The sequence below is a fragment of the Oleidesulfovibrio vietnamensis genome, from assembly GCF_055388115.1.
The window spans coordinates 2605740-2717859 of sequence record NZ_AP042419.1 but is presented as its reverse complement, the minus strand read 5'-3'; the positions used below and the strand labels follow the sequence as shown (position 1 = coordinate 2717859).

The window sequence follows — 112120 nt, the reverse complement described above, 5'->3', positions numbered from 1 at the left end:
AGGGTAAGCGCGACGGCTATGAGCAGAATGATGCGCAATGCCATGGACTGAAAACCGAAATGTGCTCGCATGGCGGGCTTCCTTGTTGAGGGTTTGGCTGTGCTGTACTATACGGCGGATTGGCTGAAAGGCGTTGTACGTGGTACGCAACGCCGGTGTGCTGTCCGTCGCGGGCAGAATACCGTGCTTATGCTAGCACCATGGCGGACGCCGCGTAATTTATATTCCAACCCCGCGGACGGGTGCCGTGTGTTGCCGTGTGCGGCAGCGGCTGTGCAGGCCCGTGCGGGACAAGGTCAGGATGGCATAACGTGAAAGGTATGTTTGTTGAAATGCGTGTTGGGCGGCCCATGGCGCCGCGGCTGCGGCTGCTGTTGCTGGCTGCTTGCTGTACTGTGTTGCTGGCGGCCGGCGGGTGTGCCGTAACTACGGAACAGGCACCCGTGTTCCGCGAGGTTCCGCAGGACGAGGCGCGCGACCTGACCCGCAGTCTGGACCCGCGGCGGCAGGGACTTGATTCGTGGCTGGCGCTGCGGCCTGCGCTGGAAAGAAGTCTGGAATATGTGCGCCGTCGTCCTGCACAGGATGCGGCGCTGGATAAATACGGACGCAGAGTCACATGGGATCAGCTGCGTTCGTCGCTGGAACTTTTTGTCAGCCTGCTGCCGCAGCTCGACAGCCGTCCGGAACTGCTGGCGCGGCATTTCACTTTTCTGCGGCTGGAACCGGGCCCGCTGTTTACCGGTTATTACGAGCCCTATATTCATGCTTCGCCCGTGCGCAGTGCGGCGTACCCTTTTCCGCTGTACGGCAAGCCGCAGGATCTGAAAACCGTGCGGCTGGAAGCGTTTCACCCGCGGTGGAAAGGGCAGGTGCTGACATACAGGGTGGAAAACGGCGAAGTGGTGCCCTACCATGACCGCGAAACCATAGACAGCGGCGGGGCGTTGGAAGGCAAGGGGCTGGAGATAGCATGGGTGCAGGATCCTGCGGATATATTCTTTCTGCAGGTGCAGGGTTCCGGCAGGCTGATAATGCCCGACGGCACGGAAAAGCATGTGCTGTACGCCGGTAAAAACGGCAGGGAATATGTATCGCTGGGCAGAGTGATGAAAGAGCGCGGTCTGTTGCCTGCGGACGGTATTTCCATGCAGTCCATCAGGGCGTATCTGGCTGCGCATCCCGAAAAAGAGCGCGAACTGTTGAATACCAATCCGAGCTATGTGTTCTTCCGGCTTTCCGATGACGGGCCTTACGGCAGCATCAATCAGGTGCTTACGCCGTGGGTCAGTCTGGCCACCGACCGTGCGACTCTGCCGCTGGGCAGCGCCATGCTGTTTTCAGTACCCAGACCGCTGCCCGCCACGGTGCAGCAGCACGGAACAGATGGCAGGGCATATGCGGAGCAGCCGTTTACGGGCATAGGTCTGGCTCAGGATACCGGCGGCGCCATCAAGGAGCACCGGATAGATCTGTTCAGCGGCAGCGGTGAACTGGCGGAATTTGTGGCCGGGCATCTGGCGGCGCGGGGCAGTGTATATCTGCTGCTGCCGCGGCAGACAGCGCCTTAGCATGTGCTGAAAGCGACCTGAGGCGCCCGTGTACCCGACGGGCGCTTTTTTTTGCCCTCGTGCATAAAAAGATGAGTCAGACAGAAGGGCTGCCGGCATGTTCAAGCGCCAGTCCCAGCAGCGAGGGGCCGCATGGCAGGCATAGCCCGCTGCGTGCCGCTGTTGCCTCACAGAAATGCCGGGGGGGCATTGCGGGCAGGGCGGCATCGTACACCAGAAAAGGCACCGGTCCCGCATGATGGCGCCCTGTGGTCACGGGGGTCAGGTGGTCGCATGTGACCAGAAAGACGGCCTGAGGATATGCCCTGTACAGCGGGCGCAGAATCTGCGTGTCAAAGCGCGTCAGCGCGTCCCGCTTGCCGGCGGCATCGCGGTTGTGGCCGTACAGGTCGGTGGCTTCCAGATGGATGAACACGGTGTCGTGGTCTTTCAGCAGGGCAAGCGCCTCGCGGGACTTGGCGGCATAGTCCGTGTGGATGTCTCCGGTGAAGGCCGCATTGCGCGCAACGGTCATGCCTGCCGCCTGCGCCAGACCCAGAGCCAGAGGAATGCCGGCTACCATGGCAGCGCGTCTGCCGTGCAGAGCGGCAAATGAGGGCAGATGCGGCCTGTGACCCTGCCCCCACGGCCAGAGCATCAGCTTTCCGCCGTTTTGGCGGCGGGCCTGCGGCAGTGCCAGACTGCCGGTGACCAGTCTGTGCAGCGTCGGAACAGTCTGCAGGGCGTCGAGCAGTATGCGCCGGTGCGCTCCTTGTGATTCGTGCGGCAGGGGGATGTCCGGTGCCGCAGTGTTCCGGCGGGCATGGTGTTGCAGCAGCAGGTGGCGGAACGAACTGCCGGTGATGCAGGCAAGCGAAGGGTGCGCCAGATGTGCGGCTGCATGCAGCAGCCGCGCCGCGGATTCGTCGTCCAGATTGCCCGCGGTGAAGTCTTCCACACGGTCTGCCGGGTCCAGACTGACAATGTTCAGCCGCCAGACAGCGGTATCCGGAGCAGGGCTGATGCCTGCCCCCATGGCTTCCAGCGGGCCGCGGGGCAGCCTGAACTGTTGCGGGTCATACCCTGCCAGAGCTGGCAGGCCGGTTTCCGTTCCTGCAATGGTGCGGGGCGGAATAGTGCGGCAAAGGCCCGTCACAGCGTGACGGGCCATCTGATCAAGGGTAGGTGTGGCGGCGGTCTCCAGCGGGGTACCGCCCGATGCCGGACACGGCAGGTCGCCCATGCCGTCGGCAACGGCCACGATAAGCGGGCGCATTACAGAATCCGGTAATGGACAGGCTCCGCCAGCAGCAGACCGGCACCTTTAAGGTCTTCCAGCGCGGCCGCCACGTTTCTGGCTTTGGCTTCGTGCGTCATAAACACGATGGGCACACCGCCGGGGTCCTGCCCCTTCTGCACTGCCTGCGCTATGGATATGTCCTGCCGTGCCATGGCACCGGCCAGATCCCGCAGCACGCCGGGCTGGTCTCTGACCATCACGCGGAAATAGTAGCAGGCTTCAGCTTCTTCGGGCGGCATGATGTCGGCGGGAGCCGGAACCTGCTCGACAAACCCCGTATTGTTGGGGGCGCAGCCGCGGGCTACTGCCATGATGTCGCTGAGCACCGCGCTGCCCGTGGGGGTTGCACCCGCGCCGAGACCGTGCAGAAACACCGGTCCCACGGCGTTGCCTTCCATCCGTACCGCATTGTAGGCACCGCCCACCCGCGCGATAAGATAGGTGTGGTGCACCAGCATGGGAAATACGCCTGCTTCCAGCCTGCCGTCCACGTTGCGCACTTCGCCCAGCAGCTTCAGACGGTAGCCGAACTCGCGTGCAAACTCGATATCCATACGGTCAACGCCGGAAATACCCTGTACCGGAAGCATGCTGAAGGGGTAATCTCTGCCGAATGCCAGTCTGATGAGCAGACACAGCTTGTGTGCGGCGTCAAAGCCTTCGATGTCCAGCGTGGGGTCGGCCTCGGCAAAGCCCAGTTCCTGCGCCTGCGAAAGCGCGGTGTCAAAGTCCAGACCGTTGGTGGTCATCTCGGAAAGGATGTAGTTGGCCGTTCCGTTCAGAATGCCCACCAGCGAGGTCATCTGGTTGCCGGCCAGACTTTCCCGCAGTGTCTGGACTATGGGTATGCCGCCGCAGACGCTGGCTTCGTAGTACAGTCCCGCCCCGTTCTGCTGTGCCGCGCGGAACAGCTCGAAACCGTCTTCGGCCAGCAGCGCCTTGTTGGCGGTCACAACGTGCTTGCCGGCGTTGAGAGCCTGCAGGATGAGCGCCTTGGGGGCTTCTATGCCGCCCATAAGCTCCACCAGCACGTCGATTTCGGGATCGTTTACCAGCCGGGCAGGATCATCTGTCAGCTCTGCCCCTTCGGGCAGTTTGACGGCGCGTTTTTTGTTCACGTCGCGCACCAGCACCGTCTTTACGACAATCTCGCGTCCGGTGCGCTGGATGATCCAGTCGCGGTTTTCTTCCAGTATGGATGTCAGGCCCGTGCCCACGGTGCCGAAACCGGCAACGCCGAGCACGAGTCGTTTGTCGCTAGCCACAGGAGCTCCCTGATAGTACTCGTTTTATACCCTTTATCGCCTGCTTGATGCGATGGGGATTTTCAATAAGGGCAAACCGCACGTGGTGGTCGCCGAAGTGCCCGAAGCCGAGTCCGGGCGAAACGGCCACACCGGCCTCTCTCAGCAGCAGTTTCGAAAATTCCACAGAACCCATCTGACGGAAAGGTTCAGGAATTTCGGCCCAGGCAAACATGGTGGCCTTGGGCGGTTCAATGGGCCATCCCACGCGGTTCAGCCCTTCGCACAGCACGTCGCGGCGCTGGCGGTATGTATCCACAATTTCCTTCACACAGTCTTCCGGCCCGTTCAGCGCCACAGTGGCGGCTATCTGGATGGGCTGGAAAATACCGTAATCAAGATATGATTTGATGCGGGTAAGCGCGTGCACCATTTCACGGTTGCCCACGCAGAAACCTACACGCCATCCGGCCATGGAATAGCTTTTGGACATGGAGTAAAATTCAACACCCACGTCCTTGGCACCATCGGCCTGCATAAAACTGGGCGGCTCGTATCCGTCAAACGCAAGATCGGCATAGGCCATGTCGTGCACGACATACATCTTGTGTTCTTTGGCAAAGTCCACAACCTTCTGGAAAAATTCGAGTGTCGCCAGTTCGGTGGTGGGATTGTGAGGGTAGCTGAGCATCAGCAGCTTGGGCTGGGGCCATGTCTGGCGCGTTGCCGCCAGCAGGTCTTCAAAAAAGTCGCGGCCTTTGCCGATGGGAATACGACGCACGTCCGCACCCGCGATGATGGCCGCGTAAGTGTGGATGGGGTACGTCGGATCGGGCGCAAACACCACGTCGCCGGGCGAAAGCATGGCAAGGGCAAGGTGGGAAAGTCCTTCCTTGGCGCCCATGGTCACCACGGCTTCTTTGTCAGGATCCAGATAAACATCGAACTTGCGCATGTACCATTCGCAGATGGCCTTGCGCAGGTTGGGTATGCCTCTGGATACGGAGTAACGGTGATTGACGCCCTTGGCCGCGGCTTCGTTCAGCTTTTCGACAATATGTTGCGGGGTGGGCATGTCTGGGTTTCCCATACCCATGTCCACGATATCCACGTTCTGACGACGTAGCTGCATCTTCAGTTCGCCCACTACGGCAAAAACGTAGGGGGGCAGTCTGTGCATGCGTGGAAATTCGTACATGGCCTTCGGCGTCCTCCGAAATAAAAAGGTGAAAACGATAAGACGTGACCATATGCGGTAGGGTATGGCGCTGTCAAAAAGAAAGCTGCGTCAGCGCCCGTGAAAAGCGGACTTTATTCGCGGGGGGCATCCGGCGAAAGCGAGGCGAAAAGAGAAAGTGCCACTCCGAAGCCTCCCAGTGCCGAAAAAACGGCAAACGACCAGCGCATGGCCGAAATAAAGGCGTCGGCGTTTTCTGCGGTCACCACGGCATCGCCCGTATGCAGCGACATGGCGGCGGTTACCAGAACCATGCTGAGTACCATGCCCAGCGTGCGCATGCTGGCCGCCATGGCCGAGGCTATGCCGTAGCGGCCGGTCTGCACGCTGCCCATGATGATGCTCATGTTGGGCGATGCAAACAGGGCAAAACCCACCCCCAGCACCACAAACATGGTCAGCATGAAAGCCATGGACGTGTCTGCGCCGGTCATGGCCGCCATCAGGGTGCCCGCGGTGCAGCATGCCATGCCCGCCGTGGCTATGCGGTGCGCGGGCATGCTGTCTGCCAGCCGTCCGCACAACGGCGAAAGCAGCGTCTGCACCAGAGGCTGTACCAGCAATACGGTGCCGGTCTCCTGCGCAGTCATGCCGCGGGCGTTCTGCAGATACAGACTGAACAGAAATGTGATGCCGAATGTTGCGGCATAATTGATGAACTGGGCAGCCGTGGCAAAGCTGAACGTTTTGTTGTGCCGCAGCAGGGCAAGGTCGAGCAGCGGATTGGCTGTGCGTGATTCTACCACCAGAAAAAGTGCGCCGCAGACCATGCTGCCGGCCAGTGCCAGTATGCCGCCGGGGCCGGCCGCCAGTCTGGGCCCGCCGAAAACAGCCAGACCCACGGCGCAGACCGAAAGCGCGGCCCCGGCCCAGTCAAATGGTTCCGTCACGGGCTGCCAGCGTTCTTTAAGGTTGCGGCGTGCCAGCAGATAGGCCAGCGCCAGCGGCGGTGTTCCCAGTATGTACAGCCAGCGCCAGCCCAGATGCGTGGCGATGGCGCCTCCCAGAAACGGCCCTGCCGAAAGCCCCAGATACACGCTGGCCACCGCTATGCCCATGGCCCTGCCGCGTTCGCTGCGCGGAATGGCTTTGGTCAGCAGGGCCATGTTGGACGCCATGGTCATGGCAGCGCCGGTGCCCTGCACAAGACGCAGCAGAATGAAGGTTGTCATGTCCTGCGTAAAACTGAGCAGCAGTGTGGAAACGGCGTACAGCAGCACGCCCGAGCGGAAAAGCGGGGCGTGCCCCGCCATGTCGGCCAGCCTGCCCAAAGGCAGCAGCAGAGCGCCCGTGGCGGCAAGATAAATGGATTCCACAAGCCCCAGCGCCGTGCCGCCCGCCCCGAATTCCTGCCCCATGACCGGCAGGGTGACGGCCACGCCCGAAAACATGAACGGCATGATGAACTGGGTGGCGGCCACGGTGTACAGCACCGGCAGTCCTGACGATATGCCCGCGCGGGGGCCGGAAAGAAATTGTTTCATACTGGAATTTGCTGTTGCGGTGGAACTGCGGAGTGCGGCCGCGCCGTAAAAAAGCGCCGGACAGACGCTGCGCCGTACGGTTGCCGAAAGTGCGCGTTTCGGCGTATGTCATAGCATACCTGCATTGACGGGTATTTGAAAGAGACAAAGCACACTTGTTACGGGCGTCCGGGTGCGGATGGTACAGGCCGCATGCGCGGTGCAGGCGGAGGTAGGATGGAGCGTATTTTTCTGATCGGGGCGCGGGCCAGCGGCAAAACGACGGCGGGCCGTATTCTGGCGGAAAAACTGGGCTGGCGGTGTGCTGATACCGATGAGATGGTGCAGCGCAGGGCAGGGTGCAGCATTGCGGACATGGTGGCCCGCGACGGGTGGCCGGTGTTCCGTGAGGCGGAAGCCGGGGCGCTGCAGGCGGCGTGTGCGCTGACACGGGTGGTGGTCTCTACCGGCGGCGGCATGGTGCTGCGCGCGGATAACCGCGCGGCGCTGCGCGAGGGGGGCATTGTGTTTTATCTGTGCGCTCCTGCGGCTGTTCTGGCATCCAGACTGGTGCTGGACCCTGTGGTCTCGCAGCGGCCTTCGCTGACAGGGGGGAACCCTGCGGCCGAGATTGCCGCCGTGCTGGCGGAACGCGATACCCTGTACCGCGAGACGGCGCATCATGTGGTGGATGCCTGTCAGCCTGCCGCAGCGGTTGCCGGACAGATGCTGCGGCTGCTGGCTGCCGCGGGATGACCGGCGCGGACACTGTACGCGTGACGCCCCGTGGGGTATGCTGTGGCTGTACCGCCTGCATGGCAGGCAGAGGCGTTTCTGCCGGTCCGTTCCGGCGGTCTTTTATATGCGGGCATTGGCCCTTCAGGAGAATTGAATATGGAAATCCGTAAGATTCTTGTTCCCGTGGACGGTTCGGCCTGTTCTGAAAAAGCGGCTGAATATGCCGCGAATCTGGCCCAGCTTGTGGGGGCTTCGGTGCTTGTGGTCAACTGCCGCATGGCGTTGCCGCCCATGCTGGGACGTGACAGCTGGGAACAGGCGCGTTCCGCTCTGGTCAAGCGTTCTGAAGTGCTGCTGGAATCGTATTGCGACCGCATGAAGGACGAAGGGGTGGAGGCCGCGTGCAGGGTGCTGGAAGGCGCTGTGGATAAAGCCATTGCCGAAACGGCAGAAGCCGAGAACTGCGACCTTATTGTCATGGGTTCGCGTGGGCATTCCGAACTGGAAGGTCTGTTGCTGGGCAGCGTGACGCACAGGGTTCTGCAGCTTGCCGACTGCCCTGTGACAGTTATCCGCTAGCGGACAGTTTTCATGCCGGGCGCAGCCCGTCTGCTGCGGCAGGCTGCCGTTGTGCATGCCTGCTTGCGGGATATGTTTCGTGCGTCCGGACCGTGCGCCGTCTGCGCGGCGTATGTTCCGGCCGCACGTATTCTTTTTTTCTGATTCCGGAGGAACAATGAGCGGCAGTACCTTTGGCCGTGTTTTCAGACTGACGACCTACGGCGAATCGCACGGTGCCGGTCTGGGTGGCGTGGTGGACGGCTGTCCGGCGGGAATTGCCCTGACGGAAGCCATGATTCAGGCCGAGCTTGACCGCCGCAGACCCGGGCAGGGCGGCCCCGCCGCCACGGCGCGTAAAGAGCCTGACAGAGTGCGGCTGCTTTCCGGCGTGTTCGAGGGCCGGACAACGGGCACTCCTGTGGCGTTTCATGTGGAAAATACGGACCAGCGTTCCCGCGATTACGGCGATATAATGCACGTTTACCGTCCGGGGCATGCCGATGTCACATATGATGCCAAGTACGGCCGGCGCGACTACCGTGGCGGCGGACGTTCGTCAGGCCGCGAGACGCTTTCACGCGTGGCGGGCGGTGCGGTGGCGCAGGCGCTGCTGGCGGAATGCGGCATAACCGTCAATGCCTTTACCGTGGAATTGGGCGGTGTGCCCGCGCGGCCGGAAGACCCCGCAGGGGCGCAGGACAGACCTTTTTTTGCGCCGGAAGAAGACATTGTGGCGCAGTGGGATGCTCTGGTGCGCAACGTGAAGGGCAGGGGCGATACGGTGGGCGGCATCGTGCAGGTTGAAGCTTACGGAGTTCCCGCCGGTCTGGGCGAGCCTGTGTTTGACAGGCTTGATGCGCGCCTTGCCTGTGCGCTTATGTCGGTGGGTGCCGTAAAAGGGGTGGAAATAGGAGCGGGGTTTGCCGCAGCCCGTCTGACGGGCAGCAGCAACAACGACGCCATGACCGCCCGCGGATACGCCGGAAATAATGCCGGCGGTATTCTGGGCGGTATTTCGTCAGGGCAGACCGTTGTGGCCCGCGCCGCCGTCAAGCCCATTCCTTCCGTCGCGCAGGAGCAGCACACGGTGGATGATTCCGGCCGCGAAGTGATTCTGCGTGTGGGCGGCAGACACGATATAAGTGCTATACCGCGCATTGTGCCTGTTCTTAAAGCCATGACCGCACTGACACTGGCCGACATGCTGCTGATGCAGCGCCGTATGACCGCCGTGCGTGCATAAGGCGTCCCGCCGCGAGAAGCGCAGTAACACCTTGACGGCATGTCGGGTACCGCCCATACCGGCAGAAAACATAACATCAAATAATCGACGGCTGATGCCGGAGTTGACGGACTGGTAAGAGCATGCAGGATCCCGCCCCGCAGGAAGAGATGGACGCACAGGTCGAACTGGTAGGCACACTGGAGCGTGTGGTTTTTCACAATGAGGAAAACGGATACACGGTGTTCCGGCTTAAGGTGCAGGGCAACCGCGATCAGGTGACGGTGGTGGGCCACATGGTGGAGCCGCAGGCCGGTGTGGCGTTGTCGCTCAAGGGGGACTGGACGGAAAATCCCCGTTTCGGCCGTCAGTTTCAGATGTCCAGCTTTGATCAGGTGCTGCCTGCCACGCTGGAAGGCATCCGGCATTATCTTTCTTCGGGCCTTATCAAAGGCGTGGGGGAAAAGATGGCGGGCCGCATCGTTGAAACCTTCGGCACCGGGACATTCAACGTGCTGGATGACGAACCGGAGCGCATGCTGGAGGTGGAGGGCGTCGGGCAGAAGCTTATGGAGCGCATCCGCGACGGATGGGCCGAGCACAGGGGTATCCGCGACCTCATCATGTTTTTGCAGCCCCACGGGGTAAGCACCTCGTACGCGGTGCGCATATACCGGCATTACGGTCAGCAGGCTCTGGCCGTGGTGCGCGAAAACCCCTACCGGCTGGCCATGGACATACGCGGCATAGGCTTTCTGACCGCAGATGCCGTGGCGCAGAAACTGGGTTTTGCCCGCGACTGCGACCTGCGTGCGGAGGCCGGTCTGCTCTACATGCTCATGCGTCTGACTGAGGACGGCCATGTGTACTACCCCCGCGACGAACTGGTCATACAGACTTCGGACAAGCTGGAAATTTCCGCGCCCATGGTCGATCAGGCCATAAACAACCTGCAGCTGGAAGAGCGCATCGTTCTGGATGAGACGGACAGCGGTCAGGCTGTGTATCTTTCGCGGTATCACCGGTACGAATCGGGCATATCGCATTATCTGCGCCGTATTCTGCATTCACCCAAATCCGTGTCCGGCGGCGACGAGGATGCGCTGGTGGACGAGATAGTCGCAGGACTGGACATCACGCTGGCCGAAGAGCAGGAGCAGGCCGTGCGCACCGCGGCCCGCAGCAAGGTAATGGTGCTTACCGGCGGTCCGGGTACAGGCAAGACCACAATCATCAACGCCATTATCAAAGTGTTCGCGGCCATGAAGGCGCGCATTCTGCTGGCTGCTCCCACGGGAAGAGCGGCCAAACGCATGAGCGAAACCAGCGGGCGCGAGTCCAAGACCATTCACCGGCTTCTGGAGTACAGCCCGCGCGAGGACGGTTTTTCGCGCAACGAGAACAATCCGCTGGCCTGCAGCCTGCTGGTGGTGGATGAAGCCTCGATGATGGACACCATGCTCATGTACCATCTGCTTAAAGCGGTGCCGCTGGGGGCCACTGTGGTTTTTGTGGGTGATGTGAATCAGCTGCCTTCCGTCGGGCCGGGCAACGTGCTGCAGGATGTCATCCGGTCGGGCGTGGTGGACGTGGTGGAACTGGTGGAAGTGTTCCGGCAGGCGCAGGAAAGTGAAATAATCTGCAACGCACACCTTATCAATCAGGGCGAGATTCCGTCGCTGGAATCTTCCAAAGACCGGTTGAGCGATTTTTATTTCATCAGGCAGGAAGACCCGGACCGCGTGGCAGATATGGTTGTCGATCTGGTGAAAAATCATATTCCCCGCAGATTCCGGCTGGACTCCATAAATGATATTCAGGTGCTGACGCCCATGCACAAGGGAACAGCCGGCGCCGCCAACCTGAATACGCGGCTGCAGGAGGCTCTTAACCCCAAAACGCTGGTCATTCAGCGCGGCGAGCGGCAGTTCCGGCTGGACGACAAAGTGATGCAGATACGCAATAACTACGAAAAAGATGTCTTTAACGGAGACATAGGGCGCATCTGCAGGCTTGATAAGGAAGAGCGCGAGCTGACTGTCCGGTTCGACGAAGAACGTAATGTAGTGTACGAATTTTCAGAGCTGGATGAACTGGTTCCTGCCTATGCCATATCAGTGCACAAGTCGCAGGGGTCGGAATATCCCGCCGTGGTCATGCCTGTGCTGACACAGCACTATGTGCTGCTGCAGCGCAACCTGCTGTATACCGGTGTCACCCGCGGCAAGCGGCTGGTGGTGCTGGTGGGATCGCAGCGCGCGCTGGCCATTGCCGTCAAAAATAATAAGATGCAGAAACGCTTTACGTATCTGGCGCAGCGCCTGGCCCGCGGGGTATGACCGGCGGCGCCGCCGGACGGTGCGGTGCTGCGGTGTATGTAAACAGCGGATGCTTCCGCGACAGGTGCTGCCATGATTTCATTGCGTGTTGTCTGTGTGCTGCTGGGCTGTATGCTTCTGGCGGGCGGGTGCGCCCCCCGCGTGGTGCAGCCGCCTTTTCCCGCCCCTCCCGCCGTGCGCGACATTGACTGTCTGGAACAGGACCTCATGGTGTACGCGCGGGCGCTGCCGCAGCCCGATGCTCCGCTGCTGACTCTGCAGGAGCAGGAACGGCAGACCGGTTTTTTTCTGCGCCGCTTTTTTGCCGCATGGGATATGCGTGCTCCGTCCATGCCGCGTCACACCATGTTTGCCGACCTGCGGGCCACTCTGGACGGTAAAGGCTGGGGAGCCAACCTGCTGCCCGTACCCCCCGCGCGTACGGAGTCGCTGTGGCAGCGCTGCCGTACCGGAGAATATCCATCGCTGGCAGTTCCTGCCATTATCACCGGCAATACCTCGCTGCGCATGGCGCCGGACGACGAACCCTTTTTCCGCGATCCGGCCAGAGCGGGCGAGGGCTATCCTTTTGATTATTTCCAGTACAGTGCGTTATGGGCCGGTATGCCCGTTTTTGTGGTGCACGCTTCGTCCGACGGCGGATGGCTGCTGTGCGAAACGCCGCTGGCCGCCGGGTGGGTGCGCGCCCGCGATGTGGCGTATGTGGATTCCGGGTTTATGAACGCGTACAGAACCGGAATGTATGCTGCCGTTGTGGCGGACGATACTCCGCTGCGGACGGCGGAAGGCCGCTGGGTGCTTACGGCCCATACCGGTGCTGTTTTTCCGGTGGACAAGGCTGATGCCGCCGGTCTTGTTCTGCGGGTGCCCGTGCGCGGGGCGGACGGAGGCGCGGGTATCCGGCTGGTGCATGTTTCGTACGGTGCGGCGGCGCGTATGCCGCTGCCGCTTACCCCCGTGGCGGTGGCCATGGTGGGCAACGGCATGATGCGGCAGCCCTACGGGTGGGGCGGTCTGCTGGAAAACCGCGATTGTTCGGCCGCCATGCATGATCTGTTTGCCCCCTTCGGCATCTGGCTGCCGCGCAATTCATCACAGCAGGCACGGGCCGGAGCGTTGGTGTCGCTGGAAGAAATGACTCCCCCGCAACGCGAGGCGCATATTCTGGAACAGGGTGTGCCTTTTTTCAGTTTTATCTGGATGCGCGGACACATCGGCCTGTATCTGGGGCCTGACCGGCAGGACTGCGCAGCGGGAAAACCGCTCATGTTTCACAACGTGTGGGGCATCCGGACCGGCGGCGGACGTGCGCCCGAAGGGCGTCTGGTCATCGGACGGGCGGTGGTGACCACCCTGCACGCCGGCGAAGAATATCCGCAGGTGCGTAAGAACTGGATGCTCGACCGTATCCGCGGACTCACGCTGTTGCCGCCGCAGGTTCCCTGAAGGCAGTACCGTGCCGCAGACCATGCCGCAGATGTCAATGCCAAGTGAGAACGGTATGTTAAAGCGGCACTACCTTTTTGGCGGCATTCCGGCTATACACCCCGTCAACCGGCATTGCGCGTCTGTGTTTTTGTGCGTGCTGCCGGTCCATATACATGCCGTTCCGGCGGACGGCACAACAGCGGTATTGCAATGAGCGAACATCCTACACGATTTTATGCGGCCACTCTGGGCTGCAAGATAAACCAGTATGAAACGCAGGCGCTGCGCGAAGTGTGGCTGGCCCGCGGTTTTACGGAAGTACAGAGTGCGGCCGAGGCGGATCTTGTGCTGGTGAATACCTGCGCGGTGACGGCAAAAGCCGTCAGCGACGTGCGCGCCACGGTACGGCAGGCGCACAGAGCCAACCCCCTTGCCCGCATAGTGGTCACCGGCTGTGCCGCACAGGTGCTGGGCGATGAGCTGGCAGCCCTGCCCGGCGTGGCCGCGGTGGTACCGCAGGACGCCAAGGCAGGCCTGAAACAGTGGCCGCAGGGCGCGGTGAGTGCACCTTCCGGCAGCGGCGCGGCACAGGCTTTTCCTGATATGCAGGTCAGCGGGTACACGCGTGCCCGCGCGGTGGTCAAGGTGCAGGACGGCTGTTCGCACCGCTGTACATACTGTATTGTACCGTTTACGCGCGGTCCTTCGCGCAGCAGGGCGCCGCACGACATTGCAGACGAGGTGCGCAGGCTGCTGCAGGGCGGGTTCCGCGAACTTATTCTGAGCGGGGTGAACCTGCGGCAGTACGGGCGCGACCTTGCCATGCCCGCGGACTTCTGGGATGTGGTGGCGCGGCTGGGCAACGAGTTCGGTCCGGAGTGGGCCGGCAGAGCAAGGCTGCGTATCAGTTCGCTAGAGCCGGGGCAGCTTGGTTCCAAGGCTCTTGATACGCTGGCAGCCAATCCGCTGGTCAGCCCGCAGCTGCATCTTTCCTTGCAGAGCGGCAGCGCATCGGTGCTCCGGCGCATGGGACGGGGCCACTATACACCGCAGCCGCTGCTTGATTTTCTGCATTCTCTGCGCGGTATCTGGCCGGTATACGGTCTTGGCGCTGATATTTTGATGGGATTTCCCGGCGAAACCCGTGAGGAATTTGAAGAAACGCTGGCTTTCTGCCGCGAGCTTCCGCTTACCTATGCGCATGTGTTTCCGTATTCCCGACGTCCGGGGACGGCGGCAGCGGATATGAAGGACCAACTGCCGGTGGCGGAAAAAAAGGCCCGTGCTGCGGCGGTGAGGGCTGTTGCGGCGGAAAAGAAAGATGCTTTTCTGCAGTCGCTGCTCAGGCGGGACAGCCTGCATGTGGTGCTGCAGAGCCTGTCCCCGGCCCGCGGGGTGAGTGAATTCTATACCGACTGCCGCTTTGACTCGGTGCCCGATGGTGCTACACTGCGTGAAATACGCAGCGCCCGTCCTTTAGAAGTGCGCAAAGGTGTTTTGATTGTTTCACCGCAGTAGCGGTGCCCGCGGCGTGGTTGCGCGCGGGTTGCTTCTGGCGTATGGAACGCCGCACAGCGGCACGGTTCGCGGTCAGAGGAGTATATATGAGCACGCCAGCGCAAAGCCGGAATCCTCTTCATTGCATGATGACCTTTGCCGTGGCGTCCGCATGTTTTTTTGTTTTCCGGGCGGTGATGCTTTCCGGCATGCCGCTTTTGTACCGTTATCATCCGCCCTGCACAGCAGGGCGGTTCTGCATGGAGTACCATAATGCTTCGTAGTATGACCGGCTTCGGCCGTTGCACCAAGGAAAGCCCCGACTGGACCCAGACATGGGAGATCCGCAGCGTGAACAGCCGCCATCTGGATATCAAATGGCGTCTGCCCGGTTTTCTGCGCGGGTATGAATCCCGGCTGGAAAAGGTGCTGCGCCGGTTCGGTTCGCGCGGTCGGGTGGACGTCTCGCTTTCGCTGGATATCCGGCGGCAGGGACTGGATGGTGTCAGCTTCAACACGCGTCAGGCCGCATCCATGCTGGAGCAGCTGACCGGTTTTGCCGCAGAGCGCGGCGATGCCTTTGTACCCGACTATAACCGGCTGCTTAATCTTTCCTACCTGTGGGAAGATGCTTCCGGCGAACTGGACGAAACACTGCTGGGCAGTCTGGAAGAAGGGCTGGCCGCGGCTCTGGCCGACTGGAACAAGGCACGCGAGACCGAGGCTCAGGCTCTGCTGGCCGATCTGGAAACCCGCATAGGCCGTATGCGCGGCTGGGCGGAAATCATTGCGGCCAAGGCGCCTGCCATCAAGGATGAAAAATTCACAACGCTGCGCGAGCGCATTGCCGAAATTCTTGAACGTGAAGGGCTGGAGCTGGAACCGAACCGTTTTCTGCAGGAAATCACCATCATGTCCGACAAGCTGGACATAAGCGAAGAAATCACCCGCATGGACGCGCACCTGACACGGCTGGGCGAGCTGCTGCATCAGGGCACCGATGCCGGCAAGCGGCTTGATTTCACCCTGCAGGAGTGCTTCCGCGAAATCAACACCTGCGGTAACAAGGTGCAGGATCCTTCGGTCTCGCGCGTTGTGGTTGATTTTAAGAATGAGCTGGAAAAATGCCGTGAGCAGGTGCAGAACATCGAGTAATCATGCAGAAACAAAGACTTCTTAATGTCGGGTTCGGCAACTTTGTGGTTGCCGAACGCGTGGTTTCCATAGTGAATCCCGCATCGGCTCCCATGCGCAGACTGCGTGAGGAAGCCCGTGATCAGGGGCGGCTTGTCGACGCCACACAGGGCCGCAAGACGCGGTCCATCATCGTCACCGATTCCAACCATGTCATACTGTCCGCCATTCAGGCGGAAACCATAGGACAACGTTTCATTCAGGAGGAAAACAGTTAATGGTCCGTCCCCGTTCCGGCATAGTGCTGGTGCTCTGCGCGCCCTCTGGCACAGGAAAAACCACGCTTACCCGCCGCCTGCTGGAAGAATTCCCCCGGTTTGCCTTTTCTGTATCCTACACCACACGCCAGCCGCGTGCGGGCGAAGAGCACGGGCGCGAATACAACTTTGTCGATGAAGAAACGTTCATCCGGCTGCGTGATGAAGGCTTTTTTGCCGAATGGGCCGAAGTACACGGAAATTTTTACGGAACCCCGCTGGAAGACACCCGCCAGCTGCTGGCCCGCGGGCGTGATGTGCTTTTTGACATCGATGTGCAGGGCGCGGCGCAGCTGCGCGGTTCGCTTAAGCAGGGCTGCTATGTGTTTATTCTGCCGCCGTCCGGTGCCGAGCTTGAGCGCCGGCTGCGTGCCAGAGGCACCGACCCCGAAGATACCATCCGCCGTCGTCTGGCCAACGCCCGCCGCGAACTGCAGCAGGCCCACTGGTTCAACGCCTGGATAGTGAATGACAATCTGGAGCAGGCGTATGACGAGTTGCGTGCCGCGTATCTGGCTGCCACCCTGTCGCCCACCTGCCGCCCGGAACTGGTGGACGAACTGCTGCAGGATTGGAGATGATGATGCCGGAACTTGTGGTTGCTCTTGATTATCCTGAAAGCGAACAGGCTGTTGCCATGGCTGCACGGCTGCAAGGAAGCTGCCCCTGGGTCAAGGTGGGGCTTGAACTGTACACGGCCGCCGGGCCGGACATCCTGCGCCGTCTCAAAGACATGGGTTTTTCTGTTTTTCTCGATCTGAAGTTTTTCGACATTCCCAATACCGTCCGCGGTGCGGTGCGTTCATCGGTCTGCGCTGGTGCGGACATGGTCAACATTCATCTGCTGGGGGGCGCCCGTATGGCGCAGGCCGCCGTGCAGGGGCTGCAGGAAGGCTGTGAACGCAAGGGGCTTGCTGCGCCGCCGGTGCTGCTGGGCGTGACAGTGCTTACCAGTATGGCCCAGCAGGATCTGCCTGCCGGTCTTGACCTGCCGCTGGACAGCGTGGTGGATGTGCTGGCGCGCTCCGGCAGAGAGTGGGGCTTGAACGGTGTCGTGTGTTCGGGGTATGAAGTTGAAAGCATCAAAAAAAGCTGCGGTACAGACTACATCTGTCTTACTCCGGGCATCCGGCCCGCCGCGGCGGATGACGACCAGCGCAGAACCATGACCCCGCAGCAGGCTGCGCGGGCCGGTTCCGACTATCTGGTTGTGGGCAGACCCGTTACCGGAGCCGCTGACCCGGCCGGGGCCGCGTACAGCATCATGGAATCTGTCCGGCAGGCGTAGACCGCCTGTCATTGTCAGAAGGAGTGTGAATATGCAGCAGGAACAAGGCGCAGCTGCCGGCGGCAGGCAGGAAAAAAAACGTATCAAAGGCGTTTTTTCCACGCAGGAAGTCCGTAAGGTGGGCACGGGAACCACGACCCGTAAAACCATTCAGAAAGCATTCTGGATGGTGGAGGAACTGGACGACGGTGTGGTGGAGGTGCAGCCCCTGAACAGCAACTACATTCCTTCCGGTCCCAAGCGCAAGGTGGCTTTGGACGATGTGCTGAGCACCTTTCAGCCCGAACCGGAATTCTATGTGCAGACTGTGTTTCCCAAAATGCAGGAACTGAACAAAACCGTGGCCCGTGCCGACAGGCACCGTTCACGGGGCGAGCATTTCAGCGCGGAGTTTGAATACGGCAATGCCCTGAAGGTGGACGAAGAAAACGTGCGTGCCAACTTCGGGCTGGGACTTACCTATCTTGAACGTGGAGAATCGGCCAAGGCGGACAATATCTTTGAGCGGCTGGTCAAGCTGGAGGCGGCATTTGAGCCGGAGCACAAGCACCTGTTCAACGAATTCGGTATCAGTCTGCGCAAAAACAAGATGTTCGAGCAGGCCATCGAGTACTACGAACGTGCGCTGGAGCTTTCCGGCAGCGATGAAAACCTGCAGTACAACATGGCGCGGGCCTGTCTGGAGATGAAAGACTATACACGCACCATGGAGCACCTGCTCAAATGTCTGGATGCCAACCCTTCGCTGGAAGCGGCAGGCAAGTTTCTGGCATGGATGAAAGCCAAGGATCTTGTTCCGCAGGAGATGAAAGGTGCCGCGCTGGACATGCTGCGCCGCATCAAGGCTGCACAGGAACAGGGACAGAACGGCGGCGCAGAACAGCAGGCGCCGGAAGCACGGGACGGGAAGCCGGCTGCGGAACAGGATACGGCAAAGCCCGAAGAAAACGGAGCGGCCACGCCCATAGAATTGTAGGGGGGGCCGCCCCGCATGCCGGGCAGAGCGGGCGGATGTACGCGAAACACAGGAGCACCCGTGAACAGACAGGACAGGGCACATGCGTTTCTGCAGCGGGCACTGGAAGCTCAGGCGGCGCTTCCCGTGGATCACGGGCTTATGCGCGATCTGTTTGCGGGAACCGGTGATGACTCCCGGCTTTCGCTTTCCGAGGTTGGCGAACTGGTCAGCCGCGACCCTTCGCTGGCCGTGCGTATTCTTTCTCTGGCCAATTCCGCCTATTACGGTCTGCAGGCCGAGGTAACCACCGTGGGGCGCGCCGTGACCGTGCTGGGTATGCGCGAGGTGCGCAATCTGGTACTGGCTTTGGGATTTTCCTCTGTGGCTCGCATGCATCCTCTGCCGGACCGGTTCTGTACCGCCGGCTACTGGCTGCATCAGCTGCGCGTGGCGGCATTCTGCCGTATAATAGCGGCTGGCACCGAAGATCTTGATCCCGAAATGCTGTACACTGCCGGGCTGCTGCATGATATCGGCAAGCTGTTCATAGCGGCGCTGGCTCCGGATGACTGGCGCGGCATACGCGGGCTGGCACGGCAGGAATCGCTGCCGGACTGCAAGGCCGAAGAGCGCTGGTGGGGCCTTGACCATGCGCTGGCCGGTGCCCGTGTGCTGGCTTACTGGCAGCTGCCCGCGGCACTGACGGAACCCATCAGCTGGCATCACGGCCCGCATTTTGCCGATGCCGCGCATGCGCGCGGGGCAGGTGCCGTGCAACTGGCCGATGCCCTGCTTCTTGCCTTTGAGCGTGGTACGCCGCCTCCGGCTGCGGCGCTGCAGCTGCTCAAAGAGTACACTGCCGATGCCGGCCGGTTGCAGATGGCGCTGGAAGCCCAGTTTGCGGGTGAGCGCATCGGGCAGCTGGCCGCGCTGCTTGGCTGACATTCTGGAACATTCATGCGGTGGCCCGCAATGTGGGATACTCCCATGCGGCGGCCTGCCGTTGTTTTTTTGTTTTTTATAAAGAGATGAGGCTGTTGTGGCTAAAAACTGGATACCGCGCGGAACAGAACCTCTGCCCGGTGAAACGGCCCTGTGGGCTGAGCGTCTGGGTGTTTCCGAACTGCTGGTGCAACTGCTGTGGACACGGGGCCTGCACACGCCTGAAGACATGGATGTGTATCTGAGCCCGGGGCTGCGCCACCTCGCCCCGCCGGACTGCTGGCCGGGACTTGCACAGGCGGCCGCAGTGCTGGATGACGGGCTGGCGCAGGGACTGCCGTTTGCCGTATGGGGCGACTACGACGTGGACGGCGTGACATCCGTCGCGCTGGTTAAAAGTTTTCTGGCCGCGCACGGCATCGCGGCGCGCCATCATATTCCCAACCGCTTTGAAGAAGGCTACGGCATGAACGTGGCATGGGTGGAGCGGCTGGCGCAGGAGGGGGTGCGTCTGCTGCTGACTGTGGACTGCGGCATATCCGACCATGAATCCGTTGCCCGTGCCCGCGAACTGGGAATGACCGTGGTTGTTTCCGACCACCATCTGCCGGGTGAAAGTCTGCCGCAGGCACACGCCATCTGCAACCCGCGTCTGGCGGACTGCCCCTGTCCTGCGCTGGCAGGAGTTGGCGTGGCGTTTTTTCTCATGGCTGCACTCAACAGCAGGCTGGCACAGCGCACCGGTGTAAAAGCGGATATCCGCCCCCTGCTTGATCTGGTGGCGCTGGGCACCATTGCCGATGTGGTCGATCTTTCCGGTCAGAACAGGATTCTGGTGAAAAACGGCCTGCTGGTAATGACTGAAGCGGGACGCCCCGGCATAGCCGCGCTGAAGGAAGTGAGCGGATACAGTGTTTCCGCCTCTCTGGGTGCCGGTCAGGTTGCTTTCGGACTGGCACCGCGCATCAATGCGGCAGGCAGGCTGGGAGAAGCTGATACGGCTCTTTCGCTGCTGCTGGCACCGGACTATGCGGCGGCTGCTCCGCTTGCCGCCCGTCTGGATGCCATGAATCAGGAACGCAAAGAAGAGGAAGAGCGCATTCTGGAGGAAGCCAGAGAGCAGGCCGCAGCACAGCAGGACCGGATGGGACTGGTATTGTACGCGCCCCACTGGCATGCGGGTGTCATAGGCATTGTGGCTTCACGCATTGTGGAAGAGTTTTACCGCCCCACGCTTATCCTGTGCGATGAGGGCGGCGTGGTGAAAGGCTCGGGCCGCAGCACGGCGGAATTTCATCTGCACGAGGGACTGACCCGCTGCGCTGACCTGCTGCTGGGCTTTGGCGGACACCGGCAGGCGGCAGGCATGAGTCTTGACCACGCCGGAGTTGATGCCCTGCGTGAGCGCTTTCATGCCGTTGTGGTCGAGTCTTGCGGTCCGCATCCTCTGACGGCGTCGCTCAAGGTGGATGCCGAGCTTGGTTTTGCGCGGGCTTCCGATTTTGCCATGCTCAAGGAGCTGGAACTGCTGCAGCCGTTCGGCATGGGTAACGCGGAACCGACATTTTCGTCACCTGTGCTTGAAGTGCGCGGTAACCGCCGGTTCGGCAAAAATCATATGCAGCTGGAACTGCTGGACCCGTCATGCGGGGTGACCCTGCGGGCAAAGGCATGGCGGCAGGCCGATAACCTGCCACGCGACATGCGCGGCAGAAAAATGCGTCTTGCCTACACTCCGCGCATCGACAGATACAACGGCCTTGCCTCGGTTGATCTGCGCATCAAGGACTGGGAACTTTTCTGAGCGAAGAGGCGGAGCGCCGCGCACCTTTTTCCGACAGCGGATATGCAGACAGCCGGATGTTCTGAAAACATCCGGCTGTTGTGTTATATGCCTGCCTGTGCGGCTGACTGCCGTCAGTTTTTTTCCTGCACGAACATGGATGCATTGTAGCTGCTGCGCACCAGAGGAGCGCAGAACATATGCGGTATGCCCCGTGCGCGTCCGTAAGCCGCATACTCTTCGAACATGTCGGGATGGACATAACGCTGTACTGCGGGGTGCCTGCGCGAAGGCCGCATATACTGCCCCACGGTTACTATGTTGCAGCCCGTGGCGCAAAGATCGTCAATGACACCGAGCACCTCGGCGTCCGTTTCCCCCAGTCCGGTCATCAGTCCGCTTTTTACGGTAAATCCGGCTGCGCGTGCTCTGCGCAGCAGCTCAAGGCTCTGACTATAGTCTGCCTGCGGGCGTATGCGGCTGTAATGCGCGGGCGGGGTTTCCACGTTGTGGTTCAGCACGTCGGGGCGGGCTTGCAGCACTGTCTGCAGGGCTGCGGCATCTCCCTGAAAGTCGGGTATGAGCACTTCCACCGTGCAGCGGGGCAGCCGGCTGCGCACGGCCTGTATGGTCGCTGCAAAGTGGGCGGCACCGCCGTCGGGCAGGTCGTCGCGGGTGACGGATGTTATGACCACATGCTTCAGTTCCAGCCGCGCTGCAGCCAGCGCAACGCGCTGCGGTTCACCGGCGTCGGGGGGCAGTACGTCACCCGGTTCGATATTGCAGAAGGCGCAGTTGCGCGTGCAGGTACCGCCCAGAATGAGAAATGTGGCCGTGCGGCTGGAAAAGCACTCGAACATGTTCGGACACTTGGCCGACTGGCAGACCGTATGCAGATTAAGATCGCCTATGAGCTCTCTGGTGGCCGTATAGGTGCGGTTACACGGAATTCTGGTGCGCAGCCACGGGGGGATGCGCAAAAACGGCGCGGAATTCTCCTGCGCAGACATCTTTCACCTCCTGCAGGGTGATGCTGTCATCGTTACATTCGGCCTGCAGTGACGTGGCGCGGGCATCTGTCAGGCCGCACAGCGTTATCATGTCAAACAGGCTTACATCGCGGCACACGTTGAGTGCCAGCCCGTGGTACGAGGTCCACCGGCGCATGGCAATGCCGATGGAGCATATTTTGCGGTTTTCTATCCAGACACCGGGGCGGCCTTCACTGCGGAAGGCTTGCAGCCCGAAACGGGCCAGCGTCCTGATGACCACTTCCTCAAGACTGTAAAACAGGGCCCGCATGCCACCGGGGCGCCCCGCAATGCGGAAGACGGGGTAGGCGACAAGCTGGCCGGGAAAATGGCAGGTTATGTTGCCGCCGCGGGTGGTCTGCGCCACCTCTATACCCATGGAAGCCAGAGTGCTGTCGTCCACGTGCAGGTTTTCGCGGCCGCCGTTGCGCCCGAAGGTTATGACCTTCGGGTGTTCCAGCAGGTACAGGGTGTTTTCCGCTCCTGCGGCAACCTCCTGTACCCGTCCGGTCTGTATTTCCACGGCTTCGGCGTAGGGTATGCACCCCAGATCGATAATCTGCATTGCCTGCGCGTCTCCACTGCGTTCCGGATTACCGTCCTCGTCTGCCGCCCGATGACGGTGCCGGTTTTGTTGTTTTTTTCGGCTTGCGGCTGCTGCCTGCCGTGTTTTTCCCTTTGTGCCGGTCCGCACCCTTTTTCCCGGGGTCGGCTGTCTGAGGGCCTTTTCTGTCCGGCCGGCTGCCGTCGTGGCGTGTTTTCCGCCCGTCATCCCTGCGTCCGTCATCCCTGCGTCCGTCGTTTCTGCGTTCGTCATCTTTGCGGTTGTCATTTGCACGCCTGCCGGATTGTGCATCGGAATGCCGGCGGGGACGGGTATCGGGCTGCGTATCGGGGTGTGTGCGGTGCCGGTCGTTGCGCCGGTCTGCCGGTTGCTGTGGCCGGGCCGCACGCAGGGCGGGGGCGCAGTCTGTCTCTGCAGCCGGACTGCCGGTATATGTCCGCGCTTCCACCATGACTGCACCTGATTTGGCGTCACGCCAGCGACGGTCGTGGATGTCCAGCGGCCAGCATACAGGCACAAGCGCACCCGAGCGGATACGTTCCGAGTTGCGCAGCAAGGTCAGGCCGTATGCGGAACAGCAGTAGCGTGCACTGGCGGGATGGTCCTGCACGGAGAACGGTTCGGAAATCACCCGGACCAGACCGGTGTCGCGCTGCGGAAAATGTGCGGTGACGGTGCCTGTATCGTCGTCCCAGTCATCCCATTCATCCAGAATGTCTTCTGCATCCGCTTCGGAAACAGGTGCAGGGCGTGCCGGTGGGCGGATGGGGGCAACGGGACGGGATTCCTGAACTGCCTCGCCGGAAGCGGGCGGCACGCGGCATGCGTACAGGTAGCTCAGGCTGACGTTGCGCTTTTCAAACCGTGCTTCGCCGGTCAGCTGCCGCAGCCAGTCCGGTGCCAGATGAGACGGCATATTGAAATGACACCATGCATTGTCAGCGCTGCCGTTCATGGGACATTCACCGTAGTGGGGGCAGGGTGCCAGCGGGGCGCAGCCGCATTCCATAAGATTGCTTCTTGCGCGCGACAGCGTCTGTCCGCCGTGGCGAGTGCCCGGTTCCATCATCAGCATGTGTCCGCCGCGGCGCAGCGCCGATGCTATGCCTCTGATAACGGACTCCATGCGTTCGCCGGGCTGCTGCCGTTTTCCGGGGCGCAGTTCGTTGAGCACATTGGCGCCTGTCAGCAGGTCGATTTTCCCTCGGTTTTCACGCAGAACCGCCTCCAGCGGAGCGCGTACCAGTTTTACGCGCCATGCCAGTTCCGCACCTTCCGAACGGGCCAGTGCGGTCAGCAGCTCCAGTCCCTGTTCCATGGGTTTGGAAGACATGTCGGCACAGATGAACGTCAGCGGTACGCTGCGCAGTTCGGGGCGGCATATCCACAGGGCCTGAGCCATGGTCAGCGGCCCGCTGCCCAGATCGAGCAGCACCGGAGGAGAATCCCCCCGCGCCGGGGTATCCAGCTTCAGGTCCAGCGAAGGCAGCAGCCATGACAGCCGGTACAGGTTCCACGGCAGAAAATAGTGTACGTAGGCGCTTATCTGTCTGGGGGCTGTCCAGTAGCCTTTGCGCATGTCTGTGCGCTCGCTGGTCAGTACGCGTGAAAGATCGCGGATGGCATAGGGCAGTTCGCGCCGGTGTGCCTGACGCAGCGGCATGACTCCGGCCAGTATCTGTCTGTAACGGGCCAGTATATCCTGAGTCTGCCGCGTAGGCGGAGTGAGTATTCCTTGATGCATAATATTATGAAAAGCGCATATGGCGCATGAAGTTGGTGGTGAATGCGGGGTCTGAAGTCAGATCGGCCACAATGGCGCCTGCGCTCCATTGCGCGGCGCGGGTACGGCAGTGATGGCGGGTGAGCATGTGCATGGCGCCCCGCAGGGCGGTATTGCCCGCCGCCGTGGTGCATTGTGCCAGTCCGCGGGGCAGAAAGCCCAGTGTTTCAAGATCGGCCGGAGAAACGTGCTGTCCCAGCGCACCTGCCAGAAAGACACGGCGCACATCCGCCGGCGAGAGCGAGGCTTCGCACAGCAGGCGTTCAAAAGCAAGCGAGAAAGCGGCTTTCACCTTTAGAATCTCTTCAATGTCGCGGGCCGAAAGTGTAACCGAGGCATTGAGACGCAGGCAGGCTCCCTGAGTCGGGGCCTGCGGGCTGTCATGCACAACGGCGCGTGCCAGTCTGCGGCCCGCCACGGAGGACGGCTGTGTGTTGAACTGCCCGTCAGGAGTGATGACCCCTGTCTGCAGCAGAACAGTGATGAGCGAAAGGTAGCCGGTGCCGCTTATGCTGCGGATGCTCTGTGCTGCGGCCATACCGCCCGCTTTTATGTCGGCGGGGCGCAGCGATGCCGGAGGGCTGACGACAGGGATGCCCTGCGCATCCAGCACGGCGGGCACCAGACCGAGCGGGGTGGCGCTGAATGCCGTGGCCGCGCCCGGGCAGGCCATGCTGCCGTGGGTCATGCCTATGCCCTCGAGAGCGGGGCCCATGGCCACACTGGTCACTATTGAATGTGCGGGAGACAGCGCCAGTACAAATTCGCCGTTTGTGCCCAGATCGGCCAGAACAAAAGGATACGGAGGCGGTGCGGATTCATCGCACAGCAGTGCGGCCATTCCGGCGCTGATGTCCGCTCCGACAAAAGGTGCGGGAACCGGCGGAATGTAAACCGGCGGCAGCGGGGTGTCTGTATTGTGCGCCGTGCCGCACAGCCGGACGGTTTCATCGCCGCGGTAATCCAGCCTGTAAGGTGCCCGGCTCAGGCCTTCCACCGGCAGGTCGAGCAGAATGTATGTCATGGCAGCGTTGCCGGCCACACAAAGCGAGGTGACCGGCTGTCCTGTCTCGCGGTGCAGAAAATCTGTCAGGGCGGCCAGCCTGCTTTTGACCAGAGCCGCCAGCCTGCCGCGCACTGCCGGATCAGCGGCCGCAGCCAGCCGCGACATGACCTCGCTGCCTGCACCCATCTGCGGGTTTGTCTCCTGTCCCTGCGCCACAATGCTGAGGGTGTCTGCTGCTGTGTCTACCGCGGCCCAGTGCAGGCTTGTGGTGCCTAGGTCAACCGCCAGCCCCAGTTGTCCGGTGGTTTTTGCGGGCCGTGTGGCGCTTTGTACCGGCGGTATGTGCGGCAGAGTTATGCGCAATCCGTCGCTGACGCTGTGGCGGCAGCCCAGCCGCCAGCCCTGCTGCAGCCGGGCTGGAGAAAAAAAGGCCACATCGTCGGCGTGGGGAACCGGCGCGGGACTGATGCGCATGCGGCACAGTCCGCAGCGTCCGATGCCGGAACACAGCGGCGGTGCGGGCACGGCGCCGCTGGTGTATACCGCGCGCGAAAGCGGGGCGCCTGCGGGCGCTTCTGCTTCGGTGCTGTTGCCTAGATGGTCTGTAATGGTGATGACGGGCATGGTCTGTGATCTGTGGCCGGAATGTGATATATGAATGCAGCGCGGGCCGTAAAGCCGGCATGCTGTCCTGCAGCCATCATACCCTGTGCTGCGTCCGGCGTACAGGGGGCACAATATTACGCTTGCCGCGGCCTGCTGTACGGTGTGCTGCGGCAATTATTCAGAATATCAGTGAAAAGGTGCAGCTTTGCATATATGATGAATCATACAGGCCGCCGTTTTTCGCACAACCGGAGGACAAGGCAGGGCCGTCCCCTGTCTGCATGCCTGTATCTGCCCGTTGCGGCAAGATAAAATCTGATATATCAGATAACAGAGACCATGTGTGTGTTGTGGCGCCATGCAACTTTTTTTTGCGGACACTGCGGCAGGATATCCGGATGACGTTGTTTGTGACCATACTGATCATTTTTGTGCTGACCATCGGCGGCGTGATCAGCAATCATGTCATTACGGCAAGAAATCTGGACATGATCCGGAGACTGCGTTCCGAACAGCAGAAGCTGAGTCTGGGCAGAGAAGAGGCTGCGGAGCGGGTGAGCGATTTGCGGCGGCGCGAAAAAATGCTGCGTATCCAGTTGAATGACATTGAAAAGGGACTGCCGCCCATCGATCTCGGGTTTATGACGCAGGAAGCCGTGCAGACGGGGCAGGAAGGCGCTGCGGATTATTCCGATATGCTGGAAAAACCCGCAAAGATCGCCCGCGGCGAGAATGCCGTGCTGGAAAGTCTGGTACGCGGCAGGCGCATTACTCCGGCGCAGTTGCAGAAAGCCAGAGACTACAAGACCCAGACCGGTTCGGAATACGGGCTGGAAGATGTGCTGGTGATGCTCGGGTATCTGCGTAAGGAAGACCTTGAAGTGGCACGGCGCCGTTTCGGGGCTTGATGTCTGCCCGGATTAGGGCAATAATGGCATTTATTATGCATCATTTTCCGGTCAGAAAGAGCAAACGGCGGTATTTGCCGGTTGGTTCTGCCGGTTCTTTTTTATGATGTCCGTCCGTTCCGCGGGCGTGGTAACCAGCACGGAGCCTGACTCTCTGTATGAACAAAATTCTGGCACAGGATGAAGTGGATGCCCTGTTACGGGGGCTTTCCGGCGGCGAGATAGAAACAGAATCCGATATACCGGAGGATGATTCCGGCATTGTGTCTTTTGACCTTGCCAATCAGGACAGAATCATCCGCGGGCGTATGCCGGTTCTGGAAATCGTCAACGACCGCTTTGCCCGTCTGTGCACCAACGCGCTGAGCAACGCCGTGCGCAAGCGTGTGGAACTGAACCCCATATCCATAGATATGACCAAGTTCGGTGACTTTATGCGCTCGCTGCCCGTGCCTACCAGCATCAATATTTTCAAGATGGAACCGCTGCGCGGCAATGCCATCATCGTGGTCGATTCACGCCTTGTTTTCGCTCTGGTGGAAAACTTTTTCGGCGGGGCAGGCAGTCAGCCCAAAATTGAAGGCCGCGAGTTCACGCGCATAGAACAGGCCATTGTGGACAGGGTTATCAAAATTGCGCTTGATAACATGGAAGAATCGTGGCGGCCGGTGCATGAGGTGAACCTTGAGCTGGTCCGTTCTGAAATCAACCCGCAGTTTGCTGCCATTGTGCCGCCCAGTGACGTTGTTGTGGTCATCACCTTTGAGGTGGAACTGGAATCGGCCATCGGTTCGCTGGTTATGTGTCTGCCGTATGCCACCATCGAACCTATCCGTTCGAAGCTGCATGCCAGCTTTCAGACCGAGCGGCTGGAAGTGGACCATGCATGGGTTGCCCGTCTGAAGGAGCGTCTGCTGGAAACTCCGGTGGAAATGAAAATACGCTTCGGGGAGACGAAGATAACCGGCAACCAGCTGTTGCGGCTGAAAGTGGGCGACGTGCTGCTGCTTGATACCGATACTGATGATCTGCTGGAAGGCACCGTGGAAGGGGTGCGCAAATTCTGGGGAATAAGCGGTATTGTCAAGGCTAATAAAGCATTTCAGGTCATCCGTGAGGAAGAACCCAGATATACCTGATATGCGCTGCCGGTTACGGATATTTCCGGAAAGAATGCAAGCGGCTTCGGCCGCTTTTTTTTGTCAGCTTTCGGGGGGGCAGCATTCGTCCGGGTAGAAAACACGCTCCATGGTCAGCCCGCATGCGGGGGCTGTGGGGGCTGAAAGCCGCCTGTCGCGGGCGGCGATGATAGCCGGTACATCCTCCGGTGCGCATCTGCCCGTACCGGTCCACAGCAGCAGGCCCATCATGTTGCGTACCATCTGCTTCAGAAACCCGTCTGCCTCGAAATGCCATGCCAGTTCCAGAGGGGCACGGGGGGTAGTGTCGTGGCTGCGCGGAAAATCATCGGGAGCAAGTCCGGGGGTGCGTGTTATGCTGTAGACCGTGCGTACCGTGGTGGCCAGCTCGGTTCCGGCATTCTGGAACGAAGCGAAATCGTGTGTGCCTGTCATGAAAGCGGCTGCCGCGTCCATGGCGGCGATGTCCAGCGGGCCGGTCATATGCACAAAGGGACGGCGCTGCGGCAGCACAAAAGCGCGGGTAAGCCATATACGGTAGGTGTAGCGTTTTTTTACGGCGTCAAAGCGGGCATGAAAGCCGTCCGGCACAACGGCGGCCTGCAGAACCGATATGTCTTCGGGCAGCTTGGCGTTGAGAGCCCGCCGCCAGTCAACGGCGGTTTTGGCATCGGGAATGTCCAGATGGGCGACCTGACCTTCGGCGTGAACGCCCGAATCGGTGCGCCCCGCTCCGTGCACGCGGACAGCGCTGCCCAGTATGGCTTTTGCGGCATCTTCCACCGCCTGCTGCACTGTGGGCTGCTGCACGGCATGGGGCCGTCCGGCCGGAAGACACTGTATCTGCCAGCCCGCATAGCGCGTGCCTGCATAGGCTATGATAAGCTTCAGCCGGGCCATACTACTCGAACGGCAGCTGCATTTTGGTCAGCGCCTCGGAAAGGCGGGCCGCTTTCTGTGCATCGACAAACGACAGAATTTCCCCTGCCTGCCTGCCACGCATTCCTGCCAGAATTCTGACAGCGATTTTTTCGTCCAGCGTTTCCAGTACGGCAGCTGCCTGCTTGGCTTTCATATTGGAATACACATCCACAAGATGACGCAGTTTCTTGTCTTTGGTCTCGCCCGCTTCTTCAAGCATTTTACCCAGACGTTCTTCCAGCGCCTGCAGGTTCTGGATTTTTGTATCCAGCTCGTTTTCCAGCTTGCGCAGATCAGCTTCTTTGCGGTTCAGCTCTTCTTCTTTACGCAGCAGCGCTTCGCGCTGCATGTCGGTTCCTGCGGCATCCGCTGCCGGAGGCGTGCTTTCCGCTGCCAGTGCCTGCGATGCGGCAATGACAGGCCGCTGCTGCGCTACGGCTGCAACAGGTTGCGCCACCGATGCCGTGCCGCCGGAGCTGACAGTTCCGCCTGCACCGTTGCCTGTGGCCAGAGCTTCTGATTTTGACGATGCAGCCGGGGCGATACCGGCCACGCTAAGCGGTGCCGGCGGCTGCAGTGAAAAGCCGGAAAGGGTGCCGTCCCACATCAGGGTGCCGATGACTGCCAGCTTTATGCAGGCAACAAAAAAGAGCCATTTGCACAGCTTAGAAAGACGGAGGCTGGTAGCGAAGTGTGGCTGTTTCGTCATTGGTGTGTTGTTCCTTCAGCTTTTCTTCCAGATCATGCCGCTCGGCCTGTTTGCTTTTCAGCTTGTCCAGCAGTTTGCGCTCCTGCGCTTTCTGGATGAGGTTCTGCCGCGCGCGGGTCAGTTGCTGGGCTATCTGCAGCAGGCGTTGTTCCGCGGCCTGAATGTCCTGCTTGATGGCCTGAATATAGTTGTGCGCCAGCCAGCGTTCCGCCTGACTCATGGTGGGCGATGCATACAGCTGCTGCAGCTGGATATCAAGCTTGCGGCGGAGCTGTTCCACCAGAGCCGTCTGATGGCGGTACTGCTGCTGGGCACGGGCAAATTCCATCTTTGCCTGCTCTTCAAGCTGCGTCCGGTAGTCCAATACCTGCTGCAGCTTGAATTTGAAAGACCCCGCCATGCGGAAAACCTCTTCAGATAATGGGTGCTGTGAAGACAATATCATATAGACGGAATGTACGGCTGCAACGTGTGCAGTCGCCAGCTACAGGCAAAGCAAAGATCAGGCCAGAGCACCCGCCAGCAGGGCCGACAGTTCGCCCCATATGATTATTGCGCCCATAAAGTCGCCGTTGAGGCCGTTTTGCCTGCGCGAAAGCCGCCTGAGGGCAATAATGCCGGGAGCTAGAAACACCAGCGAAAGCAACAGAATTCTGACACCTGTCAGCCAGACGCCGGAAAAGGCGCACAGCACTACGCTGATGCCGAGCGCTGCAGGGGTGGCGCCATCAAGAAACTGCCTGCCGAGTGACGAACACGCTGCCTGTGTGCCGGAAAAGGACAACAGCACGCATGCCGTGCGTCCCAGTGCAGGCGCCCATATGAGCACTCCTGCCGCCTGTGCCGCAGGCATGCCCTGCAGTATCTCGGCAGAACACATCATCTGGCCGCCCATGCCGAGCACTATGGCCATGACGCCGAATGCACCGGTACGGCTGTCTTTCATTATCTGCCAGAACCTGTCACCGGTTGCGCTGCTGCCCCATGCATCCCACAGGTCGGCCCAGCCGTCCCAGTGCAGTCCGCGTGTAAGCCACATGCCCAGCCCCACATACAGCCAGCTGCCGGCCAGCGCATGCCCCGCAGTCATTCCCGTCCACAGCGGCACCGTGCACAATGCCCCGATGAGCAGCCCGTACAGCGGCATCTGACGCATGGTGGCGGCCAGAGCTCCTTCGGCAATCATACGGGCGGGGTTCAGCCGCGTCATAAAGGCCAGACCGTCCAGAAATACCTGCCACTCACGGATCAGTAAACCGGACGCGGTGGCAGGAGGCTGCTGTTCAGGCATGGGAGTTCTCCGCAGGGGTGAGTATGATGTTGCTGCCGGTACGCAGACCGAGCACCTGCGATGCAGGCCGGCAGTTGCAGGCGATTTCAAGATAGCCCTGACTGGACGCCAGCAGTCCCGCGGGCGATCCGGCCGATACTGTTACTCCGTTTGATGCTGTTACTCTGTTCGATGCTGTTACTCTGTCCGATACTGTTACACGGGCCGGTACAGAGTCGGTCAGGTGCGGCAACAGCGCGTAGGTCTCTACCACATGCAGCATTACAGGGGGGTGATTTTCGTGCCGCATAACCACCCCGGCGGCTGAACCGGTGCGCTTCTGCCATGCGTCCACCACCGGCAGCCATTGCTCCGCAGAGGCATTAAGCAGGAGATTGCCGAATCTGTCCACATGCATCACTGTGGCTTCCAGACGGCTGCTGCTGCCGCGGGCACGGTTCCAGTCAGGTGTTGTAATATCCTCCGGCCGGACAGGATGCGCCGGCAGTCCGGTGGCCGGACCGCGGCGCAGCATGGCCGCGAGCGGGGCAAAAATGTCACGTCCGTGAAAGGTGGCCGACGGCGGCACTGTTTGCATCGGGTGGGCATCCGCATGGTATTGTTCTGTGGCAGGCTTCAGGCTGGCACAGCGGACACAGGCAAATGCGGTTTGCTGTGCGGTACTTTCCAGCCGGAATATGCGGGCGTCCTGCTCCAGCACGCAGGTCAGCAGCCCGTTGTCCGGTGCCAGAAAAAACCTGCCTGCTGATTCGGCATACAGCAGCGGTCTGCCGGTGCCCACTCCGGGGTCAACCACGGCCACAAAGAGTGTGCCTGCCGGATAATACCCCGCGCTGGCTGCCAGAAAAAAAGCTGCCTGCATGACTCCGTGCGGTGGAACACCGTGGCTCAGGTCGAGCACGGGAGCGTCGGGAACAAGGGTGTGCAGTACAGCCTTCATTTGTCCCACATATGGGTCTGACAGGCCAAAATCAGTCAGTAATACAATTGGTTGCATGCGTACTTATTCCTTTATGGCAAAGGAAACACGAAAAGGCCGTGCTGCTGCGTTCCGCCGGCTCTGTGCGGAACGGCGCTTCGGCCTGTGATTGTCTGTCAACGCAGGGGCTGCGGCTCCTGCCTGAATGCTGCTGCGGGAAACCGGGCGGTGCGGCCGGTATTCCGTGCAGCGTAACGGCTGTATCCGGTCTGAGCTTTTTCGCAGGGAAAGGGCGGCAGACTCGGTATGCTGCGCGTTGCTATTTGTTTTTGTTGAACGTGATATTGAAAGACAGCGCGTAGAGATGGTGGAAAAAGTCCACATACTCCACGGAAACATCATCCGGCACGGTGATACGCGCCGGAGCATAGTTCAGTATGCCTTTTATACCCGCTTCAATCAGGTGGTTTGCAGCACGTTGCGCACGTTCCGGCGGGGTGGTGATTATACCTATTTCCACGCCCAGATCTCCCACACGTTCTTTCAGCCGCTTGGTGCACACTACTTCCAGACCGGAAATTTCTTCGCCGATCTTGAAGGGGTCGCAGTCGAATGCGCCCACAATGTGAAAACCGCGCAGCTTGAATTCCTTGTGGTTCAGCAGGGCGCGTCCAAGGTTGCCCACGCCTATCAGCACCGTTTTCCATTCACGGTCAACGCCCAGTGCGCTGGTGATGGATTCGATGAGATTTTTGACGTAGTAGCCGACACCACGAACGCCGAATTCACCGAAATACGCAAGGTCTTTACGTATCTGGGATGCGTTGACATTGCAGGCCTTGGCCAGTGGCTCGGACGAGATTACCTCGGTGCCGTCCCGCTGCAGGCTTTCCAGCACCTGCACATAAACGGCCAGTCGCTGGATAGTCGCACGGGGGATATGTTCGCTCTTAACGCTCATAAAGGTGACGATACTACAGTTGATGGTGAATGTGAAATAAATAACGAGTCAAAACTACAAAAGGAGGCCGGGAAACCCGGCCTCCTCGAAATCGCCTGAGATGTTCCGACTACCGGAAGAGCAGCATCAGGTTAACAACGAGGGCGTAAATTGCCAGAGATTCAACAAAGGCAAGGCCCAGAATCAGGGTAACCATGATTTTGCCGCCGGCTTCGGGATTGCGGGCGGTGCCTTCACAAGCAGCCTTCAGGCCCATGCCCTGACCGATACCGCAACCTGCAGCGGCGATAGCCATACCAATGGCTGCACCGAAGAGGACGAGGCCGTCGCCGGCACCGCCGTCAGCGGCGAATGCGAGGCTTGCGACAGAAAGAATAGCCAGGGTGTTCAGGGCGATCATCAGAAACTTGCGCATGATAACTCCTTCCTACGTGTAAGTTAGGTTATGTTGTTGGTCTAAGACCATTTCCCCCATTAGTGGGCGTGTTCCAGAGAGCCTTTAAGGTAGATGGTGGCGAGCATGAAGAAGATGAACGCCTGCAGTACCTTGGCCAGAGTGAACAGGAAGTAGATCGGAATTGTGCCGATGATGGGTGCCAGCATGAAGAACAGAATCAGCACGAATTCTTCACCGCGGATGTTACCGAACAGACGCAGAGAGAGCGAAAGCGGACGGGCGGTGTGGCTGATAAGTTCCAGCGGCAGCATGAGGGGCGAAAGCCACCACATGGGTCCCATGAAGTGTTTGATGTAACCGGCGCCCCAGCGTTGGATGCCGATGTAGTTGTAGTAGATAAAGCAGAACAGCGCCAGCGAAGCGGTGGTGTTGATGTTCGCGGTCGGCGCGTCAAAGCCGGGCACAAGACCGGTCAGGTTCATGCAGAGAATGAAAAGGAAAAAGACGATGAGGACAGGGTAAACCTTGCGTCCGTCTTCGCCCGTGATGGAAACTACAAACTCTTCAAGTCCTCCGATGATGACTTCGAAGATGTTCTGCAGTTTTCCGGGAACCATTTTGATTTTGCCGCGGACAATGAATGAAACCGCGAACAGCATCGCCATGACACACCATGTGTAAAAAACGTGCTTGAATTCGACGGATTGTCCGCCGACATTGATGTGACCCAGTCCGACCAGATCACTGAGGAGTACCGGATGCGGCAGCCCACTTGCCATTCCCTCATGCCTCCTTGACTTTATGCCCGGCCAGTCTGGAAAGACCCCAGACCAGTGTGGTCGCCACAACGGTTGAAAAACCTGCGATCAACACAAAGGGCGATACATCGAGCCAAACAATCAGACCGGCCATAGTTATACCGGTCACACCCAGCCTGCCGTAAAACCGCAGCAGCATCCCCAGCACCATGTCTCTGGTAAAAGTCCGGAGAATGAGATGCTGAATGAACTGCGCCAGTGAATAAAAGTTCCATAAAGCCAGTCCCGCGCACAGCGCGAACCAGAAAAGCCATTGAAACTTCCATCCCAGCGCCGCTGCTGCCAGGATTGCACCAAGAGTCAGAAGAATCTGGTTCCGAGCGACCGTCCGGATTTCCTGCGCCTTGAACCCCTTGGTCCACAGATGCCTGTCAATCCTTAGAATCAAACTTCTCAGCATCGCTCTTCGCCTGTTTTCCCGACAGTCTCTTCGTGTCCTGAAAGACACTTCTGAATCCGGCAACGATGCCGAATATCAGAAAAGTCAGAAGCAGCCAGGGCTTGGTCCCTAACCATTCATCAAGATAGTACCCTGCCACTCCCCCCACGAGAGTGTGCGTGACCATATGCAGTCCCATGGAACCGGCTACGGTCAGCGCGTCAAAGTACGACCTGTCTTTGACCTTGAACTGATTCTTAAAGAACATAGCGGATTGCACTCCCACGCCCCGACAGCGCCCACTGTGAGGTTTATGTTCGTGCATTCCTTCACAAGTGGAAACCGATTTATCACGGCTGATAGGGCAAGTCAACGAATTACAAGGGTTGCTGGCAGCCTTTTTAGAAATTTTTCACAAGCTCGGCAGCTGCGTGTATTCCTTGATGTTACAGCCGCTGCAGTCCGGGGTCTGGTGCCGCTTTGCCGTGTACGGAACGACACGCGGACGGCGCCGCAGTGTACGTTTATCGCGTTGCGGCGGCAATGCAAAAATAGCGGCGGGCTGCCACAGGCTGTGCCGCACGGGGCCGGTTGAAGCCGGGTTGGGCAAGCTTTTCTGTGTGGTTTTCTGGCCTGTGTCCGGTGCTCCTTTCCGCCGTGCCTGAGCGCCGTCGGGTGCTGGCGGGTGACGGCATCGCGCGGCAGCGGCTGCATTTTTCCGCTGCGGACTGGCGGCTCATCCTTGGCGTTGCAGCTGTGTGGCTTCAGCGCATGCTGCCGCGCCATAAGGTGCGCCGGAAAGGGCAGCGGGGCAGTCCGGTAAATCCTGCAGAATCAGTCCGGCGAGGATATTCCTGCCCATGCCGTCATCGTATTGAAAACAGGGCGACGCTTTCTATATGCGCAGAATGAGGAAACATATCAACGGGCTGCACAGCTTCAAGCCGGTAGCTGTCTGTCAGAGCCGCTGCGTCACGCGCCTGCGTGGCCGGATCGCACGATATGTAGACAATTTTGCGCGGTGCGCGGGATATAAGAGCCGAGAGCACATCGGGATGCATGCCGGCGCGGGGCGGGTCCGTGATGACTATGTCGGGTTTTTCCTTGTGCCTGATAAGCAGTCTGCGTACATCGCCCGCCAAAAAACGGGCCTGCGGCACCTGCTGATTACGGGCGTTCAGTGTGGCGAACTGTACGGCTTCTTCAGATACTTCCATGCCCGTCACCGACGTTACCTGATCAGCCATGCCCAGTCCCATGGTACCCACTCCGCAGTACAGGTCCCACAGTACGCCGCCCTGACCGGCATAGTCAGCGGCGGTTCTGCTCAGAATCTCCGTCGCCGCTGTGTTGGTCTGGAAAAAGGCATGCGGAGCCATGGTGAACGTCCTGCCGTTCAGTTGTTCCGTCAGGTGGCTGTCTCCTGTGCTGTACAAGGTCTTTTCGGCATACGCGGCCTGTACGGGCGAGCGGCGTTCGCCATGTATAAAGGATGTGATACCTTCGCCGCTCTCTGCCAGCAGATCGCCGAGCTGTCTGACCGCACGGGCTCCCGCATTGCCGCCGGTTTTTTCCGGGCCGGTAATCAGCTGTACCATGCACTGGCCGGTATACTGAGTTTCGCGGATGACAAGATAGCGGAAAAATCCTTCTCCGCTGCGCACGTCCCATGCTGTCAGTCCGGTCTGTGCGGCCCAGCGCCTTACCGAATCCACGATGCGCACGCAGCGCTGCGACTGCAGATGGCACTCGCTTATATTGATCACGTCATGCGAACCTCTGGCGCGCAGACCAAGGCGGATTCCCTGCGGACTGTCATTTTCAAAAGCAAATTCCATTTTATTGCGAAAGAAGCGCTGTGCGGGCGATGCCAGCGCGGGCAGGACGGGCGGTTCCGCAATTCTGCCGATGCGCACAAAAGCGTCGTGCACCAGACGCTGCTTCCATTCCAGCTGCATGGCATACGGCATGTGCTGCCAGCTGCACCCGCCGCATTCTGCAAAATGGCGGCAAAAAGGCTCGGTCTGATAGTCTGCGGCAGCGGTAACGCCAAGCAGTGTGGCTTCTGCATAATTTTTGCGGCATCTGGTCACGCGGGCTGTCACTGTCTGGCCGGGCAGCGCGTTGTCGATGAAAACGGCCAGTCTGCCGTGGCGGGCCAGTGCGCGGCCTCCCGTGGTCAGTGTGTGCGGCTGCAGGTGCAGTATGTCGCCTTCGGCGGGAGTGGTCGGGGTGTTCATGTTTGTGCTGCTCTTATAAAGCGAGTGTTTGCTCGTTCAGGAATGTTCTGTAATTATCGTATGCTATGTTTTATTTGTGCGCAAAATCACAAAACGGAACTTGACTTATGCGCTGATTTTCCGGCAAGTAGACAGCAGTCGTCACATTTCGGCAACGCCGAACAACAAGGAGCTGTGCCATGCTAACCGAGCTGTTTCACAACATGATGCACTCCACCCCGCAGGGCTTTGTGGGTGTGAGCCTCATCTTCATTTATTTCGCTATCATTCTGTACACCGCATTTTACCGCATCCGCAAAGGTGAGCATCTCGACCACTAGGATGTGCCGCGCGGAGGCGGATATACTTTTTTTATCCGCGCCGGTCACCTTGTATAGTTGCTTCAATGCTGTCGCGGCATGGCGGGCCGCCACAGGCCAGCAGGCCGCTTGCCGGTGCCGTTGTTTACGCTTATGCGGTTGATGTATTGCCGTGCTGTTTCGCAGCGCGTCAATGGCGTTTTGGGTGTTTTGGGTGTTTTGCAGGCCGGCTTCTTCCTGACCGGAAGGAGCCGGCTTTTTGCTGCTTGCGACTGCGGGGCGCGTACGGCGCGTGACAGGCGATGCCGCGCCGCCATGCACCTCATCTGGCGCAAAACACGTCTGCGCCGTGATTTCCGGTGGCAGGCCTGCGGCTAGCGCACCGCTTCGGAGGCGACCTCCATGAGGTACTTGCCGTATTCGTTTTTCATCATGGGGGCTGCCAGTTCGCGCAGTCTGTCGGCGCAGATGTATCCTTTGCGGTAGGCGATTTCTTCAATGCAGGCTATTTTCAGGCCCTGTCTGTCCTGTACCGCGCGTACAAAAGACGATGCCTGATGCAGTGACTCAAATGTGCCGGTGTCCAGCCATGCCACGCCGCGTCCCAGAAATTCCACCTGCAGCCTGCCTTGTTTCAGGTACTCGTTGTTCAGGTCGGTTATTTCCAGCTCGCCTCTGGCAGACGGAGTCAGCCCGGCCGCCACATCGGCCACACGGCCGTCATAAAAATACAGTCCGGTGACGGCATAGCGCGACTTGGGGCTCTGCGGCTTTTCTTCTATGCTGATCACACGCGCGTTTTTATCAAATTCCACCACGCCGTATCGTTCGGGGTCGCGCACCTTGTAGCCGAAAACGATGCCCCCCTGCTGCAGGCGTGCGGAATTTTCGAGCAGGGTGGCAAGTCCGGTGCCGTAAAACAGGTTGTCGCCCAGTATAAGGCAGACAGGCTGACCGGCAATGAAGTCGCGTGCCAGTACAAAAGCCTGAGCCAGTCCGTCGGGGCTTGGCTGTTCAATGTAGGAAAAGCTGAGCCCCAGCGCGGAACCGTCGCCCAGAATATCGCGGAAACGCGGCAGGTCGGCAGGCGTGGAGATGATGCACACCTCGCGGATGCCTGCCAGCATCAGCACGGAAAGCGGATAATATATCATGGGCTTGTCATATACCGGCAGCAGCTGTTTGCAGGCGCCGCGGGTGATGGGGTACAGGCGCGTGCCTGAACCGCCCGCCAGAATGATGCCTTTCATTCCAAAACCTCGTGTTCATTGATGTGGTATGCAGACGTGCAGAACGTCATACATACGCAAAACATGGCGTGGAATAAAGAGATAATGAAAGGGGGAGAAAGAGAGAAAAGGGGTCCGGGGAGAACAAGCCTTGGGGGAGGGCCTTGGTGCGGTGCTTCTCCCCGGACACGAGATGAGACACACTCAGGGAGAGAAATAGGTTATCTTTGAACGGTTGTCACTTATAAAAATAGTCTTCTGTGAAAAATAGTAATTGCGATTGTTGTTTTTGATTTTATATCAGCTTGTTATGTTGTGATTGGTTTTGTGCGTTTTGCCGTGTTCGGGACCTTGCCGTGGCTGATGCTTGCAAATATATCAGGAGAAGGATATGGGAAGGGGTTGGCTGGCGGAGAGTATGGCTGCGGAAATTGTTGTTGACTCCCGCTGAAAAAGAGGATAACTCTGCCTCTCCCCATTTCATTGGAGGTTTTGAAATGTACGCGATTATCGAAACGGGTGGCAAGCAGTTCCGTGTCGAAGAAGGCTGCAAGATCTTCGTCGAAAAGCTGGCCGCCGATGCCGGTAGCGAAATTGCTATTGATAAAGTTCTCATGCTCGGCGGCGACAAGTTCGCTGTGGGCGCTCCCTATGTGGAAAACGCCAAGGTGACCGCCGAAGTTATCGAGCATGGCCGTGGTGAAAAGGTCATCACTTTCCGCAAGTGGCGTCGTAACGACTCCCGCAAGAAACAGGGCCACCGTCAGGACTACACTGCCCTGAAAATCAAGACCATTACGGCCTAACAAGTAAGGAGTCCGAGTCATGGCACATAAAAAGGCAGGCGGCAGTTCCAAGAACGGTCGCGACTCTAACGCCCAACGGCGTGGCGTAAAACGCTTCGGTGGACAGTCCGTTCTGGCTGGCAACATTCTTGTCCGTCAGCTGGGCACCAAAGTTCACCCCGGTAACAACGTGGGTCTGGGTAAAGACTACACCCTGTTCGCCAAGTGCGACGGCGTGGTGACCTACGAAAAATTTACCCGTAAGAGAAGGGTTCTCACCCGCGTGCACGTGCTGCCCGCGGAGCAGTAAGCCCGTCTCTTTTCTGACGATACGTCAAGGGCGAAAGTCGCATTGCGTCTTTCGCCCTATTTTTCGTTGGGCTGTCGTCTGCAGCAGTTGCGGGCGGCAATCCGGCGGATACGGCGTGCTGTTTCCACGCGGGACGCTTTATGGCATCGTTGGTGTACGGCGGGGCTTTTTTGCTGTCCTTCCGGGCAGCATGTAACGACACTTTTTTGCAGCAGGCAGATATTTATGCGTTTTGTAGACGAAGCAGTAATCAAAGCTATTTCTGGCAACGGCGGCCATGGCTGTGTTTCTTTCCGCCGCGAAAAATTCATTCCCAGAGGCGGACCGGACGGCGGGGACGGCGGAAATGGCGGAAATGTGGTCTTCAAGGCATCCACTCGCCTGCTTAGCCTGTACGATTTCCGTCTGAAGCGGGTATATCAGGCAGAAAACGGCCGTCCCGGCCAGGGCAGCCAGATGCACGGCCGCGGCGGCAAGGATCTGGTGGTGGAAATGCCCGTGGGCACGCTGGTTTTCGAGCGCGGTGAAAACGGTGCCGAAAGCCTTATCGCCGATCTTTCGGAGCCGGACGTAGAAGTCGTCATTGCCCACGGTGGCCGTGGCGGCAAGGGAAATGAACATTTCAAGTCATCCACCATGCAGGCTCCCCGTTTTTCACAGCCGGGCGAACCGGGCGAAGAAAAATCTCTGAGACTTGAGCTTAAAATTCTGGCGGATGCCGGTCTGCTGGGTCTGCCCAATGCCGGTAAGTCGACTTTCATATCTCAGGTTTCGGCGGCAAAGCCTAAAATCGCCGCGTACCCTTTCACCACGCTTGTGCCCAATCTGGGCGTGATGATGGATGAATTTGATCCGGACAGACGCATGGTCATCGCCGACATTCCGGGCCTGATTGAAGGTGCTCACGAAGGGCAGGGACTGGGGCACCGTTTTCTCAAGCACGTGGAGCGCACACGTTTTCTGGTACACATTCTGAGCATAGAAGATGTGGACATGGAAAACCCGTGGGCCGGTTTCGACCTGATCAACGACGAACTGCAGCGTTTTGACGAAACGCTGGGCAGCCGCGAACAGATTCAGGTTGTCAACAAAATAGACCTGCTGCCTCCTGAAGAGGTTGACGGGCTGCGCGCAAGAGCCGAAGCTGACGGCCGCCGGATTTTCTTCATTTCCGCTCTGGAAGGTGAAGGACTGGACGCGGTTGTAAGTGAAATGTGGCGAATGCTCGCCGAACTGGACAGGAATGTTCCTCTTGATTCTTCGCGCCAGATAGAGCCTGAACCCGAAGAGGAATTTGATGTGGAAGTAGTCTGGGTGCGCGAATAGTCTTTTAGCGGAGGCGTCTGAAAGCCATGGACTGGCAGACCGAGCGCGGGCAGGTTCTGGATTCCGCCCGCAGAGTGGTTATCAAGGTGGGGAGTGCGGTGCTTACTTCCGGCAACGGGCTGGATGTGGGCGTGGTGGATAATCTGGTGGCCCAGATTGCCGACCTGCACGGCCGCGGCGTAGATGTGGTGCTGGTGTCCTCCGGTGCGGTTTCGGCCGGGCGTGCCGTGCTGCGGCGCTGCTGCGAGATAAAAGGTATGCCGCACAAGCAGGCGGCATCGGCCGTGGGGCAGAGCCGTCTCATGCATTATTATGACGAGGCGTTCGGCAGACACGGCATTATTTCCGCGCAGATACTGCTCACCAAGGACGACCTGCGCAGCCGTCACCGTTTTCTTAACGCCCGCAACACGTTTGCGGCACTTATGGACTGGCATGCCGTGCCCATTGTCAATGAAAACGACACAGTGGCCGTACGCGAACTGGAATTCGGCGACAATGACAGTCTGGCCAGTCTGCTGCTGAATGTGGTGGATGCCGACCTGTTCATCAATCTGACATCGGCCGGCGGAGTATATGCCGACAACCCCGACACCAACCCCGATGCGCGTGTCATGGAATGCATAGAAAATGTGCACGGGCTTAATCTGGACGTGATGTGCGGCGGTAAAACCGCTGTGGGGTCGGGCGGCATGTATTCAAAATTGCTGGCGGCACGGCGGGCAGCACAGCTTGGGGTGCCCACGCTTATTCTGCCCGGACGCAAGCCCGATGCCATGCTGCGGGCTTTTGCCGGTGACGAACCCGGAACATGGGTGCGACCGGAAAAGAAAACTGTTTCGGCACGCAAATTCTGGCTGGCGTATCACGCTGATCCCACAGGATCGGTGGTGGTGGATGACGGTGCTGTAAAAGCGCTTGAGGCGGGCAAAAGCCTGCTGCCTGCCGGAATCATCGGTGTTGAAGGGGGCTTCGGGCGTGGTGCGCTTGTGCGTGTCACTTCTGCGGCCGGTGCCGTGGTGGCGGTGGGCCTCAGCAACTACCCCGCCGCCGACCTGCGGCGCATCATGGGCCACCGCACGGCGGAACTTACGGCCATTCTGGGTGACAACCAGTACCCGGAAGCCATCCACCGCGATAATATGCTGATGGACGCCGTGGTGTGACCTGCGGCGCCGCGGTCATGATAAAGTGAGGATATATGTCTGAGACTCCGTGTGTTCTTACCATTGCCGGTTCCGATTCCGGCGGCGGGGCCGGAATTCAGGCCGACCTGAAGACCATGACGGTGCTGGGCGGCTTCGGCATGAGTGTCATTACAGCGCTTACCGCGCAGAACGGTCTGGGTGTCACCGGCATTCATGCCCCCGATGCTGATTTTGTACGCCTGCAGCTGGAAACGGTGCTGGAAGGCTTTCCCGTGCGCGCTGCAAAGACCGGCATGCTTTTTTCTGCGCCTATTATCGAGGCTGTGGCCGATGTGCTGGAAGCTTTGCCGCAGGAGGTACGTTTTCCTCTGGTGGTGGACCCTGTGTGCGTGAGCCAGAGCGGACACCGTCTGCTGCAGGAGGATGCAGTGGAGGCGCTGAAAAAACGCATGCTGCCGCTGGCCTATCTGCTGACGCCCAACCGGCCCGAGGCCGAACTGCTGGCCGGTATGGCGGTGGAGACCAAAGAAGATGTGGCAGAGGCAATCCGCCGTCTGCTGGATATGGGGCCGCGTGCCGTGCTGCTCAAAGGCGGCCACTTTGAGGGCACCGACACCCTGACCGACTGGCTGGGGCTGCCCAACAGAGAGCCTGTGCCCATGCCGCAGACAAAGGTTGATACGCCCAACAACCACGGAACAGGTTGCACGCTTTCGGCTGCCATCGCCACTATGCTGGCAAAGGGGCATGTGCTCGACAGGGCCATTCTGAAAGCCCAGCAGTATCTCAACCTCTGCCTGCGTGAAAGCTATGCCCCCGGTAAGGGGTTCGGACCGCCCAATCATGCGGCAGTTGTTGCGGGAACACTGTTGCAGGACTGATTCTGCATTGTTTCTGCGTACTATCGCTGTTGCTAACTATTAAGACCTGCCCTGCAGGTCTTTTTTTATACACAGCGCCGGAGTGCTTGGAAATGCTGTTGTTTTATTGTAGGTCATTGCCTACAGACAATTCATTTTGAGGTTGCTATGCCTGCTGAAACACACTTTGCCCCCGCACGACGCAGTACATTGCCGGAGCTTGCACGCCAGCGCAGGCTTTTTGCAGATGAAACACTGGTCACACTGCTCGATTCAGTAACGGATATTGTCGTTATTCTTAATGATACAAGACAGATTGTTTTTGCAAACCGCAATCTGTTGTCTCTGCTGGGTGAAAAAACTGCAGACAGGGTGATAGGCATGCGCCCGGGCGAACTGTTTTCGTGCGAACACGCCTGCTGCACTGCGGCCGGATGCGGCACCTCGCCCGCATGCCACAGCTGTGAAGCCGTGCACGCCATACTGTGCGGACTGAGCGGCAGACGCCGTGAAGCGGAATGCCGCATAACCAAGCGCGAAGATGAAGTGCTGGTGGCCTATGACCTGAAAATCTGCGCTTCACCGCTTACTGTGCACGATGAGCATTTTGTATTGTTCGCCATCCACGATATCAGCGACGAAAAAAGACGCCGGGCACTGGAGCGGATTTTCTTCCATGACATACTGAATACGGCAGGCGGACTGCAGAACCTTGCGCAGATGATTCTTGAAGAGGTTCCGCTGGACCTGAAGGGTGAAAGTCTGCTTATGCATCGCTTTTCCAAAGAACTGGTAGACGAGATCATGGCTCAGCGTCTGCTTCTGGCCGCAGAATCGGATGAACTGAGTATCCGCCCCGCACGGTTGTGTCTGGCTGAACTGATGAGTGATGTGCTGGAATCGGTACAGCAGATGGAAATGGCCCAAGGGGTGCATTTCGACGTGCAGGCACCGGCGGAAAGTCTGATGATAGAAAGCGATCAGACCTTGTTGCGCCGTGTCATGCTGAACATGCTGAAAAACGCCATGGAAGCCTCGCCGCAGGACGGTTGCGTGGCGGTGGGCTGCTGTCCGGCAGACGGCGGCGCAGAATTTTACACCAGAAACGACTGCGTCATACCAGAGGCACATCGGTGGCTTGTATTCCAGCGTTCTTTTTCTACAAAGGGAACGGGGCGCGGGCTTGGCACATACAGCATGAAGCTGCTTACCAACAACTATCTCAAAGGTTCCGTAGGATTTGAAAGCCGCGAGGGTGAAGGCACCACATTCCGCCTGTGGCTTCCCGCGGTGCTGAGCTGAGCACGACGTTTTCCGCCGCACGGGAGCCGGCACGGTGCGGTCCGGCGATGCATGCTGTTCGGGGGGTATCTGTTTTCATGCACCGCTGAAAGCGCGCGGGCGCACGGGCACAAACTGGCACACGGTCGCACGGTCGCGCGGCTTCGGGGGGGCAGGGAATGTGCTCCGCGCGCATGTACAGGCCGCGTTTTCTTCAGAACGCAGGCGGTGGAACGGCTCACGGCTTCAGCTGCGGATTTTCGGCCGCAGTCCTTCAGTCGCAGTTCTACAGTTGCAGATTTTCGGCCGCAGCTTTTCGGCCACAGCTTTTCAGCGTGCGGCATCACAGCAGATGGCCCTTTGCGTACAGGGGGCCGACCGGCGTACCGTCCGGTGATCAGGCGTTGGCAGCTTTGAGCGATTCTTCCAGCGCGGCAAAGAAATCCGTGCTCTGCTCGCTTTCCGTCAGGCCGCACAGGCCGCGTACGGCCAGCATCAGCAGCTCCACGGGCACGGTGACGTCGTACAGGCCGTTGTTAATCCGGCAGACGCCCTCTTCCGTCTTCAGCAGGTAGACTCTGCGTTCTTTTCTGCGTCCGTCGCTGGTGACTATGGAGTATACCTGCTGGTTCTGATCCGTCACATACAGCCGCTGACGGGTCATCATGCCTGTCTCTTCATCAAAATACGAACTTTCGGAGAACAGACGTCCGCGGAAGGTGATATCCGCTCCGGTATCGCTTTGCAGGGTCAGTTTTTCCATAACACCGTTGCCTTGGGTTGTACTCATGCCGCAACCTCCTCTTACGAAGTGGGCAGGGTCAGCTGCTCCGGACCTTTGGGTTTCTTCGGCTTTTCCTTGCGTGCAGGTTCGGGCGGGGCAGGCGCAGTGCCTTCGGGCGGCTCCTGTTCAAAAAGAGATCCTCCGCCTTTTGCCGTCCAGAAAGCTTCAAGATCGGCCCGGGAAATGCGGTACCCGCGTCCCAGCTGCGCGGCCCTCAGGCTGCCGTCTTTTATGGCGCGCCTGATGGTCTCTTTATGGCAGCTCAGAAGCTCTGCGGCTTCGCCTACTGTGAACGTTGTTTTTTTCATGGTCGGCAGCAGGGCTAAAGGTCGGCCTTTATTGACGGCAGACTGTCCGGGACAACGGTACCATTACTCAGTAACGCCGTTACCACTCTAAGTTAACTGGTGTCAACAAAGCTCAACCCGTATCAGGCACAGGCATGTCGGCAGCACTATATACGGCAGAAGTATGTTTGCCGCAGTATGGCGCATGGTTAGGTACTGCACAGACTGCTGCGGGCTGCCTTGGGCGGTAAAGGGCGGCATTATTTTTTTTATGGTTGGTGTCCGTGGCACGCAATGAGGGAATCCGGAGTCTTTTTTTGCTTTGCGGCTGGACGCCGTGGTGTGTTTGGGCTGATAGTGGATACGAAAAAAATCATTATTCGGAAACGGACAGGCGTGATACCGGTAAACCCTGGTCCATGCAATTCTGGAGGTCGGCATGTCACTTAGCAAACAGTTTCTGAAAACAAAGCCCCGTTGCAGGGTGCGCTTCCGTCTGCCCGCCGAAGCGGTTTCCGGCGTGCAGCATGTTACCGTGGTGGGTGACTTTAACGGCTGGGATGAAACTTCCACCCCCATGAAGCGTCTCAAGGACGGTTCTTTTTCGGTTGAGGTGGGGCTGGAAACCGGGCGGCAGTATCAGTTCCGCTATCTGGCCGACGGTTCCCGGTGGCTTAATGACGATGCTGCGGATGCCTATGTCTGGTGCGAGTTTGCCCGCGCAGAGAATTCCGTGGTGGAACTGTAGCACCCGCACTGCCTGCTTCTGCCCCGCGCGCAGCGGCACACATCCGGCCCCCATGCGGGGCCTTTTATTTTTTGCGGTATCCGGCTGAAAAAGCTTGAAAGACGACGCGGCAACACTATATGCTATGTAGTGCCGCAGGGTTTTTGTTCTGTCAGCTTTTAGCGATACAGCCGGGATGCTCCATGCACGAACACCGCGAAATTGATATTCTTGAAATGCCGCTGGAAGGTGTGGCCGCGTACTGGCTGGCGCTAAAAAAACTGGCGGGCGGCAGACGCAGCATGAAAGCGCTTTACAGCGAGGCGGAACATACCCCCGAGCCTTTTGTGCGTCATCTGCTGGAAATATGCTCCGGCTCCATGAGTGAGTCGCGCATACGGCTGCTGGCCACAGCGCGCGAAGAAACCGTGCTGTCCGAACTTGAGCGCCGTTACGACCTTATGCGTATAGCGCTGATGGATATCGCACAGGGGGAAAACCCCAGAAAAAGCATGGCCAAGATGGCGGCGCGTTTCCCCCGCTGCCCGCTTACGGAGCAGCGGGCCCTGTCGCTGGCGCATGAACTGCTTAAGCTGATGAGCGAGCGTGAAGCCGTGCAGGACAGATATTTTGATGTCAGCCACCGGCAGCAGGACGACAAGCTGATGGTCACGCTGCTTTTTTACGTGCTGCTTGCAAGACAGCAGGGCAAAGATGCCTGCCAGCCGTATCTTCCCGTCATAACTTCGACGTACTTTGTGGACGGTCTTGCGCTGGTTATCGATGGTATGGATGCTCCTTTTGTCCGTAAATGGCTGCGCGAGCACAAAATGGTGCTGCTGCGCGATGTGCAGGATAAAATGCGCATGTCCACGGAATTGTGCCTGGGTATCCGCGACAGACTGGATTATGAAGACGTGTTCCGTATAGCACGGTCATGGATGCGCTGAACCGTGGCCGTCGGCAGGACGGCCCGCCCCGTTAGGAGACCGCACCATGCTGACGACCAGAGCCGTTTCGCTGTTGCAGGCCCTGCGCAGGCCCCTGCAGGGTGCCGCACTGGGGCTGGGTGCCCCTCTTGGCTGGTTTGTCATCAGGTGGTTGTGCGATATCCATCCTCAGCATCCGCTTTATGAACGCTGGCTGTTTGCCTACATGCTTGTGGGTACCGTGCTGGTATTCATGCTGTTCGGCCTTATCATCGGCAGGCACGAACGCCGGTTTGCCGGTCTCTGTCTTATCGATCCTCTCACTTCTCTTTTCAACAAGCGTCATTTTGATCTGCGGCTGGGGCAGGAAGTGGCCCGCCATCAGCGCGAGGACTCACCCATGTGTGTCATCATGCTCGATCTTGACCACTTCAAAAAAGTCAACGACACGCTGGGCCATCAGGCCGGTGACGTGGTGCTGATGGCTGTGGCTTCCACACTGCGTGGCTGTGTGCGCACCGAAGACGTGCTGGCGCGCGTGGGTGGCGAAGAATTTGCCGTGGTGGTGCCGCGTACGGACATGCACGGTGGCGCCGCGCTGGCGGAACGCATACGCGCGGCTGTGGAAGAGCAGATAATTCCTGTGGGCGGCGGACGCGAGACCACCATAAGGGTGTCGCTGGGCGTGGCCTGTATGGAAGCCGGATCGGTGCCTGTATTGCCTCATGACCTTATGGAACAGGCGGATGAGGCTTTGTACAGGGCCAAGGCAAACGGCAGAAACCGTGTGGAACTGGCCGCCCCCGCGGCGGAGAAAGGAGCGTGAAGCAGCCATGAAGCAGCGTGGCGACGCGGTGCTGGTGCTGGGATGCGGCAGCATGGTGCGTGAAGTGGGCAGCCGTCTGGGCGCATGTGGTGCTGATGTGCGGCTGGTGGAGGATGAAGGCGCCGCAGTGGAAGTGCTGCTCGGGGCACAACCCTGCCTTGTGGTGCTCGATTTCACTTCGGCGGCAGGGCAGGCGCTGCGGTTTTATGCAGCCTTGCGTACGGTATCTGTCAGTACGGTCAGAACAGAACTGCCGGTGGCCGCTCTGATGCCTGAATCCGGAACCGGCGCGGGAGAGCAGGTCGAACGGGCTGCTCCCGAAGGTTTTGTCTGTGTGCTGCAGGTTCCCCTTACTGCGGCGCAGCTGCAGGATTTGTGCGCATTGTATGAACGGATTTCGGGCGGGCAGCAGCCCCCTGCGGCCTGCGAGCCGGCAGATGACTGCATGGTCATGTCCGCAGTGCAGATTGCGGAGGATTTCGGACTGGAACCGGAGGATGTGACAACACTCTACCGCCGGATGATGATAACGCTGCCGCAGGAACTGGATAAGGGGTACAGAGCCGTCACCGAAGGCCGGCTGGCCGATGTGGCCGGTATCGCCCACAGTATGGCCGGTTCTTTTCTGGATATGGTTTCGTACGGACCCGCGCAGGTTGCCCGCCGTATAGAGCGGCAGGCCCGCTCGGGCGGTACGGCGGATCTGGAAGATCTGTGGTGCGAACTGGACAGGCAGTGCCGTTGTGTTATGCGTGTGATCAGCCGGCGGCTGGAATAGCTTCTTTGCACCGCGCAGTGCGTTGTCCGGCAGGTGCTGACGGTTTTCGCGCCACGGCAGTTCCGCCGGAATTCAGACTGGTTTTCATTATCATCGCTATGGGGTAGTGTGCCGGAACCGCCGTGCACGGTGCTGGTCTGCGCGCGGTACGGCGGGCTGCGCGGTGTTGCATTTTGCAGTGATCCTTGCTTTCCCCGCAGGGGTGCCTATATTCCGCTGGCGCGGTTGTGTCCGGCTGCCGGACATACGCCGCATGCGCTGCGCCGCAGGTATCTGCAGCTATTGTCAGTAGTCTTGAACTGCCGCCCAGAGCGGAGTTTTTTTCGAGTATCCGGATACGGGAGGTTCACCTTGCACAAGCATGGTTTTACACTGGTAGAAGAACGCGAGATAAAAGAGCTTTCCAGCAGAGCGCGGTTGTGGCGGCACGATGCCACCGGTGCCGCGCTGCTTTCCATGTCCAACGACGACGAAAACAAGGTCTTCGGGGTGAGCTTCCGCACACCGCCGCACGATTCCACGGGTGTCGCGCATATTCTGGAGCACTCGGTCTTGTGCGGGTCAGAAAAATACCCTGTGAAAGAACCTTTTGTGGAATTGCTCAAAGGTTCTCTGCAGACGTTCCTCAATGCGTTCACCTATCCCGACAAAACGTGCTATCCGGTTGCCAGTACCAATCTGGCCGATTTTTACAACCTTGTGGACGTATATCTGGACGCCGCGTTTTTCCCGCGGATCACTCCCGAAATATTTCAGCAGGAAGGCTGGCATTACGAGACGGCGCAGGACGGCACGCTGACCTACAAAGGCGTGGTCTTCAACGAGATGAAGGGCGTGTATTCGTCTCCTGAAAGCATTCTTGCCGAACGTTCGCAGCAGGCGCTTTTTCCTGACATAACCTACGGGCTCGATTCCGGCGGTAATCCGGAACATATTCCGGATCTGACGTATGAGGCGTTCAAGGCGTTTCATGAAACGTACTACCATCCTGCCAACGCACGTTTTTATTTCTGGGGCGATGATCCGGAAGACCGTCGTCTGGCCGTGCTGTCGCAGTTGCTGGACCGTTTCGGTCCGCTGGATGTTCAGTCCGAAGTGCCGCTGCAGCAGACATTTGATACGCCGAAACGTCTGGAAGTACCGTACGCCGCCGGTGCGGACAGCGACAGGCGGGGCATGATGACCGTCAACTGGCTGCTGCCGGAAACGTCCGACGCGGAGACCAACTTTGCCCTGCAGATGCTTGACCACATTCTGGTGGGGTTGCCCGCCTCGCCCCTGCGCAAGGCGCTCATAGAGTCGGGGCTGGGTGAAGATCTTGCCGGAGGCGGACTGGAAAATGAACTGCGGCAGCTGTATTTTTCCACCGGACTCAAAGGGATAGACCCCGCAGATGAGGAACAGATCAGCAGTCTGATTTTTTCGGTGCTGCGCGGGCTGGCCGAAGACGGCGTGCCTGCCGCCAGCATCGAGGCTGCCATGAACACGGTGGAATTCGATCTGCGCGAAAACAATACGGGCCGTTTTCCCGTGGGGCTGGCGGTGATGACCCGCGCGCTGACCACGTGGCTTTATGACGGCGATCCTTTTTCGCAGCTGGCATTTGAAAAGCCCGTCAACGCCATCAGGGCGCGTGTGGCCGCCGGTGAGCCCGTGTTTGAAAATATTATCCGCCGCTGGCTGCTGGACAACACGCACAGGGCCACGGTGGTGCTGGTGCCTGCTGAAAACAGCGACAAGGCCCGTGCGGAAAGAGAAAAGTCGCGGCTGGCCGCTGTGCGTGCCTCGCTGGATGAGCAGGGGCTTGAGGCCGTGCGCGCCAATGCCGAAAAACTGCGCCGCATGCAGGAAGAACCTGATACTCCCGAGGCGCTGTCCACCATACCGCGGTTGGGGCTGCATGACCTTGCCGCCGTCAATACGCCCATACCGGCACAGGAATCGCCGCTGGACGGCATGCGTCTGATAACGCACGACATTGACGCCAAAGGTATTCTGTATGTCGATGCAGGGTTCAGCCTGAACAGGATTCCCGCGGGACTGGTGCCGCTGGTGCCGCTGCTGGGCAGGGCCATGGTGGAAATGGGCACATCGCGGTACGATTTTGTAGAGATGGGCATGCGCATCGCCTGCAAGACAGGCGGTATAGATGCCGACAGCGTGGTGCTGACCCGTGTGGACGACCGTACTCCCGATGCCCGTCTGTTTGTGCAGGGCAAGGCGACGCAGGCTAACGCCGCAGCGTTGTTTGAGCTGATGCGCGATGTGCTGCTGGACGCGCAGCTTGACCAGAAAGAGCGCTTCCGGTCCATTCTGCTGGAAGAAAAAGCGCGTATGGAGCACCGTCTGGTACCTGCCGGACATATGGTGGTCATGTCGCGTCTGCGGTCGCATTTCGGCAAAAGCGGCTGGCTGGGTGAACAGATGGACGGTCTGGCTGCGCTGGAATACCTGCGCGAACTTGTGCGGCGTGTTGATGAAGACTGGAACGGCGTGCTGGCCGACCTGACGGCCGTCCGTCAGGCGCTGGTGGGCAGAGCCGGTGCGGTGCTCAACATGACGGGCAGCGGATCAACACTGGCAGCGGCCATGCCGCATGCATCGTCTTTTGCCGCTTCGCTGCCCGAAGGACAGGATGTACCCCCGGCCTGGTTTGCCGATATCCGTCCTGTGCATGAGGCACTGTGCGTCCCGTCGCAGGTTAACTACGTGGGCAAGGCGGCCGACCTTTACAGTCTGGGGTACCGGTATCACGGTTCGGCCAATGTGATTTTCAAGCATCTGCGCATGGCCTGGCTGTGGGACAAGGTGAGGGTGCAGGGCGGGGCCTACGGTGCTTTCTGCGCCTTTGACCGTGCAAGCGGTGTTCTGGCACAGGTGTCGTACCGCGACCCCAATCTGGAAGCCACGCTTGACGTGTATGACCGCAGCGCTGAATATCTGCGTTCGCTGTCTCTGACAAAGGATGAGCTGGTCACCTCGGTGGTGGGAGCCATCGGCGAACTGGACGCCCATATGCTGCCCCATGACCGCGGCATGGCATCGCTGGCGCGCACACTGACGGGTGATACGGAAGAACGCCGCCAGCAGATGCGTGATGAGATTCTGTCCACCACCCCCGAAGACTTTGTCCGCTTTGCCGATGTGCTGGCCGAGGCGGCCCGGACAGGCACTGTGTGCGTTCTGGGCGGGGCCGGAGTGGAAGAGGCTGCGGAGCGGAACGGCTGGGCAGTGAAGAGCATTATGTAATCCGCAAGGTTGCGTATTGTCAGTCTTGCGGATACTGTCCGGTCATACAGAGCCTCTGGAGTCGCCTATGAAAGATCCGTTACAGGTATTCACGGATTACATCGTTGCCAACGGCCTGAAAATGACCCCGCAACGGATGTTGATTGTGGATGTGTTTCTGCGGGAGGATGGCCACCTTACCACCGAGGAGTTGTACGAGAAGGTCAAGCGTGAAGACCCTTCCGTGGGACAGGCCACTGTGTACCGCACCATGAAGCTGCTCAGCGAATCGGGCATAGCCAAGGAAGTCCGCTTCGGCGACGGGGTGGCCCGGTATGAGCAGAAGTACGGCAGCAAGCACCATGACCATCTTATCTGCGAAACCTGCGGCAGAAATATCGAGGTGCTGGACGAGCACATTGAGCTGCTTCAGGAAGAGCTGGCCGCGAAACACGGCTTTGTGCTGACCAGCCACAGGATGTACCTGTACGGTGAGTGCAGAGAATGCCGTGACAAAAAAAGAAGAAATCATAACGCCGCCCTGCGGGGCGCCGCGTGCCGTATAGCAGGGCGGGCCGGTTACCGGTCCGCCCTTTTGCACGGTACGCGGGCAGCTGAAAGGACAGGTATATATGCATACGGCTGTGACGCGGCAGGTGCCCGCCGCTTTGCATCATCTGCTGCCCGCCCTGCTGGATGAGGCCCGCAGGCTGCTGCGTGCCGTAACCGATGCCATGTCGGCCGGGGCCTTTCAGGACGGTGCGGATGCCGCTCATTCATTGAAAGGCGCCGCCATGCAATACGGATGGGTCGATATGGCGCAGGCGGCTTACGGGCTGGAACAGGCGCTGATTGTGCAGGACAGGCAGGAATGCATGCGTCATGCGGCGGTTGCGGGTGCCCTGCTGGATACAGCCTGCGAAGCGCTGGAAGCACGGTAATTTTTGCGGGTATCCCGCGATGCAGGGGGGCAAAGAAGGTTGCAGCCCGCGGTGGAGCGGGCGCGGCTGCATATTGTGCGGCGGGTGACGCGGCTCAGGGTTCCAGCAGACCGTACTCCATGGACAGCGTGGCCATCTCCGCGTTGCTGTTCACTCTCAGTTTACGTTTGAGGCTGGCTTTGTGTTTTTCCACGGTCTTGTGGCTGATGCACAGCTCCGCTGCGATTTCTTTGTTGCCCATGCCTCTGGCTATCAGCTTGAGCACCTGTTTTTCTCTGACAGATATCGTGTCGATGGGATTGGCGAAATCCATGGGGTCTGAACCCGCTAACGAGTCGATGAGCGACTGGGAAATGTCGGGGCTGATATACCGCCGTCCCTCAAGCACCGTCTGTATGGCGCCGACCAGAGTTTCACAGTTGCCGGTTTTCAGCATGTATCCGTCTGCCCCGGCATGAAGCGTGCGGAAAATGAGCGCGCTTTTGTTATGCGCGGTCAGGGCTATGACTTTTGTGCGGGGAAAACGGCGCTTGATTTCGCGTATGGCGTCTGCACCGTCCATGCGCGGCATGCCTATATCCATCAGCACCACGTCCGGAGCGCACCGCTCCACGACCTGCAGGGCCTCTATGCCGTCAGAGGCTTCTCCGGCAATACGGTACCCGGGGCAGCCGCCCAACAGCGCACGCACCCCTTCGCGGACAATGCCCATGTCCTCTACAATGACAACTGTTTTCGGCATATAAACATTCCTGTCTGTGAATTATCTGAAACCTAGGCAACTGTACCGTCTTTGTAAAGCCCTCACTTACTGCGTACCGGAGTGATGCGGCTGCATGTAAAAGCCGTATCTCGTGGCGTTGTTCGTTTCTTTTTTTACCTGAGAGCGGTGCGGCGGAGCAAAAAGACCGCGCGGCAGGACATCCTCCGAAAAGCTGAAAAGGAACTTGACAATCATTCTCATGCGGGATTAAGTGAAGCTCATTCAAGGGGATTAACTATGGGTTGTCAGTGTAAGCTGAATCAGGTTGCGGTTGGTGAAAAGGTACGTGTAAGCGCGCTGGGCGACTGCCCCAAGGCACGGGGCAGGCTGTGCGCGCTGGGGCTGACCCCCGGCACGGAAGTGGAAGTGTGCTCGCGCAACGGCGGCCCGCGTAATGGCGGACCCTGCAGCGTGAAAGTACGCAACTGCTGCGTTGTGCTGGGTAACGGCATGGCCGATCAGGTGCTGTGCGAACCCCTGTGCGATACCGCCGATGCCGACCGTGCTGCGGTGCACCCTTAACTAATCCGAGGAGTTGCTATGAACTGGGAGACAGCCGTTGTGGCGGTCATTGTGTTGCTGGCGGTGGTGTATCTGGTTTACCGGTACACGCGCAAGCGGTCCGGCGGATGCGGCTGCGGATGCAGCGGCGGATGCGGCAGCGGGCAGATAAAGGATATCAAAGGCAAGTCTTCTTCGCAGCACACCTGCTGCGGCGGAGCCAATCATAAATAGCAGGTTCAGGGACTGGGCCGGGTGCGTGATGATGTCTCACACGCTTTTTTTACGGCCATTCGATGAGAAAGATTTTCAATTTCACACCCCTGACGCAGGCAGTCGCGGGGGGAAAAGGGGAACACAATGAGTCAGTCAATTCCGATGCGCCAGCTCAAGGTCGGGCAACGGGCCCGCATTGTTTCTGTAAGCGCAGGCGGAGAACTGGGCCGCCGCATACGTGATATGGGGCTGGTTGCCGGTGCGGAGCTTGAAATCATGGGCAGGGCTCCGCTGCAGGATCCGGTGGCGCTGCGTCTGAAAGGCTTCACCCTGTCGCTGCGCAACAACGAGGCAGACTACATCACAGTGGAAGCAGTGTAGCCGCACGGCTGCAAGGTGCAGGCATCGTCAGACGTCTGGTTGAACGTAAAACGGGTCGCGACACGGCAGCCTGCCGGAACAGGGGATGTTTCCGGCAGTTGCGGGGGCCGGAAGCTTCCGCGGTCCGGCTCAACAGTATGGGGAACAGGAATCAGGAATGAAAATTACTACCATTGCACTTGCCGGTAACCCGAACTCCGGCAAAACCACGGCTTTTAACGCACTGACAGGCGCCCGCCAGCATGTGGGCAACTATCCGGGCATCACCGTGGATAAAAAAGAGGGCAGAGTGCGCCTTGATGGACGGGAAGTGCACATCATCGACCTTCCGGGCACGTACTCTCTTACCGCCTATACGCAGGAAGAACTGGTTGCCCGCAGCTATGTGGTGGACGAACGCCCCGATGTGGTGGTGGACGTGCTCAACTCGGCTGCGCTTGAGCGTAACCTGTATCTTGCCGTGCAGTTTCTTGAAATGGGCGTACCCGTGGCGCTCGGGCTGAACATGATGGACGAAGCCCGCAAGCAGGGTATCGAGATTGACGTGGCCCGTCTTTCCAGAACTCTGGGTGTGCCCGTGCGCGAAACCGTTGCCCGTAGCGGCGAGGGCGTGAAAGAACTGCTTCAGGATGCCGTGGAATTCGGTGATTCCCGCAGCAAGCAGCCATGGACTCCGCTGGAGATTTCTTACGGGGCAGACATCGACCCTGTGCTGCGCGCCATGACTGCGCGTATCGAGTCGGAAAAATTTCTTGATAAATACCCCGCACGCTGGGTGGCCATCAAATATATCGAAGGCGACGAGGAAATGATGCGTCTCGGCCGTGATGCCGGTCCGCTGGCGCTGGAGCTGGAAGCGCAGGTCAAGGAAGTGGCCGACCACCTGCAGAGCACGCTCAATACATACCCCGAAGCTGTCATAGCCGACTACCGCTACGGGTTCATTGCTTCCGTGCTGCGTGACGGCGTGGTGAAGCGCCGCGACGAGATGACGGACCGTATTCAGTTTTCCGACCGTCTTGACAAAGTGCTTACCCATCAGCTGTTCGGCCCGCTGATCATGCTGGGGCTGCTGTACCTTATTTATGAAATTACCTTCGCCATCGGTGAAATTCCCATGGGCTGGGTGGAAGAAATGTTCGGCTGGCTTAACGAGACCGCCTCTGCCGCACTGCCCGACGGCCTGCTGAAATCGCTTATCGTGTCCGGCATCATAGACGGCGTGGGCGGTGTCATGGGGTTTGTGCCGCTTATTCTGTTCATGTTCCTGCAGATCGCGTTTCTGGAAGACTCCGGCTACATGGCGCGTATCGCCTATATGCTGGACAGGGTGTTCCGCATGTTCGGCCTGCACGGCTGCTCGGTAATGCCCTTCATCGTTTCCGGCGGTATTGCCGGCGGTTGTGCCGTGCCCGGCGTTATGGCCACGCGCACCCTGCGCAGCCGCAAGGAAAAACTGGCCACGCTCATCACGGCGCCTTTCATGGCCTGCGGTGCAAAAGTGCCTGTATTCATTCTGTTTGTGGGTATTTTCTTTGCTGATAATGAAGCGGCTGTCATGTTCTCGCTGACGCTGGGCGGCTGGGTGGCGGCGCTGCTTGTGGCACGCCTGCTGCGCTCCACGCTCATCAAAGGCGAATCCACTCCCTTTGTCATGGAACTGCCTCCCTACCGTATTCCCACGCTGCGCGGACTGCTCATTCACACATGGGAGCGTACGTGGCAGTACATTAAAAAAGCGGGTACCGTTATTCTGGCCATTTCCATTCTGCTCTGGGTTGCCATGACCTTTCCGGAGCTGCCTGATACTCAGGTGGCGCAGTTTGAAAGCCAGCGGCAGCTTATAACCGGTCAGATGGAAGCAGCCGAGGCCGAAGGCCATGATGTGGCCCCCATGGAAGAAGCCCTTGCCGCAGTGGATGCGGAAGAAGCCATGGCCGGACTGCGGTACTCCGCAGCGGGACGTGTGGGCACTGCCATTGAATCCGTAACCTCTGTGGCCGGCTTTGACTGGCGTACCAACATTGCTCTGGTGGGCGGCATCGCGGCCAAGGAAGTTATCGTATCCACACTGGGTACCGCGTATTCACTGGGCGAGGTTGACCCCGAAGAAAGCGGCAGTCTGGCAGAACGCATAGCCAACGACCCGTCGTGGAATCCCGCCCGTGCGCTGGCGCTCATGCTCTTTGTGCTGCTGTACGCTCCGTGCTTTGTGGCTGTGGTAGCCATCAAGCAGGAGGCCGGTTCGTGGGGCTGGGCAGGGTTCAGCGTTGTCTTCAACACCATTCTGGCTTTTGCGGTGGCCACGGTGGTGTACCAGATAGGGTCGCTATAACGGCATCCCCCGCCGCATCATCATACCGGTAACCGGCCGGAGAGGTTCGCCTCTCCGGCCTTTTTTCCGTGCTGCAAAAAAAAAGGGCGCCGCGGTATACACCGCGGCGCCCTGTCAAAGCCGCACGGGCGGCACTGAGGCTTAGAGAACTTCCATCACTTCTATTTCGAAGGTCAGGGATTCGCCGGCCAGCGGGTGGTTGGCGTCCAGCACGACCTGTTCGTCGGTTACGTCGGTGATGGTCACATCCATCATGCCTTCTTCAGTCTGCACCTGCAGCATCAGACCCACTTCGGGGGTGATGTGGTCGGGCACCTGCTCACGCGCAACGGCCAGAATGAGTTCGTCATTGGGCTCGCCGTAGGCGTCTTCGGGCTGGATGGTGGTCTTGGTGGTATCGCCAGCGGCAAGACCCATCAGAGCCGCTTCAAAACCGGGAATGAGCATACCTTCGCCCATGGTGAATTCCAGCGGTTCACGGTCGCGGGATGAGTCGAACACCGTGCCGTCATCAAGAGTTCCTGTATAGTGGACACGCACGGTGTCGCCGTTTTTGATTGCCATGTAAAAACTCCTTGCATGGTTTTTGGCATAAAGAAACATCGTCACCTTGGCTTGTTCAGCCATGAAAGTCAAAACGTTTCTTATGCTTCTGTGCGTGTCTCATGTGGCTTACAGCCTGTATTAACAGGCAAAGCCAAAGACCTCAGGCTGTGGCTGCCGGTTTGTCCAGCAGCAGCCGCAATGTGGCCCGGCAGAAAATTTCGATACCGTGGGCCAGTATGTGGTCGTGCACCTGAAAATGTGCGTTATGGGCCGGAGCGCAGCCTTCAAAGCCGCTGCCGATGAAGAAAAAGCACCCCGGAGCGCGTTGCAGAAAATACGCCATATCTTCGCCGCCCATGCTCTGCTCATGGCGGTCCGGACAGGTGACCCCGTCTGTATGCGCGGCAGCCTGACGGACTATGTCCGTCACTGTTGCGTTGTTGACCACGGCAGGGTAGCCGGGGCTGAACAGTATATCTGCGGTGGCGCCCATGGAGCTGCACACACCTTGCGTGACCTGCCGCAGCAGCGGTTCCCACTGTTTGCGGATGTCCGCATCGAAAGTGCGCAGCGTGCCGCTGATAAAGGCTTCGCCGGGAATGACGTTGAATGCGGTTCCCGCGTTGAACTGCCCTACGGTGAGCAGCGCGGGTTTGAGCGGGTCGACCTTGCGGCTGATGATGCGCTGCATGGCCGAAACAACCTGCGTGGCGGTTTCAAGTGCATCCACGCAATGGTGCGGTTTGGCGGCGTGGCCTCCGCGGCCTCTGATGGTTATGTCAAACCTGTCCATGGCGGCCATAACCGGACCGGAGCAGGCCGATACTGTGCCTTCGGGCAGCGTGGGCCATACATGCGCCCCCAGACAGTAATCCACGGCGGGATTTTGCATCACACCGGCTTCAATCATGGGCTTTGCTCCGCCGGGGTATTCTTCGGCAGGCTGAAAGATCAGCTTGACGGCACCGCACATGCCGCTGTGCGGCTTGTCCGCCAGGTGCCGCAATATGCCCGCCGCCCCGAGCAGCATGGCCATATGGCAGTCGTGACCGCAGGCATGCATGAAGCCGTCATGGGCGGACCTGAACGGCACATCGGCCAGTTCTGTCACCGGCAGCGCATCCATGTCCGCGCGCAGCAGCACGGTGGGACCGGGCCGTCCGGTGTCGATGATGCCGCAGATGCCGTGACCGGCAAAGCCCGTGCTGTGCGTTATGCCCAGAGATTCGAGGCAGGCGGAAACATAGCGGGCGGTTTTTTCTTCGGCCTGCCCGGGTTCGGGTATGCGGTGCAGGTCGTGCCGCCAGCTGATGACCTGTGGCAGTATGGCGGCAGTCTGTGCGGCTATGGTGCTTTCATGTACGGGGTGTTGCATTGTACCATCCTTTGTTTGCGCGTTGCCGTGCACGGCAGGCTGCCGTTTACGCTAAAAAAAGTAAGTCTCCGCGTAAAGGGGCGGCTGCCGCGTTGCCCGGCAGGCCGAGGCGGCGTACACTGTCTGGCCGGTTGCGTCCGGGCATGCCTCCGGCCGCAGGGTGTTTTTTTGCAGACCGGATATTGACAACCGGGTTCAGGGTAATTAGTAGTACTAAATAGTACCACGTTAGACGTGGCAGGAAATTGCATGGATAGCGAAATCATAAAGGCTCTTAAGCGGTTCGGGTTTACCCAGCAGGAATCCATCATGTACGTGACGCTGTGCAGGCACGGTGCGCTTACAGGATATGAGGCGGCAAAGCTGGCGGGCATATCGCGTTCCAACGCATATGCGGCGTTATCCAGTCTGGTGGAAAAGGGCGGGGCCGTGGTGGCCAGCGACGACACCAGCAAGTATGTGCCCACACCCCGCAAGGAGCTGCTGGTCACCATACGCAGGCACTGTGACGAGACTCTGGAGTTTCTCGAACAGCATCTGCCCGAAGAGCAGCCGGTGGAAATGCCCTACCTGACGGTGACGGGGTACCAGAACACCATGGATAAAGTGCGCAACATGCTGCGTCTGGCGCAGTTGCGCGTGTATATTTCGATGCATTCGGGCAATGCCGCGCAGCTGAAGGAAGACATGGCCGCCTGTGCCGCCCGCGGACTCAAGGTGGTTATTCTGTCGGATGCCGACCCGCAGATTTCCGGAGCCATTTTTATGCATAATGCCGCGGGTACGGGGCATATCAAGCTTATTGCCGACACGCGCGAAGTGATTACCGGCGTGGTGGATCAGGCCGCCAGAACAGGGCAGTGTCTGTACTCCGCCAACGAGCATCTGGTGTATCTGATGCGCGAGGCGCTGCTGAATGAAATTGAACTTATCAAGATCCGGTCCGGCATGAGCGGTGCAGAACCGGAGGAGAGTCCCACAAGGGGGAAATAATGTCGAACGTTCGTTCCGCCGTGACAGATGAACTGGATTTTTACGGGCTTTCCACACCCATGGAGCTGGTGGAAACCTATGGCAGCCCGCTGTACGTGTATAATGAAAACGTACTGCGCCGCAGATGCCGCGAATTGAAAGGGTTGAGCAGTCATCCGGGGTTCCGGGTCAATTATTCGGCCAAGGCCAATGCCAATCTTTCGCTGCTGCGCATTATCCGTTCCGAAGGACTGGTGGTGGATGCCATGTCTCCCGGCGAAATCGCCATGCATCTTGCGGCGGGATTCACGCCCGACGAAATAACCTACGTCTGCAACAACGTTTCTGCCGAAGAACTGCGCAATGCTGTCGATCACGGTCTGCTGGTCAGCGTGGACTCTCTGTCGCAGCTTGATCTGCTGGGGCAGGTGAACCCCGGCGGCAAGGTGATGATCCGCATCAATCCAGGCATCGGCGCGGGACACCACAAAAAGGTTGTCACCGGCGGCAAGGAAACGAAATTCGGCATAGGGCCGGACGACGGCGATGCCGTGCGCCGCATTCTCAAGCGGCACAACCTGACTCTTGCAGGGCTTAACCAGCACATCGGTTCGCTGTTCATGGAGCCGGACAGCTACTTGGAAGCCGTGGAGTTTCTTCTGCGCGAGGCGGAACAGTGGGATTCGCTGGAGGTCATCGACTTCGGCGGAGGATTCGGCATTCCGTACCGCAAATATGAAAAACAGCCCCGGCTGGACATGGAAGCCACGGGCCGCATGCTGGATGACTGCATCGGCAGATGGGCGGAACGCACGGGATACAACGGACGCTTTATGATCGAGCCGGGCCGCTATGTGACCGCTGAGTGCGGCGTGGTACTGGGTACCGTGCATGCCGTCAAAAACAACGGCGAACGCCGTTTTGCCGGTACAGATCTCGGGTTCAACGTTCTGCAGCGTCCGGTCATGTACGACGCTTTTCATGATGTGGAGATATACCGCGAAGACGGTGTTCCGCAGCAGGAAACCATGCAGCAGACCATCGTGGGCAATATCTGCGAATCAGGCGATATCATGGCTGCCGCCCGCGACCTGCCCGAGATACAGGAAGGCGACATCATCGCCATGCTGGATGCCGGAGCCTACGGTTTTGCCATGAGTTCCAGCTACAATCAGCGTCTGCGTCCGGCCGAAGTGCTGGTGGACAAAGACGGCCGCGACCGGCTTATCCGCCGCCGCGAAACTCTGGACGACCTGCTGGCCTGCTTTCCGGAGTATGCGGAAAAGACCGGCGGGTCTGTGCGGGTGGCAGGCGGACGGGGCTAAAGCATCCCGTCCACAAGCCGCTCCACGACGGCCAGAGCCTGCCGGGGCGGTGAATGAAAATCAGAAATATGCGGCACAACGCCGCTGACGGATATTCCGGAAAATGCGGACACGGCGTCCATGTTTTCCTGAATCATGGCTGCGGGCGTGGGTTCATCCCTTGCCTCGACAAACACAATCCCTGCCGGTTTTATGTTCCGCAGCCTGAGCACCTCCAGTGAAAGGAGCGTATGGTTGATGGTGCCCAGCCCCGTGCGGGCCACCAGTACGGGCCGCATGCCCGACTGTTCGATAATATCGATAACGGTGGCGTGCGGGGTTACCGGTACCAGCAGCCCGCCTGCTCCTTCCGCCACGAGGGGCGCCTTTTCCCTGCGCAGGGATGCCAGCCTGCGCAAGACGGTTTCCGCCTCTATGCCGCGGCCTTCGTCGCGCGCGGCATAGAGCGGAGCCTTGGGAGACTTGAAGCACAGCCCCGTGGAATGTTCCGGCGCAATGTTCCGCAGCGGCTCATGATAGTTATGGATGAAACGGGCGTCACTGTCCGCATCCGAGGGAGAAATACAGCCGGTCTGCAGCGGTTTGAAGTAACGGGGCATGTGCCCGCGCCCGTGCAGAACTTTAAGCAGCAGCAGGCTGACCACGGTTTTTCCCGCACCGGTGTCCGTTCCTGTGACAAACAGGTGCAGGGGCATCGGTTCACGATGATTCATACAATACCTCGCAGGATCGTCGTAAGGCTCCGCACGCATACCTCTACATCGCGGGCCGAATGCAGAGCCGTCATGCCCAGACGTATGACGGCTCTTCGTGCGGGCACGGTGGGGTGCCGTGCCGCCAGTGCCAGAATACCGTGCTGCCGCAGCTCGGCAGCTGTCCGGCTTGTCAGTGCTTCGTCGCCTGTTTCCAGCGTGATGATGTGCGCTGTGCCGTGCACAGGCAGCCCCAGCCCCTGCAGTTCCGTCCGCATGAGACGGCTCAGCCGGGCCACACGGTCGCGTTGTTCCTCCATGCGTGCAATGCGCCGGGGCAGCATGGCCGCGCATGCGGCGTGCGCGTCGGGCAGTGCCGTGGAGTGAATGAAGGGCGACGCCAGATTGCACAGCAATTCTGTTCCGCCGCGCGGCAGCAGAATGAATGCACCGAACAGTCCCAGCGCTTTTCCCAGCGTGCCCACAGCCATGTCGGCACTGCCGGTTGCCAGCCCTCTGCCTTCTGTGCCCAGCACGCCGAAGGCGTGCGCCTCGTCTGCCACCAGTATGGCGTTATGCCGTTCCTTGATCCGGCGCAGTGCGGCAAAGTCCGGACTGTCGCCGTCCATACTGTACAGCGATTCCACCAGAATAACTTTTGTGCCCGTACTGTCCGGCTTGTCCGTTTTTTCCAGCCTGCGGGCAAGGTGCCGTGTATCGTTGTGGCGGAAACCGCAGGGCGTTGCGGCACCGGCGCGTACGGCTGCTGCAGTGCTGGCATGGATGCGTTTGTCGTACAGCACTGTATCGCCGCAAAAGGCCAGCGCCTGCAGCAGGGCCAGATTGGCCTGATAACCGCTGGGCAGCAGCACGCATTCCGCATAGCCGAAATATTCGGCAAGTGATTCTTCGGCGGCCCTGATGGTGCGCGAGTGCCCCCCCGCCAGAGCCGAGGCAGAGGCGGACGGGGGATGCTGTGCAAAGCAGCGGGCCACCTGAGCCTGCCAGTCCGTATCCGCTGCCAGTCCCAGATAGTCGTTTGAGGCAAAATTCAACAGTTGCCTGCCGTCCACAGTCACCCATTTTCCCTGACGGGATTCCTGACAGATGCGTCTGCGGTACAGTCCTGCGGCCGTCAGTGCCCGCAACCGCGCGTTCAATGCCGCGTAAGCCATGCGAAGAGCTCTCTGTAACGCTTCTGCAGCCGGTCAGCTGAAAATCTGCCGTCATAGGGCAGGGTGCCGGTAAGCAGTATTCCCTGCACGGTGCGGGCACCCAGCTGCATTTGCACGGTGTATTCAAATGCGTGCCTGCTGTCCGAACCGGTGCGTGATGTCAGCAGCGCATGCACCGGTGCGGTTGCCCCTGCGGGCAGGTCGGCGGCAGAAAGGCGTATATGGGGCATGCGCCGTACCGAGAGCAGAAATGCGTGGCAAGAAAAACCGCACAGCCAGCGGGTGTGCAGCGCGGCAAACTGGGCCAGTGCTTCAGTCATGAACCATGGCTCGCCGGAATGCCCGCCCCCGCGTACTGTTCCCCGTATGCTGCTGCTGCAGACCGCACTTACCGCGGCGGGTACAACGAACAGGGCCGTGGCCGGCGTATGGAGCGTTTCCGGCGCCGGAGCGGCGTTGCAGCGCAGCGTGATAGTGTTTTTATGTTTCATGCCGGTATATTGTCATCCTGTATTGCCGCGGCGGTTGATGCGCGGAAGGGACGTACCGCCAGCGCGGCGTTCTGGCCGCCGAACCCGAAGCTCTGCAGAAGCGTCAGGGCGGAAAGCTTTTCCGGACGTCCGGCAGCGTACAGCTCTGCAGCGGTGCACGGCTGAATGCGGCGGACAAACGAGAGACTGTCGCACAGCGGAGTCTGCAGGTTGCGCACGGGGGGCAGAAAACCGTGCCGGGCACAGGCCAGCAGTACGGCCAGTTCCACGGCACCGCAGGCAGAGGCGCAGTGTCCTGTCCATGATTTGAGGGCAAGAACCGGCGGCCGGTGTCCGGTCGGGGCAAAAAGCCGCGTGAGCATGACTGATTCGGCGGTGTCGTTGCACAGCGTACCCGTACCGTGTGCACAGACGGCGGTCACATCGGCCGGTCCGGCCCCTGCTTCGTGCAGAGCGGTTCTGACAGCCTGTTCCGCGTGCATGCCCTGCGGGTGCGGTGCGGTCATGGCGTGGCCGTCCATGCTGCAGCCGTATCCGCATACTTCAGCCAGCGGAACAGCGCCGCGTTTTTGCGCATGGTCCAGCGATTCCAGTACAAAAAAAGCGGCTCCTTCACCTGCTGCAAATCCCTGCCGACCGGTGTCAAAGGGCCTGCATGCCGCTGCTGCTGCGGCATGAGTGTCTTCAGAACACGGAGCCAGTGCGCCCGCCTTGGCATAGGCCAAAAGGCCGCCGTATGACAGGCGCGAATCGCCTCCGCCGGCCAGCGCCACAGGCAGTACCCCGTGGCGGATGCGGCGGAAGGCCTCTCCCACTGCCTGCAGCGAGGCCGCGCAGGCAGTACCGGTCACCAGACTTTCGCCGCGGGCGCCCAGCAACTGGCTGATGGCCGAAGCTGCCGTGTTGGGCAGATAGCGCAGCATCCATAAGGCACAAAGCGTATCATGCCGCTGCGGAAGATGCTGCGGCTGTGCGTAGTCGCTGTCCATATCCAGATGCGGACCGCTTCCGGCGAATATTCCGCAGTATCCGGGCAGACCCGCAGCAAAACCGGCAGCTCCGGCAGCCTGACGTGCGGCATGCACGGCCATGGCCGCACCGCGGTTAAGATAGCGCCGGTGCCGCCAGCCCCGCAGTGCATCGTCGGCATCGAACTGCGCCGGTGCCTGTGCATACCCCGCCGGCACGGAAGTAGGTTCAAATACGGTGCGGCCGGTCAGCACCGACTGCCGGATGTCCTGCGGCGTATGCCCCAGCGGGGTGACGGCACCGGCGCCGGTGATGACCACTCTGCGTTCAGCCTGCATGGCTCGGAGCCTTTTCATGCTGTCCGGCGCGCAGGGCGTGCAGCACGTAATCCGCAATATCCTGTACGCTCAGCACGGGCCCATCATCCAGTGTGCGGAGTATGCAGGCCACGCGGTCGCAGCTCAGGTGAGGATACCGTCCTGCCATCATTTTGTACGGGTCAGCATCTGCATGCCGGGCTTCTTCAAGGTGCACGCGCAGTGAGGTGAGAAACACCGTGTCGTCGGCGACCGGTATGCCGAATGCCGCATTGAGCCCCACGCCGAATTCGAGCAGATCGATGGATTCGGTTTCAAGATCGCGTAATACGCGGGTTTCCGGAGTGATGGTGTGCGGCGGAATATCGAGAACTTCCGCGATGATGCCGATGACCCGTTCTGTCACGGCGCAGGGGGCGGTCTGCTGTGTCATGCTGTGGTCTCCTTTTATTTGCAGGCGGTCAGACCGCCGTCCATGGTGATGGCGGTGGCGTTGATGGCGGCGGCTCCGTCGCTGAGAAGGAACGCCAGTGCTCCGGCAGCCTCGTGCACGTCCACCGCCCGTTGCAGCGGAATGCGCTGCAGCAGGTCCGGATGCTGCTTCAGATAGCGGGCTCCGCGCCCGGCAGCCACATATCCGAGACGCAGCGAGCATGTTGTGATGCCCCGTGCGGCCAGTTCTGTACCGGTGCTGCGGTACAGGGCTTCGGCAGCCAGTTTTGCCGCGGCATACAGTCCCTGTCCGGCGGCGGGCAGCGCCGCAGCCGTTGACGAGACAAAAACCATGCGGCCGCAGCGGCGGTGCAGCATATGGCGGCTGACCGCACGCACCAGACGGGCACGCCATGTTATATTGGCTTCTATGTATGCGCTGATTGTGTCCGGTGATGCCGATGCCAGCAGGCTTTCGTGATCCGTATGCATCAGGTCCAGCAGATATGCCGCGGGCATGCCTGCGGCTGCTGCCGCCTGTTCCGGCAGGGCATCGGCGCGGGCTGTGTCTTCCATGCGCACGATGAGTACCGGCGGGCAGGATAGGTGCGCTGCGCTGAAAGCGTTGTGTATGCGGGCGGCTGCCTCTGCGCTGCCTGCCGTCAGGCACAGCGGTACGCCCGCGCGGGCCAGCAGCGTGGCCGAAGCGGTGCCCAGCGCGCTGCCGCCGCCCGCCACCAGTACACATCCGCGGGTATGGCTCAGGCGCATTGTATGGTTCCTGTGACGGCGGCGACGCCGTCCACAAGCAGGGTGCACCGGTATGCGCTGCCGCTGCCGTCCGTGACTGCGCTGACCGTGCAGACGTGAGTGCCGGGCGGCACAAACTTCCGGAAGCGTACCCCCGTGAATGTCCATTGTCCCGCGTCCGGCGCAGGGCCGGTCATCTGTTCCGCGGCGCGGATAAACGCCTGCATGAGCAGCGAGCCGGGCACACAGGGCGCACCGGGAAAATGCTCTGCGTAGACAGGATCATCCGCAGGAAAACAGCAGAAGACGGAAGCGCTACGGGCGGCGGGAACAGCCGCGGAGCTTTTCCGGCCCATTTTTTCTGCGGGGTGTTTTTGCGCGCCGGACATGGCGGTATCACGGGGGGCGTCCGAACTTTCCCCGTCCCGCTCAGACACAGTTTTTTCAGGCATATTTTTTTCTGGCACAGATTTTTCAGACACGGGGGCCTCCGGTCACTTCCTGTATGGCTTCCGCCGTGGCTTCGACCAGCAGGCCGCACTCCTGCGCGGTGATGCTCAGGGGCGGCATGAGCACCAGCACGTCGCCCAGCGGCCGGATGATAACTCCTCTCCTGCGTGCTGCCAGCACCACCTTGTGCGCGGTGCGCAGGGCAAAAGGATACGGACGGCGTGTGGCGCGGTCTTCCACCAGCTCTATGCCGGTCATGATGCCCCTGCGGCGGATATCGCCCACATGGGGCAGTGTTTCCAGCTGCCGCAGCAGTGCATCGTATATGGTGATGATATGCTGCAGCCGCTCCAGTGTGCCTTCGGTGCGGAAAAGCTGCAGGCTGGCTATGCCTGCGGCACATGCCAGCGCATTACCGGTATAGGTGTGCCCGTGGAAAAACGTGCGGCATTGCGCGTGGTCGCCCAGAAAAGCCTCGTATACGGCGTCGGTCACCATGGTGGCTGCCAGCGGCAGATATCCGCCGGAAATGCCTTTGGCCAGACACAGCAGGTCGGGAACCACTTTTTCCTGTTCGCAGGCAAACATGGTTCCGGTTTTGCCGAAACCCACGGCCACTTCGTCGGCGATAAGCAGAATACCGAGCCTGTCGCACAGGGCGCGGGCGTGGGCCAGATAACCGTCGGGGTGTGTTATCTGACCGGCGGCACCCTGAACCAGCGGCTCTATGACCATGGCGGCCAGTTCCGGCGCGTGGCGTGTGGCCGTTTCTTTCAGATGGGTGAAGCACTCGTGGCGGCATGATTCTTTCTGCCGGCCGAAGGGGCACCGGTAGCAGTACGGCGCCTCGGCCCGTACGGTTTCAAACAGCAGCCCGCCGTACACGGCATGAAACAGGTCTATGCCGCCCAGCGAAACGGCCCCCACGGTGTCGCCGTGGTACGCTCCCCGCAGGCATAAAAACTTGCTGCGACCTTCTCCGGCGGGGCCGCGTTGCTTCTGGTACTGGTAGGCTATCTTCAGCGCCACTTCCACCGCAGTGGAGCCGCTGTCGGAATAGAAGACGCGGTTCAGTCCCTGCGGGGCTATCCGGGCCAGCATGGCCGCAAGCTCAATGGCAGGGCGGCTCGATAGACCCAGCAGCGTGGAATGTGCCACGTTGTCCAGCTGGGCGCGTATGGCCGCATCAATATGCGGGTGTCTGTGGCCGTGCACGTTGGTCCACAGCGAAGAAACACCGTCCAGATAGCGGTTGCCGTCGGTATCCACCAGCCAGTTGCCGCGGGCTTTTTCGATTATCAGCGGCGCGTCTTCGTGCCACGTCGCCATCTGGGTGAAGGGGTGCCATACATGGGCCGCGTCCAGTGCGCGCAGCCGTTCCGTGTCGGGTTGAAGTGCGTTCATCGGAGTACTCCCATATGGCGCAGCATGGTGTAGTCGTCAGCGGTGCTGCGGCCCGCGGTTGTCAGATAATTGCCCACCATCAGCCCGTTGGCGCCGCTGATGAATGTCCACGAACGGTATTCGCCCAGCACATGTTCGCGGCCTCCGGCCACCAGTATGTCGGCCTGCGGATGCATGAATCTGAATACGGCTATGGTGCGCAGCGCTTCAAACGGCGGCAGCGGATCCATGCGCTCCAGCGGCGTGCCTGCCACAGGGGTCAGCAGGTTGACCGGCACCGAATCTGCCCTGCACCGTTTTATCTGACCGGAAAGCTCCGCCCGTTGCGCGCGGCTTTCGCCCAGCCCCAGTATGCCTCCGCAGCACACAGACAGTCCGGCCTCGCGCGCCAGTTTGACGGTATATATGTCTTCGTCGTAGTCATGCGTTGTGCATACCGATGCAAAGAAACTGCGTGCGGTTTCCAGATTATGGTGGTAGCGCTCCAGTCCCGCCTGCCGCAGCATTGCAGCTGCCTGCGGGCTGAGCTGGCCCAGTGATGCGCAGGGCGAAAGGTGCGTGCGCGCCCGTATGCGGACCACGGCTTCGCATACTGTTTCCAGTTCGCGGGGGGCGGGGCGTGTGCCGCTGGTCACAATGCCGAATCTGTCCGCACCGGCGTCGGCCAGCTTCAGGGCGTGCTCCACCAGTGCGGCGGTGTTCAGCATGGGGTGTTCGGGCGCACCTGTGGCATAATGGGCCGACTGTGCGCAGAATGAACAGTTTTCGGGGCAGCGTCCGGAACGGGCGTTGACAATGGCACAGGTGAACGCCGGTCCGGCATGTGCCGTGCGTATGCGCTGGGCACAGGCGATAAGCGGCAGAGTCTGCTCGGCGGGCAGTTCCAGAAGCCGCAGTGCCTCATCTTCCGTGGCACAGGCTTCAGGGGCCGCCATAATGCGGCGGCACAGGTCGTCAGGGTTTATGGTCATGGGCGTGTATCCTTGCAGCGTGGCAGCATGTCAGGAAAGACCGCCCGGCGCGGTCAACGGCCGACTCCTAGCCTGCGTGACGGCTTATTGTCAACTTTTTAAGTTCAAATGGGTTTACAATTGGCTTTTCAGGAACAGGGAAAAGGCGGCGCTGTACGCGGTGCCATACTGGAAGTGCTGCGGAAGCATGACGGCAACTGGGTTTCCGGTGAGGAACTGAGCCGGATTCTGGGAATGTCGCGTGCTGCCGTTTCCAAGCACATGCGGCTTATCCGCGACGCAGGGTACCCTGTGGAGGCCATGACCAGGCGGGGGTACCGGCTGGGAGGCGATGCGGACAGCCTGCATCCTGCAGCGGTATGCCACGGTCTGGGAACCCGGCTTTTGGGGCGGGGCACGGTGCTGCACATGGAGTCCGTGCCGTCAACCAACATGGAGGCCCGGGTGCTGGCGGAGCGCGGAGCACCAGAAGGGTCTGTGGTGCTGGCCGACTGCCAGACGGCGGGGCGCGGGCGGCAGGGCCGGACATGGCTTTCGCCCCGCGGGGGGGTGTATATGTCTGTGGTGCTGCGCCCGCAGTGCGCCCCGCAGCAGGTGCCCGTGCTGACCCTGATGACTGTGGTTGCCGTGGTGGGGGCGGTGCGCGGGCTTACGGGTCTGCCTGCAATGCCCAAATGGCCCAACGATGTGCTTGTGCATGGCCGCAAGCTGAGCGGTGTGCTTATTGAAGCAGGACTGGTTGTCGATGCGCTGGACTATGCCGTTGCGGGCATAGGCATCAACGTGAATACCGTCTGTTCCGAGCTGGAGATGGATGGTATGCGGGCTGTTTCGCTGCGCGGGGCGCTTGAGACGCACCACGGTACGGAGCAGCCGCAGTTGCCCCGTGCGGGAGTGGCCCGCGCGGTTCTTGAAGCGCTGGAAGAAGCTTATGAACTGTTCCGCAGCGGCGGCGGTGCCGCGGTGGTGGCCCGGTGGAAGCAGCTGGCGGGCATAACCGGCAGCAGTATACGGCTGGGCAGGGGGGATGCCGTGCTGACGGGAAAAGTCCGCGATGTGGATGACAACGGCTGGCTGCTGCTGGAAGATGAGAGCGGCACTGTTCACCGTCTGCCGGCGGGAGACATTCTGGACGGCTGATTGTTTTTACGGCTTCAGGACCGGCACGGGGCGCACCTCTGGTGCGCTTTTTTGTTTGGCTGTCCGCGTGCGGCAGCGCCGGAGCATCAGACTGACCGGAAAGCTCCGGCTTTCCGCGTGTGTCACGGCATTGCCTGCAGAGTCTCCGGGCATCCTGCTGCCGGTTGCGGGCAGGAGCACGGCGCGGGTACTTGGCTGTACGCCGCGCCGTACCTGCGGGCTGTCAGCTTTTTTCTGCGGGTTTTCAGGCTGCGGGCAGTCCGTCATTGCCGTTTCGTCCCGAGCCGGTGCCGCGGGGAATGATTTCGTGCAACGGGTGTGCGGTCAGGGTGTTGCCATGCGGCAGCGGAGACTTACTCTTACGTCAGCGTTGTCTGTTCCGTTGTTCCGGCACCATGCTTTTGCGCAGCACCACGGCCGAAGTGTCGCCCCGGCTGTCTTCTTCGGCTGCCGCAGGACCCATTATGATGGGGCCCTGTGCGGCGGGTGCGGCGTTTTTTTTCTGCGCCAGCGCGTCCAGCCTGTGCTCCGCTTCGGTCAGAAAAGCTTCCAGTGCATGGTCCACGGCTTCGTCGACATTAAGCTTGCGGGAAAGTTTTCTTGCCCGGTGTCTTGCTCTTTCCAGCCGCAGGGCAAGGCCGGAATCAATGTTGAAGATGACGCGTTTTGTTTCTTTTTCATCTTTGAATATGTGCATGGTGCCTCCTGTGAAACGGGTGAGGTCTCTTTGTACATATTTTGTACATAATGCGTACAAAGAGATCAAGCCACAGTTACTTTCCGGTGCGTTGACCCGTTTTTTCCGCTGAGGCATACTTTCAGGCTGTTTTCAGTTAACCGGTGGCAGAATTCTGTGAAATCAGCAGGTTCTGCATTACCCTGCAAGGCAGGTTCATATATGTCGTCGGATAGTACCCGAACCATGCAGGCGGCGCGGGCAGGCGCCGCTGCGCCCGAACCGGATTCCGGTTCCGATACCGCCATTTTCAGCCTTACATGGCCGCAGATGATGATGATGTTTTTTCATTTCATCATCGGTTTTGTGGATGTGTGGGTGGCAGGCAAAATTCATCAGGATGTACAGGCATCGCTGGGTATCATCACGCAGTGTCTTTTTTTTCTGATGGTGGTGGGTATAGCCGTGGCCAATGCTTCCGTGGCGGCCATAGGTCAGTCCGCCGGGGCCGGACTGTACAGGCGCGCGCGGCGCTATGTGGCGCTGGTCATCAAGCTGGGCGTTGTCATGAGTCTGGTTGTGCTGGTCTGCGGCATGCTGTTCAAGGAGCCGTTTCTCAACCTGCTGCAGGTGCCGGAACGCATCCGCCCCATCACGTCGTATTTTTTTGACGTGTATCTGTATGTGCTGCCCATGTACTACATGCTCAACATGACCAATGCCATGTTCCGCGCCCGCAAAATGGTGCTGATTCCTCTGGGCTGCATGATGATTGTCAGTCTGGTGAACACCGTGGCGGATTTTGGTCTGGGGCTGGGCTGGTGGGGCTTTCCGCAGATGGGCTATGCCGGTGTGGCATGGGCCACATTCTATTCCATTACGGCCGGTGCGCTGTTCAACATGGTGATGCTGGTCAGAAAAGGCCTGCTGCGGCGCGACTCCGGCGCTCCGTGGCGCTGGGCCCGCTGTGCGGCACCGTATCTTATCAAGGTGGCGCTTCCGGCAGGCGGCATGCAGATAATGTGGCAGACCGGGTATCTGGTATTGTTTGCCATTACCGGCTCGCTGCCTGCGGGCAGCATTGATGCGCTGGCCGGTATGACGGCAGGCATGCGCATAGAATCTCTGCTGTTTCTGCCTGCGTTCGCTTTTAATATGACAGCCAGTATTCTGGTCGGGCATTTTCTGGGGGCCGGGCGCAAGGCCGAGGCCAAACGCGTGGGGCTGCGTCTTCTGCTGATGGCCTGCGGGTCGTTAACGGTGGTTGCTGTTTTCATGTGGCCTTTTGTGCCGGAAATCTGCGCTTTTCTGTCGCCGCAACCGGCGGTGCAGGCGCAGGCGGCCGTGTATCTGAAATATAATCTTGTATCCATTCCCTTCACCGTGGCCAGCATGACGCTGGGCGGCATAATGACCGGCGCCGGCGCCACGCTGTACACCTTTATTGTGTATAGTTCCGCCACATGGCTGGTGCGGCTGCCGGTGGCCTATGTCATGGGGCACCATGTGTGGGGGAACTCCGAAGGTGTGTTTGTAGCCATGCTGATTTCACAGATATTCCAGTCCGGTACCATGCTCTGGCTGTTCTGGTACCACGACTGGAGCCGTTTCAGCATGATCAAGCGCAACGGCAACAGAAAGAACACCACGGAGACGCCTGCAGGGGCGGCTCTTGAAGGAGTGAAAAGCAATGTGCGCAGTGGAATTTAAGCCTTTGACCATGGACGTGATGGAAGAGTATCTGACTCTTTTCTCCGGCACACCGTCGCGGGCTTCTGATTACAGTTTTACCAATCTGTGGGGCTGGGCCAACGAATACGGGCTGGAGGTGGGACGCACGCCCAATCTTTTCTGGATACGCCAGACCAGACCGGAAGTGCGTTACTGGGCGCCCGTGGGTGACTGGAACGCCGTGGCCGACTGGGCAAACTGCCCCATGATGACGGCGGGCAGAACCTTTATACGCGTGCCGCAGCAGCTTGCCGACCTGTGGCAGGCGGCGCTGGGCGACGGCGTGCAGGTGCAGGAGGACCGCGACCAGTGGGACTATCTGTACGACGCGGAAAAGCTGGCTACGCTTTCGGGCAACAAGTACCATAAAAAAAAGAACCATGTGAATCAGTTCAAGAAGCAGTATGACTGGCAGTACCATCCCATGACGGCTGATTGCATAGAAGCCGTGCTGCAGCTGCAGCAGGAATGGTGTCTTTCGCGTGAATGCGAAGAGTCGGAAACCCTGCTGGCGGAAAATGAAGCGGTCATCCGTGTGCTGGAATACTGGGACACCATACCCGGATTGAAGGGCGGTGCGCTGTATGTCAATGACGTGATGGTGGCCTATACCGTGGGCGAAGCACTGACAGACGATACTCTGGTGGTGCATTTTGAAAAGGCGCGTTCGGAGTATCGCGGGGTGTATCAGGCAATCAATCAGATTTTTGTTGAGCATGAGGGCACAGGATATACATATGTGAACCGCGAGCAGGATCTGGGCGACGAGGGTCTGCGTAAGGCAAAACTGACTTATCACCCTGCGGACTGGCTGCGCAAAAGCACCGTCACTGTGTTGTGACGGGCCGGGCGCTGTCCGGCGTCTGTCCGGCGTCTGTCTGGCGGCTGTCCGGCGTCTGGCCGACATCTGGCCGACATCTGACCGCATCTGGCCAGCGCGCGTCAACGCTGCTGTACCGGCGGCGCAGAGATTCTGCGCCGCCTTTGCCGTTTGACACGGTACCGGTTAGCAAGTACGTAAAACGCCCGGGCGCTGCGAGCCCGAAGCAGGTATTTTTTCAGGCGGACATGGTGTTCGCCCTTTTACATATTTAGCCGCGGGGCGCGCCGCCCCGTCCAACGGCGCTCTGTTCGCAGAGCGCACCAAGGAAGCATCATGAGCAAGGTTGTAACGCGATTTGCTCCCAGCCCCACGGGGCATCTGCACCTCGGCGGTGCACGCACCGCCGTGTTCAGCTGGCTGCTGGCCCGCCATTTCGGCGGTGAATTTGTGCTGCGTATCGAAGATACCGACATGGAACGTTCGAAGCAGGAGTACACAGACTCCATTCTGGCTTCCATGGCATGGCTGGGGCTGGACTGGGACGGCGAGCCTGTCTACCAGAGCCGCCGTTTTGACCTGTACAACGAGTACATCGACAGGCTGCTGGCAGAGGGCAAGGCCTACTGGTGCGAATGTTCGCCCGAAGAAGTGGAAGCCATGCGTGAAACCGCGCGGGCCCGCGGGCTGAAGCCCAAATACAACGGCCGCTGCCGCGAGCGCGGCCTGCAGGGCGGTGAAGGCCGCGTGGTGCGGCTGAAGGCGCCGCTTACCGGCAAGACGGTGTTTACCGATCTGGTAAAGGGCACCATAGCCTTTGATAACAGCGAGCTGGACGACATGATCATCCGGCGGGCCGACGGTTCGCCCACATACAACCTTGCCGTGGTGGTGGACGATGCCACCATGGGCGTGACACATGTGCTGCGCGGCGACGACCATGTGAACAACACCCCCAAGCAGATTCTGCTGTACGAAGCTCTGGGACTGCCCGTGCCGGAATTCGGCCATGTGCCCATGATTCTGGGGCCGGACAGACAGAAGCTTTCCAAGCGGCACGGGGCCAAGGCGGTTATAGATTATAAAGAAACCGGCCTGCTGCCTCAGGCGCTTGTGAACTATCTGGTACGGCTCGGCTGGTCATACGGAGATCAGGAAAAATTTTCGCTGGATGAGCTGATAGAGAAGTTCTCCACTGATAATCTGTCGCGTTCCGCTGCGGGATTCGATCCGGAAAAGCTGCAGTGGCTTAACGGTCAGTACATCAGGGAAACTCCCGACGACCAGCTGGCCGGTCTTGTGCGGCCTTTTCTGGCAGAAACGGGATACGGCCAGATTGATGCAGCTTTTCTGACTGTTGCGGCGGGCCTGTACAAGGAACGCGCCCACGATCTTGTGGAGCTGGCAGCAGCCATGAAACCCGTGCTCTGTGCTGATGACGCGCTGGAGTTTGATGCCAAAGCCGTGGAAAAGGCACTGACGGCTGAAGGCCGCGGGCATCTGGCTGCGTTGCGGCAGGCGTTTGCCGCCTGTGCTGACTTTGACGGGCACACCGCCCATGAAGTGCTGCAGCGCTATGTGGCTGACAACGGGCTGAAATTCAAGGCCGTGGGGCCGCCTTTGCGTGTGGCCCTGCTGGGGGCCATGGGCGGACCCGACCTTTCCGCCGTCATGGGCCTGCTGGGCAGGGAACGCACGCTGGCGCGCCTTGACCGTGCGGCGGCATTGTAGTTCTGTTTTTGTGCGTCAATGAATACAGCGCCGTATCCTGATGGATACGGCGCTGCTTTTTTTGAGAAAGGAGGCTGTGCGGCGGAGGGGAATTATCCGCGCCGGATGTTGTACACCCCGCGCCCTTCGGCCACATTCACGTCTTTGTTGTCCGCCGTCCAGACCATGACATGGGCGTTGCCCACTTTGTTGCCGAGCAGCCGGATGCGTGCTTCGGCATACAGGTCCGCCGGATTGGCAGGCCTCAGGTAGTCAACGCTCAGGGTGATGGTGGCCACGTGGTCTTCGGGCTTGCAGTGAGCCCATACGGCAAAACCGCCGCATATATCCACAAGGCTGGCTATGACTCCGCCGTGAATCATGGGCCGCCCCGTATGTCCTATGAGTTGCGGTGCAAATGGGATATACAGGCGTACCGCATCACGGCCCAGATAGTCGGCGCGCACTCCCAGATGAACGTGAAAGGGGAATTCTTTTTCGATGAACTGCTGGAGTGTGGAATCGTGCATGGGAATATCCTTTGTTTCAGCGGTCAGTGTCTGTGTGTTGTGTGCCGCGCGGTCGCGGGCGGGGTCAGCGTGTGCTGTCGCGCTGTACGAACCTGTCATCCGACTTCATTTCCTGCGCCTGCTCGGCGGTATCTTCCAGCCAGCCGCAGCGTATGTCACCCTGCGGCGTGTCAAAGCGCGGCACATAGGGTTTGATGTCCACCAGCGGGCTGTTGTCCAGCATGTCTACGCCTTCCAGTTCCAGCACATTGCCGTGTACCGCCGTCAGCCGCACCACGGAAAGGCCGATACCGCAAGGACGCCGCGGCGAGCGTGTGGCAAAAAGCCCTCTTTTGCAGGTATCCAGAAACGGCGTGAGCGTGAGATCGTACCCGCTGGACTCGTGGAAGTGATACAGCAGGATAAGATGGGAAAAGCCTTCCAGATCTTTCAGCCCGTCTGCCAGTTCCGGATTGATGCGGGCTTCTCCTCTGCATGCCGAAGCTCCCGTGGGCTGAATGGGCATTCCTTCGCGCGATGTATGCGGGGTGCGCAGCACGCCGATGGGGGTGACGGTGAAAGGTTGCATCAGGGCTCCTTTACTGCAGTATTTCAGTTTGCGGGGTCATGACCTCGTCGCGGGTGAACATGCGCCATGTGACGCTGCCGTCCTGATGGTGTTCAGGCTGTACGCGCAGGATGGGGGTTCCTTTCCAGCTGTATATCATGCTGTCGTCCGGGCGTACTTCGCACCGCATGTTTTCGGCAATTTCGTGCGGTTCAAGGCGCGAAGGGTCTTCGCCCATTTCCAGCAGTTCTTCCCGTAGCAGCTCTTCCACTCTTCCGGCGATGTTCCGCGGGGTGCTTGCCATGCTGTGTAATCCTCCGTAAGTATGTGACTATGAAATCACCGCGCCGTGGTGTCGCGGTGCTGTCTGCGTATGAACCATGGTGTAATCATTGTCGGCTTTGTGGGCAAGGTGCCGCACGGAGCGGAGAACAGAATGGAAAACAGTCTTTTTCTGGGGCGTATTCCCCTTTTCAGCGGGTTGTCGGCTCAGCAGCTGGAATCCATGGCATCCATAGCCGTGGACAGGCCGGTGGACAAGGGGCAGATTATTTTTGTCGAAGGAACGCGTGCAGAAGGGCTGTACATAGTGCTGGATGGCCGTGTCAAAATATTCAAGACGGCTCCGGACGGACGCGAGGCTGTGATGCATGTGTTCGGCGCGGGAGAACCTTTCGGCGAGGTGGCTGTGTTTCAGAACGATGTCTTTCCGGCCAATGCCATGGCGGTGGAACAGAGCCGCGTTCTTTTTTTGCCGCGCAGGGGCATTGTGGACCGCATTGCCCAAGACCCGTCACTGGCAATGAACATGCTGGCTGCCCTTTCGCGCAAGCTGCGCATGTTCACCCGGCAGGTGGAGGCGCTGACCCTCAAGGAGATTCCCCAGCGTCTGGCGGCGTATCTGCTGCATCTCAGTGTGAAAAAAGGGCACAAGGACGTTATCAGGCTGGATGTTTCGAAAAGTCTGCTGGCGGGTGTGCTGGGCACTGCGCGTGAAACTCTTTCGCGGGCACTGGCAAAACTGGTGGAAACAGGGGCCATAACCATGGAAGGCCGCACCATCACCATTACAGACCGTGAATACCTGACCGCACTGGCCGAAGGGCATGAGTCGCTGTAGCGCGTAGCGGGGACGCTGTGTATGTGCTGCCGGTCTGTCAGACCTTGTGATCAGCTTCCGGCAGGCGGACCACCAGAACAGGCACCGGGCAGCGCGAAACGACTTTCTGGGTCACGCTGCCCAGCAGCAGACCGGCCAACCGTCCGTGTCCCTGTGTACCCATGACCACCATGTCAAATTGCGGGGCGCGTTCCAGAATGACATCGGCAGGTTGCCCCACGGCCACCTCGATGTTTTCCGCCACGGGCATGCAGGCTGTGTCCGCCAGTCCTTCCAGACTGCATATGCCCGTAATGCGCTCTCTTACCTTGTGTTTGGCTTCCACAAGCTGTTCCGGAGTGAACAGCCGCCATGTGGCATCGTCAAACACTGTGGCGAAATCCAGCCCCGATGTGGTCAGGTAGTTCTGCTTTACGTCCGGCAGCACATGCAGCACATGCAGTGCTGCTCCGTACTGTTGCGCCAGACTGAACGCGTACGAAAGCGCATGGCGGGAATCTTCTGAAAGATCGGTGGCGTATAGTATTTTTTTGACGGGCTGCATAAAACCTCCCTTACTGCTGGTTTACCATGGATATAACAACGGCTGCGGGGGGTGTCAGCCCTGCAGCCATGAGAATCTTATCTGCTGACGGCCGGACGCAAAAAAGCCCCGCCGTCAGCGGCGGGGCCTGTGCCGGCCGGCATTGCCGTCAGCCGAAAAGGGTGTTCTGCGCCTCGTGCCCCTGACAGGTCATGATGACCTCGTTTATCTGCACGGAACTGCCGGACTGGCGCACAGCGCTGTTCACCGCTTCTGAAAGGCCTCTGCAGCAGGGTACCTCCATGCGCAGCACGGTGAGAGAAGCTATGCCGCTGGTTGTCAGTATGTCGGCAAGCCGCTGGGCGTAGGCTGCGGTATCGTCAAATTTCGGGCAGCCTATGAGCACCACTTTGCCTGCGGCAAACCGGCTGTGAAACTGAGGCGAAGCGGCAGCCGCGCAGTCGGCGGCCACAAGCACGTCGGCCCCTTTGAGAAACGGCGCTGTGGGCGGCACCAGCCGTATTTTGAGCGGCCAGTGGCCGGGACCGGCGGCCGGCTGATGAGCCTGTGCCAGCTGCGGGCTCTGCTGTCCGGTTGCGCCGAACGAGCGTACCATGGACCCGGGGCAGCCCCCTGAATGATGCGGGCGTACGGGCTGCGGCGGTTGTCCGGTCGCGGCATCGCGCCGGCGTACGTGTTCCATGGCGGCTTCCTCGTCAAATTCGTCGGCTTCGCGCTCTATGATGTGCAGGGCATCCTGCGGGCAGGCACCCAGACAGGCTCCCAACCCGTCGCAGTAGGAATCCTTGACCAGTTTCGCCTTGCCGTCGATGATGGCTATGGCGCCTTCGGCACAGTCGAGCACGCACAGGCCGCAGCCATCGCAGCGCTCTTCATCTATCTGTATTATTTTGCGTATCTGTTTTTTCATTATATTTCCCCCGTGTGACTGATGCCGCATGAGAGCGGCGGTGTGTTTGCCGGTACCGCACTGTGTGCTTGCGGGTACTCCGGGTGCGCATGGCCGCAGGACGGGCATGGGCACGGGGAATACGCCTCAGAGGGCGGCGGGAGGCAGAGCCTCCCGCCGCGGCGCTGTTAACCCAGAATGGCCTTCAGGTCTTCTTCAGCCGTGGAAATAGGCTTGATGTTGTAGTTTTCGACAAGGAAGTTCAGCACATTGGGGCTGACAAAAGCAGGCAGTGACGGGCCGAGGCGGATGTCCTTGATGCCCAGTGCCAGCAGCGTCAGCAGGATGGCCACGGCTTTCTGTTCGTACCACGACAGCACCAGAGAAAGGGGCAGGTCGTTGACGCCGCAGTCGAAAGCCTTTGCCAGTGCGACTGCTATCTGAATGGCGGAATAGGCATCATTGCACTGTCCCACGTCCAGCAGTCTGGGAATGCCGCCTATGGTGCCGAGTTCTTTGTCAAAGAAGCGGAATTTGCCGCAGGCGAGCGTCAGGATGACAGTGTCTGCCGGCGCTTTTTCCACAAATTCGGTGTAGTAGTTGCGGCCGGGCTTGGCTCCGTCGCAGCCGCCGACAAGGAAGAAGTGGCGGATGGCGCCGCTTTTCACCGCGTCGACAACTGCCCCTGCCACGCCCAGCACCGCATTGTGGCCGAATCCGGTCATAACGGTTTTGCCGGGAGCGTCTTCCGTGAAACCGGGCAGTTCCTGTGCGCGTTTGATGACGGCCGAGAAATCCCGGTTTTCGCAGTGTGTCAGGCCCGGCCAGCCCACCAGCCCGGTGGTGAAGACATTGTCCTGATACGATGCCTGCGGTTTCTGGATGCAGTTGGTGGTGAAAAGGATGGCGCCGGGGAACTGCGGGAATTCCTTGTGCTGGTTCTGCCATGCGGTGCCGAAATGTCCGTAGAAATGGGGGAACTTTTTCAGCTCGGGGTAGCCGTGGCAGGGCAGCATTTCACCGTGGGTGTAAATGTTGATGCCGGTGCCTTCGGTCTGTTTAAGCAGTTCATGCAGATCCCGAAGGTCATGGCCTGATACCAGTATGGCTTTGCCCTTTCTGTGTCCCAGAGGCACTTCCGTGGGCACGGGGTGACCGTAGGTGCCGGTGTTGCCGGCGTCCAGCAGTTCCATGGTGCGCAGGTTCACGTTGCCGCATTCAAGCAGCAGCCCGACCCAGTCATTCAGATCACGGGCCTTTCCGTCAAAGCCCGCGGCAAGACCTTTGTACAGAAAGTCGTACACCGCGTTGTCTTCCTGCCCCAGAATGGCTGCATGGTCGGCGTAAGCTGCCACGCCTTTCATACCGTAGAGCAGAATCTGCATGCACGAACGGATGTCTTCGTCAGGTGCCAGAGTCAGGGTGCCGTGTTCCGCCGCCTGCTGCACTATGGCCGCCGCATCGGCACCGGGAACAAATGCCGCCGGTCCGGAGGTGTAGGAAAGGCCTGCCTTGCGTACAAGGTCGTCGCGCATGGCCGTTATTTCGTGCACCCACGGCACAAAGCGGTCGGGGTCGAAGTTCACGTTGGTCAGCGTGCTGAAAAGACGGGCGGCGGTGTAATGGCCCATGCCCTGTTCTCTCACGCCTTTGGCTGCAGCGTCCTGTGCTGCTATGGCAAGGCCGCGCAGCGCGTATACGGTGGCGTCCTGAAGGTCGGAAACTTCGGGTTGCTTGCCGCACACGCCCATGGCGGTGCAGCCGGTTCCCTTGGCTGTCTGTTCACACTGATTGCAAAACATACTGTACTCCTTCGGCTTGGTTTCGAAATAAACCGGAATCCTGTCCGGTTCTTCCGGGTTCAGCTGGTTTCCGCCGGAGCGGGGCAGGTTGTCTGCCGTTGTTAAAGACACCATAGCCGTCCTGCGGGGCAGGGGATGTGACCGGAGTCACAAAAGGGCATAACAATGTGCACCCTAGCAGCATTATTTTGTGCATACATGATATACTGGGCGCGCGCGACAGAAAAAATGGAAAAAAAGAAAAAGTCGCTTGACAAGGAAGGGGGTCCTGTATAGGTTGCGCCTCTGCCTCGCGATGTAGGCGCGTAGCTCAGTGGGAGAGCACTTCCTTGACACGGAAGGGGTCGGCAGTTCAATCCTGCCCGTGCCTACCACATCGAACAAAGCAGGGGGAGGCCCGTAGCCTCCCCCTTTTTGTCATTGGTGGCGGATAAATTGATTAGCAAGGAGTTTGCAAGGTGAAGGTTTCCATCGAAGGATCAGTGGTGGAGGTCGAGTCCGGCGCAAGCTGCCGGGACGTGCTCAAGCAGGCCTTGAGCGGCAAGAAATTTAAAAAAGTGCTGGCTGCCCGTTGCGGCGGCACCATGCTCGATCTGACCGCGACCGTTCCGACCGCCTGCGAAACCCTTGAGCCTGTCTACGCGGACTCGCCCGAAGGGCTTGGTCTTATCCGCCACAGTGCGGCCCACGTAATGGCCGATGCCGTGCAGCGTCTTTTCCCCGGCGTCAAGGTGACCATCGGGCCTGCCATTGAAAACGGCTTCTATTACGATTTCGACTACGAGCGTCCGTTCACCGCAGATGATCTTGAAGCCATCGAAGCAGAGATGGACAAGATCATCAAGGCGGCGCATCCGTTCGAGCGCAGTGTCATGTCCAAGGATGAGGCAAAGAAAATGTTTGCCGACATGGGCGAGACCTACAAGCTTGAGCTTATCGACGCCGTGCCCGACGATATTGTTTCCATTTACCGCAGCGGCGACTTTGTCGACCTGTGCCGCGGTCCTCATATTCCCGATACCGGCTGTATCAATGCCTTCAAGCTGATGTCCGTTGCCGGCGCCTACTGGCGCGGTGATGAAAAGAATGCCATGCTTTCGCGTGTGTACGGCACGGCTTTTCCTGATGAAAAAGAGCTGAAAAGCTATCTGAACAGAATAGAGGAAGCGAAAAAGCGTGACCACCGCAAGCTGGGCACGCAGCTTGACCTGTTCAGCTTTCAGGAAGAAGGCGGCTCGGGCATGGTGTACTGGCATCCCAAAGGGGCGCTTGTGCGCGCCATTCTGGAAGACTTCGAGCGTAAGGAACACCTGAAGCGCGGCTACCAGATTGTGCAGACGCCGCAGATTTTGCGCCGCGAGCTGTGGGAAAAATCCGGTCACTATGACAACTACCGTGAAAACATGTATTTTACGGATATTGATGAGCAGCCCTACGGCGTAAAGCCCATGAACTGCGTGGCTCATATGCTCATCTATAAATCACGCAGCCACAGCTACCGCGACCTGCCCGTACGCCTTTTTGAGCTGGGCGTGGTGCACCGCCATGAAAAAAGCGGTGTTCTGCACGGATTGCTGCGGGTGCGCCAGTTCACGCAGGATGATGCGCACATCATCTGCACTCCTGACCAGCTGGAAAGCGAAATCGTGGGTGTGCTGAATTTTGTGCGGGATGTCATGGGCGTGTTCGGCTTTGAATATTCCATGGAAGTGAGCACCCGCCCCGAAAAGTCCATCGGTTCCGACGAAGACTGGGACCGCGCCACCAGCGCGCTTGAGAAGGCGCTGGAAGGGCAGGGACTGCCCTACGAGATTAACGAGGGCGACGGCGCCTTTTACGGGCCTAAAATTGACGTAAAACTGCGCGACTGCCTGGGCAGAGAGTGGCAGTGCGCCACGGTGCAGTGTGATTTCACCTTGCCTGACCGCTTTGATCTGGTGTACATCGGACAGGATGGTGAACGCCATCGACCGGTTATGGTGCATCGCGTCATTCTTGGCTCGGTTGAGCGTTTCATCGGTGTGCTTACAGAGCATTTTGCCGGTGCCTTCCCCACGTGGCTGGCTCCTGTTCAGGCACGTCTGCTCACCGTGACGGACGCCCAGAACGAGTTTGCCGAAGAAGCCCGCGCCGCTCTTATGGCGCAGGGTATCCGCGTGGAAGTGGACACCCGCAATGAAAAACTCGGCTACAAGGTACGTGAGGCACAGCTGGAAAAGATTCCCTACATTCTCGTCATCGGTGACAAGGAAGTGGAAGCCCGCGGCGTGAACGTGCGCCTGAGAAAGGGTGATAATCTTGGCCTTAAGACGCTGGATGAGGTAGTGGACATCATCAGGGCCGATTGTGAGGAACCGTTTAAAAGTGGAGGGATGCGCTATAGCTTCTCCTAAGTTTCGTCGGCAGGAGCCGCAGGACGTGACGCGTCGCAACGAGCAGATTCGTGCACGCGAAGTTCGTGTCATCGATGCAGATGGCAGCCAGCTTGGTATTATGTCCCGTAACGACGCAGTTGCCGTCGCCAAGGAACAGGGACTGGATCTTGTTGAGGTGGCTGCTGGTGCCGTGCCCCCTGTCTGCAGGGTTATGGATTACGGCAAGTACAAGTACGAGGCGCAGAAGAAAAAGCAGGAAGCCAAAAAACGGCAGACTGTCATTCAGGTCAAGGAAATCAAGGTTCGGCCCAAGACGGACGAACATGATTACCAGACCAAGCTCAAGCACATCCGCCGGTTCCTTGAAGACGGTGACAGATGCAAGGTTACTGTGTTTTTCCGCGGTCGTGAGATTGTCCACAAGGACAGAGGCATGATGCTGCTGCAGCGCGCGCAGGAAGATACCAAAGATATCGCCAAGGTGGAGCAGGAGCCCCGCGCCGAAGGCCGTACCCTGCATATGCTGCTGACACCGCTCGCCAAGAAAGTGTAAATTTCTCGACTTGACTTGAGCATTGCGCGGATGTATCGCCTTTTCTCCGTTCTGGGGAGAAGTGCGCACGTCGTACTGTGCTCCTTTCAGATTTGACCAGGGATGGAAGTAACACGGAGCAGCCCGTACCGGGCATGTTTCGTCCGGTCGGCGGCAGCACTGCCGCACGGCCGAAGCATATGGCAAGGAGTGATCACATGCCTAAGATCAAAACCAGACGCTGCGCTGCAAAGCGCTTCTCTGTGACCGGCTCCGGCAAGTTCAAGCGCCGTCGCAAGAATATGCGTCACATTCTGACCAAAAAGGCTTCCAAGCGCAAAATGCAGCTTGGACAACCCGCGCTTGTGGACAAGACCAACGAAAAGGCTGTCAAGCGCATGCTGCCCTACGCCTAGGCGCAGGCGGCATCCGGATTTTCATAGCAGGCTCCGCTGGCCGGTCTCTCGCCTCGCGGAGTTCATAAATGGAGGTAATCCATGCGTGTAAAGAGAGGAATGGCGACTCACAGACGCCATAAAAAGTACCTGAAGATGGCCAAAGGCTACCGCGGTGGTCGCAGCAAACTGTACCGTACCGCGCGGGAAGCCGTAGAACGCTCGCTTGCCTACTCCACCCGTGACCGTAAGGTTCGTAAGCGTGAGTTCCGTAAGCTCTGGATTCTGCGTATCAACGCAGCAGCACGTGAAAACGGTGTTTCGTACAGCAAGTTCATCCACGGCCTGGCTCTGGCCGGAATCGAACTTAACCGCAAGGTGCTGGCCGATCTCGCCGTTCGTGAAAAAGAGGACTTCGCCAAGCTGGCGGAACTCGTGAAGTCGAAACTCAGCTAGATACGAATTGGGACTCCATCCCTATGACCCTGGTCAATGAATTGGAGAGCCTGGTCCCGGACCTTGCCAAGGGCCTGGATCAGGCTTCTTCTTTAGAAATGCTGGAAGAGCTGCGCATTGATTTTCTCGGCCGTAAAGGCCGCCTTGCGCAGATCATGGGCCGCCTGCCTGAACTCGCTCCCGAGGAGCGTCCCGTGGTGGGCAAGACGGCTAACGCCGTCAAGGAATCACTCAATAACCTGTTCGACCGGCGCAAAACCGCGCTGGAAGAAGAACGCGAAGCCGAAAAGCTGTCGCGTTTCGATCCTTCCATGCCCGGACGTATGCCCCGTGTCGGCTCGCTGCACCCCGTGACGCAGGTGATGGACGAAATCTGTCAGGTCTTCAAAGGGCTTGGCTATGATATCGTCACCGGTCCCGAGGTGGAGAACGACTACCACAACTTTGAAGCGCTCAACATGCCGCCGGAGCATCCCGCCCGCGACATGCAGGACACGCTGTACGTCACGGAAAATATCCTGCTGCGTACGCATACCTCGCCCCTGCAGGTGCGCACCATGAAAGAGCGCAAGCCCCCCGTGGCCGCCATCGCTCCGGGCAAGGTGTACCGCCGCGATTCCGACCTTACGCATACGCCCATGTTTCATCAGATTGAAGGATTCATGGTCGACCGTAACGTCAGCATGGCCGATCTGCGGGGCACGCTTACCTCGTTTCTGCAGCAGGTGTTCGGCAAAGACACCAGAGTGCGCTTCCGTCCCAGCTTTTTTCCCTTTACCGAGCCAAGTGCCGAGGTTGATATCTCGTGCTGCATGTGCGGGGGCAAAGGCTATCATAAAGACGGTGCGCCCTGCCGAGTGTGCAAGACCACAGGCTGGGTGGAGATTCTGGGCTGCGGCATGATAGACCCCGAGGTCTTCAAATCCGTCGGCTATGATCCTGAAGTCTACTCCGGTTTTGCATTCGGTCTGGGTGTGGAGCGTGTGACCATGCTCAAATACGGCATCGGCGATCTGCGTATGTTCTTTGAGAACGACGTGCGCTTTTTGCGGCAGTTTGCCTGATGCGGTTGTGCCGCGCGGCCTGCGGGCCGGTGCGGATGACCTGTTGCGTATTTGCTGCGGGGCGCTGCATGTGCCCCGCTGCGTGGCCTGCCGGATGCGCGGCAAACCAGAATTCAAGCCTGCATGACCGGACTCGCTGTCCGGCCACGGGAGACGAGGATGCTTCTTAGTCTTAATTGGCTGCGGGAATTTGTTCCCTATACAGGCACGGCACAGGAGCTGGGCGACCGGCTGACCATGCTGGGTCTTGAGCTTGAGGAAATTATCCGCCCGTTCGACGCCATAGCCGACATAGTAGTGGGCCATGTGCTTGAATGCGGCCGCCACCCCGAAGCGGACAAGCTGTCCGTGTGCAGGGTGGACGTAGGCACCGAGGTGCTGGATATCGTGTGCGGCGCGCCCAACGTGGCTGCCGGACAGAAGGTGCCGGTGGCCAAAGTGGGCGTCACCATGCCTTCCGGATTGAAAATCAAAAAAGCCAAGCTGCGCGGACAGCCTTCCTGCGGGATGATCTGTTCCGAATCCGAGCTTGAGCTTTCCGACGAGTCCGACGGCATCATGGTGTTGCCGCAGGATTCTGTACCCGGCGTGCGGCTGGTCGACCTGCTGCAGCTTGACGACACGGTGCTCGATATCAGCATCACCCCCAACAGGGCAGACTGCCTTTCTGTTCTGGGGCTGGCACGCGAAGTGGCGCTTGCCTTTGATCTGCCGCTGACCATGCCGCAGCTTGAACTGCGCGAACAGGGCGAAGACGCCGGCAGTGACGTGACCATAGCCATTGCAGACGGTGCGCAGTGCCCAGTGTATCAGGGCCGCATCATCGAAGGTATCAGCACCTGTCCTTCTCCGCTCTGGATGCGCCACCGGCTCAAGTCGGTGGGTGTGCGTCCCATTTCCGCCATTGTGGATGTGACCAACTATATTCTTATGGAACTCGGCCAGCCGCTGCATGCCTTTGACCTTGACCTGCTTGAAGGGGCACGCATCGTCGTGGAAACGGCGGCGGAGGGTGAGCGCTTTACCACTCTGGACGGTCAGGAACGGGTGCTCAAGGCATCGGACCTGCTCATCAGGGACGGCGCCAAAGCCGTGGCGCTGGCCGGTGTGATGGGCGGAGCCAACACTGAAATCAACGATGCCAGCCGCAGGGTGTTTCTGGAATGCGCCGTCTTCAAACCGGCCACCATTCGCAGAACAGCCCGCAGGCTGGGGCTGAGCAGTGAATCTTCCTACCGGTTCGAGCGCGGTGTGGATCAGGTGCTTTCCACATTTGCCATGAACCGCGCCGCCCAGCTGATGTGCGAACTGAGCGGCGGCGTGCTGCGTCCCGGCGTATGCCGTGCAGAGCCCGCTCCGTGGCAGGCTGCACAGCTGCGGTTCCGCCCCGCCCGTGCTGCAGCGCTTCTGGGCATATCGCTTGATGACGGCTTCTGCCGTGAAACGCTGCAGAAGCTCGGATGCACGCTGAGCGGTGCTGATACGCCCGAATGGACGGTAACCGCCCCCAGTCACCGGCACGACCTTGAACGCGAAGCCGACCTGATAGAAGAAGTCGGCCGTGTTTACGGAATGGACAACATTCCTCCCGTGCTGCCCAAAGTTTCCAAGCCGCTGGAGCAGGGCCGTACGGACAGCGAATATGAATTCTGGGCGCGTATCAAGGCATGGGGCCGCGGTCTGGGGCTTAACGAGGCTGTGAACTACAGCTTTGTGGGGCACAAGGATCTTGATTTTCTCGGCCTGCCTGCCGGCAACCGCATATCCATCATGAATCCGCTGACCTCGGAGCAGGACGTGCTGCGCACAGAACTTGCTCCCGGTCTGCTGAACACTCTGCGGCACAACCTTGCCCAGGGCAGCACCGGACTTCAGGTGTTTGAACTGGCGCACATATTCGAGGCCGACCAGTCGTCTGACACTACCGCGCGTGAATCGGGCAGGCTCGGGCTGCTGGTTTACGGTCAGCGCTATCAGGACGGCTGGCCCCGCCGCGAAGAAGATGCCGGCTACGAAGACCTTAAGGGTATTGTGGAGCATCTGCTGCGCGTGCTTAATCTCGGTCCGGCTGCCTTTACCCTGCGCAAGGATCACAGCTGGCTGCTGCCCTGCGTGGAAATACGCGTGGGCAGTGTATGCGCGGGCGTGGCAGGCCGCGTAAAACCCGATATCGCCGATGCCTATCATGCCCGCAAGGACGTGTGGATGGCGGAAATCGATCTGGACGCGCTGCGTACCCTTTGCCGCGATGTGGCGGTGCAGTTCAGCGCGTTGCCGGTGTTTCCGCCGGTCAAGCGCGACATCACCGTCATGGCGCCTGCCTCCGTGCCTGTGTCTGCCGTGACAGACCATGTACGCGGCATGAGCCTGAAGCTGTTCAGCGACATCGTGCTGGTTGACGTGTTTGAACCGGAAACGCCTGAAGGCGGGACTCCGGAGCGCAACCTGACCTTCCGGCTTACGTTCAGACATGCTGAGCGTACCCTCAAGGACAAGGAAGTGGACAAGGAACGCGACAAAGTGGCAGAATCGCTTACGGAAGCACTGGGAGTCCGTATCTAGACGCATATATCCGCCACAGCACTGTCCGGCGTGCGGCCGGACAGTGCTGTGAAGGTTGCGCTTAACAGCAGGGAATCATTCGTTTCGTCGGCATTCCGTCATATGGTCGGACGTGGCTGACGCGCCGCCTGCGGGCATATGCCCTTGCCGCGGCACGGACGGACATCCGCAGCACCGGCTGGTGCGTGCTGCTTCCAGCAAAGGGAGAAGGCATGTCAGGCACCGTTTACCGGATAGGCGAAGCCGCCAGATTACTCAACCTGAAGACGTATGTTCTGCGCTTCTGGGAAACGGAGTTTCCCCAGCTGGTGCCGGAGCGTGCAGAAAGCGGTCAGCGCCTGTACACCGAAGAGAACATAGCGCTGCTCAGGCAGATACGGTACATGCTGCATGAGCAGGGGTTGACCATTGAAGGCGCCAGAAAAGTGCTGGCGGAACAGCAAAGCAGCCGGAAGCAGCAGGCGGAGCCGCAGACATGCGCCCCTGCCGCGCCTGTGGCTGAAAACGGTATCGTGCGGGAAGTCATAGACGAGCTTCAGGTGCTGCGCACCATGCTGCACGCTGCCGGAACGGACCGCATGTAACGGTCCCGGGGAACCACTATGATTTTATCTCCTTCGTTGCTTTCTTCCGACTACGGAAGGCTGGCGGACGAACTTGCCGCTCTTGAAGACGCAGGCCTTTCGTGGGTGCACTGGGATGTCATGGACGGCATGTTTGTGCCTAACATCACGCTGGGAGCACCCATCATCAAAAAGCTGCGCAAAGCCAGCGGACTTTTTTTTGATGTGCACCTGATGGTGCAGGCACCCGAACGCTATATAGCGGATTTTGCCGACGCCGGTGCCGATATGCTGGTGGTGCACGCCGAAGCCACAAACCATCTGGAGCGTACCCTGAGCGAAATCCGCCGCATGGGCGTTCAGTGCGGCGTGGCTCTCAATCCGCATACGCCGCTCTGTGTGCTTGAGTACGTGCTGGATCAGCTAGACATGGTGCTGATCATGAGCGTCAACCCCGGCTTCGGCGGGCAGAAGTTCATACCCTTCACCATGCGAAAAATAGAAGAACTTTCCGCCATGATCACCGCCAGAGGGCTGAAAACCCTCATTCAGGTAGATGGCGGCGTGGATCCTGAAAACACACCGGAGCTGGTGCGCCGCGGGGCGGATGTGCTGGTCTCCGGATCTGCTTTTTTCGGGCATCCTCCCTATCGTCAGCGGCACGATGCCTTTCAGGCAGCGGCAGCCCGGTAGCAGTCATGTAATGGAACGGGGCACGGTAACACGTGCCCCTTTTTCGGGCTTCCGGCTTGATTCCTGTGCGGATGAACAGTCGCGTCCGGCGGATGGTGCCGCGGTGTCGTCGGTGCCCCCGTTTTTTGAAAAATGATTTCAGTGGTTGTCTTCCCCGCTTCAAGCGACTAGGGATGCACCAGCCGGCGCGGGTTTACGCACCGGCAATCAGTCACTCTTCAGGAGGATCAGATGGCTTCCCGCAAGGATCTTGCCAACGCTATCCGCGCACTCAGCATGGACGCCGTGGAAAAGGCCAAATCAGGCCACCCCGGTGCGCCCATGGGTATGGCCGACATGGCCGAAGTTCTGTGGAACGATTTCATGAAGCATAACCCCGCCAACCCCGGCTGGGCAGACCGCGACCGCTTCGTGCTTTCCAACGGACACGGTTCCATGCTTATTTATTCGCTGCTGCACCTTTCCGGCTACGATCTCAGCATCGACGACATCAGAAATTTCCGGCAGCTGCATTCCAAAACTCCGGGCCACCCCGAATACGGCGTGACCCCCGGCGTGGAAACTACCACCGGCCCGCTGGGGCAGGGCATCGCCACGGCCGTGGGCATGGCCATGGCAGAACGCATGCTGGCCGAAGCCTTTAACCGCGACGGATTCACCGTTGTCGATCACCACACCTATGTGTTTCTGGGTGACGGCTGCATGATGGAAGGTCTGTCGCATGAAGCCTGCTCTCTGGCCGGTACGCTGGGCCTGGGCAAGCTTGTGGCGCTGTACGATGATAACGGCATTTCCATTGACGGTCGTATCGACAGCTGGTTCGGCGATGATACCCCCGCCCGTTTCCGTGCCTACGGCTGGCATGTGGTGGCCGGTGTGGACGGGCACGATGCCGAAGCCGTGCGCAAAGCCATTGAAGAAGCCAGAGCAGAAACAGGACGTCCCAGCCTGATCTGCTGCAAGACCAAGATAGGCATGGGCGCCCCCAATATGGCTGATTCCAGCAAAGTGCACGGTGCGCCGCTGGGTGCGGATGAAATAGCCGCCACCCGCGCCAACATAGGTTGGAATCATCCTCCGTTCGAAATTCCGGCCGATGTGTATGCAGGTTGGGACGCACGGCCCAGAGGCGCTGCCGCCCAGCAGGTATGGGATGACATGTTTGCTGCTTATGCCGCAGCACACCCTGCGCTTGCCGCGGAATTCACCCGCCGCATGGCAGGCGATCTGCCCGAAGGCTGGAAGGAGCTTTGTGAAAAAGCACTGGCGCAGATTGTGGCCGCTGCCGAAAACCTTGCCACCCGCAAGGCCTGCAACAAATCGCTTGAAGCCATCGGCCCTGCGCTGCCCGAAATGGTGGGCGGTTCCGCCGACCTTACCGGCTCCGTAGGTACCAAATGGAGCGGCAGCAGGCTGCTGGACAGCGCCAACTGGGGCGGCAACTATATTTCCTATGGTGTGCGTGAGTTCGCCATGGGTGCCATCATGAACGGCCTGACCCTGCATGGCGGCTTCCTGCCTTACGCCGGTACGTTCCTCATTTTCTCCGATTACGCCAAAAATGCGTTCCGTCTTTCCGCGCTGATGGGCATCCGCACAGTCTGGGTGCTGACGCACGACTCCATCGGTGTGGGCGAAGACGGCCCCACGCACCAGCCGGTGGAACAGCTGGCCGGTCTGCGTCTTATTCCCGGGGCTCATGTGTGGCGCCCCTGCGATACCGTGGAAACTCAGGTTGCCTGGCAGAGTGCCGTTGAATACAAAAACGGCCCCACAGCGCTGTCGTTTACGCGGCAGGGTGTGCCTTTCATGCAGCGTGATGATGCCGCAGTGCGGAACATCGCCCGCGGCGGTTATGTGCTGCGTGACTGCGAGGGTACCCCGGAAGTCATCCTTATTGCCACCGGTTCGGAAGTGGGCGTGGCCGCCGGAGCCTGCGACAGGCTGACAGCCGAAGGCCGCAGGGTTCGGCTTGTTTCCATGCCGTGCAGCAATATCTTCGACCGGCAGGACGCCGCCTACCGTGAATCGGTACTGCCCGCAGCTGTTGAGGCCCGTGTGGCCGTTGAAGCCGCCGCTTCTGACTTCTGGTGGAAATACGTGGGGCTGAAAGGCCGCGTGGTGGGTATGACCACCTTTGGCGAATCCGCCCCCGGCAAGGTGCTGTTCGAACACTTCGGCTTTACGGCAGACAATGTGGCTGCCGTGGCAAAAGAAGTGCTGTAGCGTTTTTCGGGGATGACCCCGGACGCTGTTCCATGTACAACAAAAGGTGCGGGTGTGATGCATGATCACATTCGCACCTTTTTTATGCTGTATCCTTCAGTCTTAGCCCGCAGGAGACTTCATATGAACGTACTGAAAATGACTGATCTTGATCTGCGCGGAAAGCGTGTGCTTATCCGCGAGGACCTGAACGCTCCCATCAAGGACGGGGCGGTGGCCAACGACAACAGGCTGCGCGCAGCCGCGCCTACCATCCGCCTTGCCATGCAGGCAGGAGCACGGGTTATGGTGATGTCGCATCTGGGCCGTCCGGCAGAAGGCGCGTTTGACGAATCGGCATCCATGGCGCCTGTGGCGGCACGGCTGGCCGATATTCTGGGCTGCCCCGTGCCGGTGGTGCGGGACTGGCTGGACGGGGTGGATGTGCCCGAAGGCGGCGTGGTGCTGACAGAGAATGTACGCTTCAACAAGGGCGAAAAAAAGAACGACGAAGAGCTGGGCAGGCGCATGGCGGCCCTGTGCGATGTTTATGTGATGGATGCTTTCGGCACGGCGCACCGTGCGCAGGCTTCCACCCATGCCGTTGCCGCATTTGCTCCCGTGGCCTGCGCGGGCCCGCTGCTGGCGGCGGAACTGGAAGCTCTGGGCAAGGCCCTTGGCGCCCCGCGCCACCCTGTAGTTGGCATCATCGGCGGTTCCAAGGTCTCGACCAAGCTCACTCTGCTGGAAACGCTTTCCTCCAAGGTCGACAAGCTTATTGTGGGCGGGGGCATTGCCAATACGTTTATCCGTGCCGCAGGTTTTGCCGTGGGCAAATCACTGTATGAAGAAGATCTGGTGGCCGAAGCCGCCCGCCTGATGCAGGCCGCAGCCGCAGCCGGAGGAGAGATTCCCGTGCCTGTGGATGTGGTGGTGGCCACGGAGTTTGCCGAAACTGCAACGCCTGTCTGCAAGCCGGTGGATCAGGTGGCCGAGAATGAGATGATTATGGACATCGGGCCGCAAACCGCCGCCATGTATGCAGAGGTGCTGCGCGGAGCAGGAACCATCGTGTGGAACGGACCTGTCGGGGTGTTCGAGTTTGATGCCTTCGGTGCCGGTACAGAAGCGCTGTGCAGGGCTGTGGCGCAAAGCAGCGCCTTTTCCATCGCCGGCGGCGGTGACACTGTGGCCGCTGTGGATAAATACGGCGTCCGTGACGGCGTATCCTATATATCCACGGGCGGAGGGGCTTTTCTGGAGTTTCTGGAAGGCAAGGAGCTGCCGGCAGTGGCCATGCTGGAACAGCGCGCAAAAGCCTGAGCACTGCGAGGGCGTAACTGCCGGTGAGCTTGTGCCGCCACCGGCTGCTGCCGCACCGGTTTTCCTTCGTTATATCTGAAACAGCAGTCCCCTGCCGGACTGTTACCGCATATGCGGTAACAGTCCGGCAGAATCATTTTGCGGTGTGGCGCCGCATGTTCTTTTCACGACGGCGCTCAGGCGCAGGTTGTACAGACCGGACCCGATTTCCGGTGGCAGGTCAGCTGTGTTGTGCCCGCGGTGCGGGCGGCCGGTTTGCCAACGGCACACCGTCAGAAATTCCAGCGGAAATGAAAACGGGCTCCGGCGCCATGTTCTGCTTCTGCAGGGTTGGGATTTCCCAGCAGGGGAATGTTTCTGGCCGTGCCGTATTCAGGCCCGAAAGAAAGCTGCAGACGTTCGGTGGGGGACCAGTCCATGTATATTCCGGCGCGTACTCCCTGCATTTCCAGAGCCATGCGCTGTGCGTCATCTCCTGCGGGCACGGGCACCACATCGGTGGCAATCTGCGAGCGGATGGCCCAGTCGGGGGCATCGGAATAGTACAGCGTGGCACGGGCGTTGCCATATGTCTCTGCAGAAAAGGTGGTCAGGTCTTGCGCACCGGACGAATCGCCCAGCAGGCTGATTTCCGGCGTGATGGGCACTGCAAGCAGAGAACCTGCCGTATCTGCCGCCGGAGTGACGGCAAAAAGCAGCACGGGGTCGTCATGCCGGGCTGCCTCATCCAGCTTGCGCAGCACTTCCGCCTCGTTTCCGCTGCCGGTAAAGCCCAGTGCAAAAGTATAGTAGCTGCCCCGATAACCTGCCGGTACAGCAGTATCTTCACCTGTAATATCTGTTGCACCGGTGCCGGATGACTGCACCGGAGACGTTGCACCGGCAGGAAAGGCCGCTGCAGGCAATACCGCAAACAGCAGTGCAAGCAGCACTGCACGGCATGCCGCCTTTGTGCGGCGCAGGCGCAGTTGTCTGCCTGTGGATGTGCCGGTTGAAAACGCGCTACGCGGCGCAGCTGCATGCAAAACGTTCATGGTTGCTATGTAATACATTTTGCGGGCAGGGCAAGAAAAAAAACAGGGCTGCGGGGCGTGATGACGGGGTCTGCGGCCGCAGGCAGGATGTAAAAAAAGCCGCGCTCTCTGCGGAGCGCGGCCGTTGAATGCCCTGAGGCTAGAATGAGTAGGAAATGCTGATCCGGCCGCCTGCGGCAGCGTCGGGCTCCTGCTTGTCCCATCGTCTGTTTTCGTTGTCGTCGTAAACCTTCATGCTGCGGCCCCAGACAAGCTCGGGACCGGCGGAAAGCACCAGCCCGTCCAGAGGCTTCCAGTCAAGGTACAGACCGGTGATGATTTCGCGCATTTCAAGAAAGCCTTCTTTGGCAAGCGGGCTGTGGTCGCGCAGTCTGTATACTCCGATGTCGTAATCGGCTGCCAGCCGCACATCCAGCGCCTCAGACACGGCATAGCGTGCTTCCGTTTTGGGAAAGCCCAGCTGCAGGGTCCACGGGCCTTCTGCATAGCGTGCGCTGAACATGGGGAAGGCGTATGTTTTCAGCGGAGTGCGTATGCCGGCAATACCAGCCGCCACAGAAGCCTGCGGGCTGAAGGCATACCCCACCATGCCGCCGCCGAAGAACGTCAGATTGTCATTGACGAAATCTTCTTCGAACATGGACGTGATGCCCAGCGAGGCAGTGGTGAACCACGGTCCGCTGATGCGGAACGTGTCGTTGTACATCACGCCGATGCGCTGCAGGTTTTCAAAGGGCGTCTTGCCGTCTCTGCCGAAGCGCATGCCGGAAGTGTCGCTCCAGTCATAGTTGTCGTTACGGTAAAAGAACGAAAACTCGTTCCATGTTGCCCGCACTCTGGTCGATGTGCGCGCAAAGGAGCCGCCGTCATCAAGGTCGGCCTTGGCTGTGTACGCGCTTTCGAGGTTGAGTTTCAGTGTGTGCTCGCTTTCGGCCCGGGCACCGGCGGCCCCCAGCAGCAGAAAAGCAAGCAGAGAGAGAACAACACCACAACGTCTTGCCATCAAAGTGACTCCTGTAAAAGGTTTTCTGATCCGTCGGAATCAGCGCGAGCGGAATGCTCTGGTGGCCAGTCTGCCCATTTCGGCAAGGCGTCTGTCCACCTTATGGTACAGCGAGTCCGGCGTGAAAGAGCCGTCCTTGCGTCTGTTACCTGTTTTTATTCCCGTAAGCAGTTCAAGTGCTTCTGTGATGTGGCGCACCGGATATATGGCGAACTTTCCCGCATCAACTTCTTTGAGAACATCGTATTTAAGCATAAGATGGTCGGTGTTGTCATGCGGAATGATAACTCCCTGTCTGCCGGTAAGTCCCCGGCGCACACACAGGTCGAAAAATCCTTCGATTTTGCGCGTCACACCGCCCACCGCCATGATGGAACCGGACTGCGACACCGCACCGGTGAACGCCAGCGACATATCTATGGGCACCTGAGCCAGCGCCGAAAGCAGCGCGGCCAGTTCCGCACCGGAGGCGGAGTCGCCTTCCACACCCACGTAGTTCTGTTCGAAGCACAGGCTGCCGGAAAGTACCAGCGGTTTGTTATGGGCGAACTGGCTGAGCAGGTAGCTTTTAAGAATCATCATGGCTTTGGTGTGAATGGGGCCGCCAAGCTGGGCTTCACGTTCAAGGTCGATGATGCCGCCTGTGCCCACGCCCACCGTGCACGATATGGAGTGCGGCAGACCGAACTCAAAGTCGCCGTACATGCTGACTGAAAGCCCTGTCACATGTCCCACGGCCTGACCGCTGGTAGCCACTTTTATCAGCTCGCGGTCGTATTCCTCCATGAAGAGCTCTTCATACAGATTGCTGCGGTAATGGCGTGCTTCCAGTGCGTTATGCAGCGTGGCGCCATCCACCATTTTTTTTCCTTTCATGGATGCCAGCGCGGCGGCTTCGAGCATCAGCTCGCGCACCAGAGGGAATTTGAGCGACAGTTTTTTCTGGTCTTCGATAATCCGCGAACCATGATCGACAATGCCGGCCATGGCCTCGCGGGTGAAAGGAGGCAGACCGGCTTCTTCTATGATGCGGCCTATGCGGTGCAGGTAATTTTTGACCCCTGCAGCGTCGCGCCGCATGGTTTCGGCCATATGTGCCTTGATTTTAAACAGCTTGGGAAAACGGTCGTCGTGCTCTGTCAGCTGTTCGTACAGCTCTTCATCACCGATGAGGATGACCTTGAGCGACAGATCCAGCGGTTCCGGCTCTATGCCCTTGGTCTTGGTGGTGTCCACACCGTCGTCGGGGTCTTCGATGCGCGCACGTGAAGACCGCAGGGCGCGCATCAGCCCTTCCCATGCGGCGGGGTGCTGCAGAATATCTTCCATATGCAGCAGCAGAAAACCGCCGTTGGCCTTTTGCAGGGCGCCTGCTTTTACCAGCGTGAAATCGGTGACCAGCGCGCCCATTTCGGCCTCGCGTTCCACGCACCCCAGCAGGTTGGCGGGGGTGGGGTGGTCTTCGGTGACGATGGGGGCGCCTTTCAGCTCGGAATTATCGACAAAGAGATTAATCTCGTACCGTCCAAGAGTCTCTTCACTGGCGGAACCACCGGAGGCATCGCCCTGCTGCGGGGTGTCCTGCTTGGCCACAAAGCTGTCCAGATTGTCCAGCATGTCAGCCCGCAGATCTTCAAAATAATCACACAGCACGGCACAGGCACAGGCGCTGTTGTATTCTTCCGCCAGCGGCTTCAGATGTGTGTCCAGCACTTCGGACATGACTTTACGGTCCAGCGAGCGCTCGCCTTCGGAAAAACTCTGTTCGGCTTTGCTCAGCTGGCGCATGAGCCCTGTCATTACCTTGAGCAGCGCGTCACTTTTAACCTTCAGGTTTTTGCGCAGTCCTTCGTCCAGTCGTTCAAATTCTTCTTCGCTCAGGCGTTTGCCTTCGATAAGCGGGTACAGCGTGACTCCGCCCGCGTCATCCAGATCAAGGTTGAATCCCTTGCCCACGGCCACGGAATCCATTTCCTTGAGCAGCTTGTCGCGTATGTCCTGAAAGCGCTCCAGCAGTTCGTTGCGCTTTTTGACATAGGCGTCGTTTTCAAAGCGCGAGGGAATCTCTTTGCGGATACGCGTTATGGTCTGGGCAAGGTCGTTTTTGAGCGCGCGCCCCTTGCCGGCGGGCAGCAGTATAAGTCGCGGGTGGTCGCGGTCGTCAAAGTTGTGTACATACAGCTGGTCGGGCGGCGCGGGCATTTTGCGGGCGCGGGGCGTCAGCACGTCCATCAGCATGTACGTGCGGCCCAGATTGGCTTCGCCGGCCAGATATATGTTATAGCCTGTGTCGCGTATGTGCAGCGCCATTTCCAGCGCCTGCATGGCGCGGGGCTGGGCGCTGCCGCGTGGGGCCGAACGGGGCAGCGTGCGGCTGTCGTCGCAGGGAATGCGTGTGGGGTCCAGTCTGGTGCGTAGCTTGGAAGACGGTAGCGGCTTGGGTCTGCTCATGATTCTCCTGATCGGGCAGTGAATTTGCTTGGGCAAAAGCGATACGCAGTTGCTCAACGGGAAAGTATATCGCAGCATATGCTGAAAGTCATCAGGCAATAGCGTTTGTCAGGCGGCCGGGCTGTCTATATACTCAGGGATATCAGGCAATGACGTGTCAGAACGGTACTTGTGTCCGGCGTTGCAAGACGAGCGGAAACTCCGGTGGTCCGGCCGGTGGTCGGGCCTGCGGGGCAAACGGTGCGGACCCCGCGGTTGTTTCCGTGGTGGTGCCGGTGCTTGCGGGGCAAGGCATGGCAGGCAGGCTGGCGGAGCATCTGCAGGCGGTAAGCGGCGGTGTGCCCTTTGAGCTGATAATAGCGGACGGCGACCCGCAGCAGCCGCTGCCGCAGCCGGACTGCCTGTGCGGTGCCGCCGTGCTGCACATGCACGCTCCCATAGGCAGGGCACGCCAGATGAATGCCGCCGCCGCATGCGCCCGGGGGCGCGTGCTGCTGTTTCTGCATGCCGATACCCGCCTGCCGCACAATGCTTTTGCGCATATGCTGGATGCGCTCTCGCGGGTTCAGGCCGGGGCGTTCAGTCTGGGCATTGATGGCGGGGGGTTTTTTTTCCGGCTGACGGAGCGGGTGGCCGACGCCCGCAACAGGCTTACGCGCACGCCTTACGGTGATCAGGCGCAGTTTTTCTGCACCGCGTATTTCCGGCAGCTGGGCGGGTATGCCGATATCCCTCTGATGGAGGATGTGGACATCATGCGCCGCATCCGGCGCAGGGGCGACCCCATAGAAATAGTGAAAAGCCGTGTTGCCACATCGGCGCGGCGCTGGCACAAGGAAGGTCTGCTGTACTGCTCGGCGCGTAACGTATGTTTGCGCGCATTGTATGCGCTGGGCGTTTCTCCGCACTCTCTTTCACGATGGTATCGCGCACACAGGGGATGATCATGAGCGAATCCTGCATTCTTTTTTTTGTCAAGTATCCTGAACCGGGAAAGGTGAAAACGCGTCTGGGCGAAGTGGTGGGCAATGACAAAGCCGCCATGCTGTACCGGCATTTTGTGCAGGACATGCTGCAGGGGCTTGCGCGCCTGCATGCCGACCTGCGCATCTGTTATGTGCCGGGTGACGCCGATCTGCCCGAAAAATTCAAGGCATGGCTGGGCCCGCAGCATATGTTTGCGGCACAGCAGGGGCTTGATCTGGGCGAACGCATGAAGCATGCCATGCAGAAAGCCTTTGACGACGGTTATGACCGCGTGGTGCTGATGGGCAGTGATATACCGGACTATCCCTGCGAACTGGTGCAGAAGGCGCTGAACGATCTGCAGCATTATGATGCGGCCATAGGTCCCGCTTTTGACGGCGGGTATTATCTTATCGGATTCCGTAAAGACAGCTTTTGTCCCGATGTTTTTGACGGCATACGCTGGGGCGAGGCGGACGTATATCAGCCCACGGTGGAAAAAATGCGCAGGGCCCGTCTTGAGGTGCTGCAGCTGCCCGACTGGAACGATGTGGACACGGTATGGGATCTTAACGTGCTGTACCGTACCAACAAAAACAGTTCGTTCCGCCGGTCGTCCACTTACGCGCTGCTGCGCGAAAATGACGCACTGATCAGGCAGTACGACATAGATCTGCCGGGCATGGCTCCGGTGGAAAAGGAGTAGACCGCGCATGCGGAATATCGCGCTTTTTCTCGCACTGTGCGGCATGCTGTGCTGCGCAGTGCCGGCGCGCGCCGACACCGCGGCGCAGACAACCGTTAAAGACAGCTATGTACGCACCAAGGCCAAATCCACGCGTACGCTGCTTTTTTATTTTGAAAACGACCTGTTCGGCGGAACTGACCAGTACTACACCAATGCCGTGCAGATGACGCTTGTATCGCGCGATCTGCCCACTCTGGCGGCGGATGACATGCTGCCGGACAGTCTGGACGGCCTGCTGGACGAGCTGCCGCTGGAGGCCGGCAAGGACTCGCAGTACAACGTCTCGCTTACGCTGGGCCAGCACATTTACACGCCTTCGGACACACAGGTGGAGCACCTGCTGGAAGATGACCGGCCGTATGCCGGATATCTGTACGGTGCCGTGGGGCTGCATGCCAAACAGCACGACAGGCTGGATACGCTTATGGTCACCATGGGTATGGTGGGACCGGCCGCTCTGGGAGAATTTGCCCAGAACGGCGTGCACAGCGTGCGCAACATTCCCACCGCCAAAGGCTGGGAAAACCAGCTGCACAACGAGCCTGCGCTTATGGTCACCTTTGAGCGGGCGTGGCGGCTGAACCCCGAAAGTTCGGGCAGCGGGTGGGGCTGGGACGTGCTTCCGCATGCCGGACTGACGGCGGGCAACGTGCTGACGTATGCCAATGCCGGCGGCGAGGTGCGCTTCGGGTACAATCTGCCTGCAGATTTCGGCACTTCGCTTATCAGGCCGGGGGCGGCCATCGGTGCCCCCACAGACGACGATGACCCCCGTCTGCATGCCGGCGATGAAGGTTTCGGGGTGTATTTTTTTGCCGGTACAGACCTGCGGGCCGTGGCGCGCAACATTTTTCTGGACGGCAACACCTTTACAAGCAGTCACCATGTGGCCAAAAAAACGCTGGTGGCCGACGTAAACGGGGGCATCGCCCTGATGTACGGCCGCTACCGCGTTTCCTACACCCATGTACTGCGTACCCGCGAGTTTTATAGTCAGGAGCGGCGGCAGCATTTCGGTTCGCTTACATTTGCCGTTACGTTTTAGTGCATGGTAAATAATACCGTGCCGTGTCGTGCTGCGGTACCGTTGCGCTGACTACGGAGGTGTCGCCTTGCTGCTGCGTGTTTCTGCCATAGTATTGTGTGCGCTGCTGTTTGCCGGACTGTGTGCCGCGCGTGCCGCTGCGGCCACCATACTGGTCATTCAGAGCTACCATGCGGAATACGCCTGGGACGCAGAATGGCTGCAGACCCTGCGCCTGCGGCTGACGCCGGAGCATACCCTGCTGACCTTTGAGCTTGATACCAAACGTCTGCCCCGGGAAGAATTTGCCGCCCGCGCCGGGCTGGCCATGGATGCGTACAGGCGGCATGCTCCGGATGTGGTGGTGCTGGCCGACGACAATGCCTGCCGTCTGCTGGGGCCGCAGCTTGTGTCGGCAGGTGCGCGTATTGTTTACATGGGGGTCAACGGCAACCCGCGCGATTACGGGCTGCACGGGCCGGAAAACGTGGCAGGAGTCATCGAGCGTCCGCTGGTGAAGCGCACGCTGAGTTACCTCAGCCGCCTTGAAGGCCTGACACTCAGGCGTGCGCTGATGCTTTTTGACAGCGGCACAACGTCGCAGCTTATTTTCCGCACTGTTCTGCGCGGTGCCGCAGAGCAGAATGTCATGGGCATCGAACTGCAGACGCGCATCGTCGGCAGCTGGCAGCAATGGCTTGAACATGTGCTCTCGGCACGCGGGCAGGGGGCCGATATCCTTGTCATCGGTCTGTACCAGACGCTGCGCGATGCAGACGGTCGTGTTGTGCCCGATGACAAGGTGCTGCGCTGGACGGCGGAGCACAGTCCGGTACCGTGTTTTGCCGTATGGGAATTCAGCGTGGGACCGGGGCTTGCCATAGGCGGGCTGCTGCACTCTGCAGAGGAACAGGCACACAGGGCCGCAGGGCTGGTCGAATCCATGCTGGCCGGAGAGCCGCTGCCGGTGCAGCCGGTACTGGCCGAACAGGGCATGCTGAAATTCAGCCGCAGCGGGCTTGCGCGCTGGGGTCTGGTTCTGCCCGCAACCTTTATTGATCAGGTGGAAATGGTGCCCTGATTTTCCGGAGTTTCTTTCTGAAAGAAACGGGCGGCGCAGATATTATCTGCGCCGCCCGTTTTGTATGGCGTTTGTCAGACTCAGGCCTGCGGCGAGGCGTGGCCGTTTTCATAGACGCGCTGCAGAATGGCGTCAGCACCGGCGGCCTTTACCTGTGCTGCAAGCGTCAGACCGGTATCGCGGGCGTCTGCTTCGGTGCCCGCGGCAGTGCGCCGGATGACGGCGGTGCCGTCCAGTTCGGCCACAAGTCCCGTCAGCTCAAAGCTGTTGTCGCCGGTCATGACGGCGTATCCGGCTATGGGCACCTGACAGCCGCCCTGCAGCCCGAAAAGAAAGCCGCGTTCCGCCTCGACGCATATGCGCGAGGGGCGGTGGTCAAGAAATGCCAGCATCTCGGCAAGGTCCTGCCTGTCACTGCGGTATTCAAGACCCAGTGCTCCCTGTCCCACGGCGGGCATGAACAGGGGCGGTCCCAGTTCGGAATGAAAGGGAGCCGTTTCGCCCAGACGCTTGAGCCCTGATGTGGCCATGATGATGGCGTCGTATTCTCCGTCCATCAGTTTGCGTATGCGGGTCTGCACGTTGCCGCGCAGCCATTTGACTTCAAGGTCGGGACGCATGGCGAGAATCTGTGACTGGCGGCGCAGACTGCTTGTGCCCACCACGGCACCCTGCGGCAGGGCGTCCAGCCCGTCGTATCTGGCCGAAAGCAGCGAGTCCGTGGGGACTTCCCTCTCGGGAATGGCTCCCAGAGTCAGTCCCTGAGGCAGTTCCATGGGAACATCTTTCATGCTGTGCACGGCGATGTCTGCGCGGCCGTCCAGCAGCGCTTCTTCGATTTCTTTGACAAAAAGACCCTTGCCGCCCACTTTGGCCAGGGGCACGTCAAGAATGATGTCGCCTTTGGTTTTCAGAACCAGCAGTTCGACTTCAAAACTGTCGGGGTACTGCTGCATGATGCGTTCTTTGATATGTTCTGCCTGCCAGAGAGCGAGCTTGCTGCCGCGGGTAGCGATGACGATTTTTTTCATGTGCGCGCCTGTGAGAGTTAGAGAATTGGCGGGGCGGCGTTATTTGCAGGAAGAGCAGTTGCCGCCGGAACAGCCGGAACAGCCGCCGGATGATGCCGGCAGAGAGTACCCGCCCTGACCGTCGGATGTTTTGAAGCAGGAGCAGGACATCAGTTTTTCGGTTTTTGTAGAGCCGCAGGCCGGACATTTGACCGTGTCACCCGCACCGAAAACCAGTTCTTCAAAGTCCTTGTGACAGGCTTTGCATGTGTACTCGTAAATGGGCATGGTATTCCTCTTTGCTGAAACTTAACGGATATATGGCAAGCCCCGCCTAGCGGCTTTCCGCCGGCTGTTCAAGCCAGGGCTGCAGTTCAAGCACGTTTTCAAAAAGATAATGGTCCACCAGACCGCACAGCAGGTGTCCTACGGCTATGTGTATTTCCTGAATGAGCGGAGTGCGGCTGTCTTTCACGTCGATGAGGTAATCACACAGTTCGGCCATGGCGCCGCCGCCTTTGCCGGTCAGCCCCACGGTGATGACGCCTTTTTCGGCAGCGGCCCGCAGTGCTGCAAGCACGTTGGGACTGCCGCCCGAAGTGGATATGGCTATAAGCACATCGCCCTGCTGGCCCAGCGCCTGCACCTGTTTGCTGAAAACCTGCTCAAACCCGAAATCATTGCCGATGGATGTGAGCACGGAGGAATCGGTGGTCAGGGCGATGGCAGGCAGCGGGGGTCTGTCCATAATAAATCTGTTCACGAATTCGGCGGCCAGATGTTGCGCATCGGCCGCGCTGCCGCCGTTGCCGCACAGCAGCACCTTGCCGCCGCGCGCGATGCATACGGCCATGATACGCGCCACATCCACCACGGCGTCGGCGTTTTCCTGAAAAAACGCTTCCCGCAGGCGGCTGCCGTCCAGCGCGTGCTCCATGACCATTATTTTGGCAGTGTCTGACATCGGGGCTCCTTGTTGAAACATTCCGCGAAACGCAAGGGGCGAAACGGAACCACTTGGGACTACCCTAAATGGCGCAGGCTCGCAATGTTTCGTGGCATTGTTATGTATCAATCCGGTATTATTGATGTTGCATGAGTCTGTCTTTGCCGTCGGCGGGTGTTTGCACCTGTGCCGCGGCCGGTGCGGGCTTTAATTCTTGTCCGGCGGGCGCATGTGGGGTAGTCCCTGCCGCAAAGCCTTGCGGCTTCTTGATGGAATCTGTGCTTTCTACTAGGGATAGTCATGCATCGCGAATTGAAAAGAGTTTTTATAGTCACCAAGCAGGCCCATGCCGGAGCCGCTGCCCTTGCCGCCGATATGCAGGCATGGTTTGCCGCGCGCGGCATAGAAGCGGCAACGGAAGAAAACGATACCGCATCGGCTCTTCCTGACTTTGCGCGCAGTGCTTCGTGCATCATGGTGCTGGGCGGCGACGGCACCATGCTGAGTGTTTCGCGCAGAGCAGTGGGGCTTGATGTGCCGTTGCTCGGCGTCAATCTGGGCAAGGTGGGCTTTCTGGCAGAGGTTTCAGCCGCAGGCTGGCAGCAGGCTTTTACCCGGCTGGCGGAAAACGGCCTGACGTGTTCGGAGCGGCTGGCGCTGCATTTTGCCGTGAGCCGGGAAGAACGCTGCGTTTTTGAGGGCACGGCCGTCAACGATGTTGTGCTGCACCGCGGCGTACTGGCCCGGGTGATCAATCTGGGGCTGGGCGTGGACGGCGAATGGCTGGGTGATCTGCGTGCGGACGGGCTTATCGTGTCCACCCCCACCGGAGCCACCGGGTATGCCGTATCGGCGGGGGGACCGCTGGTGCATCCCGATATGTCTGTCTATGCCATCACACCTATCTGTCCGTTTCTCAACAATTTTCATCCCATGGTGCTGGCCGGTTCCATGCGGTTCGAGATCAGGATTCTGGAAGGGCCGCAGGAAGTGTATGTGACGCAGGACGGTCAGGAATGCTTTGCCCTGCAGGCGGGTGATCTTGTCACCGTCACGCAGGCTTCCCGCGGGTTGCTTTTTGTCGCTGTTGAAGGCTCCACCTATTTCACGCGGCTGCGTGCCAAAGGCTTTGTACGCGACCCGAGAGGACGCGGGCGGGCCGTTCCCGCATCAAGCTGATGCGCGGCCGTTTTTCCGGAGGTTAGAATGACTGCGCTTCCCGAACTTGCTTCCGTGCGCGAAGTGCGCCAGGGGGTTGATCCTGTGCTGGATGCATGGCTGCATCATTTTCGCACAGAGAATAATATAGAGCATCTGCTCAACCCTACGCTTATTGCCACGCCCGAACAGCTGCGGTTTATGGTGGCTCTGGACGAAGACCAGATTTATTTCCCCTGTTCCGACAAAGTGTTCCGCATGCTTGTCCAGCCTCAGCCGCCCATGGAGCTGGTGCGCGAGTATGCCCGCGCATGGCGTTTCATCGTTATGATGATTAAGGCCCACGGCTTTGACAAATTCAACGAACGGCGTGTCATCCACTTTGCGCGGCTTCGTTTTCAGCTGGCGTTAAAATCGGGCATCATCATTCCTTCGCGGCTGGTCAAACGGCTGGTAAGCGTTGTGCTGACCCAGTGCGGCATTCCCGACCCCTACCGTGATTCCAAAGTGCAGGCCAACCGGCAGGCGGCGGACAATGCCGGCAGCCCGGAAGTGAACAGGGCCCTGCAGGCCTGTCCCGAAGACCTGCCCGCAGCATGCACCGATATCCGCGACTTCCGGTGGGAGCTTGATATGATAGAGCTGCGCCGTCTGCTTTATCTTTCCACCATGTCCGAACTGTGGAAAAATTCCAGTCTGGAAGGTGTGGACTTTGCCGCGGAGCTGAACAAGCCCTGCGGTGACTGCGCCAGACTGCGGCTGGTTTTCGGTCCGGAAGAAGAAGCCCGCCGGAAAGTAATGTATCTGCCCGATGTGAGCGGCGGCATTATCTATGACCTGCGTATAATCAGGGCGCTGCTGCGTATGGGGCATCAGGTGGTGCTGGTGCTCAAGGAAGGCTTTCACTTCAAAACCCCCACCATGTGGGATGCCGAGTTTGATCCGGTGCTTAAAGAGCAGCTGGAGGGCGCCATGTTTCTGCATGACGAGGCCGTGACCAAGAACAGCCTGCTGGCCACCCTGCGTGAACACCGGTTTGTGGTTATTTCGGACGGAACGCGCGAACAGCTTAATCTGTACCGCACCAGTGTCACCTTTGCCCGTGCATGGAAGGAATGTGATGTCATTCTGGCAAAAGGCAGACGCAATCATGAAGTGCTTATAGAAAGCAGCCATGATTATACCCGCGACATTCTGTGTTTTCACAGAGACAAGCAGGGTGAGTTCCACTTTGCTTCCAAGCCCCGGGCCGCCGGAGTGCGTAAATTTTCGGAGCAGGATCTGCTGGGCAAGGCGGACACCATCATACGCCGTATGCGCGAAGCCAAACACGCAGGCCGCACCATCATTTTCTACAGCTGCGTCATCGGTTCCATACCCGGGCAGACAGCCACGGCCATCAGCGTGGTGGACACCTTTGTGGCACATCTGCGCGAGCGCATGGAGCAGGTGTTCGTCATCAACCCCGCAGAGCATTTTTCTGAAGGCATGGACGGCGACGACCTCATGTTCATGTGGGAGCGTGTTCAGCGGAGCGGACTTATTGATGTCTGGCGTTTTCAGACAGTAGAGGATATAGAAACCAGCTTTGCGCTGATGGGCCGCAAAGTGCCGCCCGTGTGGTCGGGCAAGGATTCAACCTATTCCACCGGCTGCACCAAGGAAATGCATATCGCCATAGATATGCAGAAAAAACACCCCGAGCTGCAGATCATCGGCCCTGCACCGGACAAGTTTTTCCGGCGGCGTGAATACGGCGTGGGCAAATTCTTTGACGCGGGCATTAAATAGCCTGCACAATGCAATATAGTTTCCGGAACGGTACAATGAGCACTATTTCTTTTGAAATCATAAAGAGCGGGCTGGAGCGCGCCTTTGACGCGCAGGCGGATGCCACCGCCCGCTGGCATGACAGCGAACCCGACACTGCAACGCAGGCCGGCAAACAGGTTACAGAAAATGAACCGGCTCTGGCCGCGCTGCACAGGCTGGTGCTGGCTCAGCATCTGATGAATTTCAAGCTGTGGCATGTGGAAGACATCGCCAGGCGGAAGGATGTGGGGCCGGAAGTCATCGCGGACTGCAAATACCGCATCGACGGATACAACCAGCAGCGCAACGACTACATGGAAAAAGTGGATATCTGCATGATATCGCTTATGGAGCCGCTGCTGCCTCCGGCGCATGAGCAGGTACGCATCAATACAGAATCGCTGGGCATGGCGGTGGACAGGCTGTCCATCCTCAGCCTCAAGATGTTTCATATGCTGGAACAGGCCGCCCGCGAAGACGCGCCGGAGCAGCACAGAGAAAACTGCCGCGCCAAGCTGGCCGTGCTGGCCGAGCAGCGGCACGACCTGAGCCGTGCCGTCATGGAGCTGCTGGACGATTATGCCCGCGGCGTGAAGCGTCCTAAAACGTACTACCAGTTCAAGATGTACAACGACCCTGATCTGAATCCGGAACTGTACGGCAACAGAAAAGGAAAGGCATAGCGCTGCGGGGCCGCCCTGCTGGCACATGCTTTTGTCCAAGGAGTATCTGTATGGCTGAATACGAAGTCGTCATAGGGCTGGAGGTGCACGCCCAGCTGCGCACCCGCTCAAAGCTGTTCTGCGCCTGTTCCACGGAATTCGGAAGCGAACCCAATACCAACGTGTGTGAAATCTGTTCCGGCATGCCCGGCGTGCTGCCGGTGGTTAACAGAAAAGCCGTGGAATACGCCGTAATGATGGGCATGGCTGTGGACTGCACCATCAATAACGATTCGGTGTTTGCACGTAAAAACTATTTTTATCCCGATCTGCCCTACGGTTATCAGATTTCGCAGTTCGAGCGGCCGCTGTGCGAACACGGGCATCTTGATATTCCGGTGAACGGCGGCACAAAGCGCATCGGTATAACGCGTATACACATGGAAAATGATGCCGGTAAAAACATTCATTCGGCTGCGGACAACGCCAGCTATGTGGATTTGAACCGTGCCGGAACGCCGCTGATTGAAATCGTCAGCGAACCGGATATGCGCAGCGCGGAAGAAGCCGTGGCCTATCTGAAGGAACTGCGCTCCATACTGCTGTATCTCGGTATCTGTGACGGTAATATGGAAGAAGGCAGCTTTCGCTGCGACGCCAACGTTTCTTTGCGCCCTGCGGGACAGAAGGAATTCGGCACCCGCACGGAACTGAAAAACGTGAACTCGTTCCGCAACGTGCAGCGGGCCATTGAAGTGGAAATAGCCCGCCAGCAGGATTTGCTGGAAGACGGCGAAAAAGTGGTTCAGGAAACACGCCTGTACGATGCCGCCCGCAATGTCACCGCATCCATGCGGGGCAAAGAAGAGGCACACGACTACCGCTACTTCCCCGATCCTGACCTTATTCCTCTGCATCTGGAAGACGGATGGCTGCAGGAATGGCGCAAGGCGCTGCCCGAGTTGCCCGCACTCCGCAGAACACGCTTTATGGAGCAGTACGGACTGTCTGTGCAGGACGCCGAACTGCTTACCGCCGAACGTGAGCTGGCGGATTTTTATGAGGCTGCGGTGCGGCACGCCGCCGTGCCGAAAAAGGTGGCCAATCTGATGATGGGTGAATTCATGCGCGAGCTTAATGAGCGGCGCATCAGCGTGAACGAAGCCGCCATGACTCCCGAAGCCGTGGCCGAACTGGTACGGCTGCAGGAAGAAGGTGTGGTGAGCAGCAAGATTGTGCACGATATCTTTTCTGACCTGTTCACATCGGGGTCCATGCCGGAAGCCTATGTGAAGGCCAAGGGACTGGTGCAGATATCTGATTCGGGCGCCATAGAAACCGCAGTGGACGAGGTGCTGGCTGAAAACCCTGCAGAGGTTGAAGCCTACCGCGGCGGCAAGACCAAACTGATGAGCTTCTTTATGGGGCAGGTCATGCGCAAGACCAGAGGCAAAGCCAATCCTGCCGTGGTCACCGGATTGCTGACGGAAAAGCTGGGATAGCAGGCTGCCGGTATAATGGCGCCGTAATTATTTTATGGAGCAATGCAACAGGCGGTCCCCGGACCGCCTTTTTTTATGCATAAGATGCGTCCGCAAAAAGACAGCCCGCATTGCTTTTGCACCGCTATGCTGTGTTTACGCAATGGCGGAACAAAGCGTTACGCGGTTTTTTTGTACGATAGCATCATGCGGGGCATAACAGGATCATTATGACACACAAACGCAGCATACTGTGGTGTACACTGTGGTTGTTGTTGACATCGTGATTTTAGGGACTTAATGAAAATGTACAAGTTGGGGGTCAACTGTAACAAACTGGCACTTGCAATATACCATGCGAGAGAGGTGAACATGGATGACTATCTGAAGGAAGCGCTGGAGATTGTGAAAGCGCAGGCAAGCGTTCGGAATATGACTGAAGATGAAATTACGTCAATGGTCATGAAGCTTGCCAGTGGAATCAAAGGAATATGCGAAGGCTCTGTGACTCCTGACGGGGGGATGGACGCACAGGCTGCGCAGCGCTCTATCAAGGAAAAAACAATTACCTGCCTTGAGTGCGGAAAGAGCTTTAAAATTATCACTAAAAAGCATCTGGCTCTGCACGACCTTGATGCCGTCTCGTACCGTGAAAAATGGGGATTTAAAAAGAATACCCCGCTGGTCTGCAAATCGTTGCAGCGTGAACGCCGCAAAAAGATGAAAGATATGCAGCTGTGGGAAAAACGCCGCAAGCAACCTGCTGAATAACACCGACGGCCTGTAGTTTTACAGGCCGTTTTTTGTGCCGCGACAGTCAGCCGCTGTGCCGCGGTGCCCTGCAGCTGCAGTCCGGGGCAGCCGCTGCTCCGCATTCTGCAATCAGGTCATTTTCTTTTTATATGCTTCTGTCATGGCAGAACGGCCGGCATTGCTGCCGGCCGTTCTGCTTTTCGGTAATATGGCTGCTTCTGCTTCATAAGCAAAAGGCGGGGGAGGGAAGGAACATGCCGCAGCTGTGTTACTGCCGCAGCGCGTCCTCCTGTACAAGCTGCATTCTGCCCTGCTGCCCGCCGGAAACGGCATCGGGCGGCTGTTCGGTAAGCAGCATGCGGTAGCCGAATGAAATGTACTGTGCGTCCACGGTGCCGGCGTCAAAGGTGAATTCCAGCGGAATCCCCCGTTCTTTGCCTATGGGACGCGGAACATAGGTATGCGTGTCGCGGGCGATGACCTGTCCGGTGTGGTCGCTGAGGTATGCCGTGATGGTCAGCTGCCCGTACCATGCCGCCCATTGCGGATACAGTTCGGAGTTGGGCAGGGCGGTGCCGATCACACCCACGCTGTCGCCCATATCCACGGTGGTGAAACCGAACCGCCAGAACTGCATGCCTATGTGGTTGTCGCCGGATCTGCCCCACGTCTCATGAGCCAGATGCCGGACATTCTGGCCGGAGCATCCTGCCAGCACGCCCATGGTCAGAACAGCCAGCAGGCCTGCCGTCAGCAGGAACCGCAGTGAGAAAGGCCGATTCATGTGTCACCGCCATACAGGGTTACAGTTTAGGAGGACCGTAGAAAAGCATTTCTGCAAGCGTCAAGTCAACCCGGGGCAACTTTTTCAGTCTGGGGCCCACGTGTTCCATTTCCAGTGCCGCCAGCTCGCGGTAGTAGGGGGTTCTGTCCACCGTGGGCACATCCTCGGCCTGTTGTCCTGCCGTGCATTCCACAAAGCGGAAGCACCCGCTGAAGCTGCGCAGGCCGCCGTCGGGCAGGGCCAGCACATTGCGGGTGCCGTGCATCCGGCAGATCATCAGCCGGTGCTCGTATATGCCGCACAGCCCGTCATCATTGACAGGACACATCAGGCGGGGGCGTATGCCACGGGCGAGCAGGTCGCGGCTTTGTTCCACCACGTCTTTTGCGCGTGCCAGATATGCCGCGCGGCGTGCTTCCGGCAGCCGGTTCATGCCGCGCCACAGGTACAGCCACTCCACATGGGTGTGATGCTGAAAATAGCTGGTACAGCAGTTGTCGGGGCATCCTGCACAGGTCAGCCCCGCAGCCCGGGCTTTGTCGCTGTATTCCTGTTCCATGCGGGTGTACAGGTCTGCAAGGCGCGCAAAAACACCTGTTTTCCGCTTTGCTGCGGCTGTTCTGCTGTGCTTCATCTCAACTCCGTCAGCAGTCTGCTGATGGCCGTGACACATTCCTGTACACCGGCTGTGGTGCACGGAACGGTTATATCGGCATAGGTTTCATACAGGGCGATGCGTTCGTTGTACAGGTCTTCAACAGTCTGCCCGGGGGCGATGGCCAGACCCCGGTCAGGGTTGCGGCTTATGCGTTCCAGTATCACCGGCAGATCAACCTGCAGGTACACCACAGGCCCCAGTGACTTCAGATGTGCCATTCCCGCGGCTCTGTACACCACGCTGCCGCCGGTCGATATGACGGTACGCCGTACGTTTATACGCCGGCAGACGGCGCTTTCCACGTCCAGAAAGGTCTCTTTGTCCATACTGTCGGCAACCTGCTGCAGGGTGGTGCCGTAATGGGCTTCTATCAGATGATCACTGTCCATGTGTGCCCAGTTCATGTGCCGGGCCAGCGCCGCGCCTATGGTACTTTTGCCGCAACCGGCCATGCCGATGAGGATAATGCACCCGTCCTGTTCTGATGGTTCGGGACGGGGAATATATGTATTCTGCGTCATATGGGTCTGGTTTCCTTGCTGTGAAAGAAGGCGGTGTTGTCTGCGGCAGTTTGCTGCGGCGGCGGGCCGGTGTCAACCGCGGACGCTGCAGGACTGTGCGGCAGGTGGCGCAGCAGCCGCGGACCGGCGAGGATGTAAAAAAAGGCAGACCCCAGAGGGTCTGCCTTGTGATGTTCCGTAGCAGCCGGAATTAACGCTTCGAGTACTGGAAGCGGGCACGAGCTGCGCGCTGACCGTACTTTTTACGTTCCTTCTTACGTGCGTCACGGGTAAGGAAGCCTGCGCGCTTGAGCGAGGAACGCATTTCAACGTCCACTTCAAGCAGAGCACGGGAAATACCGTGGCGAACGGCTTCGGCCTGTCCGCGAACACCACCGCCCTGCACATTGACATGAATGTCAAAGCTTTCGACGTTCTTGGTCAGCGCCAGAGGCTGACGGATGATCATCTGAAGGCTTTTGCGGGGGAAGTATTCGTCATAGGGACGGCCATTGACAACGATCTTACCGGTTCCGCTGTAGAGGCGGGTCCTGGCAGTGGCGGTTTTGCGCCGCCCGGTGCCGTAATTGAATTCCTGAGTCATAGTATCTCCACCTCTGTATTAGTACTTAAGCTCAAGAGCCTGAGGGTTCTGAGCCTGGTGGGGGTGCTCGCTGCCAGCGTACACCTTCAGCTTTTTCAGCATGGCGCGACCCAGACGGTTGCGCGGCAGCATACCCTTGACAGCGTTGATAAGCGCACGCTCAGGCTTGGTTGCCAGCACGTTTGCCAGAGTCTGCTCGCGCAGACCGCCAACGTAGCCGGAGTAACGGTAGTACTTCTTGTCGGAAAGTTTCTTACCCGTTACTGCAATCTTTTCGCAGTTGACCACGACGATGAAGTCGCCGTTGTCCACGTGCGGGGCAAATTCAGGCTTATGCTTGCCGCGAAGCCGGTGCGCGATCTGTGCGGCCAGACGACCGAGAATTTTGTCCTCGGCATCCACCACATACCAGTCGCGGGTGATGTCCTGCGGCTTAGGGCTGAACGTCTTCATAATTATAATACTCCTTGACCTGCGAAGCTCGAAAGGCGAACTACATAGGGAGTTTTTTTTCTCGTGTCAACGGAAAAAAAGCCCGACAACAGGGGTAACGGGTTCGGGGTTAGGGCTAGTCCCTGCCATCTGCTTTCAACCCTTGTGGGTTATACCAAGATAGCCTACTTTGCCAAGTAGTTTATTGGATAAAATTTGGAGGACGTCATGGTGAGCATCCGCAAGAGCCTTTTGCAGTTTGTATTTGCAGGCTCTTACATGAAACGCTGGAATGACAAACTGCGCCCTGTGGAACTGCTGGAAGTGGACAAACAGGCGCACAAGATGATCGTGGCGTGGCTCCTTTACCAGCAGAATTCGGATGACCTTGACGATACAAGCCGTCTGCGTCTGGGCAGCGACATTATCGAAGGCGGTATTTTTGACTATTTTTACCGTCTTGTCATCACAGACATCAAGCCGCCCGTATTTTACCGCATCAAGGACAATGCCCAGCATTATGCCCAGCTTTCGGCCTGGGTGCTGGATGAACTGGAACCGCTGGTGCAGCCACTGGGCGAAGATTTCTGGGGGCGTATGCGCGGGTGGGTGCAGCGTCCGGAAAAAAATTCCAGAGCGGACCGTATTCTGGATGCCGCGCATCTTTTTGCCAGCAACTGGGAGTTCCGGCTTATTGAGTCGCTGAACCGTTTTGACGACGAAATCGAAGATATCGGGGCTTCGTTCGATGCCAAGCTGGCGGGGTTTGATGACCTGAAGGGCATGGACAGCCTGCGGCATGCCACGGGGGCAGTGGGCCGGTTTGCGGCGTTGTGCGGCCAGCTGCGTTTTCAGAAAC

Annotated in this window: 113 protein-coding genes, 1 tRNA gene and 1 pseudogene (2 of these 115 only partly in view); 62 read left to right on the top strand and 53 right to left on the bottom strand. The window is 59.4% G+C overall.

Features of this window, described 5'->3' with window-relative positions; translation table 11 throughout:
- A protein-coding gene (locus ACZ5D1_RS12235) for a methyl-accepting chemotaxis protein (protein WP_034618953.1) crosses the window boundary here: on the bottom strand, window positions 1-71 show its 5' portion. 2185 nt of this gene lie to the left of the window's left edge; the window shows 71 of its 2256 coding nt (coding positions 1-71); its start codon is at window positions 69-71; its stop codon lies off the left edge, out of view.
- A 249-nt stretch (window positions 72-320) separates the two neighbouring features.
- Here ACZ5D1_RS12235 and mltA point away from each other — a divergent pair, with 249 nt between their 5' ends.
- A complete protein-coding gene (gene mltA / locus ACZ5D1_RS12230) occupies window positions 321-1571 on the top strand; it encodes a murein transglycosylase A (protein ID WP_234703622.1) in 1251 nt (416 codons plus the stop codon).
- 76 nt (window positions 1572-1647) lie between these two features.
- On the opposite strand, the gene ACZ5D1_RS12225 is transcribed toward mltA, so the two are convergent.
- The 4 genes from ACZ5D1_RS12225 to ACZ5D1_RS12210 all read right to left on the bottom strand — a co-directional run bounded on the left by ACZ5D1_RS12225 (window position 1648) and on the right by ACZ5D1_RS12210 (window position 6815).
- Window positions 1648-2826, bottom strand: coding sequence for an alkaline phosphatase family protein (locus ACZ5D1_RS12225; RefSeq protein ID WP_464555000.1), 1179 nt, complete (start codon window positions 2824-2826; stop codon window positions 1648-1650).
- Window positions 2826-4115 (bottom strand): homoserine dehydrogenase, encoded by a 1290-nt coding sequence (locus ACZ5D1_RS12220; protein WP_011368552.1) that lies wholly within the window; start codon window positions 4113-4115, stop codon window positions 2826-2828. The genes ACZ5D1_RS12225 and ACZ5D1_RS12220 overlap by 1 nt, the downstream gene beginning before the upstream one ends.
- On the bottom strand, window positions 4108-5292 hold the full coding sequence (locus ACZ5D1_RS12215; RefSeq protein ID WP_011368551.1) for an aminotransferase class I/II-fold pyridoxal phosphate-dependent enzyme: 1185 nt from the start codon (window positions 5290-5292) through the stop codon (window positions 4108-4110). Before ACZ5D1_RS12215 ends, ACZ5D1_RS12220 begins: the two co-directional genes overlap by 8 nt.
- A 113-nt stretch (window positions 5293-5405) precedes the next feature.
- A complete protein-coding gene (locus ACZ5D1_RS12210) occupies window positions 5406-6815 on the bottom strand; it encodes an MFS transporter (RefSeq protein WP_273193663.1) in 1410 nt (469 codons plus the stop codon).
- Between the two features lie 216 nt (window positions 6816-7031).
- Here ACZ5D1_RS12210 and aroL point away from each other — a divergent pair, with 216 nt between their 5' ends.
- The 13 genes from aroL to recJ all read left to right on the top strand — a co-directional run bounded on the left by aroL (window position 7032) and on the right by recJ (window position 21022).
- A complete protein-coding gene (aroL, locus tag ACZ5D1_RS12205) occupies window positions 7032-7550 on the top strand; it encodes a shikimate kinase AroL (protein WP_011368549.1) in 519 nt (172 codons plus the stop codon).
- A 138-nt stretch (window positions 7551-7688) separates the two neighbouring features.
- On the top strand, window positions 7689-8111 hold the full coding sequence (locus ACZ5D1_RS12200) for a universal stress protein (protein WP_011368548.1): 423 nt from the start codon (window positions 7689-7691) through the stop codon (window positions 8109-8111).
- A 157-nt stretch (window positions 8112-8268) separates the two neighbouring features.
- A complete protein-coding gene (gene aroC, locus ACZ5D1_RS12195) occupies window positions 8269-9336 on the top strand; it encodes a chorismate synthase (protein WP_011368547.1) in 1068 nt (355 codons plus the stop codon).
- A gap of 122 nt (window positions 9337-9458) precedes the next feature.
- Entirely contained in the window at window positions 9459-11654 is a 2196-nt protein-coding gene (gene recD2 / locus ACZ5D1_RS12190) for an SF1B family DNA helicase RecD2 (protein ID WP_464554998.1), read from the top strand.
- 72 nt (window positions 11655-11726) lie between these two features.
- The gene (locus ACZ5D1_RS12185) at window positions 11727-13100 is read left to right on the top strand and encodes an NlpC/P60 family N-terminal domain-containing protein (RefSeq protein ID WP_027181858.1); all 1374 of its coding nucleotides are present in this window, start codon (window positions 11727-11729) and stop codon (window positions 13098-13100) included.
- A 192-nt stretch (window positions 13101-13292) separates the two neighbouring features.
- Window positions 13293-14600: a tRNA (N(6)-L-threonylcarbamoyladenosine(37)-C(2))-methylthiotransferase MtaB gene (mtaB, locus tag ACZ5D1_RS12180; protein ID WP_464554997.1), complete on the top strand. Its 1308-nt coding sequence runs from the start codon at window positions 13293-13295 to the stop codon at window positions 14598-14600.
- 252 nt (window positions 14601-14852) lie between these two features.
- Window positions 14853-15734 carry a YicC/YloC family endoribonuclease gene (locus tag ACZ5D1_RS12175; protein WP_011368543.1) on the top strand — a complete coding sequence of 294 codons (882 nt, stop codon included), beginning with the start codon at window positions 14853-14855 and terminating at the stop codon, window positions 15732-15734.
- A 2-nt stretch (window positions 15735-15736) separates the two neighbouring features.
- Entirely contained in the window at window positions 15737-15991 is a 255-nt protein-coding gene (locus ACZ5D1_RS12170) for a DUF370 domain-containing protein (RefSeq protein WP_011368542.1), read from the top strand.
- Window positions 15991-16611, top strand: coding sequence for a guanylate kinase (gene gmk, locus ACZ5D1_RS12165; RefSeq protein WP_011368541.1), 621 nt, complete (start codon window positions 15991-15993; stop codon window positions 16609-16611). The genes ACZ5D1_RS12170 and gmk overlap by 1 nt, the downstream gene beginning before the upstream one ends.
- A 2-nt stretch (window positions 16612-16613) precedes the next feature.
- A complete protein-coding gene (gene pyrF, locus ACZ5D1_RS12160; RefSeq protein ID WP_027181856.1) occupies window positions 16614-17318 on the top strand; it encodes an orotidine-5'-phosphate decarboxylase in 705 nt (234 codons plus the stop codon).
- Between the two features lie 31 nt (window positions 17319-17349).
- The gene (locus ACZ5D1_RS12155) at window positions 17350-18294 is read left to right on the top strand and encodes a tetratricopeptide repeat protein (RefSeq protein WP_011368539.1); all 945 of its coding nucleotides are present in this window, start codon (window positions 17350-17352) and stop codon (window positions 18292-18294) included.
- A gap of 60 nt (window positions 18295-18354) precedes the next feature.
- Complete coding sequence (locus tag ACZ5D1_RS12150) at window positions 18355-19218, top strand: HDOD domain-containing protein (protein ID WP_464554994.1); 864 nt, start codon at window positions 18355-18357, stop codon at window positions 19216-19218.
- A gap of 97 nt (window positions 19219-19315) precedes the next feature.
- Window positions 19316-21022: a single-stranded-DNA-specific exonuclease RecJ gene (recJ, locus tag ACZ5D1_RS12145; protein ID WP_011368537.1), complete on the top strand. Its 1707-nt coding sequence runs from the start codon at window positions 19316-19318 to the stop codon at window positions 21020-21022.
- A gap of 113 nt (window positions 21023-21135) precedes the next feature.
- Here recJ and lipA read toward each other — a convergent pair whose 3' ends face one another.
- The 4 genes from lipA to ACZ5D1_RS12125 are packed head-to-tail and all read right to left on the bottom strand — an operon-like array spanning window position 21136 to window position 26010.
- Window positions 21136-22011, bottom strand: a complete 876-nt coding sequence (lipA, locus tag ACZ5D1_RS12140) for a lipoyl synthase (RefSeq protein ID WP_011368536.1) — start codon at window positions 22009-22011, stop codon at window positions 21136-21138.
- Window positions 21941-22597, bottom strand: a complete 657-nt coding sequence (lipB, locus tag ACZ5D1_RS12135; RefSeq protein ID WP_011368535.1) for a lipoyl(octanoyl) transferase LipB — start codon at window positions 22595-22597, stop codon at window positions 21941-21943. The genes lipA and lipB overlap by 71 nt, the downstream gene beginning before the upstream one ends.
- Before the next feature lie 28 nt (window positions 22598-22625).
- Window positions 22626-24341, bottom strand: coding sequence for a small ribosomal subunit Rsm22 family protein (locus ACZ5D1_RS12130; protein ID WP_464554992.1), 1716 nt, complete (start codon window positions 24339-24341; stop codon window positions 22626-22628).
- Window positions 24342-24345: 4 nt separating this feature from the next.
- Window positions 24346-26010, bottom strand: coding sequence for an ASKHA domain-containing protein (locus ACZ5D1_RS12125; RefSeq protein WP_464554991.1), 1665 nt, complete (start codon window positions 26008-26010; stop codon window positions 24346-24348).
- Between the two features lie 380 nt (window positions 26011-26390).
- On the opposite strand from ACZ5D1_RS12125, the gene ACZ5D1_RS12120 reads away from it, so the two are divergent.
- Together ACZ5D1_RS12120 and fliM are read left to right on the top strand one after the other, a co-directional pair.
- A complete protein-coding gene (locus tag ACZ5D1_RS12120; protein ID WP_011368532.1) occupies window positions 26391-26900 on the top strand; it encodes a hypothetical protein in 510 nt (169 codons plus the stop codon).
- Between the two features lie 158 nt (window positions 26901-27058).
- Entirely contained in the window at window positions 27059-28039 is a 981-nt protein-coding gene (gene fliM / locus ACZ5D1_RS12115; RefSeq protein WP_011368531.1) for a flagellar motor switch protein FliM, read from the top strand.
- 63 nt (window positions 28040-28102) lie between these two features.
- Here fliM and truA read toward each other — a convergent pair whose 3' ends face one another.
- The 11 genes from truA to rlmD all read right to left on the bottom strand — a co-directional run bounded on the left by truA (window position 28103) and on the right by rlmD (window position 36674).
- The gene (gene truA, locus ACZ5D1_RS12110) at window positions 28103-28939 is read right to left on the bottom strand and encodes a tRNA pseudouridine(38-40) synthase TruA (protein ID WP_455696876.1); all 837 of its coding nucleotides are present in this window, start codon (window positions 28937-28939) and stop codon (window positions 28103-28105) included.
- 1 nt (window position 28940) lies between these two features.
- The gene (locus ACZ5D1_RS12105; RefSeq protein ID WP_011368529.1) at window positions 28941-29669 is read right to left on the bottom strand and encodes a MotE family protein; all 729 of its coding nucleotides are present in this window, start codon (window positions 29667-29669) and stop codon (window positions 28941-28943) included.
- Window positions 29626-30069: a flagellar export protein FliJ gene (gene fliJ, locus ACZ5D1_RS12100; RefSeq protein ID WP_273193630.1), complete on the bottom strand. Its 444-nt coding sequence runs from the start codon at window positions 30067-30069 to the stop codon at window positions 29626-29628. Before fliJ ends, ACZ5D1_RS12105 begins: the two co-directional genes overlap by 44 nt.
- A gap of 102 nt (window positions 30070-30171) precedes the next feature.
- A complete protein-coding gene (locus ACZ5D1_RS12095) occupies window positions 30172-30960 on the bottom strand; it encodes an adenosylcobinamide-GDP ribazoletransferase (RefSeq protein WP_011368527.1) in 789 nt (262 codons plus the stop codon).
- The gene (locus ACZ5D1_RS12090; RefSeq protein WP_464554989.1) at window positions 30953-31957 is read right to left on the bottom strand and encodes an SAM hydrolase/SAM-dependent halogenase family protein; all 1005 of its coding nucleotides are present in this window, start codon (window positions 31955-31957) and stop codon (window positions 30953-30955) included. The genes ACZ5D1_RS12095 and ACZ5D1_RS12090 overlap by 8 nt, the downstream gene beginning before the upstream one ends.
- 241 nt (window positions 31958-32198) lie before the next feature.
- Window positions 32199-32840, bottom strand: coding sequence for a redox-sensing transcriptional repressor Rex (locus tag ACZ5D1_RS12085; RefSeq protein WP_011368525.1), 642 nt, complete (start codon window positions 32838-32840; stop codon window positions 32199-32201).
- Window positions 32841-32949: 109 nt separating this feature from the next.
- A complete protein-coding gene (gene atpE, locus ACZ5D1_RS12080; RefSeq protein ID WP_011368524.1) occupies window positions 32950-33255 on the bottom strand; it encodes an ATP synthase F0 subunit C in 306 nt (101 codons plus the stop codon).
- Between the two features lie 59 nt (window positions 33256-33314).
- Complete coding sequence (atpB, locus tag ACZ5D1_RS12075; RefSeq protein WP_011368523.1) at window positions 33315-34016, bottom strand: F0F1 ATP synthase subunit A; 702 nt, start codon at window positions 34014-34016, stop codon at window positions 33315-33317.
- Between the two features lie 4 nt (window positions 34017-34020).
- The gene (locus ACZ5D1_RS12070; protein WP_011368522.1) at window positions 34021-34455 is read right to left on the bottom strand and encodes a hypothetical protein; all 435 of its coding nucleotides are present in this window, start codon (window positions 34453-34455) and stop codon (window positions 34021-34023) included.
- Window positions 34427-34702, bottom strand: a complete 276-nt coding sequence (locus ACZ5D1_RS12065) for an AtpZ/AtpI family protein (protein WP_464554987.1) — start codon at window positions 34700-34702, stop codon at window positions 34427-34429. Before ACZ5D1_RS12065 ends, ACZ5D1_RS12070 begins: the two co-directional genes overlap by 29 nt.
- 598 nt (window positions 34703-35300) lie before the next feature.
- Window positions 35301-36674, bottom strand: coding sequence for a 23S rRNA (uracil(1939)-C(5))-methyltransferase RlmD (rlmD, locus tag ACZ5D1_RS12060; protein WP_464554986.1), 1374 nt, complete (start codon window positions 36672-36674; stop codon window positions 35301-35303).
- A 179-nt stretch (window positions 36675-36853) separates the two neighbouring features.
- On the opposite strand from rlmD, the gene ACZ5D1_RS12055 reads away from it, so the two are divergent.
- A complete protein-coding gene (locus ACZ5D1_RS12055) occupies window positions 36854-36994 on the top strand; it encodes a hypothetical protein (RefSeq protein ID WP_011368519.1) in 141 nt (46 codons plus the stop codon).
- Window positions 36995-37347: 353 nt separating this feature from the next.
- Here ACZ5D1_RS12055 and rfbA read toward each other — a convergent pair whose 3' ends face one another.
- Window positions 37348-38223, bottom strand: coding sequence for a glucose-1-phosphate thymidylyltransferase RfbA (gene rfbA, locus ACZ5D1_RS12050; protein ID WP_455696878.1), 876 nt, complete (start codon window positions 38221-38223; stop codon window positions 37348-37350).
- Between the two features lie 476 nt (window positions 38224-38699).
- Here rfbA and rplU point away from each other — a divergent pair, with 476 nt between their 5' ends.
- The 6 genes from rplU (at window position 38700) to ACZ5D1_RS12020 (ending at window position 43933) form a co-directional block, all read left to right on the top strand.
- Window positions 38700-39008, top strand: a complete 309-nt coding sequence (rplU, locus tag ACZ5D1_RS12045) for a 50S ribosomal protein L21 (RefSeq protein WP_011368517.1) — start codon at window positions 38700-38702, stop codon at window positions 39006-39008.
- 19 nt (window positions 39009-39027) lie between these two features.
- On the top strand, window positions 39028-39297 hold the full coding sequence (gene rpmA, locus ACZ5D1_RS12040; RefSeq protein WP_011368516.1) for a 50S ribosomal protein L27: 270 nt from the start codon (window positions 39028-39030) through the stop codon (window positions 39295-39297).
- A 225-nt stretch (window positions 39298-39522) separates the two neighbouring features.
- Window positions 39523-40623 carry a GTPase ObgE gene (obgE, locus tag ACZ5D1_RS12035; protein WP_011368515.1) on the top strand — a complete coding sequence of 367 codons (1101 nt, stop codon included), beginning with the start codon at window positions 39523-39525 and terminating at the stop codon, window positions 40621-40623.
- Between the two features lie 26 nt (window positions 40624-40649).
- Window positions 40650-41789, top strand: a complete 1140-nt coding sequence (gene proB / locus ACZ5D1_RS12030) for a glutamate 5-kinase (RefSeq protein ID WP_011368514.1) — start codon at window positions 40650-40652, stop codon at window positions 41787-41789.
- A 35-nt stretch (window positions 41790-41824) separates the two neighbouring features.
- A complete protein-coding gene (gene thiD / locus ACZ5D1_RS12025; RefSeq protein WP_011368513.1) occupies window positions 41825-42652 on the top strand; it encodes a bifunctional hydroxymethylpyrimidine kinase/phosphomethylpyrimidine kinase in 828 nt (275 codons plus the stop codon).
- Window positions 42653-42799: 147 nt separating this feature from the next.
- Window positions 42800-43933 (top strand): ATP-binding protein, encoded by a 1134-nt coding sequence (locus ACZ5D1_RS12020; protein WP_011368512.1) that lies wholly within the window; start codon window positions 42800-42802, stop codon window positions 43931-43933.
- 376 nt (window positions 43934-44309) lie between these two features.
- Here ACZ5D1_RS12020 and ACZ5D1_RS12015 read toward each other — a convergent pair whose 3' ends face one another.
- Both ACZ5D1_RS12015 and ACZ5D1_RS12010 read right to left on the bottom strand, forming a co-directional pair.
- Entirely contained in the window at window positions 44310-44702 is a 393-nt protein-coding gene (locus ACZ5D1_RS12015) for a hypothetical protein (protein WP_464554984.1), read from the bottom strand.
- Between the two features lie 14 nt (window positions 44703-44716).
- Window positions 44717-45004, bottom strand: a complete 288-nt coding sequence (locus ACZ5D1_RS12010; RefSeq protein WP_011368510.1) for a helix-turn-helix domain-containing protein — start codon at window positions 45002-45004, stop codon at window positions 44717-44719.
- A gap of 418 nt (window positions 45005-45422) precedes the next feature.
- On the opposite strand from ACZ5D1_RS12010, the gene ACZ5D1_RS12005 reads away from it, so the two are divergent.
- The 7 genes and pseudogenes from ACZ5D1_RS12005 to ACZ5D1_RS11975 all read left to right on the top strand — a co-directional run bounded on the left by ACZ5D1_RS12005 (window position 45423) and on the right by ACZ5D1_RS11975 (window position 52412).
- Window positions 45423-45731: an isoamylase early set domain-containing protein gene (locus ACZ5D1_RS12005; RefSeq protein ID WP_273193591.1), complete on the top strand. Its 309-nt coding sequence runs from the start codon at window positions 45423-45425 to the stop codon at window positions 45729-45731.
- Window positions 45732-45913: 182 nt separating this feature from the next.
- Window positions 45914-46660 (top strand): hypothetical protein, encoded by a 747-nt coding sequence (locus ACZ5D1_RS12000; protein WP_011368508.1) that lies wholly within the window; start codon window positions 45914-45916, stop codon window positions 46658-46660.
- A 46-nt stretch (window positions 46661-46706) separates the two neighbouring features.
- A complete protein-coding gene (locus tag ACZ5D1_RS11995; protein WP_011368507.1) occupies window positions 46707-47465 on the top strand; it encodes a GGDEF domain-containing protein in 759 nt (252 codons plus the stop codon).
- 7 nt (window positions 47466-47472) lie between these two features.
- Window positions 47473-48243: a hypothetical protein gene (locus ACZ5D1_RS11990; RefSeq protein WP_011368506.1), complete on the top strand. Its 771-nt coding sequence runs from the start codon at window positions 47473-47475 to the stop codon at window positions 48241-48243.
- Window positions 48244-48594: 351 nt separating this feature from the next.
- Window positions 48595-51492, top strand: a complete 2898-nt coding sequence (locus ACZ5D1_RS11985; RefSeq protein WP_464554982.1) for an insulinase family protein — start codon at window positions 48595-48597, stop codon at window positions 51490-51492.
- Window positions 51493-51559: 67 nt separating this feature from the next.
- Window positions 51560-51991: pseudogene (locus ACZ5D1_RS11980) on the top strand (Fur family transcriptional regulator); the annotation flags it as partial.
- A gap of 148 nt (window positions 51992-52139) precedes the next feature.
- Entirely contained in the window at window positions 52140-52412 is a 273-nt protein-coding gene (locus ACZ5D1_RS11975; protein WP_464554981.1) for an Hpt domain-containing protein, read from the top strand.
- Window positions 52413-52506: 94 nt separating this feature from the next.
- Here the strand turns inward: ACZ5D1_RS11975 and ACZ5D1_RS11970 are convergent, their stop codons facing one another.
- Window positions 52507-53154, bottom strand: coding sequence for a response regulator (locus tag ACZ5D1_RS11970; protein ID WP_011368502.1), 648 nt, complete (start codon window positions 53152-53154; stop codon window positions 52507-52509).
- 258 nt (window positions 53155-53412) lie between these two features.
- Between ACZ5D1_RS11970 and ACZ5D1_RS11965 the strand changes: the two genes are divergently transcribed.
- The 4 genes from ACZ5D1_RS11965 (at window position 53413) to feoB (ending at window position 56608) form a co-directional block, all read left to right on the top strand.
- Window positions 53413-53697, top strand: coding sequence for a FeoA family protein (locus tag ACZ5D1_RS11965; RefSeq protein ID WP_011368501.1), 285 nt, complete (start codon window positions 53413-53415; stop codon window positions 53695-53697).
- 18 nt (window positions 53698-53715) lie between these two features.
- On the top strand, window positions 53716-53910 hold the full coding sequence (locus ACZ5D1_RS11960; RefSeq protein ID WP_011368500.1) for a FeoB-associated Cys-rich membrane protein: 195 nt from the start codon (window positions 53716-53718) through the stop codon (window positions 53908-53910).
- Window positions 53911-54036: 126 nt separating this feature from the next.
- Window positions 54037-54273 (top strand): FeoA family protein, encoded by a 237-nt coding sequence (locus ACZ5D1_RS11955; protein WP_011368499.1) that lies wholly within the window; start codon window positions 54037-54039, stop codon window positions 54271-54273.
- A 157-nt stretch (window positions 54274-54430) separates the two neighbouring features.
- Window positions 54431-56608: a ferrous iron transport protein B gene (feoB, locus tag ACZ5D1_RS11950; RefSeq protein WP_011368498.1), complete on the top strand. Its 2178-nt coding sequence runs from the start codon at window positions 54431-54433 to the stop codon at window positions 56606-56608.
- Between the two features lie 141 nt (window positions 56609-56749).
- Here the strand turns inward: feoB and ACZ5D1_RS11945 are convergent, their stop codons facing one another.
- Together ACZ5D1_RS11945 and ACZ5D1_RS11940 are read right to left on the bottom strand one after the other, a co-directional pair.
- A complete protein-coding gene (locus tag ACZ5D1_RS11945) occupies window positions 56750-57172 on the bottom strand; it encodes an FKBP-type peptidyl-prolyl cis-trans isomerase (protein ID WP_011368497.1) in 423 nt (140 codons plus the stop codon).
- A gap of 142 nt (window positions 57173-57314) precedes the next feature.
- Complete coding sequence (locus ACZ5D1_RS11940) at window positions 57315-58529, bottom strand: M20 metallopeptidase family protein (protein ID WP_464554979.1); 1215 nt, start codon at window positions 58527-58529, stop codon at window positions 57315-57317.
- 249 nt (window positions 58530-58778) lie between these two features.
- Here ACZ5D1_RS11940 and ACZ5D1_RS11935 point away from each other — a divergent pair, with 249 nt between their 5' ends.
- Window positions 58779-59522: a TrmB family transcriptional regulator gene (locus tag ACZ5D1_RS11935; protein ID WP_011368495.1), complete on the top strand. Its 744-nt coding sequence runs from the start codon at window positions 58779-58781 to the stop codon at window positions 59520-59522.
- Window positions 59522-60826: a diaminopimelate decarboxylase gene (gene lysA / locus ACZ5D1_RS11930; protein WP_464554978.1), complete on the top strand. Its 1305-nt coding sequence runs from the start codon at window positions 59522-59524 to the stop codon at window positions 60824-60826. Before ACZ5D1_RS11935 ends, lysA begins: the two co-directional genes overlap by 1 nt.
- On the opposite strand, the gene bioD is transcribed toward lysA, so the two are convergent.
- The 9 genes from bioD to bioB are packed head-to-tail and all read right to left on the bottom strand — an operon-like array spanning window position 60823 to window position 68477.
- Window positions 60823-61539: a dethiobiotin synthase gene (gene bioD / locus ACZ5D1_RS11925; protein ID WP_011368493.1), complete on the bottom strand. Its 717-nt coding sequence runs from the start codon at window positions 61537-61539 to the stop codon at window positions 60823-60825. The two genes, lysA and bioD, sit on opposite strands and share 4 nt — an antisense overlap.
- Window positions 61536-62693 carry an aminotransferase class I/II-fold pyridoxal phosphate-dependent enzyme gene (locus tag ACZ5D1_RS11920; protein WP_464554977.1) on the bottom strand — a complete coding sequence of 386 codons (1158 nt, stop codon included), beginning with the start codon at window positions 62691-62693 and terminating at the stop codon, window positions 61536-61538. Before ACZ5D1_RS11920 ends, bioD begins: the two co-directional genes overlap by 4 nt.
- Complete coding sequence (locus ACZ5D1_RS11915; protein ID WP_464554975.1) at window positions 62675-63184, bottom strand: hypothetical protein; 510 nt, start codon at window positions 63182-63184, stop codon at window positions 62675-62677. Before ACZ5D1_RS11915 ends, ACZ5D1_RS11920 begins: the two co-directional genes overlap by 19 nt.
- On the bottom strand, window positions 63181-64509 hold the full coding sequence (locus ACZ5D1_RS11910; RefSeq protein ID WP_464554974.1) for a beta-ketoacyl-[acyl-carrier-protein] synthase family protein: 1329 nt from the start codon (window positions 64507-64509) through the stop codon (window positions 63181-63183). Before ACZ5D1_RS11910 ends, ACZ5D1_RS11915 begins: the two co-directional genes overlap by 4 nt.
- Entirely contained in the window at window positions 64481-64903 is a 423-nt protein-coding gene (locus tag ACZ5D1_RS11905) for an acyl carrier protein (protein WP_011368489.1), read from the bottom strand. The genes ACZ5D1_RS11910 and ACZ5D1_RS11905 overlap by 29 nt, the downstream gene beginning before the upstream one ends.
- 14 nt (window positions 64904-64917) lie before the next feature.
- Complete coding sequence (locus ACZ5D1_RS11900; protein WP_273193549.1) at window positions 64918-65673, bottom strand: SDR family oxidoreductase; 756 nt, start codon at window positions 65671-65673, stop codon at window positions 64918-64920.
- The gene (locus ACZ5D1_RS11895; RefSeq protein WP_464554973.1) at window positions 65664-66104 is read right to left on the bottom strand and encodes a 3-hydroxyacyl-ACP dehydratase FabZ family protein; all 441 of its coding nucleotides are present in this window, start codon (window positions 66102-66104) and stop codon (window positions 65664-65666) included. Before ACZ5D1_RS11895 ends, ACZ5D1_RS11900 begins: the two co-directional genes overlap by 10 nt.
- A gap of 22 nt (window positions 66105-66126) precedes the next feature.
- Complete coding sequence (bioA, locus tag ACZ5D1_RS11890) at window positions 66127-67506, bottom strand: adenosylmethionine--8-amino-7-oxononanoate transaminase (protein WP_464554972.1); 1380 nt, start codon at window positions 67504-67506, stop codon at window positions 66127-66129.
- A complete protein-coding gene (bioB, locus tag ACZ5D1_RS11885) occupies window positions 67503-68477 on the bottom strand; it encodes a biotin synthase BioB (RefSeq protein ID WP_464554970.1) in 975 nt (324 codons plus the stop codon). Before bioB ends, bioA begins: the two co-directional genes overlap by 4 nt.
- Window positions 68478-68585: 108 nt before the next feature.
- On the opposite strand from bioB, the gene ACZ5D1_RS11880 reads away from it, so the two are divergent.
- Window positions 68586-69617 (top strand): biotin--[acetyl-CoA-carboxylase] ligase, encoded by a 1032-nt coding sequence (locus ACZ5D1_RS11880; RefSeq protein ID WP_464554969.1) that lies wholly within the window; start codon window positions 68586-68588, stop codon window positions 69615-69617.
- A gap of 364 nt (window positions 69618-69981) precedes the next feature.
- Here the strand turns inward: ACZ5D1_RS11880 and ACZ5D1_RS11875 are convergent, their stop codons facing one another.
- On the bottom strand, window positions 69982-70314 hold the full coding sequence (locus ACZ5D1_RS11875) for a hypothetical protein (RefSeq protein WP_011368482.1): 333 nt from the start codon (window positions 70312-70314) through the stop codon (window positions 69982-69984).
- A gap of 201 nt (window positions 70315-70515) precedes the next feature.
- Between ACZ5D1_RS11875 and ACZ5D1_RS11870 the strand changes: the two genes are divergently transcribed.
- The 3 genes from ACZ5D1_RS11870 to gltX all read left to right on the top strand — a co-directional run bounded on the left by ACZ5D1_RS11870 (window position 70516) and on the right by gltX (window position 74575).
- Window positions 70516-72003, top strand: a complete 1488-nt coding sequence (locus ACZ5D1_RS11870) for an MATE family efflux transporter (RefSeq protein WP_011368481.1) — start codon at window positions 70516-70518, stop codon at window positions 72001-72003.
- Complete coding sequence (locus ACZ5D1_RS11865; protein WP_011368480.1) at window positions 71984-72865, top strand: DUF2156 domain-containing protein; 882 nt, start codon at window positions 71984-71986, stop codon at window positions 72863-72865. The genes ACZ5D1_RS11870 and ACZ5D1_RS11865 overlap by 20 nt, the downstream gene beginning before the upstream one ends.
- Window positions 72866-73180: 315 nt before the next feature.
- Window positions 73181-74575, top strand: a complete 1395-nt coding sequence (gene gltX, locus ACZ5D1_RS11860) for a glutamate--tRNA ligase (protein ID WP_011368479.1) — start codon at window positions 73181-73183, stop codon at window positions 74573-74575.
- A gap of 92 nt (window positions 74576-74667) precedes the next feature.
- Here the strand turns inward: gltX and ACZ5D1_RS11855 are convergent, their stop codons facing one another.
- The 3 genes from ACZ5D1_RS11855 to ACZ5D1_RS11845 all read right to left on the bottom strand — a co-directional run bounded on the left by ACZ5D1_RS11855 (window position 74668) and on the right by ACZ5D1_RS11845 (window position 75935).
- Window positions 74668-75084: a PaaI family thioesterase gene (locus tag ACZ5D1_RS11855; protein ID WP_011368478.1), complete on the bottom strand. Its 417-nt coding sequence runs from the start codon at window positions 75082-75084 to the stop codon at window positions 74668-74670.
- Between the two features lie 64 nt (window positions 75085-75148).
- Complete coding sequence (tsaA, locus tag ACZ5D1_RS11850) at window positions 75149-75652, bottom strand: tRNA (N6-threonylcarbamoyladenosine(37)-N6)-methyltransferase TrmO (RefSeq protein WP_011368477.1); 504 nt, start codon at window positions 75650-75652, stop codon at window positions 75149-75151.
- 10 nt (window positions 75653-75662) lie between these two features.
- Window positions 75663-75935 carry a hypothetical protein gene (locus tag ACZ5D1_RS11845; RefSeq protein ID WP_011368476.1) on the bottom strand — a complete coding sequence of 91 codons (273 nt, stop codon included), beginning with the start codon at window positions 75933-75935 and terminating at the stop codon, window positions 75663-75665.
- Between the two features lie 132 nt (window positions 75936-76067).
- Between ACZ5D1_RS11845 and ACZ5D1_RS11840 the strand changes: the two genes are divergently transcribed.
- Window positions 76068-76751, top strand: coding sequence for a Crp/Fnr family transcriptional regulator (locus ACZ5D1_RS11840; RefSeq protein WP_011368475.1), 684 nt, complete (start codon window positions 76068-76070; stop codon window positions 76749-76751).
- 37 nt (window positions 76752-76788) lie between these two features.
- On the opposite strand, the gene ACZ5D1_RS11835 is transcribed toward ACZ5D1_RS11840, so the two are convergent.
- The 3 genes from ACZ5D1_RS11835 to hcp all read right to left on the bottom strand — a co-directional run bounded on the left by ACZ5D1_RS11835 (window position 76789) and on the right by hcp (window position 79986).
- Window positions 76789-77295 (bottom strand): universal stress protein, encoded by a 507-nt coding sequence (locus tag ACZ5D1_RS11835; protein ID WP_011368474.1) that lies wholly within the window; start codon window positions 77293-77295, stop codon window positions 76789-76791.
- 148 nt (window positions 77296-77443) lie between these two features.
- Entirely contained in the window at window positions 77444-78205 is a 762-nt protein-coding gene (locus tag ACZ5D1_RS11830) for an ATP-binding protein (protein WP_027181826.1), read from the bottom strand.
- A 167-nt stretch (window positions 78206-78372) separates the two neighbouring features.
- Window positions 78373-79986: a hydroxylamine reductase gene (gene hcp / locus ACZ5D1_RS11825; RefSeq protein ID WP_027181825.1), complete on the bottom strand. Its 1614-nt coding sequence runs from the start codon at window positions 79984-79986 to the stop codon at window positions 78373-78375.
- 299 nt (window positions 79987-80285) lie between these two features.
- Here hcp and ACZ5D1_RS11820 point away from each other — a divergent pair.
- The 11 genes from ACZ5D1_RS11820 to ACZ5D1_RS11770 all read left to right on the top strand — a co-directional run bounded on the left by ACZ5D1_RS11820 (window position 80286) and on the right by ACZ5D1_RS11770 (window position 92154).
- A tRNA-Val gene (locus ACZ5D1_RS11820) sits at window positions 80286-80360 on the top strand.
- Between the two features lie 84 nt (window positions 80361-80444).
- A complete protein-coding gene (thrS, locus tag ACZ5D1_RS11815; RefSeq protein WP_464554966.1) occupies window positions 80445-82379 on the top strand; it encodes a threonine--tRNA ligase in 1935 nt (644 codons plus the stop codon).
- Window positions 82366-82914 carry a translation initiation factor IF-3 gene (gene infC, locus ACZ5D1_RS11810; RefSeq protein ID WP_011368470.1) on the top strand — a complete coding sequence of 183 codons (549 nt, stop codon included), beginning with the start codon at window positions 82366-82368 and terminating at the stop codon, window positions 82912-82914. Before thrS ends, infC begins: the two co-directional genes overlap by 14 nt.
- Before the next feature lie 197 nt (window positions 82915-83111).
- On the top strand, window positions 83112-83309 hold the full coding sequence (gene rpmI / locus ACZ5D1_RS11805) for a 50S ribosomal protein L35 (protein WP_011368469.1): 198 nt from the start codon (window positions 83112-83114) through the stop codon (window positions 83307-83309).
- Between the two features lie 81 nt (window positions 83310-83390).
- The gene (gene rplT, locus ACZ5D1_RS11800) at window positions 83391-83744 is read left to right on the top strand and encodes a 50S ribosomal protein L20 (protein ID WP_011368468.1); all 354 of its coding nucleotides are present in this window, start codon (window positions 83391-83393) and stop codon (window positions 83742-83744) included.
- Between the two features lie 23 nt (window positions 83745-83767).
- A complete protein-coding gene (pheS, locus tag ACZ5D1_RS11795) occupies window positions 83768-84808 on the top strand; it encodes a phenylalanine--tRNA ligase subunit alpha (protein WP_011368467.1) in 1041 nt (346 codons plus the stop codon).
- Window positions 84809-84967: 159 nt separating this feature from the next.
- Window positions 84968-87370, top strand: a complete 2403-nt coding sequence (gene pheT, locus ACZ5D1_RS11790) for a phenylalanine--tRNA ligase subunit beta (RefSeq protein ID WP_011368466.1) — start codon at window positions 84968-84970, stop codon at window positions 87368-87370.
- A 212-nt stretch (window positions 87371-87582) separates the two neighbouring features.
- Entirely contained in the window at window positions 87583-87954 is a 372-nt protein-coding gene (locus tag ACZ5D1_RS11785) for a MerR family transcriptional regulator (RefSeq protein WP_027181822.1), read from the top strand.
- Window positions 87955-87972: 18 nt separating this feature from the next.
- Entirely contained in the window at window positions 87973-88626 is a 654-nt protein-coding gene (rpe, locus tag ACZ5D1_RS11780; RefSeq protein WP_011368464.1) for a ribulose-phosphate 3-epimerase, read from the top strand.
- Window positions 88627-88857: 231 nt separating this feature from the next.
- Window positions 88858-90852 (top strand): transketolase, encoded by a 1995-nt coding sequence (gene tkt, locus ACZ5D1_RS11775; protein WP_011368463.1) that lies wholly within the window; start codon window positions 88858-88860, stop codon window positions 90850-90852.
- A gap of 123 nt (window positions 90853-90975) precedes the next feature.
- A complete protein-coding gene (locus ACZ5D1_RS11770; protein ID WP_027181821.1) occupies window positions 90976-92154 on the top strand; it encodes a phosphoglycerate kinase in 1179 nt (392 codons plus the stop codon).
- A gap of 272 nt (window positions 92155-92426) precedes the next feature.
- Here the strand turns inward: ACZ5D1_RS11770 and ACZ5D1_RS11765 are convergent, their stop codons facing one another.
- From ACZ5D1_RS11765 to ACZ5D1_RS11755, 3 genes are all read right to left on the bottom strand, one after another.
- Window positions 92427-93188 (bottom strand): hypothetical protein, encoded by a 762-nt coding sequence (locus tag ACZ5D1_RS11765; RefSeq protein ID WP_155891367.1) that lies wholly within the window; start codon window positions 93186-93188, stop codon window positions 92427-92429.
- Between the two features lie 139 nt (window positions 93189-93327).
- Complete coding sequence (locus ACZ5D1_RS11760; RefSeq protein ID WP_011368460.1) at window positions 93328-94191, bottom strand: hypothetical protein; 864 nt, start codon at window positions 94189-94191, stop codon at window positions 93328-93330.
- Between the two features lie 39 nt (window positions 94192-94230).
- Complete coding sequence (locus tag ACZ5D1_RS11755; RefSeq protein ID WP_464554963.1) at window positions 94231-96642, bottom strand: Lon protease family protein; 2412 nt, start codon at window positions 96640-96642, stop codon at window positions 94231-94233.
- A gap of 149 nt (window positions 96643-96791) precedes the next feature.
- On the opposite strand from ACZ5D1_RS11755, the gene ACZ5D1_RS11750 reads away from it, so the two are divergent.
- From ACZ5D1_RS11750 to ACZ5D1_RS11735, 4 genes are all read left to right on the top strand, one after another.
- Window positions 96792-97586, top strand: a complete 795-nt coding sequence (locus tag ACZ5D1_RS11750) for a TIGR04283 family arsenosugar biosynthesis glycosyltransferase (RefSeq protein WP_464554961.1) — start codon at window positions 96792-96794, stop codon at window positions 97584-97586.
- A gap of 2 nt (window positions 97587-97588) precedes the next feature.
- The gene (locus ACZ5D1_RS11745) at window positions 97589-98314 is read left to right on the top strand and encodes a TIGR04282 family arsenosugar biosynthesis glycosyltransferase (protein WP_034618949.1); all 726 of its coding nucleotides are present in this window, start codon (window positions 97589-97591) and stop codon (window positions 98312-98314) included.
- 7 nt (window positions 98315-98321) lie between these two features.
- The gene (locus ACZ5D1_RS11740) at window positions 98322-99401 is read left to right on the top strand and encodes a lipid A deacylase LpxR family protein (protein ID WP_011368456.1); all 1080 of its coding nucleotides are present in this window, start codon (window positions 98322-98324) and stop codon (window positions 99399-99401) included.
- Window positions 99402-99468: 67 nt separating this feature from the next.
- Window positions 99469-100461, top strand: coding sequence for an ABC transporter substrate-binding protein (locus ACZ5D1_RS11735; RefSeq protein WP_455696963.1), 993 nt, complete (start codon window positions 99469-99471; stop codon window positions 100459-100461).
- A gap of 80 nt (window positions 100462-100541) precedes the next feature.
- Here ACZ5D1_RS11735 and hemC read toward each other — a convergent pair whose 3' ends face one another.
- Genes hemC through ACZ5D1_RS11720 form a run of 3 tightly spaced genes read right to left on the bottom strand, consistent with a single transcriptional unit; the run spans window position 100542 to window position 102435 of the window.
- On the bottom strand, window positions 100542-101492 hold the full coding sequence (hemC, locus tag ACZ5D1_RS11730; protein WP_011368454.1) for a hydroxymethylbilane synthase: 951 nt from the start codon (window positions 101490-101492) through the stop codon (window positions 100542-100544).
- Between the two features lie 39 nt (window positions 101493-101531).
- Window positions 101532-101759, bottom strand: coding sequence for an FmdB family zinc ribbon protein (locus ACZ5D1_RS11725; RefSeq protein WP_011368453.1), 228 nt, complete (start codon window positions 101757-101759; stop codon window positions 101532-101534).
- Window positions 101760-101805: 46 nt separating this feature from the next.
- Entirely contained in the window at window positions 101806-102435 is a 630-nt protein-coding gene (locus tag ACZ5D1_RS11720) for a D-sedoheptulose 7-phosphate isomerase (RefSeq protein WP_011368452.1), read from the bottom strand.
- A gap of 282 nt (window positions 102436-102717) precedes the next feature.
- Between ACZ5D1_RS11720 and ACZ5D1_RS11715 the strand changes: the two genes are divergently transcribed.
- From ACZ5D1_RS11715 to ACZ5D1_RS11695, 5 genes are all read left to right on the top strand, one after another.
- Window positions 102718-103596, top strand: coding sequence for an NAD(+)/NADH kinase (locus tag ACZ5D1_RS11715; RefSeq protein WP_455696964.1), 879 nt, complete (start codon window positions 102718-102720; stop codon window positions 103594-103596).
- 27 nt (window positions 103597-103623) lie between these two features.
- Window positions 103624-105366 (top strand): ARMT1-like domain-containing protein, encoded by a 1743-nt coding sequence (locus tag ACZ5D1_RS11710; RefSeq protein ID WP_011368450.1) that lies wholly within the window; start codon window positions 103624-103626, stop codon window positions 105364-105366.
- 35 nt (window positions 105367-105401) lie between these two features.
- A complete protein-coding gene (locus ACZ5D1_RS11705; protein WP_011368449.1) occupies window positions 105402-106070 on the top strand; it encodes a DUF4254 domain-containing protein in 669 nt (222 codons plus the stop codon).
- Between the two features lie 50 nt (window positions 106071-106120).
- Entirely contained in the window at window positions 106121-107551 is a 1431-nt protein-coding gene (gene gatB / locus ACZ5D1_RS11700) for an Asp-tRNA(Asn)/Glu-tRNA(Gln) amidotransferase subunit GatB (protein ID WP_464554955.1), read from the top strand.
- A 351-nt stretch (window positions 107552-107902) separates the two neighbouring features.
- Entirely contained in the window at window positions 107903-108301 is a 399-nt protein-coding gene (locus ACZ5D1_RS11695) for a Ros/MucR family transcriptional regulator (protein ID WP_027181814.1), read from the top strand.
- Between the two features lie 250 nt (window positions 108302-108551).
- Here ACZ5D1_RS11695 and ACZ5D1_RS11690 read toward each other — a convergent pair whose 3' ends face one another.
- The 5 genes from ACZ5D1_RS11690 to rplM all read right to left on the bottom strand — a co-directional run bounded on the left by ACZ5D1_RS11690 (window position 108552) and on the right by rplM (window position 111282).
- Complete coding sequence (locus ACZ5D1_RS11690; RefSeq protein ID WP_011368446.1) at window positions 108552-109067, bottom strand: hypothetical protein; 516 nt, start codon at window positions 109065-109067, stop codon at window positions 108552-108554.
- A 19-nt stretch (window positions 109068-109086) separates the two neighbouring features.
- Window positions 109087-109701 carry a hypothetical protein gene (locus tag ACZ5D1_RS11685; RefSeq protein ID WP_464554953.1) on the bottom strand — a complete coding sequence of 205 codons (615 nt, stop codon included), beginning with the start codon at window positions 109699-109701 and terminating at the stop codon, window positions 109087-109089.
- Window positions 109698-110246 carry a homoserine kinase gene (gene thrB, locus ACZ5D1_RS11680; protein WP_011368444.1) on the bottom strand — a complete coding sequence of 183 codons (549 nt, stop codon included), beginning with the start codon at window positions 110244-110246 and terminating at the stop codon, window positions 109698-109700. The genes ACZ5D1_RS11685 and thrB overlap by 4 nt, the downstream gene beginning before the upstream one ends.
- A 190-nt stretch (window positions 110247-110436) precedes the next feature.
- Complete coding sequence (rpsI, locus tag ACZ5D1_RS11675; protein WP_011368443.1) at window positions 110437-110829, bottom strand: 30S ribosomal protein S9; 393 nt, start codon at window positions 110827-110829, stop codon at window positions 110437-110439.
- Window positions 110830-110847: 18 nt separating this feature from the next.
- Entirely contained in the window at window positions 110848-111282 is a 435-nt protein-coding gene (gene rplM / locus ACZ5D1_RS11670; RefSeq protein WP_011368442.1) for a 50S ribosomal protein L13, read from the bottom strand.
- A 207-nt stretch (window positions 111283-111489) separates the two neighbouring features.
- On the opposite strand from rplM, the gene ACZ5D1_RS11665 reads away from it, so the two are divergent.
- Window positions 111490-112120, top strand: the 5' portion of a protein-coding gene (locus ACZ5D1_RS11665) for an HD domain-containing protein (protein WP_011368441.1). 608 nt of this gene lie beyond the right edge of the window; only the first 631 of its 1239 coding nucleotides appear in the window; it begins with the start codon at window positions 111490-111492; its stop codon lies beyond the right edge, outside the window.

Coding starts and splice junctions, on each gene's coding strand:
- mltA (WP_234703622.1), top strand. CDS start 321: ATGTTTGTTGAAATGCGTGTTGGGCGGCCCATGGCGCCGCGGCTGCGG.
- ACZ5D1_RS12225 (WP_464555000.1), bottom strand. CDS start 2,826: ATGCGCCCGCTTATCGTGGCCGTTGCCGACGGCATGGGCGACCTGCCG.
- ACZ5D1_RS12215 (WP_011368551.1), bottom strand. CDS start 5,292: ATGTACGAATTTCCACGCATGCACAGACTGCCCCCCTACGTTTTTGCC.
- ACZ5D1_RS12210 (WP_273193663.1), bottom strand. CDS start 6,815: ATGAAACAATTTCTTTCCGGCCCCCGCGCGGGCATATCGTCAGGACTG.
- aroL (WP_011368549.1), top strand. CDS start 7,032: ATGGAGCGTATTTTTCTGATCGGGGCGCGGGCCAGCGGCAAAACGACG.
- ACZ5D1_RS12200 (WP_011368548.1), top strand. CDS start 7,689: ATGGAAATCCGTAAGATTCTTGTTCCCGTGGACGGTTCGGCCTGTTCT.
- aroC (WP_011368547.1), top strand. CDS start 8,269: ATGAGCGGCAGTACCTTTGGCCGTGTTTTCAGACTGACGACCTACGGC.
- recD2 (WP_464554998.1), top strand. CDS start 9,459: ATGCAGGATCCCGCCCCGCAGGAAGAGATGGACGCACAGGTCGAACTG.
- ACZ5D1_RS12185 (WP_027181858.1), top strand. CDS start 11,727: ATGATTTCATTGCGTGTTGTCTGTGTGCTGCTGGGCTGTATGCTTCTG.
- mtaB (WP_464554997.1), top strand. CDS start 13,293: ATGAGCGAACATCCTACACGATTTTATGCGGCCACTCTGGGCTGCAAG.
- ACZ5D1_RS12175 (WP_011368543.1), top strand. CDS start 14,853: ATGCTTCGTAGTATGACCGGCTTCGGCCGTTGCACCAAGGAAAGCCCC.
- ACZ5D1_RS12170 (WP_011368542.1), top strand. CDS start 15,737: ATGCAGAAACAAAGACTTCTTAATGTCGGGTTCGGCAACTTTGTGGTT.
- gmk (WP_011368541.1), top strand. CDS start 15,991: ATGGTCCGTCCCCGTTCCGGCATAGTGCTGGTGCTCTGCGCGCCCTCT.
- pyrF (WP_027181856.1), top strand. CDS start 16,614: ATGCCGGAACTTGTGGTTGCTCTTGATTATCCTGAAAGCGAACAGGCT.
- ACZ5D1_RS12155 (WP_011368539.1), top strand. CDS start 17,350: ATGCAGCAGGAACAAGGCGCAGCTGCCGGCGGCAGGCAGGAAAAAAAA.
- lipA (WP_011368536.1), bottom strand. CDS start 22,011: ATGTCTGCGCAGGAGAATTCCGCGCCGTTTTTGCGCATCCCCCCGTGG.
- lipB (WP_011368535.1), bottom strand. CDS start 22,597: ATGCAGATTATCGATCTGGGGTGCATACCCTACGCCGAAGCCGTGGAA.
- ACZ5D1_RS12130 (WP_464554992.1), bottom strand. CDS start 24,341: ATGCATCAAGGAATACTCACTCCGCCTACGCGGCAGACTCAGGATATA.
- ACZ5D1_RS12125 (WP_464554991.1), bottom strand. CDS start 26,010: ATGCCCGTCATCACCATTACAGACCATCTAGGCAACAGCACCGAAGCA.
- ACZ5D1_RS12120 (WP_011368532.1), top strand. CDS start 26,391: ATGACGTTGTTTGTGACCATACTGATCATTTTTGTGCTGACCATCGGC.
- fliM (WP_011368531.1), top strand. CDS start 27,059: ATGAACAAAATTCTGGCACAGGATGAAGTGGATGCCCTGTTACGGGGG.
- truA (WP_455696876.1), bottom strand. CDS start 28,939: ATGGCCCGGCTGAAGCTTATCATAGCCTATGCAGGCACGCGCTATGCG.
- ACZ5D1_RS12105 (WP_011368529.1), bottom strand. CDS start 29,669: ATGACGAAACAGCCACACTTCGCTACCAGCCTCCGTCTTTCTAAGCTG.
- fliJ (WP_273193630.1), bottom strand. CDS start 30,069: ATGGCGGGGTCTTTCAAATTCAAGCTGCAGCAGGTATTGGACTACCGG.
- ACZ5D1_RS12095 (WP_011368527.1), bottom strand. CDS start 30,960: ATGCCTGAACAGCAGCCTCCTGCCACCGCGTCCGGTTTACTGATCCGT.
- ACZ5D1_RS12090 (WP_464554989.1), bottom strand. CDS start 31,957: ATGCAACCAATTGTATTACTGACTGATTTTGGCCTGTCAGACCCATAT.
- ACZ5D1_RS12085 (WP_011368525.1), bottom strand. CDS start 32,840: ATGAGCGTTAAGAGCGAACATATCCCCCGTGCGACTATCCAGCGACTG.
- atpE (WP_011368524.1), bottom strand. CDS start 33,255: ATGCGCAAGTTTCTGATGATCGCCCTGAACACCCTGGCTATTCTTTCT.
- atpB (WP_011368523.1), bottom strand. CDS start 34,016: ATGGCAAGTGGGCTGCCGCATCCGGTACTCCTCAGTGATCTGGTCGGA.
- ACZ5D1_RS12070 (WP_011368522.1), bottom strand. CDS start 34,455: ATGCTGAGAAGTTTGATTCTAAGGATTGACAGGCATCTGTGGACCAAG.
- ACZ5D1_RS12065 (WP_464554987.1), bottom strand. CDS start 34,702: ATGTTCTTTAAGAATCAGTTCAAGGTCAAAGACAGGTCGTACTTTGAC.
- rlmD (WP_464554986.1), bottom strand. CDS start 36,674: ATGAACACCCCGACCACTCCCGCCGAAGGCGACATACTGCACCTGCAG.
- ACZ5D1_RS12055 (WP_011368519.1), top strand. CDS start 36,854: ATGCTAACCGAGCTGTTTCACAACATGATGCACTCCACCCCGCAGGGC.
- rfbA (WP_455696878.1), bottom strand. CDS start 38,223: ATGAAAGGCATCATTCTGGCGGGCGGTTCAGGCACGCGCCTGTACCCC.
- rplU (WP_011368517.1), top strand. CDS start 38,700: ATGTACGCGATTATCGAAACGGGTGGCAAGCAGTTCCGTGTCGAAGAA.
- rpmA (WP_011368516.1), top strand. CDS start 39,028: ATGGCACATAAAAAGGCAGGCGGCAGTTCCAAGAACGGTCGCGACTCT.
- obgE (WP_011368515.1), top strand. CDS start 39,523: ATGCGTTTTGTAGACGAAGCAGTAATCAAAGCTATTTCTGGCAACGGC.
- proB (WP_011368514.1), top strand. CDS start 40,650: ATGGACTGGCAGACCGAGCGCGGGCAGGTTCTGGATTCCGCCCGCAGA.
- thiD (WP_011368513.1), top strand. CDS start 41,825: ATGTCTGAGACTCCGTGTGTTCTTACCATTGCCGGTTCCGATTCCGGC.
- ACZ5D1_RS12020 (WP_011368512.1), top strand. CDS start 42,800: ATGCCTGCTGAAACACACTTTGCCCCCGCACGACGCAGTACATTGCCG.
- ACZ5D1_RS12015 (WP_464554984.1), bottom strand. CDS start 44,702: ATGAGTACAACCCAAGGCAACGGTGTTATGGAAAAACTGACCCTGCAA.
- ACZ5D1_RS12010 (WP_011368510.1), bottom strand. CDS start 45,004: ATGAAAAAAACAACGTTCACAGTAGGCGAAGCCGCAGAGCTTCTGAGC.
- ACZ5D1_RS12005 (WP_273193591.1), top strand. CDS start 45,423: ATGTCACTTAGCAAACAGTTTCTGAAAACAAAGCCCCGTTGCAGGGTG.
- ACZ5D1_RS12000 (WP_011368508.1), top strand. CDS start 45,914: ATGCACGAACACCGCGAAATTGATATTCTTGAAATGCCGCTGGAAGGT.
- ACZ5D1_RS11995 (WP_011368507.1), top strand. CDS start 46,707: ATGCTGACGACCAGAGCCGTTTCGCTGTTGCAGGCCCTGCGCAGGCCC.
- ACZ5D1_RS11990 (WP_011368506.1), top strand. CDS start 47,473: ATGAAGCAGCGTGGCGACGCGGTGCTGGTGCTGGGATGCGGCAGCATG.
- ACZ5D1_RS11970 (WP_011368502.1), bottom strand. CDS start 53,154: ATGCCGAAAACAGTTGTCATTGTAGAGGACATGGGCATTGTCCGCGAA.
- ACZ5D1_RS11965 (WP_011368501.1), top strand. CDS start 53,413: ATGGGTTGTCAGTGTAAGCTGAATCAGGTTGCGGTTGGTGAAAAGGTA.
- ACZ5D1_RS11960 (WP_011368500.1), top strand. CDS start 53,716: ATGAACTGGGAGACAGCCGTTGTGGCGGTCATTGTGTTGCTGGCGGTG.
- ACZ5D1_RS11955 (WP_011368499.1), top strand. CDS start 54,037: ATGAGTCAGTCAATTCCGATGCGCCAGCTCAAGGTCGGGCAACGGGCC.
- feoB (WP_011368498.1), top strand. CDS start 54,431: ATGAAAATTACTACCATTGCACTTGCCGGTAACCCGAACTCCGGCAAA.
- ACZ5D1_RS11945 (WP_011368497.1), bottom strand. CDS start 57,172: ATGGCAATCAAAAACGGCGACACCGTGCGTGTCCACTATACAGGAACT.
- ACZ5D1_RS11940 (WP_464554979.1), bottom strand. CDS start 58,529: ATGCAACACCCCGTACATGAAAGCACCATAGCCGCACAGACTGCCGCC.
- ACZ5D1_RS11935 (WP_011368495.1), top strand. CDS start 58,779: ATGGATAGCGAAATCATAAAGGCTCTTAAGCGGTTCGGGTTTACCCAG.
- lysA (WP_464554978.1), top strand. CDS start 59,522: ATGTCGAACGTTCGTTCCGCCGTGACAGATGAACTGGATTTTTACGGG.
- bioD (WP_011368493.1), bottom strand. CDS start 61,539: ATGAATCATCGTGAACCGATGCCCCTGCACCTGTTTGTCACAGGAACG.
- ACZ5D1_RS11920 (WP_464554977.1), bottom strand. CDS start 62,693: ATGGCTTACGCGGCATTGAACGCGCGGTTGCGGGCACTGACGGCCGCA.
- ACZ5D1_RS11915 (WP_464554975.1), bottom strand. CDS start 63,184: ATGAAACATAAAAACACTATCACGCTGCGCTGCAACGCCGCTCCGGCG.
- ACZ5D1_RS11910 (WP_464554974.1), bottom strand. CDS start 64,509: ATGAAAAGGCTCCGAGCCATGCAGGCTGAACGCAGAGTGGTCATCACC.
- ACZ5D1_RS11905 (WP_011368489.1), bottom strand. CDS start 64,903: ATGACACAGCAGACCGCCCCCTGCGCCGTGACAGAACGGGTCATCGGC.
- ACZ5D1_RS11900 (WP_273193549.1), bottom strand. CDS start 65,673: ATGCGCCTGAGCCATACCCGCGGATGTGTACTGGTGGCGGGCGGCGGC.
- ACZ5D1_RS11895 (WP_464554973.1), bottom strand. CDS start 66,104: ATGCCTGAAAAAACTGTGTCTGAGCGGGACGGGGAAAGTTCGGACGCC.
- bioA (WP_464554972.1), bottom strand. CDS start 67,506: ATGAACGCACTTCAACCCGACACGGAACGGCTGCGCGCACTGGACGCG.
- bioB (WP_464554970.1), bottom strand. CDS start 68,477: ATGACCATAAACCCTGACGACCTGTGCCGCCGCATTATGGCGGCCCCT.
- ACZ5D1_RS11880 (WP_464554969.1), top strand. CDS start 68,586: ATGGGTTTACAATTGGCTTTTCAGGAACAGGGAAAAGGCGGCGCTGTA.
- ACZ5D1_RS11875 (WP_011368482.1), bottom strand. CDS start 70,314: ATGCACATATTCAAAGATGAAAAAGAAACAAAACGCGTCATCTTCAAC.
- ACZ5D1_RS11870 (WP_011368481.1), top strand. CDS start 70,516: ATGTCGTCGGATAGTACCCGAACCATGCAGGCGGCGCGGGCAGGCGCC.
- ACZ5D1_RS11865 (WP_011368480.1), top strand. CDS start 71,984: ATGTGCGCAGTGGAATTTAAGCCTTTGACCATGGACGTGATGGAAGAG.
- gltX (WP_011368479.1), top strand. CDS start 73,181: ATGAGCAAGGTTGTAACGCGATTTGCTCCCAGCCCCACGGGGCATCTG.
- ACZ5D1_RS11855 (WP_011368478.1), bottom strand. CDS start 75,084: ATGCACGATTCCACACTCCAGCAGTTCATCGAAAAAGAATTCCCCTTT.
- tsaA (WP_011368477.1), bottom strand. CDS start 75,652: ATGCAACCTTTCACCGTCACCCCCATCGGCGTGCTGCGCACCCCGCAT.
- ACZ5D1_RS11845 (WP_011368476.1), bottom strand. CDS start 75,935: ATGGCAAGCACCCCGCGGAACATCGCCGGAAGAGTGGAAGAGCTGCTA.
- ACZ5D1_RS11840 (WP_011368475.1), top strand. CDS start 76,068: ATGGAAAACAGTCTTTTTCTGGGGCGTATTCCCCTTTTCAGCGGGTTG.
- ACZ5D1_RS11835 (WP_011368474.1), bottom strand. CDS start 77,295: ATGCAGCCCGTCAAAAAAATACTATACGCCACCGATCTTTCAGAAGAT.
- ACZ5D1_RS11830 (WP_027181826.1), bottom strand. CDS start 78,205: ATGAAAAAACAGATACGCAAAATAATACAGATAGATGAAGAGCGCTGC.
- hcp (WP_027181825.1), bottom strand. CDS start 79,986: ATGTTTTGCAATCAGTGTGAACAGACAGCCAAGGGAACCGGCTGCACC.
- rpmI (WP_011368469.1), top strand. CDS start 83,112: ATGCCTAAGATCAAAACCAGACGCTGCGCTGCAAAGCGCTTCTCTGTG.
- rplT (WP_011368468.1), top strand. CDS start 83,391: ATGCGTGTAAAGAGAGGAATGGCGACTCACAGACGCCATAAAAAGTAC.
- pheS (WP_011368467.1), top strand. CDS start 83,768: ATGACCCTGGTCAATGAATTGGAGAGCCTGGTCCCGGACCTTGCCAAG.
- pheT (WP_011368466.1), top strand. CDS start 84,968: ATGCTTCTTAGTCTTAATTGGCTGCGGGAATTTGTTCCCTATACAGGC.
- ACZ5D1_RS11785 (WP_027181822.1), top strand. CDS start 87,583: ATGTCAGGCACCGTTTACCGGATAGGCGAAGCCGCCAGATTACTCAAC.
- rpe (WP_011368464.1), top strand. CDS start 87,973: ATGATTTTATCTCCTTCGTTGCTTTCTTCCGACTACGGAAGGCTGGCG.
- tkt (WP_011368463.1), top strand. CDS start 88,858: ATGGCTTCCCGCAAGGATCTTGCCAACGCTATCCGCGCACTCAGCATG.
- ACZ5D1_RS11770 (WP_027181821.1), top strand. CDS start 90,976: ATGAACGTACTGAAAATGACTGATCTTGATCTGCGCGGAAAGCGTGTG.
- ACZ5D1_RS11765 (WP_155891367.1), bottom strand. CDS start 93,188: ATGAACGTTTTGCATGCAGCTGCGCCGCGTAGCGCGTTTTCAACCGGC.
- ACZ5D1_RS11760 (WP_011368460.1), bottom strand. CDS start 94,191: ATGGCAAGACGTTGTGGTGTTGTTCTCTCTCTGCTTGCTTTTCTGCTG.
- ACZ5D1_RS11755 (WP_464554963.1), bottom strand. CDS start 96,642: ATGAGCAGACCCAAGCCGCTACCGTCTTCCAAGCTACGCACCAGACTG.
- ACZ5D1_RS11750 (WP_464554961.1), top strand. CDS start 96,792: ATGACGTGTCAGAACGGTACTTGTGTCCGGCGTTGCAAGACGAGCGGA.
- ACZ5D1_RS11745 (WP_034618949.1), top strand. CDS start 97,589: ATGAGCGAATCCTGCATTCTTTTTTTTGTCAAGTATCCTGAACCGGGA.
- ACZ5D1_RS11740 (WP_011368456.1), top strand. CDS start 98,322: ATGCGGAATATCGCGCTTTTTCTCGCACTGTGCGGCATGCTGTGCTGC.
- hemC (WP_011368454.1), bottom strand. CDS start 101,492: ATGAAAAAAATCGTCATCGCTACCCGCGGCAGCAAGCTCGCTCTCTGG.
- ACZ5D1_RS11725 (WP_011368453.1), bottom strand. CDS start 101,759: ATGCCCATTTACGAGTACACATGCAAAGCCTGTCACAAGGACTTTGAA.
- ACZ5D1_RS11720 (WP_011368452.1), bottom strand. CDS start 102,435: ATGTCAGACACTGCCAAAATAATGGTCATGGAGCACGCGCTGGACGGC.
- ACZ5D1_RS11715 (WP_455696964.1), top strand. CDS start 102,718: ATGCATCGCGAATTGAAAAGAGTTTTTATAGTCACCAAGCAGGCCCAT.
- ACZ5D1_RS11710 (WP_011368450.1), top strand. CDS start 103,624: ATGACTGCGCTTCCCGAACTTGCTTCCGTGCGCGAAGTGCGCCAGGGG.
- ACZ5D1_RS11705 (WP_011368449.1), top strand. CDS start 105,402: ATGAGCACTATTTCTTTTGAAATCATAAAGAGCGGGCTGGAGCGCGCC.
- gatB (WP_464554955.1), top strand. CDS start 106,121: ATGGCTGAATACGAAGTCGTCATAGGGCTGGAGGTGCACGCCCAGCTG.
- ACZ5D1_RS11695 (WP_027181814.1), top strand. CDS start 107,903: ATGGATGACTATCTGAAGGAAGCGCTGGAGATTGTGAAAGCGCAGGCA.
- ACZ5D1_RS11690 (WP_011368446.1), bottom strand. CDS start 109,067: ATGAATCGGCCTTTCTCACTGCGGTTCCTGCTGACGGCAGGCCTGCTG.
- ACZ5D1_RS11685 (WP_464554953.1), bottom strand. CDS start 109,701: ATGAAGCACAGCAGAACAGCCGCAGCAAAGCGGAAAACAGGTGTTTTT.
- thrB (WP_011368444.1), bottom strand. CDS start 110,246: ATGACGCAGAATACATATATTCCCCGTCCCGAACCATCAGAACAGGAC.
- rpsI (WP_011368443.1), bottom strand. CDS start 110,829: ATGACTCAGGAATTCAATTACGGCACCGGGCGGCGCAAAACCGCCACT.
- rplM (WP_011368442.1), bottom strand. CDS start 111,282: ATGAAGACGTTCAGCCCTAAGCCGCAGGACATCACCCGCGACTGGTAT.